At 68.6% G+C, this 113,555-nt stretch carries 95 protein-coding genes (2 of these 95 cut by a window edge); 34 read left to right on the plus strand and 61 right to left on the minus strand.

Annotation, left to right across the window (positions count from 1 at the left end):
• The 8 genes from PFX98_RS23955 to PFX98_RS23990 all read right to left on the minus strand — a co-directional run.
• Nucleotides 1-1,224 carry the 5' portion of a Tex family protein gene (locus PFX98_RS23955; protein ID WP_285232975.1) on the minus strand. The gene continues 1,125 nt to the left of window position 1, outside the view, so only the first 1,224 of its 2,349 coding nucleotides appear in the window; it begins with the start codon at nt 1,222-1,224; its stop codon lies beyond the left edge, outside the window.
• 62 nt (nt 1,225-1,286) lie between these two features.
• The gene (eutC, locus tag PFX98_RS23960; protein WP_285232976.1) at nt 1,287-2,036 is read right to left on the minus strand and encodes an ethanolamine ammonia-lyase subunit EutC; all 750 of its coding nucleotides are present in this window, start codon (nt 2,034-2,036) and stop codon (nt 1,287-1,289) included.
• Nucleotides 2,033-3,415 (minus strand): ethanolamine ammonia-lyase subunit EutB, encoded by a 1,383-nt coding sequence (locus PFX98_RS23965; protein WP_285232977.1) that lies wholly within the window; start codon nt 3,413-3,415, stop codon nt 2,033-2,035. Before PFX98_RS23965 ends, eutC begins: the two co-directional genes overlap by 4 nt.
• Before the next feature lie 44 nt (nt 3,416-3,459).
• Complete coding sequence (locus tag PFX98_RS23970) at nt 3,460-4,746, minus strand: BaiN/RdsA family NAD(P)/FAD-dependent oxidoreductase (RefSeq protein ID WP_285232979.1); 1,287 nt, start codon at nt 4,744-4,746, stop codon at nt 3,460-3,462.
• 56 nt (nt 4,747-4,802) lie between these two features.
• Nucleotides 4,803-5,702 (minus strand): SDR family oxidoreductase, encoded by a 900-nt coding sequence (locus PFX98_RS23975; RefSeq protein ID WP_285235689.1) that lies wholly within the window; start codon nt 5,700-5,702, stop codon nt 4,803-4,805.
• A complete protein-coding gene (locus tag PFX98_RS23980) occupies nt 5,696-6,637 on the minus strand; it encodes a glutathione S-transferase family protein (protein WP_285232981.1) in 942 nt (313 codons plus the stop codon). The genes PFX98_RS23975 and PFX98_RS23980 overlap by 7 nt, the downstream gene beginning before the upstream one ends.
• Nucleotides 6,634-7,068, minus strand: a complete 435-nt coding sequence (locus PFX98_RS23985) for a GNAT family N-acetyltransferase (RefSeq protein ID WP_285232983.1) — start codon at nt 7,066-7,068, stop codon at nt 6,634-6,636. Before PFX98_RS23985 ends, PFX98_RS23980 begins: the two co-directional genes overlap by 4 nt.
• Nucleotides 7,068-8,087: an NADP-dependent oxidoreductase gene (locus tag PFX98_RS23990; RefSeq protein ID WP_285232985.1), complete on the minus strand. Its 1,020-nt coding sequence runs from the start codon at nt 8,085-8,087 to the stop codon at nt 7,068-7,070. The genes PFX98_RS23985 and PFX98_RS23990 overlap by 1 nt, the downstream gene beginning before the upstream one ends.
• 248 nt (nt 8,088-8,335) lie before the next feature.
• Between PFX98_RS23990 and PFX98_RS23995 the strand changes: the two genes are divergently transcribed.
• Nucleotides 8,336-9,904: a methyl-accepting chemotaxis protein gene (locus tag PFX98_RS23995; RefSeq protein ID WP_285232986.1), complete on the plus strand. Its 1,569-nt coding sequence runs from the start codon at nt 8,336-8,338 to the stop codon at nt 9,902-9,904.
• On the opposite strand, the gene PFX98_RS24000 is transcribed toward PFX98_RS23995, so the two are convergent.
• Genes PFX98_RS24000 through PFX98_RS24040 form a run of 9 tightly spaced genes read right to left on the minus strand, consistent with a single transcriptional unit; the run spans nt 9,876 to nt 19,544 of the window.
• Entirely contained in the window at nt 9,876-10,361 is a 486-nt protein-coding gene (locus tag PFX98_RS24000) for a PaaI family thioesterase (RefSeq protein ID WP_285232987.1), read from the minus strand. The two genes, PFX98_RS23995 and PFX98_RS24000, sit on opposite strands and share 29 nt — an antisense overlap.
• 5 nt (nt 10,362-10,366) lie before the next feature.
• The gene (locus tag PFX98_RS24005) at nt 10,367-11,161 is read right to left on the minus strand and encodes an SDR family oxidoreductase (protein ID WP_285232989.1); all 795 of its coding nucleotides are present in this window, start codon (nt 11,159-11,161) and stop codon (nt 10,367-10,369) included.
• 18 nt (nt 11,162-11,179) lie between these two features.
• Nucleotides 11,180-12,994: an acyl-CoA dehydrogenase gene (locus tag PFX98_RS24010; RefSeq protein ID WP_285232990.1), complete on the minus strand. Its 1,815-nt coding sequence runs from the start codon at nt 12,992-12,994 to the stop codon at nt 11,180-11,182.
• Between the two features lie 28 nt (nt 12,995-13,022).
• A complete protein-coding gene (locus tag PFX98_RS24015; RefSeq protein ID WP_285232991.1) occupies nt 13,023-13,442 on the minus strand; it encodes a PaaI family thioesterase in 420 nt (139 codons plus the stop codon).
• A gap of 4 nt (nt 13,443-13,446) precedes the next feature.
• The gene (locus tag PFX98_RS24020) at nt 13,447-13,863 is read right to left on the minus strand and encodes a PaaI family thioesterase (protein WP_285232992.1); all 417 of its coding nucleotides are present in this window, start codon (nt 13,861-13,863) and stop codon (nt 13,447-13,449) included.
• 16 nt (nt 13,864-13,879) lie between these two features.
• Nucleotides 13,880-14,743 carry an SEL1-like repeat protein gene (locus PFX98_RS24025; RefSeq protein ID WP_285232993.1) on the minus strand — a complete coding sequence of 288 codons (864 nt, stop codon included), beginning with the start codon at nt 14,741-14,743 and terminating at the stop codon, nt 13,880-13,882.
• 7 nt (nt 14,744-14,750) lie between these two features.
• Nucleotides 14,751-15,926, minus strand: coding sequence for an acetyl-CoA C-acyltransferase (locus PFX98_RS24030; protein WP_285232994.1), 1,176 nt, complete (start codon nt 15,924-15,926; stop codon nt 14,751-14,753).
• 31 nt (nt 15,927-15,957) lie between these two features.
• On the minus strand, nt 15,958-17,442 hold the full coding sequence (locus tag PFX98_RS24035) for a M20 family peptidase (protein ID WP_285232995.1): 1,485 nt from the start codon (nt 17,440-17,442) through the stop codon (nt 15,958-15,960).
• 5 nt (nt 17,443-17,447) lie between these two features.
• Complete coding sequence (locus tag PFX98_RS24040; RefSeq protein WP_285232996.1) at nt 17,448-19,544, minus strand: 3-hydroxyacyl-CoA dehydrogenase NAD-binding domain-containing protein; 2,097 nt, start codon at nt 19,542-19,544, stop codon at nt 17,448-17,450.
• Between the two features lie 188 nt (nt 19,545-19,732).
• On the opposite strand from PFX98_RS24040, the gene PFX98_RS24045 reads away from it, so the two are divergent.
• The 5 genes from PFX98_RS24045 (at nt 19,733) to PFX98_RS24065 (ending at nt 24,614) form a co-directional block, all read left to right on the plus strand.
• A complete protein-coding gene (locus PFX98_RS24045) occupies nt 19,733-21,496 on the plus strand; it encodes a GGDEF domain-containing protein (RefSeq protein ID WP_285232997.1) in 1,764 nt (587 codons plus the stop codon).
• 169 nt (nt 21,497-21,665) lie between these two features.
• The gene (locus PFX98_RS24050; RefSeq protein WP_285232998.1) at nt 21,666-22,082 is read left to right on the plus strand and encodes a hypothetical protein; all 417 of its coding nucleotides are present in this window, start codon (nt 21,666-21,668) and stop codon (nt 22,080-22,082) included.
• A gap of 24 nt (nt 22,083-22,106) precedes the next feature.
• Nucleotides 22,107-22,562 carry a GNAT family N-acetyltransferase gene (locus PFX98_RS24055; RefSeq protein WP_285232999.1) on the plus strand — a complete coding sequence of 152 codons (456 nt, stop codon included), beginning with the start codon at nt 22,107-22,109 and terminating at the stop codon, nt 22,560-22,562.
• Nucleotides 22,559-23,803, plus strand: a complete 1,245-nt coding sequence (locus PFX98_RS24060; protein WP_285233000.1) for an esterase/lipase family protein — start codon at nt 22,559-22,561, stop codon at nt 23,801-23,803. The genes PFX98_RS24055 and PFX98_RS24060 overlap by 4 nt, the downstream gene beginning before the upstream one ends.
• A gap of 52 nt (nt 23,804-23,855) precedes the next feature.
• Nucleotides 23,856-24,614: a substrate-binding periplasmic protein gene (locus PFX98_RS24065; protein WP_285233001.1), complete on the plus strand. Its 759-nt coding sequence runs from the start codon at nt 23,856-23,858 to the stop codon at nt 24,612-24,614.
• 9 nt (nt 24,615-24,623) lie between these two features.
• Here PFX98_RS24065 and PFX98_RS24070 read toward each other — a convergent pair whose 3' ends face one another.
• From PFX98_RS24070 to PFX98_RS24080, 3 genes are read right to left on the minus strand one after another with little or no spacing between them, the layout of a single operon-like run.
• Nucleotides 24,624-27,074: a Lon protease family protein gene (locus tag PFX98_RS24070; protein ID WP_285233002.1), complete on the minus strand. Its 2,451-nt coding sequence runs from the start codon at nt 27,072-27,074 to the stop codon at nt 24,624-24,626.
• A gap of 18 nt (nt 27,075-27,092) precedes the next feature.
• A complete protein-coding gene (locus tag PFX98_RS24075; RefSeq protein ID WP_285233003.1) occupies nt 27,093-29,375 on the minus strand; it encodes an ATP-dependent DNA helicase in 2,283 nt (760 codons plus the stop codon).
• Nucleotides 29,372-30,181 carry a hypothetical protein gene (locus PFX98_RS24080; RefSeq protein WP_285233004.1) on the minus strand — a complete coding sequence of 270 codons (810 nt, stop codon included), beginning with the start codon at nt 30,179-30,181 and terminating at the stop codon, nt 29,372-29,374. Before PFX98_RS24080 ends, PFX98_RS24075 begins: the two co-directional genes overlap by 4 nt.
• 63 nt (nt 30,182-30,244) lie before the next feature.
• On the opposite strand from PFX98_RS24080, the gene PFX98_RS24085 reads away from it, so the two are divergent.
• The gene (locus PFX98_RS24085) at nt 30,245-32,839 is read left to right on the plus strand and encodes a cation-translocating P-type ATPase (protein ID WP_285233005.1); all 2,595 of its coding nucleotides are present in this window, start codon (nt 30,245-30,247) and stop codon (nt 32,837-32,839) included.
• Nucleotides 32,840-32,841: 2 nt separating this feature from the next.
• Here PFX98_RS24085 and PFX98_RS24090 read toward each other — a convergent pair whose 3' ends face one another.
• From PFX98_RS24090 to PFX98_RS24115, 6 genes are all read right to left on the minus strand, one after another.
• Nucleotides 32,842-33,537: an ABC transporter ATP-binding protein gene (locus tag PFX98_RS24090; protein ID WP_285235690.1), complete on the minus strand. Its 696-nt coding sequence runs from the start codon at nt 33,535-33,537 to the stop codon at nt 32,842-32,844.
• Nucleotides 33,538-33,548: 11 nt separating this feature from the next.
• Entirely contained in the window at nt 33,549-34,313 is a 765-nt protein-coding gene (locus PFX98_RS24095; protein WP_285233006.1) for an ABC transporter ATP-binding protein, read from the minus strand.
• Nucleotides 34,310-35,617: a branched-chain amino acid ABC transporter permease gene (locus PFX98_RS24100; protein WP_285233007.1), complete on the minus strand. Its 1,308-nt coding sequence runs from the start codon at nt 35,615-35,617 to the stop codon at nt 34,310-34,312. Before PFX98_RS24100 ends, PFX98_RS24095 begins: the two co-directional genes overlap by 4 nt.
• Nucleotides 35,618-35,701: 84 nt before the next feature.
• The gene (locus PFX98_RS24105; protein ID WP_425334709.1) at nt 35,702-36,667 is read right to left on the minus strand and encodes a branched-chain amino acid ABC transporter permease; all 966 of its coding nucleotides are present in this window, start codon (nt 36,665-36,667) and stop codon (nt 35,702-35,704) included.
• A gap of 140 nt (nt 36,668-36,807) precedes the next feature.
• A complete protein-coding gene (locus tag PFX98_RS24110; RefSeq protein ID WP_285233009.1) occupies nt 36,808-38,052 on the minus strand; it encodes a branched-chain amino acid ABC transporter substrate-binding protein in 1,245 nt (414 codons plus the stop codon).
• 108 nt (nt 38,053-38,160) lie between these two features.
• The gene (locus PFX98_RS24115; protein WP_285233010.1) at nt 38,161-39,822 is read right to left on the minus strand and encodes a 3-(methylthio)propionyl-CoA ligase; all 1,662 of its coding nucleotides are present in this window, start codon (nt 39,820-39,822) and stop codon (nt 38,161-38,163) included.
• Between the two features lie 196 nt (nt 39,823-40,018).
• Here PFX98_RS24115 and PFX98_RS24120 point away from each other — a divergent pair, with 196 nt between their 5' ends.
• From PFX98_RS24120 to PFX98_RS24150, 7 genes are all read left to right on the plus strand, one after another.
• Nucleotides 40,019-41,563, plus strand: coding sequence for a methyl-accepting chemotaxis protein (locus PFX98_RS24120; RefSeq protein ID WP_285233011.1), 1,545 nt, complete (start codon nt 40,019-40,021; stop codon nt 41,561-41,563).
• A 60-nt stretch (nt 41,564-41,623) separates the two neighbouring features.
• A complete protein-coding gene (locus tag PFX98_RS24125) occupies nt 41,624-43,108 on the plus strand; it encodes a protein adenylyltransferase SelO (RefSeq protein ID WP_285233012.1) in 1,485 nt (494 codons plus the stop codon).
• Nucleotides 43,105-43,509 (plus strand): peptide-methionine (R)-S-oxide reductase MsrB, encoded by a 405-nt coding sequence (msrB, locus tag PFX98_RS24130; protein ID WP_285233013.1) that lies wholly within the window; start codon nt 43,105-43,107, stop codon nt 43,507-43,509. Before PFX98_RS24125 ends, msrB begins: the two co-directional genes overlap by 4 nt.
• 34 nt (nt 43,510-43,543) lie before the next feature.
• Nucleotides 43,544-44,191: a septation protein A gene (locus tag PFX98_RS24135; protein ID WP_285233014.1), complete on the plus strand. Its 648-nt coding sequence runs from the start codon at nt 43,544-43,546 to the stop codon at nt 44,189-44,191.
• The gene (locus tag PFX98_RS24140) at nt 44,188-44,460 is read left to right on the plus strand and encodes a BolA family protein (RefSeq protein WP_285233015.1); all 273 of its coding nucleotides are present in this window, start codon (nt 44,188-44,190) and stop codon (nt 44,458-44,460) included. The genes PFX98_RS24135 and PFX98_RS24140 overlap by 4 nt, the downstream gene beginning before the upstream one ends.
• A gap of 101 nt (nt 44,461-44,561) precedes the next feature.
• Nucleotides 44,562-45,362, plus strand: coding sequence for a peptidylprolyl isomerase (locus PFX98_RS24145; RefSeq protein ID WP_285233016.1), 801 nt, complete (start codon nt 44,562-44,564; stop codon nt 45,360-45,362).
• A gap of 99 nt (nt 45,363-45,461) precedes the next feature.
• The gene (locus PFX98_RS24150) at nt 45,462-46,025 is read left to right on the plus strand and encodes a DUF2062 domain-containing protein (RefSeq protein ID WP_285233017.1); all 564 of its coding nucleotides are present in this window, start codon (nt 45,462-45,464) and stop codon (nt 46,023-46,025) included.
• A 7-nt stretch (nt 46,026-46,032) separates the two neighbouring features.
• Here PFX98_RS24150 and PFX98_RS24155 read toward each other — a convergent pair whose 3' ends face one another.
• The gene (locus tag PFX98_RS24155; RefSeq protein WP_285233018.1) at nt 46,033-46,728 is read right to left on the minus strand and encodes an ABC transporter ATP-binding protein; all 696 of its coding nucleotides are present in this window, start codon (nt 46,726-46,728) and stop codon (nt 46,033-46,035) included.
• Between the two features lie 13 nt (nt 46,729-46,741).
• Here PFX98_RS24155 and PFX98_RS24160 point away from each other — a divergent pair, with 13 nt between their 5' ends.
• Nucleotides 46,742-47,398 carry an arylesterase gene (locus PFX98_RS24160; protein WP_285233019.1) on the plus strand — a complete coding sequence of 219 codons (657 nt, stop codon included), beginning with the start codon at nt 46,742-46,744 and terminating at the stop codon, nt 47,396-47,398.
• Between the two features lie 12 nt (nt 47,399-47,410).
• On the opposite strand, the gene PFX98_RS24165 is transcribed toward PFX98_RS24160, so the two are convergent.
• The gene (locus PFX98_RS24165; protein ID WP_285233020.1) at nt 47,411-49,318 is read right to left on the minus strand and encodes a DUF6600 domain-containing protein; all 1,908 of its coding nucleotides are present in this window, start codon (nt 49,316-49,318) and stop codon (nt 47,411-47,413) included.
• 83 nt (nt 49,319-49,401) lie between these two features.
• Nucleotides 49,402-49,938: a peptide deformylase gene (def, locus tag PFX98_RS24170; protein ID WP_285233021.1), complete on the minus strand. Its 537-nt coding sequence runs from the start codon at nt 49,936-49,938 to the stop codon at nt 49,402-49,404.
• A gap of 40 nt (nt 49,939-49,978) precedes the next feature.
• On the opposite strand from def, the gene PFX98_RS24175 reads away from it, so the two are divergent.
• Together PFX98_RS24175 and PFX98_RS24180 are read left to right on the plus strand one after the other, a co-directional pair.
• On the plus strand, nt 49,979-50,926 hold the full coding sequence (locus PFX98_RS24175) for an MBL fold metallo-hydrolase (protein ID WP_285233022.1): 948 nt from the start codon (nt 49,979-49,981) through the stop codon (nt 50,924-50,926).
• A 145-nt stretch (nt 50,927-51,071) separates the two neighbouring features.
• Nucleotides 51,072-52,019 carry a glycosyltransferase family 4 protein gene (locus PFX98_RS24180; RefSeq protein WP_285233023.1) on the plus strand — a complete coding sequence of 316 codons (948 nt, stop codon included), beginning with the start codon at nt 51,072-51,074 and terminating at the stop codon, nt 52,017-52,019.
• Nucleotides 52,020-52,661: 642 nt separating this feature from the next.
• Here the strand turns inward: PFX98_RS24180 and ntrC are convergent.
• The 10 genes from ntrC to PFX98_RS24230 form a co-directional block, all read right to left on the minus strand.
• Nucleotides 52,662-54,143, minus strand: a complete 1,482-nt coding sequence (gene ntrC / locus PFX98_RS24185; protein WP_285233024.1) for a nitrogen regulation protein NR(I) — start codon at nt 54,141-54,143, stop codon at nt 52,662-52,664.
• A 35-nt stretch (nt 54,144-54,178) separates the two neighbouring features.
• Nucleotides 54,179-55,270 (minus strand): nitrogen regulation protein NR(II), encoded by a 1,092-nt coding sequence (gene glnL / locus PFX98_RS24190; protein WP_285233025.1) that lies wholly within the window; start codon nt 55,268-55,270, stop codon nt 54,179-54,181.
• A 33-nt stretch (nt 55,271-55,303) separates the two neighbouring features.
• Nucleotides 55,304-55,825, minus strand: coding sequence for a hypothetical protein (locus PFX98_RS24195; protein ID WP_285233026.1), 522 nt, complete (start codon nt 55,823-55,825; stop codon nt 55,304-55,306).
• A gap of 150 nt (nt 55,826-55,975) precedes the next feature.
• Nucleotides 55,976-57,391 carry a type I glutamate--ammonia ligase gene (gene glnA / locus PFX98_RS24200; protein ID WP_285233027.1) on the minus strand — a complete coding sequence of 472 codons (1,416 nt, stop codon included), beginning with the start codon at nt 57,389-57,391 and terminating at the stop codon, nt 55,976-55,978.
• Between the two features lie 262 nt (nt 57,392-57,653).
• A complete protein-coding gene (locus PFX98_RS24205; RefSeq protein ID WP_285233028.1) occupies nt 57,654-58,448 on the minus strand; it encodes a competence/damage-inducible protein A in 795 nt (264 codons plus the stop codon).
• Nucleotides 58,445-59,329, minus strand: coding sequence for an EI24 domain-containing protein (locus tag PFX98_RS24210; RefSeq protein ID WP_285233029.1), 885 nt, complete (start codon nt 59,327-59,329; stop codon nt 58,445-58,447). Before PFX98_RS24210 ends, PFX98_RS24205 begins: the two co-directional genes overlap by 4 nt.
• A 38-nt stretch (nt 59,330-59,367) precedes the next feature.
• Nucleotides 59,368-60,324, minus strand: coding sequence for a sterol desaturase family protein (locus PFX98_RS24215; protein WP_285235691.1), 957 nt, complete (start codon nt 60,322-60,324; stop codon nt 59,368-59,370).
• Nucleotides 60,324-61,118, minus strand: coding sequence for a polysaccharide deacetylase family protein (locus PFX98_RS24220; protein ID WP_285235692.1), 795 nt, complete (start codon nt 61,116-61,118; stop codon nt 60,324-60,326). The genes PFX98_RS24215 and PFX98_RS24220 overlap by 1 nt, the downstream gene beginning before the upstream one ends.
• A gap of 47 nt (nt 61,119-61,165) precedes the next feature.
• On the minus strand, nt 61,166-62,146 hold the full coding sequence (locus tag PFX98_RS24225; RefSeq protein WP_285233030.1) for a YncE family protein: 981 nt from the start codon (nt 62,144-62,146) through the stop codon (nt 61,166-61,168).
• Between the two features lie 92 nt (nt 62,147-62,238).
• Complete coding sequence (locus PFX98_RS24230; protein WP_285233031.1) at nt 62,239-63,051, minus strand: TIGR00266 family protein; 813 nt, start codon at nt 63,049-63,051, stop codon at nt 62,239-62,241.
• Nucleotides 63,052-63,124: 73 nt separating this feature from the next.
• On the opposite strand from PFX98_RS24230, the gene PFX98_RS24235 reads away from it, so the two are divergent.
• Nucleotides 63,125-63,916 carry an IclR family transcriptional regulator gene (locus PFX98_RS24235; protein WP_285233032.1) on the plus strand — a complete coding sequence of 264 codons (792 nt, stop codon included), beginning with the start codon at nt 63,125-63,127 and terminating at the stop codon, nt 63,914-63,916.
• Between the two features lie 56 nt (nt 63,917-63,972).
• On the opposite strand, the gene phbB is transcribed toward PFX98_RS24235, so the two are convergent.
• From phbB to phaC, 3 genes are all read right to left on the minus strand, one after another.
• Nucleotides 63,973-64,710 carry an acetoacetyl-CoA reductase gene (phbB, locus tag PFX98_RS24240; RefSeq protein WP_285233033.1) on the minus strand — a complete coding sequence of 246 codons (738 nt, stop codon included), beginning with the start codon at nt 64,708-64,710 and terminating at the stop codon, nt 63,973-63,975.
• Between the two features lie 169 nt (nt 64,711-64,879).
• A complete protein-coding gene (locus PFX98_RS24245; protein ID WP_285233034.1) occupies nt 64,880-66,061 on the minus strand; it encodes an acetyl-CoA C-acetyltransferase in 1,182 nt (393 codons plus the stop codon).
• 39 nt (nt 66,062-66,100) lie between these two features.
• Nucleotides 66,101-67,813, minus strand: coding sequence for a class I poly(R)-hydroxyalkanoic acid synthase (gene phaC / locus PFX98_RS24250; protein ID WP_425334643.1), 1,713 nt, complete (start codon nt 67,811-67,813; stop codon nt 66,101-66,103).
• 124 nt (nt 67,814-67,937) lie between these two features.
• Here phaC and PFX98_RS24255 point away from each other — a divergent pair, with 124 nt between their 5' ends.
• Complete coding sequence (locus PFX98_RS24255; protein WP_285233035.1) at nt 67,938-68,213, plus strand: hypothetical protein; 276 nt, start codon at nt 67,938-67,940, stop codon at nt 68,211-68,213.
• Here the strand turns inward: PFX98_RS24255 and pgeF are convergent.
• Together pgeF and maiA are read right to left on the minus strand one after the other, a co-directional pair.
• On the minus strand, nt 68,145-68,846 hold the full coding sequence (gene pgeF, locus PFX98_RS24260; protein ID WP_285233036.1) for a peptidoglycan editing factor PgeF: 702 nt from the start codon (nt 68,844-68,846) through the stop codon (nt 68,145-68,147). The genes PFX98_RS24255 and pgeF overlap by 69 nt on opposite strands.
• 154 nt (nt 68,847-69,000) lie before the next feature.
• Entirely contained in the window at nt 69,001-69,639 is a 639-nt protein-coding gene (gene maiA, locus PFX98_RS24265; RefSeq protein ID WP_285233037.1) for a maleylacetoacetate isomerase, read from the minus strand.
• Between the two features lie 60 nt (nt 69,640-69,699).
• Between maiA and PFX98_RS24270 the strand changes: the two genes are divergently transcribed.
• The gene (locus PFX98_RS24270; RefSeq protein WP_285233038.1) at nt 69,700-70,248 is read left to right on the plus strand and encodes an NUDIX hydrolase; all 549 of its coding nucleotides are present in this window, start codon (nt 69,700-69,702) and stop codon (nt 70,246-70,248) included.
• 45 nt (nt 70,249-70,293) lie between these two features.
• Here the strand turns inward: PFX98_RS24270 and PFX98_RS24275 are convergent, their stop codons facing one another.
• The 6 genes from PFX98_RS24275 to PFX98_RS24300 all read right to left on the minus strand — a co-directional run bounded on the left by PFX98_RS24275 (nt 70,294) and on the right by PFX98_RS24300 (nt 76,839).
• Entirely contained in the window at nt 70,294-70,590 is a 297-nt protein-coding gene (locus PFX98_RS24275; protein WP_425334644.1) for a tyrosine-type recombinase/integrase, read from the minus strand.
• Nucleotides 70,591-70,668: 78 nt separating this feature from the next.
• A complete protein-coding gene (locus PFX98_RS24280; protein WP_285233039.1) occupies nt 70,669-71,490 on the minus strand; it encodes a hypothetical protein in 822 nt (273 codons plus the stop codon).
• The gene (locus tag PFX98_RS24285) at nt 71,447-72,223 is read right to left on the minus strand and encodes a hypothetical protein (RefSeq protein WP_285233040.1); all 777 of its coding nucleotides are present in this window, start codon (nt 72,221-72,223) and stop codon (nt 71,447-71,449) included. The genes PFX98_RS24280 and PFX98_RS24285 overlap by 44 nt, the downstream gene beginning before the upstream one ends.
• Before the next feature lie 14 nt (nt 72,224-72,237).
• Nucleotides 72,238-73,677, minus strand: coding sequence for an AAA family ATPase (locus PFX98_RS24290; protein WP_285233041.1), 1,440 nt, complete (start codon nt 73,675-73,677; stop codon nt 72,238-72,240).
• A gap of 545 nt (nt 73,678-74,222) precedes the next feature.
• Complete coding sequence (locus PFX98_RS24295; RefSeq protein WP_285233042.1) at nt 74,223-76,145, minus strand: bifunctional diguanylate cyclase/phosphodiesterase; 1,923 nt, start codon at nt 76,143-76,145, stop codon at nt 74,223-74,225.
• Between the two features lie 31 nt (nt 76,146-76,176).
• Nucleotides 76,177-76,839 (minus strand): transglutaminase-like cysteine peptidase, encoded by a 663-nt coding sequence (locus PFX98_RS24300; protein ID WP_285233043.1) that lies wholly within the window; start codon nt 76,837-76,839, stop codon nt 76,177-76,179.
• Between the two features lie 166 nt (nt 76,840-77,005).
• Between PFX98_RS24300 and PFX98_RS24305 the strand changes: the two genes are divergently transcribed.
• From PFX98_RS24305 to PFX98_RS24315, 3 genes are all read left to right on the plus strand, one after another.
• Nucleotides 77,006-77,869, plus strand: a complete 864-nt coding sequence (locus PFX98_RS24305) for an HDOD domain-containing protein (RefSeq protein ID WP_285233044.1) — start codon at nt 77,006-77,008, stop codon at nt 77,867-77,869.
• A 63-nt stretch (nt 77,870-77,932) separates the two neighbouring features.
• Nucleotides 77,933-80,116, plus strand: a complete 2,184-nt coding sequence (locus tag PFX98_RS24310) for an acetate--CoA ligase family protein (protein WP_285233045.1) — start codon at nt 77,933-77,935, stop codon at nt 80,114-80,116.
• A 35-nt stretch (nt 80,117-80,151) separates the two neighbouring features.
• Nucleotides 80,152-80,739, plus strand: coding sequence for a hypothetical protein (locus PFX98_RS24315; protein ID WP_285233046.1), 588 nt, complete (start codon nt 80,152-80,154; stop codon nt 80,737-80,739).
• On the opposite strand, the gene PFX98_RS24320 is transcribed toward PFX98_RS24315, so the two are convergent.
• The 4 genes from PFX98_RS24320 to PFX98_RS24335 are packed head-to-tail and all read right to left on the minus strand — an operon-like array spanning nt 80,732 to nt 83,624.
• Entirely contained in the window at nt 80,732-81,472 is a 741-nt protein-coding gene (locus tag PFX98_RS24320; RefSeq protein ID WP_285233047.1) for a LytR/AlgR family response regulator transcription factor, read from the minus strand. The genes PFX98_RS24315 and PFX98_RS24320 overlap by 8 nt on opposite strands.
• Nucleotides 81,469-82,521, minus strand: a complete 1,053-nt coding sequence (locus PFX98_RS24325; RefSeq protein WP_285233048.1) for a sensor histidine kinase — start codon at nt 82,519-82,521, stop codon at nt 81,469-81,471. Before PFX98_RS24325 ends, PFX98_RS24320 begins: the two co-directional genes overlap by 4 nt.
• A 6-nt stretch (nt 82,522-82,527) precedes the next feature.
• Nucleotides 82,528-83,229 (minus strand): LiaI-LiaF-like domain-containing protein, encoded by a 702-nt coding sequence (locus tag PFX98_RS24330; protein ID WP_285233049.1) that lies wholly within the window; start codon nt 83,227-83,229, stop codon nt 82,528-82,530.
• The gene (locus tag PFX98_RS24335; RefSeq protein ID WP_285233050.1) at nt 83,226-83,624 is read right to left on the minus strand and encodes a LiaI-LiaF-like domain-containing protein; all 399 of its coding nucleotides are present in this window, start codon (nt 83,622-83,624) and stop codon (nt 83,226-83,228) included. Before PFX98_RS24335 ends, PFX98_RS24330 begins: the two co-directional genes overlap by 4 nt.
• Before the next feature lie 176 nt (nt 83,625-83,800).
• Here PFX98_RS24335 and PFX98_RS24340 point away from each other — a divergent pair, with 176 nt between their 5' ends.
• From PFX98_RS24340 to PFX98_RS24350, 3 genes are read left to right on the plus strand one after another with little or no spacing between them, the layout of a single operon-like run.
• Nucleotides 83,801-85,291: a peptide MFS transporter gene (locus PFX98_RS24340; protein WP_285233051.1), complete on the plus strand. Its 1,491-nt coding sequence runs from the start codon at nt 83,801-83,803 to the stop codon at nt 85,289-85,291.
• A 44-nt stretch (nt 85,292-85,335) separates the two neighbouring features.
• The gene (gpmI, locus tag PFX98_RS24345; protein WP_285233052.1) at nt 85,336-86,991 is read left to right on the plus strand and encodes a 2,3-bisphosphoglycerate-independent phosphoglycerate mutase; all 1,656 of its coding nucleotides are present in this window, start codon (nt 85,336-85,338) and stop codon (nt 86,989-86,991) included.
• A 21-nt stretch (nt 86,992-87,012) separates the two neighbouring features.
• Nucleotides 87,013-88,398, plus strand: a complete 1,386-nt coding sequence (locus tag PFX98_RS24350; RefSeq protein ID WP_285233053.1) for a lytic murein transglycosylase — start codon at nt 87,013-87,015, stop codon at nt 88,396-88,398.
• A gap of 77 nt (nt 88,399-88,475) precedes the next feature.
• On the opposite strand, the gene lpdA is transcribed toward PFX98_RS24350, so the two are convergent.
• The 3 genes from lpdA to aceE are packed head-to-tail and all read right to left on the minus strand — an operon-like array spanning nt 88,476 to nt 94,695.
• On the minus strand, nt 88,476-90,278 hold the full coding sequence (gene lpdA / locus PFX98_RS24355; protein WP_425334645.1) for a dihydrolipoyl dehydrogenase: 1,803 nt from the start codon (nt 90,276-90,278) through the stop codon (nt 88,476-88,478).
• A 13-nt stretch (nt 90,279-90,291) separates the two neighbouring features.
• On the minus strand, nt 90,292-91,965 hold the full coding sequence (gene aceF, locus PFX98_RS24370) for a dihydrolipoyllysine-residue acetyltransferase (protein ID WP_285233054.1): 1,674 nt from the start codon (nt 91,963-91,965) through the stop codon (nt 90,292-90,294).
• Between the two features lie 24 nt (nt 91,966-91,989).
• Nucleotides 91,990-94,695, minus strand: coding sequence for a pyruvate dehydrogenase (acetyl-transferring), homodimeric type (aceE, locus tag PFX98_RS24375; protein ID WP_285233055.1), 2,706 nt, complete (start codon nt 94,693-94,695; stop codon nt 91,990-91,992).
• A 148-nt stretch (nt 94,696-94,843) separates the two neighbouring features.
• On the opposite strand from aceE, the gene PFX98_RS24380 reads away from it, so the two are divergent.
• The 4 genes from PFX98_RS24380 to PFX98_RS24395 all read left to right on the plus strand — a co-directional run bounded on the left by PFX98_RS24380 (nt 94,844) and on the right by PFX98_RS24395 (nt 100,976).
• Nucleotides 94,844-97,396: a PAS domain-containing sensor histidine kinase gene (locus tag PFX98_RS24380; protein ID WP_285233056.1), complete on the plus strand. Its 2,553-nt coding sequence runs from the start codon at nt 94,844-94,846 to the stop codon at nt 97,394-97,396.
• The gene (locus tag PFX98_RS24385) at nt 97,393-98,016 is read left to right on the plus strand and encodes a response regulator transcription factor (RefSeq protein WP_285233057.1); all 624 of its coding nucleotides are present in this window, start codon (nt 97,393-97,395) and stop codon (nt 98,014-98,016) included. The genes PFX98_RS24380 and PFX98_RS24385 overlap by 4 nt, the downstream gene beginning before the upstream one ends.
• Nucleotides 98,017-98,083: 67 nt before the next feature.
• On the plus strand, nt 98,084-98,947 hold the full coding sequence (folD, locus tag PFX98_RS24390) for a bifunctional methylenetetrahydrofolate dehydrogenase/methenyltetrahydrofolate cyclohydrolase FolD (RefSeq protein ID WP_285233058.1): 864 nt from the start codon (nt 98,084-98,086) through the stop codon (nt 98,945-98,947).
• A 4-nt stretch (nt 98,948-98,951) separates the two neighbouring features.
• On the plus strand, nt 98,952-100,976 hold the full coding sequence (locus tag PFX98_RS24395) for a M3 family metallopeptidase (protein ID WP_285233059.1): 2,025 nt from the start codon (nt 98,952-98,954) through the stop codon (nt 100,974-100,976).
• On the opposite strand, the gene PFX98_RS24400 is transcribed toward PFX98_RS24395, so the two are convergent.
• Nucleotides 100,973-103,798, minus strand: coding sequence for a M16 family metallopeptidase (locus PFX98_RS24400; protein ID WP_285233060.1), 2,826 nt, complete (start codon nt 103,796-103,798; stop codon nt 100,973-100,975). The genes PFX98_RS24395 and PFX98_RS24400 overlap by 4 nt on opposite strands.
• Before the next feature lie 19 nt (nt 103,799-103,817).
• Nucleotides 103,818-104,495, minus strand: coding sequence for a FecR family protein (locus tag PFX98_RS24405; protein ID WP_285233061.1), 678 nt, complete (start codon nt 104,493-104,495; stop codon nt 103,818-103,820).
• A gap of 94 nt (nt 104,496-104,589) precedes the next feature.
• Between PFX98_RS24405 and PFX98_RS24410 the strand changes: the two genes are divergently transcribed.
• Both PFX98_RS24410 and PFX98_RS24415 read left to right on the plus strand, forming a co-directional pair.
• Nucleotides 104,590-105,321: a hypothetical protein gene (locus PFX98_RS24410; protein ID WP_285233062.1), complete on the plus strand. Its 732-nt coding sequence runs from the start codon at nt 104,590-104,592 to the stop codon at nt 105,319-105,321.
• A 270-nt stretch (nt 105,322-105,591) separates the two neighbouring features.
• Complete coding sequence (locus PFX98_RS24415; RefSeq protein WP_285233063.1) at nt 105,592-106,848, plus strand: caspase family protein; 1,257 nt, start codon at nt 105,592-105,594, stop codon at nt 106,846-106,848.
• On the opposite strand, the gene PFX98_RS24420 is transcribed toward PFX98_RS24415, so the two are convergent.
• Nucleotides 106,839-109,823: an EAL domain-containing protein gene (locus PFX98_RS24420; protein ID WP_285233064.1), complete on the minus strand. Its 2,985-nt coding sequence runs from the start codon at nt 109,821-109,823 to the stop codon at nt 106,839-106,841. The two genes, PFX98_RS24415 and PFX98_RS24420, sit on opposite strands and share 10 nt — an antisense overlap.
• 157 nt (nt 109,824-109,980) lie before the next feature.
• Here PFX98_RS24420 and PFX98_RS24425 point away from each other — a divergent pair, with 157 nt between their 5' ends.
• Nucleotides 109,981-111,396, plus strand: a complete 1,416-nt coding sequence (locus PFX98_RS24425; protein WP_285233065.1) for a sensor histidine kinase — start codon at nt 109,981-109,983, stop codon at nt 111,394-111,396.
• A gap of 22 nt (nt 111,397-111,418) precedes the next feature.
• On the opposite strand, the gene mobB is transcribed toward PFX98_RS24425, so the two are convergent.
• Nucleotides 111,419-111,916, minus strand: coding sequence for a molybdopterin-guanine dinucleotide biosynthesis protein B (gene mobB, locus PFX98_RS24430; RefSeq protein ID WP_285233066.1), 498 nt, complete (start codon nt 111,914-111,916; stop codon nt 111,419-111,421).
• 275 nt (nt 111,917-112,191) lie between these two features.
• Between mobB and PFX98_RS24435 the strand changes: the two genes are divergently transcribed.
• Nucleotides 112,192-113,555, plus strand: the 5' portion of a protein-coding gene (locus tag PFX98_RS24435) for a molybdopterin-dependent oxidoreductase (RefSeq protein ID WP_285233067.1). 1,177 nt of this gene lie beyond the right edge of the window; only the first 1,364 of its 2,541 coding nucleotides appear in the window; the start codon lies at nt 112,192-112,194; the stop codon falls past the right edge of the window.

The following is a 113,555-nucleotide window of genomic DNA, read 5'->3' on the forward strand; positions in this document are numbered from 1 at the left end:
CTGGATGCGCTTGATGAGGTCGGCCGCCAGCTTGTCGGTCTCGCGGCTGGCCGTGCCGTTGCCGATCGCGATCAGGTTCACACCATGCGTGGCCACCAGACTCGCCAGCGTGTGCAGCGAGCCTTCCCAGTCCTTGCGCGGCTCATGCGGGTAGACGGTGTGGGTGTCCAGCACGCGGCCGGTGTCGCTCACCACCGCCACCTTCACGCCGGTGCGGATGCCAGGGTCCAGACCCATCACCACGCGCTTGCCGGCCGGCGCGGCCAGCAGCAGATCGCGCAGGTTCTCGGCGAACACCTTGATCGCGACCTTCTCGGCCTCGTCACGCAGGCGCGCGAACAGGTCGCGCTCCAGGCTCATGCTGAGCTTGACCTTCCAGGTCCAGGCCACGGTCTTGCGCAGCAACTCGTCGCTGGCACGCTTGCCATGGCTCCAACCGAGATGGCGCGCGATGCGGCCTTCGGCCAGCCCAGGCTGGCCGGCCACCAGTTCCTCGTCCAGCACCAGCTTGGCATCCAGGAACTCCTGGGTGCGGCCGCGGAACACCGCCAACGCGCGGTGCGAGGGCACGGTGCGTATGGGTTCGGCGTAGTCGAAGTAATCGCGGAACTTGGCGATGTCGGGGTTGTTCTCGTCCTTGCCTTCCATCAGCTTGGACTGGAACAGGCCCTCAGCCCACAGCCATTCGCGCAGCTTGCCGATCAGCAGGGCATCCTCGGCCCAGCGCTCGGAGAGCAGGTCGCGCACGCCGTCCAGCACCGCGAAGGCGTCGGCAAAACCCAGCTCGGCATTCACGAAGGCTGAGGCCTCGGCCTGCGGGTCCAGCGTGGGGTCGGCAAACAGCTTGTCGGCCAGCGGCTCCAGGCCGGCCTCGCGGGCGATCATGCCCTTGGTGCGGCGCTTCTGCTTGTAGGGCAGGTAGAGGTCTTCCAGCTCCTGCTTGGTGGGCGCGGCCTCGATGGCAGCGCGCAGCTCGGGCGTGAGCTTGCCCTGCTCTTCGATGCTCTTGAGCACCGCGGCGCGGCGCTCTTCGAGCTCGCGCAGATAGCCCAGGCGCGACTCCAGCTCGCGCAGCTGGATGTCGTCGAGGCCGTCGGTGGCCTCCTTGCGGTAACGGGCGATGAAGGGCACGGTGGCCCCGCCATCGAGCAGCTCCACGGCGGCGTGGATCTGGGCCGGGCGAACTTTCAGTTCGGCGGCAATCTGAAGCAGGATCTTGTCCAAAACGTCGGGGATCGGCTGAATGCGAAGCGCGCGAGTTTGCCACAGCGGGCCATGCAGCGGCGTCAGCGCGCCAGCAGCAGGGTCTCGCTCTCGTCCTTCAGGCCCACGCCGCTCAGGCGGCGGCGCAGGGCCTCGCGCAGCAGCCAGTTCAGGCGCAGCGCCGCCAGCGCGGGCGCCAGGCCTTGCGGGCGGATATTGCTGATGCAGTTGCGCTGGGCATCGTGGCAGCCCAGGCGTGGCGCGTGGGTGAGGTAGGCACCCAGGCTGTCGGGCGAAGACAGCCCCGGTCGCTCACCGATCAGCATCAGGGCCAGGCGCGCACCCATCAGCCCGGCCGCCTCGTCGGCCAGGGCCACGCGCGCCTGGCTGGCCAGCAGCAGCGGCGCCAGACTGAACTCGCCGCGCAATGCGTCGCGCAACGCCCGCAAGAGCGGCACGGCGTGCGCCTGCACCGCCTTGGCCGAGAGCCCGTCGCCCAGCACGATCAGCAGATCCACCGCCGCCCCGCCCTGCGCTTCCAGGCGCTGCGCGCTCGCCGCGTCCAGCCGGCGGCCCAGATCGGGCCGGCGCAGGTACTCGGCGCGGTCGGCGGCACGGCTGGCCACGCGCAAGCTGGCCCAGCCCTCGGCCTGCAGCGCCGCCTCCAGGGCGGGCAGATCCAGGGCCTGGTGCACGGCATCGCGCGCCTGCGCATGCGCCGCCCCGAAGGCCAGCAGCTCGCGCGTGGGCAGGCTGGCGCCAGCGCGGCCCAGGGCGATGCGCGCCGGCGTGTGGCGGCGCAGCTCGGCCCAGGGGTCAGTAGGTGTGCTCATGACTTCGGCAAGAGCCGCTGCAAGGCCGCTGCCAAGGCGGGCTGGGCAGGCGCCGGCAAGAGCGCGCCCGCCGCATCGGTGATGGACATGGCTTGCAGCCAGGCCTCGAACTCGGGCGCACGGCGCAGGCCCAGCAGCTGGCGCACAAACAGCGCGTCGTGGAAGGAGGTGCTCTGGTAGTTCAGCATCACGTCGTCGGCCCCCGGCACGCCCATCATGAAGTTGAGGCCGGCGCTGGCCAGCAGCACCAGCAGGTTGTCCATATCGTCCTGGTCGGCCTCGGCATGGTTGGTGTAGCAGATGTCGCAGCCCATCGGCAGGCCCAGCAGCTTGCCGCAGAAGTGATCTTCCAGCCCGGCACGGATGATCTGTTTGCCGTCGTACAGATACTCCGGGCCGATGAAGCCCACCACCGTATTCACAAGCAGCGGCCGGTAGCGCCGCGCCACCGCATAGGCGCGCGCCTCCAGGGTCTGCTGGTCCACGCCATGGTGGGCATTGGCCGAGAGCGCCGAGCCCTGCCCGGTCTCGAAGTACATCAGGTGCTCGCCGCCACGCCCGAGCCCGCGCACCGCCGCATGTGCCTCGTCCAGCAGCGCGAGGTCGATGCCGAAGCTGCGCTGCGCGGCCTCGGTACCGGCAATCGACTGGAACACCAGGTCCACCGGCGCGCCCTGCTGCATCGCCTGCAAGGTGTTGGTGACATGGGTGAGCACGCAGCTCTGGGTGGGGATGGCATGGTGCGCGATCAGCTCATCCAGCATGTGCAGCAACCGCAGCTGCGCGGCCACGCTGTCGGACACCGGGTTGATGCCAATCACCGCGTCGCCCGCGCCATACATCAGCCCATCAATGATGCTGGCCAGGATGCCGGCGGGCTCGTCCGCCGGATGGTTGGGCTGCAAGCGCACGGCCAAGGTGCCGGGCAGGCCCAGGGTGGCGCGAAAGCGTGTCACCACCCGGCAGCGGCTCGCCACCAGCAGCAGGTCCTGGTTGCGCATCAGCTTGCTCACCGCCGCCACCATCTCGGGCATGAGGCCGGGCGCCAGGGCGGCGAGGCTGGCACCATCGGCGGCGAGCAGCCAGTCGCGCAACTCGCCCACGGTGAGATGCGCCACCGGCGCAAAGGCGGTGGCAGGGAGGCCGTCGATGATGAGGCGCGTGATCTCGTCGGCCTCATAAGGCACCAGGGCCTGGTGCAGAAAGGTATTCAGCGGCAGCTCGGCCAGCGCAATGCGCGCGGCCACGCGCTCGGCGGCACTGCGCGCCGCCAGGCCGGCCAGTTCGTCGCCCGAACGCGCCGGGCTGGCTTTGGCCATCAGCTCGCGCAGATCGGCAAAGTGGTAGCTCTGTGCTCCCAGGCTGGCGCGGTATCCCATGGCGGCGTCCTGCTGTAAGCCCCCAGCGTAGCAGCTGGCGCTGGCTAAGCGTTCAGATACGCCGCCGCGCCCTCGCCCGCCACCCAGCCGCTGGCCATGGCGGCGGTGAGCAGATAGCCGCCGGTGGGTGCTTCCCAGTCGAGCATCTCGCCGGCGCAGAACAGGCCGGGCACCTGCCTGAGCATCAGGCGGGCATCGAGCTCGCCCAGGCAGATGCCGCCCGCCGTGCTGATCGCCTCGGCCACCGGGCGCGGGCGCGCCAGGCGCAGCGGCAGCTGCTTGAGCGTGCGCGCCAGCAGCGCCGTGTCCAGGTACTCGGCCTTGCTGAGCACCTCGTGCAGCAGCCCGGCCTTCAGCCCCTCGATGCCCAGCCGGCTCTTCAGGTGCGTGGACATCGAACGCGTGCCGCGCCCGCGCGCCACCTCGGCCGCCACCTGGGCCTCGCTGCGGTCGGGCAGCAGGTCCAGCCGGATCAGGGCCTCGCCGAACTCGTCGATTTCCTCGCGCAGGAGGCTGGAGGCGGCATAGATCAGCGAGCCCTCCAGCCCGCTGGCGGTGATGACGAACTCGCCCTGGCGCGCAAAGTGGCGCCCGCTGCGGCCCTCGAAATGCAGGGCCACGGGCTTCACCGGCAGACCGGCAAAGCGCTCGGCAAACAGCGCGCTCCAGCCGGGCGACGGCGCATCGGCGCGCCGCGGGCCCAGGTCGAAGCCGCAGTTCGAGGGGCGCAGGCCCGCCACCGCCACGCCGCGCGCCGTCAGCAGCGGCACCCAGCCGGCGTTCGAGCCGAGCTGGGGCCAGGAGGCCCCGCCCAGCGCCAGCACCACCGCGTCCGCCGCCACGCTGAACTCCTGCCCGGCCTGCGAGAACAGCAGCTCGCGCCGCTCGTTCCAGCCCAGCCAATGGTGGCGCATATGAAAGCGCACGCCCGATTCGCGCAGCCGGCTCAGCCAGGCACGCAGCAGCGGTGCGGCCTTCATGTCGACCGGGAACACCCGCCCCGAGCTGCCCACAAAGGTCTGCACGCCCAGGCCCTGCGCCCATTCGCGCAGGCCCGGCCCGTCCAGATGCTGCAGCCAGGCGGCCACCTCGGCACAGGGCTCGCCACGGCCGGTGCTGTAGCGGCCGGCAAAGGCCTCGCCGGGCTCCGAGTGGGTGAGGTTGAGCCCGCCCTTGCCGGCCAGCAGGAACTTGCGGCCCACCGAGGCCATGGCGTCGTAGACATCCACCTCGGCGCCGGCGGCGCGCAGGCGCTCGGCGGCCATCAGGCCGGCCGGGCCGCCACCGATCACGAGGGCACGAGGGGGGGACGATGGCAGGGAATCAGGCATGGACACTCGCGACAACAACTGGTCGCGAGTGTGCCAGATCGCCCCGTTCGGGACGCTCAAACGGTCTTGAGCGCCTCGCGCAGCTTCTGCCCCAGCTCGGGCTTGTCCTTGAAGGGATCGCTGGGGTTGCGCAGCTGCATCACGTCTTCCAGGCGGGTCTGCACGCCGGCCAGCGAATGCGGATGGCTGAAGACATAGAACTGCTCGTGATCCATGGCATCGAACACCATGGCCGCGACCTGGGCGGCGGTGAACTTGCCGGCGTTGACCGCCTTGTCGCTCATGGCCTGGCCGATCAGCTGGCTCCGGGTGGGGCGGCTGCCGGCCATCTCGGCGGGGCGGTTGCGATGGCTTTGCGCAATGCCGGTGGGCACGAAGAAGGGGCACAGCACCGAGCAGTGGATCTGCTCGGTCACCAGGGCCAGGTCTTGATAGAGCGTCTCGCTCAAGGCGACCACCGCGTGCTTGGAGACGTTGTAGACGCCCATGTTCGGCGCGTTGAGCATGCCGGCCATCGAGGCGGTGTTGACGATATGCCCTTCATAGCCCGGGTCGGCCTCGGCGGCCGCCAGCATCATGGGCGTGAACAGGCGCACGCCATGCACCACGCCCATCAGGTTCACGCCAAGCACCCATTCCCAATCGGCCAGGCTGTTCTCCCAGACCAGGCCGCCGGAGCCGACGCCGGCGTTGTTGAAGACGAAATGCGGCGCACCGAAGCGCTGCTGCACCGCCGCCGCCAGCGCCTCCATCTCCGCGGCCTTGCTCACATCCACCCGCATGGCCAGCAGGGCGTGGCCGTCGAACTCGGCCGCGGCCCGCTCCAGCGCATCGGCCTGCACATCGCACAGCACCAGATTCATGCCGCGCTGGGCGGCCAGGCGCGCCACTTCCAGGCCGAAGCCCGAGCCCGCACCGGTGATCACCGCCGTCTTGCCCTGATAGTTCTTCATGATGCTTGGTCCTCGTCCTTGCGCAGGGCGTAGCCGATGCGCGGGAAATGCACATGCAGCAGGCCGGCACGGGCGTCGCTGCGTTCGATGGTGATGCGTTCGTGGTTGAGCCCCACCAGGCGGCCTTGCACCGGGTCGCTGGCATAGTCGGTGGCCGACACCTGGACCGGCGCGCCGGCGGAAAAGCCCTGCTCGGGCTGCACCGTCACGGCCTCGTGCCGGCCGGCCTCGCGGGCGATGGCGAGCGCCGCCTCGCTGTCAAGCCGCTGCGCCTGGCCATGGCCAAAGGCGGCAACGCGCTTGAACCAGTCGGCCAGCGCCGCATAAGGCGCCAGGATGGCGTCCACCGGCGGCGCACGCCGGATGTACCAGACGCTCTGCGCCACCGAGAAGTCCGCCACCGAGGGCTCGGCGCCGAGCAGGAAGGCACGGCCGTCCTTGAGCAACAAGCTCTCCAGCCAGCCCAAGTAGCTCTGCAGCGCGGCGGCCGCATCACGCGCGCTCGGGCGCTTCATGCCGGCCGTCATGGCGGCGCGGTCGGCCGCGAAGGCCTGCAGGAACTCGGGCGGCGCGCCGGCAAAGATGGCGGCGGCGCCGGCCGGTTGCATGGTGTAGGGGATGGCGGCCCAGAACAGGTCGGAGTCGGCCCATTGCGCCAGCAGCGGGGCCATGCCGGCGGCCGCCACCGGATACAGCGTGGGCGCGGGATGGCGCGCCTCGATCACCTGGCACATCAGCGCGCTGTCGCAGTAGATGTCGGCCCCGATCTGCAGAAAGGGCGTGCGCCGGTAGCCGCCGGTGAGCGCCACCACGTCGGGTTTGGGCAGCATCACCGGCACCGTGACGCTCTGCCAGGCCAGGCCCTTGTAGCCCAGCACCAGCCGCATCTTCTCGGAGAAGGGCGAGCCGGCGTAATGGTGCAGTATCAATTCGCTCATGAGACCTCCTGCCGCATGTCGATATGGGGGATGCCGTCCTCGTCGTAGACCGCCGAGACCGGCGCAAAACCCAGGCTGGCATAAAAGCCCTGCAGATAGGCCTGGGCCTGCAGGCTCACCGCCTGGCCCGGCCAGCGCCGCGCGCATTCGGCCAGGGCCTGCTGCATCAGCGCGCGCCCCTGGCCCTGGCCGCGCGCCTGCGGCGCGGTCAGCACACGGCCGATCTTGGGCCCGTCCAGCAGGCGCGCATAGGCAAGCAGCCGGCCGTCCTCGGCCAGGCCCAGCAGATGCCAGGCCTGCAGATCCTGGCCATCGGGGTCCAGATAGACGCAGGCCTGCTCGACCACGAATACCTCGGACCGCAGGCGCAGCACCGCGTAGAGGGTGCGTGCGTCCAGTTCGTCCAGGCGTGCACAGCGCCAGCTCAGCATCAGATCAGCTTGACGATCTGCTTGCCGAAGTTCTTGCCCTTGAGCAGGCCCAGGAAGGCCTCGGGCGCGCTGGCGATGCCTTCGGCCACGCTCTCGCGGTACTTGAGCTTGCCGGTGGCCACCAGGGTGCCCAGCTCCTTCAGTGCCTCGGGCCAGACCTCCATGTGCTCGGAGACGATGAAGCCCTCGATCTTCATGCGGTTCACCAGGATCAGCTGGGGCGCGCTCATCGGGATGGGCTCGCCGTTGTAGCCGGAAATCATGCCGCACATGGCGACGCGGCTGAAGGCATTGGCGCGCAGCAGCACGGCGTCGAGGATCATGCCGCCGACATTCTCGAAATAGCCGTCGATGCCGTTCGGGCAGGCGGCCTTGAGCGCGGCCGAGAGCGACTTCACGTCCTGGTGGGCCTTGTAGTCGATGCAGGCATCGAAGCCCAGTTCCTCGACCACGTAGCGGCATTTGTCGGCGCCACCGGCGATGCCGACGGCACGCGCGCCGCGCACCTTGGCAAGCTGGCCCACCGCACCGCCGACGGCGCCGCTGGCGGCGCTCACCACCACCGTCTCGCCCGGCTTGGGATTGATGATCTTGACCAGGCCGTACCAGGCCGTCACGCCCGGCATGCCCACCGCGCCCAGATAGGCCGAGAGCGGGATATGGCTGGTGTCGACCTTCTGCAGCACGCCGCGCTGGCTGGCATCGACGAGCTGGTACTCCTGCCAGCCGCCCATGCCCACCACCTTGTCGCCCGGCTTGAAGTTGGCATTGAGCGACTCCACCACCTCGCCCACGGTGCCGCCCAGCATCACCTCGCCCAGCGGCTGGGGTTGGGCATAGCTCTTGCCGTCGTTCATGCGGCCGCGCATATAGGGGTCCAGGCTCAGGTAATGGTTGCGCACCAGTACCTGGCCCTCGGTCAGCGCCGGCACGGCGGCCTCGACCAGCTTGAAGTTCTCGGCCGTGGGCTCACCCTGCGGGCGCGAGGCCAAATGAATCTGATGGTTGATGCGGCTCATGGGCTAGAACTCCTGGTGAACAAAACACGATGCCGCGATTGAATCACGCGCGCCGGGGCGGCAAAGTCCCATGGGCGACAAAAAAGCACGACCGTTCTAAAACAGCCGGGAGCGGCAATCGGCCACGGCGAGCGCGCAATCAAACCCGCCAAAAAGGCCTTGATCCACTCGCATTGCCGCCCTCGCTGAGGTGGAATACAAGACTGACCGGGCCCGCGCCCGGCCACAGCAACAAGGAGCACCGGGAAATGCAGTTATCCGATTACAAGATCTCCATCAAGCTGGTCGCGAGCTTTCTCGCCGTGGCCCTGATCGGCGCCGCGACGGGCAGCTTTGCCGTCTACAACATGAACCGCATCAACGATGCCGACAGCGATCTCTACGACCACGAGACCATCGGTCTGTCGCTGGTGAAGGAAGCCAATGTCGAGCGCCTCAAGGGCGTGGTGGCGCTGCGCGACGCCATCCTGGCCACCGATGGCCAGGAGCGCGAGAGCTACCTCAAGTCGGCCCAGGGCAGCCGCGATCTGGCCCTGAGCCTGATCGAGCAGGCCGGCGAGCATGTGCGCAACGACAAGGCCAAGCAAAGCCTGGCGCAGCTGCAAAGCGATTGGGGCAAGGACAAGGCCAGCACCGAGGGCCTGATCCAGCGCATCGCCAAGGCCGACCTCAACACCTCCAACGACACCCTCAAATTCCTCAAGAGCGAGTACGCGCCCAACAGCGTCGCCGTCGGCAAGGCGATGAGCCAGCTCTCGCAGCTCAAGGAGGGCGACGCCAAGGACATCTCCGACGCCAACGACGCGCTCTACACCAGCAGCCGCAACATCACCTTCGTGCTGATCGTGCTGGGCGTGGTGGCCGGCGTGGCGCTGGGCCTGGCCATCAGCCGCCATGTGACCCGGCCGCTGGAAGAGGCGGTGCGCGCGGCGCAGCGCATGAGCGAGGGCGACATGACCCAGAGCCTGCGCAGCAGCGGCAAGGATGAGACCTCGCAGCTGCTGCAGGCGCTCGAGACCATGCGCCAGCGCCTGCGCGACATCGTCGCCACGGTGCGCGGCAATTCCGAGAGCGTGGCCACCGCCAGCGCCGAGATCGCCCAGGGCAATTCGGACCTGAGCCAGCGCACCGAGGAGCAGGCCAGCGCGCTGGAGGAAACCGCCGCCACCATGGACCAGCTGGGCGCCACCGTGCGCAACAACGCCGACAGTGCCCAGCAGGCCAATCAGCTGGCCCTGGGCGCCTCCGATGTGGCGGCGCGCGGCGGCGAGGTGGTGGCCCAGGTGGTGCAAACCATGGGCGGCATCAACGAGAGCTCACGCAAGATTGCCGACATCATCACGGTGATCGACGGCATCGCCTTCCAGACCAATATCCTGGCGCTGAACGCGGCCGTGGAAGCCGCGCGCGCCGGCGAGCAGGGGCGCGGCTTCGCGGTGGTGGCCTCCGAGGTGCGCAGCCTGGCCCAGCGCAGCGCCGAAGCGGCGAAGGAGATCAAGTCGCTGATCGGCGCCAGCGTCGAACGCGTGGAGCAGGGCAATGCCCAGGTGGCGCGCGCGGGCGAGACCATGGAAGAAGTGGTCAACGCGATCAAGCGCGTCACCGACATCGTCGGCGAGATCAGCTCGGCCAGCCGCGAGCAGAGCTCGGGGGTCTCTCAGGTGGGCGAGGCCATCACCCAGATGGACAAGGTCACGCAGCAGAACGCCGCCCTGGTGGAGCAGAGCGCCGCCGCGGCCGAAAGCCTGAAGCAGCAGGCCGAGGAGCTGGTGAGCGTGGTGTCGGTGTTCAAGCTGGATGCTCACCACCATCACTGAGCGACTCTGAGCGCTGCAGCGGCTTCAGCGCCCTGCCCCGCCCCGGCAGCGCCTTCAGGTATTTGAAGGTGGCGGTGGCATGGGCGCAGAGCTTGCCGTCCTCGCCCAGCACCGAGCCTTCGCAGAAGGCCATGGTGGTGGAGCGGTGCAGGAGCTTGCCGATGGCGCGCAGCTCGCCCTCGCCGGGGCGCATGAAGCTGGTCTTCATCTCGATCGTCACCACGCCCGGGCCGAAGCCCGGCTGATCGCGGTGGATGCTGCGCGCGGCATGCGCCATGGCCACGTCCAGCAGCGTCATCAGCACGCCGCCATGCGCCACCTCCCAGGAGTTGAGGTGGCCCTCCTTCAGGTCCACGCGCAACTCCGCCACCCCCTCGCCCATGCTGTGCAGCTCGAAGCCGAGCTGCTCGACAAAGGGGATATGGACGGGGAAGGACAGCTTGGTCTTGCTCGACATCGATCTCAGGCTCCGTGAATGGCGGAGACGCCGCCATCCACGGCCAGGATCTGGCCGGTGATGTGTTTGCCCGCCCTGGAGGCGAACAGCAGGGCGGCGCCCTTCAGGTCCTCATCATCGCCGATGCGATTGAGCGGCGCCTTGGCCGCCATGTTCTCCTCGCCCAGGGCAGCCAGCAGGCCCTTTGTCATCTTGCTGGGGAAGAAGCCCGGCGCCAGGGCGTTCACCGTGATGCCGTAGGGGCCCCATTCACCCGCCAGCGCGCGCGTGAAGTTCACCGCCGCGCCCTTGCTGGTGTTGTAGGCCAGGGTCTTCATCGCCGGGGTATTGCCCGCCAGCCCGGCGATCGAGGCGACGTTGATGATGCGGCCGTAGCGGCGCGGGATCATGCTGCGCTTGCCGACCTCCTGGCTCATCACGAACAGGCTGCGGATATTCAGGTTCATGACCTTGTCCCAGGCCTCGACGGGATGATCCTCGGCCGGTGCACCCCAGGTGGCGCCGGCATTGTTCACCAGGATATCGATCTGGCCCAGGCGCTCCAGCGTCTGCGTGACCACGCCGCGCGCCTGCGCCTCGTCGGCCGCGTCGGCGGCGATCCAGCGCGCATCGATGCCGCGCGCCTGCAGGTGCGCCACGGCCTCCTCCAGATCACTGGCCTTGCGCGAGCTCAGCATGATCTTGGCGCCGGCCTCGCCCAGGGCCTCCGCAATCTGCAGGCCCAGGCCGCGCGAGCCGCCGGTCACCAGGGCCACCTGGCCGCTGAGGTCAAACAGTTCCTGTACTTTGGTATTGCTCATCATCGTCTCCGTTGTGTCTTAGAACCACGCGTCCTGCATGTCACGCGCGACGGGCTCGCGGCTCGCCGCCACCGCCAGCCAGGCGCCAATCTTGGGCAGCTCGTAGGTAAAGAAGTAGCGTTGCGCGGCCTGCTTGCCGCGCGCGAAGTCGCTCTCGCCCTGGGCCGCCAGCACCACGTCCAGCCACAGCCAGGCCAGTACCACATGGCCGAAGGCCTGCATATAGGGCGTGGCATTGGCGAGTGCCTCTTCGGGATTGCTGGTGGACCAGGCCGCCTTGGTGGCCTTGCCCACCTGGGCCAGCGCCGCGGCGAGCTCGTTGGCATGTTGGGCAAGAGCTGGCACCTGGACTGCCGCCTGCACCGTCTCGTTGATGCGCCCGGCCAGCGCCAGCAGGGCGCTGCCGCCGTTCATCACCACCTTGCGGCCCAACAGGTCCAGGCCCTGGATGCCATGCGTGCCCTCGTGGATCATGTTGAGGCGGTTGTCGCGCCAGTACTGCTCCACCGGGAAGTCGCGCGTGTAGCCGTAGCCGCCTAGCACCTGGATGGCGAGGCTGTTGGCCTCCAGGCACCATTCGCTGGGCCAGCTCTTGGCGATCGGGATCAGCACCTCCAGCAGCAGGCCGGCGGCCGCCGCCTGCGCGGGCGTGCCGCTGTGCTGCTCGTCCACCAGGCGGGCGCAGAACAGCTCCAGCGCCAGCGCCCCCTCCACATAGCTCTTCTGCGCCAGCAGCATGCGCTTGACGTCGGCATGCTCGATGATGGGCCGCTGCGGCGCAGCGGCATCCTTGCCGGCGGCCGTCATGGGGCGGCCCTGCGGCCGCTGGCGCGCGTACTCGAGGCTGGCCTCGTAGCCGGCATAACCCAGCATGGTGGCGCCCAGGCCCACGCCGATGCGCGCCTCGTTCATCATGTGGAACATGCACTTCAGGCCTTCGCCGGGCCGGCCCACCAGATAGCCGATCGCACCGCCCTGCCCGCGCGGCTGGAAGCGGCCCTCGCCGAAGTTCAAGAGGCAGTTGGTGGTGCCGCGGTAGCCCAGCTTGTGGTTGAGGCCGGCCAGCGCCACGTCGTTGCGCTCGCCGGTCAGCTCGGCGCGCTCGTTCACCAGATGCTTGGGGCAGATGAACAGCGAGATGCCGCGCGTGCCGGGGATGGTCTTGCCATCCGGCCCGGGGATCTTGGCCAGCACCAGGTGCACGATGTTCTCGCTGATCTCGTGCTCGCCGGCCGAGATCCACATCTTGTTGCCCTTGAGGCGGTAGCGCGGGCCCAGCGGGTCGGCCTCGAAGCCTTCGCCATCGGGTTCGGCGCGCGTGGCCACGTCCGACAACGAGGAGCCCGCCTGCGGCTCCGACAGGCACATGGTGCCGAACCAGCGCCCGGCGAACTCGTTCTTCGCGAACACCTCCTGCTGCAGCGGCGTGCCATGCGCCATCAGCAGATTGGCATTGCCGTTGGTGAGCATCACATAGCCACCCATGGCGATATTGGCCTTGCTGAAGAAGGCATTGGCCGCCATCTCGATCACGCAGGGCAGTTGCATGCCGCCAAGCTCGTAGTCCTGCGCCGCCGCCAGCATGCCGGATTCCACATAGGCGGCCAGCGCCGCGTGGGTGGACTCGGGCAGGTGCACGCGCTCGCCATCGAAGTGCGGCTCCTGCGTATCGGCCAGGCGGTTGAAGGGCGCGAACTTTTCGCGCGCGATCTTCTCGCAGGTGTCCAGCACCGCGGCAAAGGTCTCGGCGCTGTGCTCGGCGAAGCGTTCGCGCTGGGTCAGCTCGCTGACCTTGAGCCAGTCGTGCAAGAGGAATTCCAGGGTCTGGCGCAAGGCGCTCTCCTCGATGAATGGGGGATGACTAGATCTTCACGACGGCCATGGTGGCCGAGAGCCGCGCCACCAGCTGCGACGCACCGTCGGCGTCGCAAAACACGTCGGCCTCGGTAAACATGAGCTGGCGGCCGGGCTTGATGACGCGCGCCTCGCAGCGCAAGACCTGACCCTTGGCGCCGCGCAGCAGGCTCAGCTTGAGCTCGGCCGTCACCGTCATATGGCCCTCGGGCACCAGGGTCTGGGCGGCACCGCCGGCGCTGTGATCGGCCAGGGTGGTGATCACGCCCGCATGCACCACGCCGCTGTGCTGCAGATGGCGCGGCTCGATGCGCAGGCGGCTGTGGCACAGGCCGGCGCCCACCTCGGTGAGCTCGGCGCCCAGGTCCGCCACAAAGGGCGCGGCGCGGAAGATGCGCTGATACTGGGCCAGGCGTTCGTCGCTCATGGCTTCAGCCCAGCTTGACGATGGTGCCCTGCGCCAGCGCGCAGAGCTTCTCCGCCCCGTCCGCGACGGCATAGACCTCGCAGCGGCAGACCGCCTGGGTCTTGCTGACATGCACCGCCTCGGCGCGCGCGATCAGGCGCTCGCCCAGGCCGGGCCGCAGATAGTTGATCTTGAACTCGGAAGTCACCACCGGCACCTGCATGGCGGTGCCGCCTGCATAGGTCAGGGCGTTGTCGGCCAGGTAGCTGATCACGCCGCCATGGGCAAAGCCGTTCTGCTGCTTGAGCTGCTCGCGCAGCGCGAGCTGCAACTCGGCACGCCCGGGCGCCAGGGCGCTGAGCTCGGCGCCCAGCAGCTGGCTGAAGGCCTGCTGGGCCAGCACCTCGCGGCCCATGTTCAGAAAGACTTGCGGGTCCACCATCGCCACTCACCTTGCTTCAATGACTGCGCATGCCGTCCACGCGCAGACGGATGCGCCAGCCGGCATCCACCTGGGCCGGCCGCGGGAAGCGCACCAGTGCATCGCGCGCCACGCGTTCCACCTGGGTCGCCAGCTCGCCTCGGGCCACCTCGGCCTGCTTGGCGCGCAGCTGATCGGCCGAGGGGTCGTTGGCATAACCCTGCATCTGCATGGAGCCACCGGCCTGGGTGATGCGCGCGCGCAGCTCCTTGCCCTCCTGCTGCAGCTGCGCATAGGCGACGTTGAGCTTGCCCTGCGCCGGCTGGTAGTCCAGCGCGACGCCGTCGCCGGCGTCCTCGGCGGCCTGGATGGTGAAGTCGGCGTCCAGCACGGCCAGCAGGCCGCTGACATGCACGCAGGCATCCAGCTGGCCCGCGGGCCAGGCCGTCAGCACCTTGGCAAAGGCCTCGGCGTCAGCGCGCGAGCCGGGCGCGACGACACAGGCCGCCGGCAGCGGCAAGCCGGCCTGCAGAGCCCACCAGAGCGCCGCGCCCTTGTCCGGGCCGGCCGCCGGCGAGGCGTAGAGCGCCGTCAGGCGCGCGCGCGCGCCCACGCCCCCGAGGTCCGCGGCGCGCATATACAGGCGCACCGCACGCTCGAGATTGGGCTTCAGGCACAGGCCCTGCTCGAACATCGCGCCGCCCAGCATCAAGGCCTCGGCCGTGCCGCCCGCCAGGGCCTGGTTCAGCTCGCGCACCGCGGCCACGCAGTCCTTGGCCTCGATGGCCTTGACCACGGCGCGCGTGGCGTCGGGCGACGCGGCGGCCTGCGCCGGGATCAGGGCGGCGGTCAGCGACAGGGCACAGGCAAGGCGAGCAAGTTGGCGGGCAGCAGATTTCATTTTGAGTTCAGAGGACTTCGAAGACACCGGCGGCACCCATGCCGCCACCGATGCACATCGTCACACAAACTCGCTTGGCGCCGCGGCGCTTGCCCTCGATGAGGGCATGGCCGGTGAGGCGCTGGCCCGACACGCCATAGGGGTGGCCCACCGCGATGGCGCCGCCGTTGACATTCAGGCGGTCCATCGGGATGCCCAGCGTGTCGGCGCAATACAGCACCTGCACGGCAAAGGCCTCGTTGAGTTCCCAGAGGTCGATGTCGGCCACCGTCAGGCCCAGCTTCTTCAGCACCTTGGGCACCGCGAACACCGGGCCGATGCCCATTTCGTCGGGCTCGCAGCCGGCCACCGCAAAGCCCAGGAAGCGGCCCAGGGGCTTGAGATTGTGGCGCTGGGCGTAGTCCTCGCTCACCACCACGCAGGCGCCGGCGCCGTCGGAGAACTGGCTGGCATTGCCGGCCGTGACCACGCCGCCGGGCATGGCCGGACGGATGTTCTTGACGGCGTCATAGGTGGTGCCCTCGCGCAGGCCCTCGTCGGCGCTCACCGTCACCTGCCTGGTGGTCAGGCCCATGACCTTGTCGGCCACGCCGGCCGTCACCGTGATGGGCACGATCTCGTCGGCGAACTTGCCGGCGGCCTGGGCCGCGCAGGCCTTCTGCTGGCTCTCGGCACCGTAATGGTCCATGCGCTCCTTGGCGATCTGGTAGCGCTGCGCCACGGTCTCGGCCGTCTGCAGCATGCTGAAGTAGATCTCGGGCTTGTTCTTGGCATGCCAGCTGTCTTCCAGCATGTGGCGGTTCATTTCCTGCTGCACGCAGGAAATGCTCTCCACGCCGCCGGCCACATAGACGTCGCCCTCGCCGGCGATGATGCGCTGCGAGGCCATCGCGATGGTCTGCAGGCCGCTGGAGCAGAAGCGGTTGATGGTGACGCCGCTGACCGTGATGGGCAGGCCGGCGCGCAGCGCGATCTGGCGCGCGATATTGGCGCCGGTCGCACCTTCCGGGTTGGCGCAGCCCATCAGCACATCCTCGATGTGCGCGGCCTCGATGCCGGCGCGCTCGACGGCGGCCTTGACCGCATGGCCGCCCAGGGTGGCGCCGTGGGTCATGTTGAAGGCGCCCTTCCAGCTCTTGGCCAGGGGGGTGCGGGCGGTGGAAACAATGACGGCCTTGCTCATGGTGCTACCTCGTTGAATGGCTGGATGTTCATTACTTGGCGGCTTCGCTCACCAGGCGGTGATAGAAGCGGATCATTTCCGCCACGTTGGCGGTGGCGATGCGTTCGTTGGTGCCGTGGAAACGGCTCAGGTCCTCGGGCTTGGCGCGCACCGGCGAGAACCTGAAGATGTGCTCGGAGATGGCGGCGAAGTGGCGCGAATCGGTGGCGCCGGTCATCAGCCCCGGTGCCACCAGGGTGCCCGGGAAGACCTCGCGCAGCGTGGTGGCCACGCGCCGGTAGGCCGCGCTGTCGGTGGGCGAGACGGGCGAAGGCTCGGACGAGCCCGGCAGGGTGTAGAGCTCGAACTTGTCGGCGCCCTGCGGCGGCAGGCTGGCCTTCACGTGCTCCAACAGCTGGGCCTGGCTGTCGCCCGGCAGCAGGCGGAAGTTCACCGTCGCCTGGGCCTCGCCGGGCAGCACGTTGTCCTTGTTGCCGGCATTGACGATGGTCAGCGCGGTGGTGGTGCGCATCAAGGCATTGGTCGAGCCTGCATGCTCCAGCTGCCGCGCGACGATGGGCCCGAACAGCCAGAGATTGGACAGGGCGACGCGGCTGAAGCCCTGCATCTCCGGCGCGATCACGTCGAACATCTCGCGTGCGATGCCGCGCACGCCGCCGGGCAGCTGGTCGTCGTCCAGGCGCTTGAGCGCGGCGCTCATCATTGCGATCGCACTGGTGCCCTTGGGCGGCGGCATGCTGGAATGGCCCGGCGTGGCCGGCACCTTCAGCACCACCGACATATAGCCCTTCTCGGCAATGCCGATCAGCGCCGCCGGCTTGTCCAGGCCCTTCAGGATGCCCTCGGTGATGAGCAGGCCCTCGTCGATGACGAAGTCCAGCTTCACGCCACGCTGCTGCAACAGCTTGGCGATCTCGGCCGCGCCATGCAGGCCGCCCACTTCCTCGTCGGCACCAAAAGCCAGGTAGATGGTGCGGCGCGGCTTGAAGCCGCTGGCGGCCAGCATCTCCACGGCCTCCATCTGCGCGATCAGATTGCTCTTGTTGTCCCAGGCGCCGCGGCCCCAGACAAAGCCATCCTTCAGCGTGCCGGCAAAGGGCTGCTCGCTCCAGCGGCCTTCGGTGCCGGGGGCGATCGGCACCACGTCCTGGTGCGCCAGCATCAGCATCGGCGCGGCCTGGGCGTCGCTGCCCTGCCAGCGGTAGAGCAGGCTGTGGCCGCCCACCAGCTCGCGCTGCAGCAGCGCATGGGCCTTGGGATAGTCGCGCTGCAGCTGCTCATGCAGGGCCAGGAACTGATCGCGGTTGAGCTCGGGCTGATCGTGCGAGGAGACGGTGCGCAGCCGTATCGCCGCGGCCAGGCGCTGGGCCGCGCCGGCCTCGTCCACCGCCAGCACCGGCAGCGGCGCCACCTCGATCTGGCGCGAGCCCTTGCGCCAGGTGTTGATGGCCACGGCGGCCACCAGCACCAGCAATGCCGCGAGCAGCGCCAGCAGGATTCGCTTGACGATGAGCATGCGGCTCACTCGTTAAAGCCCTTGCCCTGCTCCACCAGGCGCGCCAGCAGCGGCGCCGGCTGCCAGAACTTGCCATCGTCCAGCGGGTTCTTGGCAAAGCGCTTCATCGCCTGCACGACGTTGAAGAGGCCCACCGTGTCGGCATAGCACATCGGGCCGCCGCGCCACAGCGGGAAGCCATAGCCGGTGAGGTAGACCATGTCCACGTCCGAGGCGCGCTGCGCAATGCCTTCTTCCAGCAGGTGCGCGGCCTCGTTGACGAGGGCGAACACCAGGCGCTGCACGATCTCCTCGTCGCTGATCTGGCGCGGCGTGATGCCCAGGGCGGCACGGTGCTTCTCCAGCATCTCCACCACCACCGGCGAGGGGATGGCGTCGCGCTTGCCCGGCACATAGTCGTACCAGCCGGCGCCAGTCTTCTGGCCATAGCGGCCCAGCTCGCAAAGGCGGTCGGCGCTGGCCGAGTAGCGCAGGTTCGGCTTCTCCTGGTAGCGGCGCTTGCGGATCGCCCAGCCGATATCGTTGCCGGCCAGGTCGCCCATGCGGAAGGGGCCCATCGCGAAACCGAACTTCTCGGCCGCCTTGTCCACCTGGGCCGGCGTGCAGCCCTCGTCCAGCAGGAAGCCGGCCTGGCGGCTGTACTGCTCGATCATGCGGTTGCCGATGAAGCCATCGCACACGCCCGAGACCACCGCGGTCTTCTTGATCTTCTTGGCCAGCTGCATCACCGTGGCCAGCACGTCCTTGGCGGTGGCCGCACCGCGCACCACTTCCAGCAGGCGCATCACATTGGCCGGGCTGAAGAAGTGCATGCCCACCACGTCCTGCGGGCGTTGCGTGAAATTGGCGATCTTGTTGACGTCCAGCGTCGAGGTGTTGGAGGCCAGGATGGCGCCGGGCTTCATCACCGCGTCGAGCTGCTTGAAGACCGCCTCCTTCACGCCCAGCTCCTCGAACACCGCCTCGATCACCAGATCGGCATCGCCGATGTCGGCGTAGTTGAGCGTTGTCGTCAGCAGCGCCATGCGGGCCGCGTACTTGTCTTCCTTGAGCTTGCCCTTCTTGACCTGGGCCTCGTAGTTCTTGCGGATGGTGGCGACGCCGCGGTCCAGCGCCTCCTGCTTGGTCTCCAGCATGGTCACCGGGATGCCGGCGTTCAGGAAGTTCATGCTGATGCCGCCGCCCATGGTGCCGGCGCCGATCACCGCCACCTTGGCGATGCTGCGCGTGGGCGTGCCCTCGGGCACGTCGCCGATCTTGCTGGCGGCGCGCTCGGCAAAGAAGGCGTGGCGCAGGGCCTTGGACTCGGGCGTCATCATCAGCGCCAGAAAGCCCTCGCGCTCGGCCTTCATGCCGTCCTCGAACTTCATGTTCACGGCCGCGGCCACCGCCTCCAGGCAGCGCAGCGGCGCCGGGAAGTTCTTGCTCATCGCGCCCACGGTGTTGCGGGCGAACTGGAAGAAGGCCTGGTTTTCGGGATGGCGCGCCTTCAGATCGCGCACCTTGGGCAGCGGGCGTTTGTCGGCCACCTCGGCCGCCAGGGCCAGCGCACCCGCCATCAAATCGCCCTCGACGACGCGGTCGAACAGCTTCTGGCCCGGGATCTGCGCCAGCAACTCGCTGTTGACCGGCTCGCCGCTGACGATCATGTTCAGCGCCGGCTCCACGCCCAGGGCGCGCGGCAGGCGTTGCGTACCGCCGGCGCCGGGCAAGAGGCCCAGCTTGACCTCGGGCAGCGCAATCTTGGCGCCCGGCGACACCACGCGGTAATGGCAACCCAGGGCCAGTTCCAGGCCACCGCCCATGCACACCGTGTGGATGGCGGCCACCACCGGCTTGCTGCAGTTCTCCACCACCGCAATCAGGCTGTGCAGGCTGGGCTCGGCGAGCGCCTTGGGGCTGCCGAATTCCTTGATGTCGGCGCCGCCCGAGAAGGCCTTGCCGGCGCCGGTGATGACGATGGCCTTGACGGCCGCATCGTTCTCGGCCCGCTCGACGCCTTCTGCGGCGGCCTTGCGGGTGGCATGACCCAGGCCGTTGACGGGCGGGTTGTCCAGGGTGATCACGGCGACCGAGCCGCGGACTTCGTAAGTGGCAGTCATTGCAAAACCCTTTGTGAATCAAGCAGCAAAAATAGAACGATCGTTCGATTCTAGGCAGAGGCTCTGGAAATTGTTTGTCTCTGTTGTGACAAGGCGCGCAGCAACACGGCGGCGCCGCCACGGCACCCGCAAAATGCCGCATGCCCTCTCACTCGACACTTCGCGTTTACCCTTGCATAACACCAAAAATGCGCACCCTGACGTACACCAGCCTGGCCTTGCTGGCCCTGCTGATGCTGGGTGCCAAGCAGCCCGATGCCGCACCGCCGAGCCAGCGCCTGCAGGCCCTAGCCGAGCATTGCTGGGCCGATGCCGTGGCCCAGCCCGAGGCCGCGCTGCGGGCGCTGGACCCCGCCATCGCCGAGAGCGCCCTGCTGGGCCTGGCGCGCACCCATGCCGAGCTGCGCCTGTGCCGTGGCTATGCGCAGGAGCAGCTGCAGCGGCCCGTGCCGGCGCTGCAGGACTATGAGTTCGGCGTCGCCGAGGGCCAGCGCCTGAACGCCGCCACCCTGCTGGCCGACGCGCTCTCGCTGCGCGGCGAGGCGCGCTATCTGCAGGGCCTCTACAGCCAGGCCCTCACCGACCTGAAGCGCGCCTACGAGATCAACGTGACGCTCAAGCGTGCTGCGCAGCAGAACTACGCGCTCAACGCGATCGCCAATCTCTACGCCGATGCCAATGTGGGCGATTACGACCGCGCCATCGACTATTACCGCCAGCTGCTCAAGCGCCATGAGGCCGACGGCGCGCAGCAGGAGATCGCCACCGCCCACTACAACCTGGGCAGCACGTTGGAGCGCAAGCAGGACTATGCGGCGGCGCTGGAGGAGTTCCGCCAGGCCGAGGCGCTGGAGCGCCGCCGCCAGCAGCCGCTGGAGGCCGCCTATGTGCAGCGCTCCATCGGCACCGTGCTGGGCAAGCTGGGCCGGACCGCCGAGGCCCTGCCCATCCTCGAGCAGGCGCTCAAGGTCTTCGAGGCCGCCGGCCATGCCGACCGCGCCGCCCAGACCCGGCTCTCGCATGCGGTGGTGCTGCGCCAGCTGGGCCGGCTGCGCGAGGCGCTGGCCGAGCTGGAACAGGTGCGCGAGTACTTCGAACGCGAGCGCAGCGATCGCTTCCTCGAGAAGATCCACGACGAGCGCGCGCTCACGCTCAGCGGCCTGGGTGAATGGCCGCGCGCGCTGCGGGCGCGCGAGCAGCAGCTGGCCCTGGTGCGCCGCCTGGCCGAGCAGGCCAAGAGCCAGCAGACCTCGCGCCTGCGCGTCGAGTTCGACAGCGCCCGCAAGGAGCAGGAGAACCGCGAGCTCAACGCCGAGAACCTGCTGCGCAGCCAGGCCCTGGCGAGCGCGCAGGCGATCCAGCATCTGCAGCTGACGGCGCTGGCGCTGGGCACCGTGGCCCTGCTGGCCCTGGTGGCGCTGGGGCTGCGCCAACGCAGCCATGCCCAGCGCATGCGCACCCTGGCCATGACCGACGAGCTGACGCGGCTGCCGAATCGCCGCCATCTGCAGATGCTGGCCGAGGCGCAGCTGGCCGCGGCCCAGGACGGCGGCACGCCGCTGGCCGTGCTGGCGCTAGACATCGACCACTTCAAGCGCATCAACGACCAGCATGGCCACGACGCCGGCGACCAGGTGCTGCGCCGTGTCGCCGCGGCCGCCCAGGCGGTGCTGCGCCGCAACGATGTGCTGGGGCGCACCGGCGGCGAGGAATTCGTAGCCCTGCTGCCCGGCGCGAGCGCCGAGGTGGCCATGGAGGTGGCCGAGCGCATGCGCGCCGCCGTCGCGGCCCTGCAGATGGACGAGATTGCACCCGGCCTGCGCGCCAGCATCAGCCTGGGGGTGAGCCCCTGCCAGGCGGGCGAGCGCGCCCTGCACCCGGTGCTCAAGCGCGCCGATGCCGCGCTCTACCGCGCCAAGGCGGCGGGGCGCAATATGGTGGTGCTGGCGTGATGCGCCGGAACGCGTTTAGAATCGCGCCCTGACGGGCCTTGCGCCCCTCGCCGCCGATTTACCAACTACTTGCGGGCGGACTACAAATACGGCTAAAGCGTTGCGGCTCCGAACAGCCCCGGGCCGGCAAACGCCGGTGACACCTGGGCCTTTCGGAGCTTTTTCATTCATGCACGGACTTGCCAGCTTTGACCGCCTGCTGACGCGCGGCCGAACCGACAACCTCGCGCCCGGCGCCCCAAGCCCATCGCGCCAGCTCATCAGCCCCGCGGGTGACGCCGTCGCCCGCCTGCCCTTCCCCTGCGCACCCGACGCCATCCTGCGCGCCGCGCACCGCATCGCCGCCGACGACTGGCTGGGCGTGATCGCCGACGACGGCCGCCAGACCGGGCTGGCCAGCCCCTGGCGCCTGGCGCTGCTGCGCGCCGACCGCCATGGCCAGCCGCGCCTGAGCCGCGACGCCGGCCCGCTGTGGCTGAGCGCCGCGCTGCCGGCCCGGCCGGGCCTGCGCCCGCAGGCGCTACGCCAGCACCTGCAAGTGCTGGCCCTGCAATCGCTGTGGCAGGCCGGCTGGCGGCTGGCGTAACAAGGCTTCGGGCATGATGGCCGCATGCCCACCATGAAGACCCTGCTGCGCCCGGCCTCGGCGGCCGACCTGCCCGCCATCTGGGCGGTGCGCTACGCCGTCACCGAGAACACCATTCCGCGCGGCATCATCCCCGACGAGGAAGTGCGCCAGGCCATCGAGGAGCGCGGGCGCGGCTGGGTGATCGAGGAGGTCGACGCCTTCGGCCGGCGCCTGGTGGCCTTCGGCATCGTGCATGCGGACGACGGCTGCGTCTGGGCCCTGTTCGTGCATCCGCAGGCGCATGGGCGCGGCTACGGCCGGCGCCTGATGGCCGAGATGACCGGCTGGCTGTGGGAGCAGGGCCTGCAGACCCTGTGGCTTACCACCGGCGCCGGCACGCGTGCCGAGGCCTTCTACCGGCGCCTGGGCTGGCGCTGCAGCGGCAGCACGCCCAAGGGCGAGCTGCGTTTCGAACTGCAACGCGAGGCCCAGCCATGAAGAAGCCGCCCACCGACCATGCGCTGCGCCACCTGCGCGCCAGCGATCTGCGCGCGGCGGCCCAGCTCGCCACCCAGGCCACCGCCAGCGTGGCGCGCATGGCCGAGGGCGTGCATCAATCGGTCTGGCAGACCCTGGGCGCGCCGGGCGGCAAGCGCGCCGAGCAGGCGCGCGGCATCACCGGCCTGGTCTACCAATGCGTGCAGGGCGTCAACGCCCTGGTGGGCAAGGGGCTGGACGGCGCCCTGCGCGCGCTGCAGCCGCTGTTCGAGCGCATCGACCAGTCCCGCCCCGACAGCCCTGAGCGCGCCGCGGTGCTGGCCGCGCTCAACGGCGTGATGGGCGATCACCTGCGCGCCAGCGGTAATCCGCTCGCCCTCGACATGACGCTGCGCTGCCAGGGTCAGGTCTTGACGATGGAAAACCTGCCCACCGTGCTGGCGGCGGCCGGGCCGGTGACGGCCAAGCCCCTGCTCTTCATCCACGGCCTGTGCATGAACGAGCTGCAATGGGGCGGGCAACATGCGCAGGCCCTGGCCGCGCTGGGCTACACGCCCATCTACCTGCGCTACAACACCGGCCTGCACACCTCGCAGAACGGCCGCGAACTCGCCGCCCTGCTGGACCAGCTGCTGCGCGCCTGGCCGCAGCCGCTGCAGGCGCTGGACTGCGTGGTGCACAGCATGGGCGGCCTGGTGCTGCGCAGCGCGCTGCAGATCGCGCAGGCAAGCAGCCTGCCCTGGGCCGCGCTGGTGCGGCGCATCGCCTTTCTCGGCACCCCCCACCATGGCGCGCCGCTGGAGCGCGCCGGCAACTGGGTGGACGTGCTGCTGGGCAGCACCCCCTGGTCGCGCCCGCTCGCCAGGCTGGGGCAGCTGCGCAGCGCCGGCATCACCGACCTGCGCTACGGGCTGGTGCAGGACGCCGACTGGCAGGGCCGCGACCGCTTCCGCCGCCAGCCCGACCAGCGCCAGCACCTGCCCCTGCCCGCGGGCATCGCCTGCTACACCCTCGCCGCCACGCTGGCGCCGCAGCGCGGCCTGCTGGCCGACCGCCTGCTGGGCGACGGCCTGGTGCCGCTGCGCAGCGCCCTGGGCCAGCACGACGAGCCGGCGCGCTGCCTGGACTTCGCGCCGGCGCGCCAGGCCATCCTCTACCGCACCGGCCACATGGCCCTGCTCGACGCCCCCGCGGTGACGCAACAGCTGCTGGCCTGGTTCGAGCCTCAAGAGCCGCCATGAAGGGATGAGGCGGGTGCAATAATCCCAGCCCTGGACTTTGACTGAAGCCTCTATGCCACGCAGCTGGGCCCTTGCTGCCATCCTGGTGCTCGCTGCAGGCGCGGCGGGCGCCCATGCCCTCAAGGTCTGCATCCCCTCCAACCCCTTCCCGCCGATCAGCTTCCCGGACCATGAGGGTCAGGGCCAATGGCTGGTGCGCAAGGCGGTGGAACGCCAGGGCGGCACGGTCAGCTACGAGGCCGTGCCCTGGCCGCGCTGCGTCAAGGGCGTGCAGACCGGCGACTACGACGCCGCCATCCCGCCCACCGTGACCCTGGCCGCCAGCATCGCGCTGCCGATGCGCGACGAGAAGACCGTGGACGACGCCAAGGCCCTGGGCAACACGAATATGGTGGTGCTGCGCCGGCTGGGCAGCAAGCCCGGCTGGGACGGCAGGGCCTTCAGCGGCCTGAGCACGCCGGTGATCTTCAACCGCGGCATCGTCTCGATCCGCGACAAGCTGGCCGCCCTGGGCGTGGCCGGCGACGAGGGCGCGCAGCCGAACGAGTCGATGCTGCAGAAGCTGCTGCGCGGCCGCGGCGAGCTGCTCATCATGAACGGCAACGCCGCCCTGGTGGAGCTGGCCGAGGCCGAATACGCGGGCAAGCTGGAGATCCTGCCCGAGCCCTTCATCGTCATGACCGGACACCTGGGCTTCAACAAGAGCTACTACCTCGCCAACCGCGCCTTCGTCGAGGCGGTCTGGAGCGGCATCGCGCGGCTGCGCAACTCGGCCGAGTGGCAGAGCGTGGCGCCGGGGCTGGCGAAGTAGCGGCCGGCCTCAGCCGCGCTGGCGCGGCTCGCCATGGCGCCGGCCAAAGGGGCGCAGGGCGCGGCCCGCCGCGCGCGCCGGCGGCTCGCAGGCATGGCGGTAATCCTGCAGCGTCTTCTGCGCCCGGCCCAGCACGCTGTCGGGCGCATAACCATGCGGGCCCAGCGCGCCGAAAGCCTGGCCGCTGAGCAGTTCCATGCCCTCGCTGGCCAGCTCGGCCGTATAGATGTGGAAGCGCCCCGCGGCCACCGCGTCGACCAGACGCGGCGCCAGCATCAGGTGGCGGCGGTTGCGGTGCGGAATCAGCACGCCCTGCTGGCCATCCAGGCCCAGCAGCTCGCAGCTGCGGAAATAGCCCTCGATCTTCTCGTTAATGCCGCCCACCGGCAGCATCTCGCCATGCTGGTTGAGCGCGCCCGTCACCGCGATGCCCTGGCGCAGCGGCAGGCCCGCGAGGGCCGAGAGCAAGGCATAGAACTCGGCACAGGAGGCCGAGTCGCCCTCCACGCCGTTGTACTCCTGCTCGAACACCACCGCGGCGTTCAGCGCCAGCGGTGCGATATGCGCGAACAGCCCGGCCAGGTGGCTGTGCAGGATCAGCACGCCCTTGTCGTGGATGGGGCCCGACATCTCGACCTCGCGCTCGATATTCAGCAAGCCCTCCTCGCCCGCATGCGTGGAGGCAGTGACGCGTACCGGGAAGCCGAACTGGTAGTCGCCCAGGTCCACCACCGTGAGGCCGTTGACCTGGCCGACGCGCGTGCCGGCCACCGCCAGCAGGCGCTCGCCATCGGTGATCGATTCCTGCAGGCGCTGCTCGGGGTAGTCGTGCCGATGCTGGCGCGCCGCCAGCGCCGCCTGCACATCCTCGCTCGCAACCAGGGCCGCGCCGCGCGCGCGCGCCACCGCCGCGGCCTCCACCAGCAGGCCGGCGCTGTGCGCAAAGATGGCGCTCTGACGCGCCTGGTCCTCGGCCTCGCGGTGGGTCTGCTCGATCAGGGCCGCCACCGCCGGCGCGCTGAAATGCGGCAGGCCCAGCTTGCGGCAGCTGTGCGCCACGAAGATCGCGGTGGCGCGCCGCGCCTCGGGCGTGGCGGCAAAGCTCTCGGCGAAATCGACCTTGCAGCGGAAGCGCCGCGCAAAGTCCGGGTCGCCCTCCTGCACCAAGTAGAAGTCTTCCACCGAGGCGATCAGCACCAGCTTGACATCCACGTCCACCGGCTCGGGCTGCAGCGAGACCGCGCCGATCGGCGCCAGCGCCATGCCGGCCTCCTCGATCTGCAGCCGGCCGCTGCGCAGGAAACGGCGCAGCTTCTCCCACACCGCCTCGTCGGTAAGCAGGTCGCGCAAATGCAGCATCAGAAAGCCGCCATGCGCCTTCAGCAGGCTGCCGGCGCGGATGCGCGAAAAATCGGTCACCAGCAGGTCGCGCTCGGCCTCGTACTCGATGCTGCCGAACAGCGAGCGGAACACCGGGTTGTCGTCGCTGATGACCGGGGCGCCGCTGCTGCCATGGTGGTCCACCACCAGGTTGACGCGCAGGCGCGCGAGCAGCTCGGCCAGCGCCGCGGCGCGGCCCTCGTCGGGCTCCTCGCCCTGCTGGAACAGCTCCAGGCTGGCCAGCACCTCCTGCAGGGCGCGATCCAGATAAAGCCCTAGCTTGACGGCATCCTTGATCTGCTTGCGCAGCCGGTTGCGGATCTGCTGCAGCGCATGGTCCAGCATGGGCTTGAGCAGCTGGCGCCGCAGCGCCGCCAGCTGCTCCAGCATCAATAACTCCTTGGCGCGGGTGAGCTCCAGAAAGCGGCCGATCTGCTTGCGCAACTCCTCCTCGGCGGCGTCGCAGGCGCTGCGCTGCGCCGGCGTCAGCGTCATCGCCTTGGCGGCGGTGAGCGGCTCGCCGGCCTCGTCGCGCTGGGTGAAGACCATGCGGCCCTGTTCCCGCATCAGGCCGAAGTTGCGCGCCTCGGCAAAGGCGCTGAGCTCGGCATAGGCGGCCGACTCCTCGGCCTTGTAAGCACCCTCCAGGCGCTCGCAGCCGGCGCGCACATCGGCGTCCATCAGACGCTTGGGAATCTCGCTCTGCAGAGTCTTGGCAAACTCGGCCATCAGCTGGCGCAGCAGCCGCCCCTCGCCGGCCGGCAGGCGCAGGGCGAGCGGATGCTCGGGCACCTCGAAGTTGTGCAGATAGCAGAGGTCGGGCGGCACCGGCCGCAGCAAGGCCTCCTGCTTCATCATCTCCAGCAGCAGCGAGCTGCGGCCGCTGCCCACCTCGCCCAGCACGAACAGGTGGTAGTCGGGCTGCTGCATGCGCAGGCCGAAGCGCGCCGCCTGCTCGGCGCGCTCCTGGCCTATCCAGGGCAGGGCCTGGTCGAGCAGCTCGGAGGTATCGGCAAAGTCCAGCGTGGCGGGGTCGACCGTGAGGCGCAGCTCGGCGGCGGAGAGTTTGGCAATGCTCATGCGGCGATTGTGCGCCGCCTAGCTGGCCCGCAATGACCACCAACGCGGCAGCAAGGCCTGCACCTCGGCGCGCGCATAGCGATCGTCGATCAGGTGCAGCACGCCCTCGTCCTCGGTCGTGCGTATCACCCGCCCGGCCGCCTGCACCACCTTCTGCAGGCCCGGGTAGAGGTAGGTGTAGTCGTAGCCGGCGCCGAACAGCTGCTGCATGCGCGCACGGATCTGCTCGTTGACCGGGTTGATCTGGGGCAGGCCCAGGGTGGCGACAAAGGCGCCGATCAGGCGCGCGCCGGGCAGGTCGATGCCCTCGGAGAAGGCACCGCCCAGCACCGCCAGCGCCAGGCCGGCGCTGTGCTCGGTGAAGCGGGCCAGGAACTGCTTCTGCTCGGCCTCGCCCATGCGCCGCGACTGCGCCCACACCGGCAGCTGCGGCTGCTGCGCCGCCAGCACCTCGGCCAGCTGCTCCAGATAGGCATAGCTGCTGAAGAAGGCGATGTAGTTGCCGGGGCGCGCCGCGTACTGGCGCGCCATCAGCTCGGCCATCGGGCGCAGCGAGGCCTGGCGGTGCGCATAACGCGTGGAGATGCCGCGCGCCACGCTGACCCGCAGCTGCTCGGCCGCAAAGGGCGAGCCCACCTCGATCTGCAGATGCTGCTCGGGCAGGCCGAGGAGCTTGGCGTAGTAGTCGGCCGGCTGCAGGGTGGCGGAGAACAGGGTGCTGCTCAGTGCCGCCTCCAGGCGCGGGCGCAGAAAGGGTGCCGGCAGCACATTGCGCAGGCACCAGCAGAGGCCGGCGCCGCCCTCCTCCCGGCTGCTGTCGACGATCGAATGGCTGCCCAGCTGCTCGGCCATGCGCAGGAAATGCAGGGCCTCGAAATAAAAGGCCTGCAGCGCCGCATCGGGCTCGGCGGGGTGCTCGGCGAAATGCTCGCCGATGGCGGCACTGCACAGCTGAAGTGGCGCAAGCAGCGCCTCGGGCAGCGCCTCGTGCACCTGGTAGGCCTCGGCCTGCGCCTTGGCCAGGGCCGTGCCGGCGCGCTGCAGCTTGCCCAGCGCCTTCTTCAGCGGCGCGTGCTTGCGCGCCGCGGGCGAACGCCGCGCCTGCGCCAGCGTGTCGGGCAGGAGCTCGGCGCTGTACATCTTGCGGCCGCGCTCCACCAGGTTGTGGGCCTCGTCCACCAGCAGGGCCACGCGCCACTGGTTGGCCTGCGTCAGGCCGTGCAGCAAGGCGCTGACGTCGAAGAAGTAGTTGTAGTCGCCCACCACCACGTCGACCCAGCGCACCAGCTCCTGGCTCAGGTAATAGGGGCAGACCTGGTGCGCCAGCGCCAGCTCGCGCAACTTCGCCCGGCCGAGCTGGTGCTCCTGCGCGGCGGCGGTGCGTGCTGCCGGCAGGCGGTCGTAAAAGCCCTGGGCCAGCGGGCAGGACTCGCCATGGCAGGCCTTTTCGGGATGCTCGCAGGCCTTCTCGCGCGCCACCAGCTCCAGCACGCGCAGCGGCAGCGGCGCCAGCCGTTGCAGGCCATCCAGCGCGAGCTGGCGGCCCGAACTCTTGGCGGCCAGGAAGAAGATCTTGTCCAGCGCTTTCGCCGGCGCCGCCTTCAGCAGCGGGAACAGCGTGCCCAGGGTCTTGCCGATGCCGGTGGGCGCCTGGGCCAGCAGGCAGCGCTGGTTCACAGCCGCCTTGTAGACCGCCTCGGCCAGCGGCCTCTGGCCCTGGCGGAACTCGCCGAAGGGAAAGCTCAGGCGCTGCAGCGCCGCATCGCGCTCGCTGCGCTGCGCCAGCTGCTGCTGCGCCCAGGCCAGGAAGCGCTCGCCATGCAGCTCGAAATGCGCCTGCAGCTCGGCGGCGCTGCGGGTCTCGGTGAACAGCGTCTCCTGCTGGTTGCCGACATTGAAATACACCAGGGCCAGCTCCAGCGCCGCCAGCCCTTCCTGCTGGCACAGCAGATGGCCGTAGATGCGCGCCTGCGCCCAGTGCAGCGCGCGGTGCGAGGTCGGCTGGGTCTCGAGCCGGCCCTTGTAGGTCTTGACCTCCTCCAGGCGCTGACGCACCGGGTCGTAGCCGTCCGCGCGGCCGCGCACCTGCAGCGTTTGCTTGTAGCTGCCGCTCAAGCCCACCTCGGCTCTGTATTCGGTCTGGCCGCCGGCACCGCGCCGCGCGGCCACGGTGACATGGCCGGCCATGCCCTCCAGCGCGCTGGGCGCGGGCGTGAAGCGCAGGTCCAGGTCGCCCTGCTTGGCGGTGAACTCGCAGAGCTCGCGCACCGCGACGCTGTAGACGGCGGGCGCGGTGCTCAAGCGGCGGCCTGCGCGTCGTCGCCCAGCGCGGCCAGCGCGGCCTGCGGCGCATCCGTCTCGCTGCGCAGCGGCACGGCCTTGGCCAGCGCCAGCCAGACCGCGAAGGGCAACTTGCAGGGCTGGTGCTGGGCCGGGCGCAGCAGTTCGAAGCTGCCCTCCTCCAGCGTGCCATGCAGCACCCAGACGCCAAACTGCGCGGGGATCTCCACCGGCTTGGCCACACCGGCCGGGAACACGTAATAGACCTCGCTGCACAGCCATTGATAGGCCTGGCGCTTGGCGGCATGGCGCAGGTCGGCAAGCAGATCGGCGCGGCTGAACTTGACCTCGTGCACCAGCGGCTGCAGATAGGCCTCCACCGAGGTATTGCGCACCGAGAACAGATCGGGCCGCGCCATGCGCCAGACATGCCGGGCCGCGCGCGCGGGGGCCGGCTCGTCCCACAACGGCACCGCCTCGCGCAAGGCCGGTGGCAGCTCGGCCGGCGCCTCGGTCTCGATCTGGGCGCGCAGCGAGAGCTCGCGCCAGACGATGCGGCCGCCCGCCATCAGCTGCTCGGCGAACTTCTGCGCCAGCCGGTCATGGCCGCTCAGCGCCCTGACGTTCTGCTGGCGCGCCTCGGCCAGCCACTGGATGCCGGCCGGGCTCAGGCGCAGGGTCTCGCGCCCGTCCGCGGCGAGGTGCAGATCCAGCATGCCGGCCGCCAGCAGATCGATCTCGAGCGCGTCCTTGCAGGGCCAGCCGGCCGAGCGCCAGACCTGCATCAGGCGGCTGCGGTGGCTGCGACTCAGGGCGGGCGGGCTCATCCCACTGATTATAAATACAGTAGCCAGCCGCCAATGCCTACGGCGCGCAGGGATACTGGCGGCATGACGCCCCTGCACCCCGCCCCCCACAGCATCGACAGCCAGGCCCTGGCGCGCCAGCTGGGCGTGCGCCTGGACGAAGGCCTGGCCGCCGACGAGGTGCTGGCGCGCCAGCAGGCCCATGGCCCGAACCGCCTGCCCGAGGCGCCGCCGCGCCCGGCCTGGGCGCGCCTCGCAGACCAGTTCCGCGACTTCATGATCCTGGTGCTGCTGGCCGCGGCCCTGCTGTCGGGCCTGATCGGCGATCTGGCCGACACCCTGGTGATCCTGCTGATCGTGCTGCTCAACGCCGCCATCGGCTTCTGGCAGGAATGGCGCGCCGACCAGGCGCTCAGCGCGCTGCAGCGCATGGCGGCGCCGCGCGCCACCGTGATGCGCGCCGGCGGCCAGCGCCATGTGGTGGCCACCGAGCACCTGGTGCCCGGCGACGTGGTGCTGCTGGAGGCCGGCAATCTGGTGCCCGCCGACCTGCGCCTGCACGAGGTGGCGCAGATGCGGGTGGACGAATCGGCGCTGACGGGCGAATCGGTCACGGTGGAGAAGACGCACCAGCACCTGCCGCTGGAAGTGAGCGCCCTGGGCGATCGCATCAACATGGCCTACAAGGGCACGCTGGTCACGCATGGTCGCGGCGCCGGCCTGGTGGTGGCCACCGGCGCGCACACCGAGCTGGGCCAGGTGGCCGGCCTGCTGAACGGCGCGGCCAGCCGCGCCACCCCGCTGCAGCTGCGCCTGGCGGCCTTCGGCAAGCGGCTCTCGGTGGTGGTGCTGGCGATCTGCGCGCTGGTGTTCGCGATCGGCGTGCTGCGCGGCGAGCCCCTGCTGCTGATGGCGCTGACCGCCATCAGCCTGGCGGTGGCGGCCATCCCCGAGGCCCTGCCGGCGGTGGTGACGGTGCTGCTGGCGCTGGGTGCGCGCCGCCTCGTCACGGTGAACGCGCTGGTGCGGCGCCTGCCCAGCGTCGAGACGCTGGGCTCGGTGTCGGTGATCTGCTCCGACAAGACCGGCACCCTCACCCTCAACCGCATGCAGCTGCGCGAGCAGCGCAGCTGGCACACCGAGGTCGACGCCAACACCAACGTGTTTTGGCAGGCCCTGGTGCTGTGCAACGACGCGGTACCGGCAGGAGACGGCTGGCTGGGCGACCCCACCGAGACCGCCCTGCTGCAGGCCGCCGCCGAGGCCGGCCTGGACGTGGCCGCGCTGCAGCTGGCCAGCCCGCGCCGGCACGAATGGCCCTTCGACGCCGAGCGCAAGCGCATGAGCACCCTGCACAGCGCCGGCGCGGGCTGGGTCGCCTATGTGAAGGGCGCGCCCGAGTCGCTGCTGCCGCGCTGCGCCGCCGGGCCCGAGCGGGCCGAGGCGCTGGCCACTGCGCAGGCCTGGGCGGCCCAGGGCCTGCGCGTGCTGGCGGTGGCGCGCAAGCAGGGCAAGGCCGAGGTGGTGGCGGTGGCGGCCGATGCCTTCGAGCAAGACCTGACCCTGCTGGGCCTGGTGGGCCTGATCGACCCGCCGCGCCCCGAGGCGCGCGCCGCCGTGGCCGAATGCTTGGGCGCCGGCATCCGGCCGGTGATGATCACCGGCGACCATTCGGCCACGGCCCTGGCGATCGCCCGCGACCTGGGGCTGGACGCCAGCGGCGGCGTGCTCAGCGGGGCCGAGCTGGCGCGGCTGGACGAGGCCGGCCTGGCCGCCGCGGTGCAGCGCGTCTCGGTCTATGCGCGCATGGACCCGGCGCAGAAGATCCGCATCGTGCAGGCCCTGCAGGCCGCCGGCCAGTATGTGGCCATGACCGGCGACGGCGTGAACGACGCGCCGGCGCTGCGCAGCGCCGACATCGGCGTGGCGATGGGCCGCGGCGGCACCGACGTGGCGCGCGAGGCCTCCGCCCTGGTGCTGCTGGACGACAACTTCGCCACCATCGTCGGCGCGGTGCGCGAGGGTCGGCGCATCTTCGACAACATCCGCAAGTTCATCCGCTATGCGCTGACCGGCAATTCGGGCGAGATCTGGCTGCTGTTCCTGGCGCCCCTGCTGGGCCTGCCGATCCCGCTGCTGCCCATCCACATCCTCTGGGTCAACCTGGTCACCGATGGCCTGCCGGGCCTGGCGCTGGCCACCGAACCGGCCGAACGCGGCGTGATGCGGCGCCCGCCACGGCCGCCGCAGGAGAGCGTGTTCGCCCATGGCCTGTGGCAGCACGCGCTCTGGGTGGGCCTGCTGATCGGCGGCCTGTGCCTGGGCGTGCAGGCCTGGTCGCTGGGCCTGCACGCCCAGGCACCAGACTCAGCGGGCAACGCGCATGGCCAGACCATGGTGTTCACGCTGCTGACGCTGGCGCAGATGGCGCATCTGCTGGCGATCCGCTCGGAGCGCGAATCGCTCTTCACGCAGGGTCTGATGAGCAACCTGCCGCTGCTGGGCGCGGTGCTGCTGACGCTGGTGCTGCAGCTGGCCACCGTCTATGTGCCCTGGCTGCAGCCGATCTTCCGCACCCAGGCGCTCAGCGCCGGCGAGCTCTTCGCCTGCTTCGGCCTGGCCGGCCTGGTGTTCCTGGCGGTGGAGATCGAGAAGCTCTGGCGTCGGCGACGCAGCTAGAACTACACCTCCAGCCACTCCTTGCGGATATAGCTGTTGGCGCGCAGCTCGGCGGGCGTGCCCTCGAAGACGATGCGGCCGTGGCCCATCACATAGCAGCGCTCGGAGATTTCCAGCGCGATCGCCAGCTTCTGCTCCACCAGCAGCACGGCGATGCCGCGGCGCTTCAGCTCCTTCAGGTACTCGGCCACCAGCTCGACGATCTTGGGCGCCAGGCCCTCGGTGGGCTCGTCGATCATGATCAGGTCCGGGTCGCCCATCAGGGTGCGGCACAGCGTCAGCATCTGCTGCTCGCCGCCCGAGAGCACGCCGGCCTCGGTGTGCTGGCGCTCCTTCAGGCGCGGGAACATCTGGTACATGTCGTCGAAGCCCCAGCGCGCCTTCTTGGCGCCGCTCTTCTGGCCCAGCAAGAGGTTCTGGTGCACGGTGAGCTTGGGAAAGATGTCGCGGTTCTCGGGCACATAGCCGATGCCTTCGTGCGCGATCTCGTAGGCCTTGCGGCCCAGCAGCTCGCGTTCGCCGAACTTCACCGAGCCGGTGCCGTCCACCTGGCCCATGATGGTCTTGGCGGTGGTGGAGCGGCCCGAGCCGTTGCGCCCCAGCAGGCTGACGATCTCGCCCGGCCGCACCTCCATGCTGACGCCATGCAGCACATGGCTCTTGCCGTAGAAGGCATGCAGGTTGTCGAGTTTGAGCAGGCGACCTTGGCTCATGCGTGCACCTCCGCCAGCACCGAGCCCAGATAGGCCTCCTGCACGCGCGCATTGGCGCGCACCGCGTCGGGCGTGTCGAAGGCGATCACCTCGCCATAGACCAGCACCGCAATCTTGTCGGCCAGGCCGAACACCACGCCCATGTCGTGCTCCACGGTCAGCAGGGTCTTGCCCTCGGTGACCTCGCGTATCAGCTGGATGAAGCGCTTGGTCTCGCTCTTGCTCATGCCCGCGGTGGGCTCGTCCAGCAGGATCACGCTGGAGCCGCCCGCGATGGTGATGCCGATCTCCAGCGCGCGCGCCTCGGCATAGGTGAGGTTCATCGCCAGCACGTCGCGGCGCTTGTCGAGCTTGATCATCTCCAGCACCTCTTCGGCGCGGTCGTTGGCATCGTCGAGCTCGGCCAGAAATTTCCAGAACGCGTACTTGTAGCCCATGCTCCACAGCACCGCGCAGCGGATGTTCTCGAACACCGAGAGGCGCGTGAACAGATTGGAGACCTGGAAGCTGCGCGAGAGCCCGCGGCGGTTGATCTCGTAGGGCTTGAGGTGGTTGATGCGTTCGCCGTGCAGCAGGATGTCGCCGCTGCTCGGGTGGAAGCGCCCGCTGATGAGGTTGAAGAGCGTGGACTTGCCGGCGCCGTTGGGGCCGATCACCGCCACGCGCTCGCCGGGCTTCACCGCCAGCTCGGCGCCGCGGATGATCTCGCTCTTGCCGAAGCTCTTGCGCACATTGCGCAGTTCGAGGGCGTATTCGCTCACAGCGTCTCCCTGCGTTTGATCTCTTTCTCGATTTCCTCTTGCACCAGGTCCCACTCCTGCTTGAACTGGCGGCGCGCCAGCTCGAACAGGGCCAGCCCGGTCAGCAGCACGAAGCCGGCGCCGAACCAGGCGTCCACGCCGCCGGCGTTCAGGGCCATGCCGGCGAAGCGCATCTGCGGGCCCAGCGCGGCGTTCAGCTGGAGGTGGTAGAGCATCTCCACCATCACCGCGGCGCCGGCCAGCAGGGTCAGGCCGGTGCCGGCCAGGGCCAGGTAGCTGGTCCAGAGCTTGCGCAGCTTGCCGAAGGCGGCGACGCGCAGATTCATCATGATCAGGCCGGCAAAGCCGCCCGGCGCATACATCACCATGAAGAGGAAGATCAGGCCCAGGTAGAGCAGCCAGGCCGAGGTCAGCTCGGACAGCAGCACCAGGGCCACCACCATCAACACCGCACCGATGATGGGGCCGAAGAAGAAGGTGGCGCCGCCCAGGAAGGTGAACAGCAGGTAGGCGCCCGAGCGCGCGGCGCCCACCACCTCGGCGGTGACGATCTCGAAGTTCAGCGCCGCCAGGCCGCCGGCAATGCCGGCAAAGAAGCCCGAGATCATGAAGGCCATGAAGCGCACCCACTGGGTGTCGTAGCCGATGAACTCGACGCGCTCGGGGTTGTCGCGCACCGCGTTGAGCATGCGGCCCAGCGGCGTGCGGGTGAGCGCGAACAGCAGCGCGGTGCAGACGAAGGCGTAGACCGCGATCAGGTAATAGACCTGGATCTGCGGGCCGAAGCTGATGCCCAGCACCGCCTTGCCGATCACGCGGTTGCCCGAGACCCCGCCCTCGCCGCCGAAGAACTCCGGCAGCATCAGCGACATCGACCAGATCAGCTCGCCCAGGCCCAGCGTGATCATCGCGAAGGGCGTGCCCGACTTCTTGGTCGAGACATAGCCGAACAGGGCCGCGAAGCCCAGCCCCGCCAGCCCGCCCACCAGCGGCACCAGGCTCACCGGCAGGCCCAGTTGGCCGGCCGACACGGCATTCAGCGTGTGCATGGCGAGGAAGGAGCCCAGCCCGCTGTAGACCGCATGGCCGAAGCTGAGCATGCCGCCCTGCCCCAGCAGCAGGTTGTAGGCCAGGCAGGCAATGATGGCGATGCCGATCTGCGACAGCATGGTCTGCGCCAGGCTGCTGGTCCACAGCAGCGGCGCGACCAGCAGCACCAGGGCATAGATGCCCCAGATGAACCAGCGGCCGACGTTGTAGGGTTTGAAGTGGTAATGGGAGGAACTGGCGCGAACGTGGTTCATGACAGGGCTCCCGCCGGGCCGCCCCAAGGGAGGCCTGCGCCCCCTTGGGTGGCAGTGAACGAAGTGAACGTGGGGGCCAACATGTCAGTCCTCGCGCGTGCCGAGCAGGCCCTTGGGGCGGAAGATCAGGATCAGCACCATCAGCAGATAGGGAAGAATCGGCGCCACCTGCGCCAGGCTGAGCCGAAGAATGGGGTAGCCGAAGGTCTGCGGGCCAGCAGCGATGCCCAGGCTGTTGAGCAGGGTGATGAGCGAGCCGTCCACCGTCAGCGGCAGGGTCTGCAGCAGGCCGATCAGGATCGAGCCGACGAAGGCGCCGGCCAGCGAACCCACGCCGCCCACCACCACCACCACGAAGATGATGGAGCCGACGATCACCGCCATCGAGGGCTCGGTGACGAAGGTGAAGCCGCCGATCACGCCGGCCAGCGCGGCCAGCGCGCAGCCGCTGCCGAACACCAGCATCAGCACGCGCGGCACGTTGTGGCCCAGCGCCTCGACCATCTCGGGATGCGTCAGCGCCGCCTGTATCACCAGGCCGATGCGGGTGCGCGTGAGCAGCAGCCACAGCGCCAGCAGCATGCCCAGCGCCACCAGCATCATGAAGGCGCGCGTGAGCGGGAACTTGGAACAGGCCGCCCCCGCCGCCGAGCACAGCGCCAGCGGCGCCTCGCCCAGCGCCAGGCTGAGACCCTGCAGCGGATGCTGCACGATGGTGAAGGCCGGCCCCTGCAGCGAGGGCGGCGGGGTGAACGGCACCGCCGTGCGGCCCCACACCAGCTGCACCAGCTCCAGCACCACATAGGACAGGCCGAAGGTGATGAGCAGCTCGGGCACATGGCCGAACTTGTGCACGCGCCGCAGCGCCATGCGCTCGAAGCCCGCGCCCACCAGGCCCACCAGCAGCGGCGCCGCCAACAGCGCCGGCCAGAAGCCGATCACGCCCACCAGGGTGTAGGCGAAGTAGGCCCCCAGCATGTAGAAGCTGGCATGGGCAAAGTTCAGCACCCCCATCATGCTGAAGATCAGCGTGAGGCCGGAGCTGAGCATGAACAGCAGCAGCCCGGAGGACAGGCCGTTCAGCAGATTGATGAGGATTTGGTCCACGGGTTCTCGCGAAGTCGGTGCGTCTCAAGAAGCGGGGCCATCGTCACGATGGCCCCGCGCAGCCGGCTCGAATCAGACGGTGCTCAAGGGCGCTTCATCTGGCAAGAGGTGGGCGTGCTGGACACATAGGGCTCGTAGGTCTTCACCTCGGCAAAGGTATAGCCGGTGTTCTCCGGGCTGTACGTGTGCTTGGCATCGACCTTCTGCCACACCGAGATGTAGAGCGGCTGCTGCAGCTGGTGGTCGGTCTTGCGCATCTCCACATCGCCGTTGAAGCTCTTGAACTTCAGCCCTTCCAGCGCCGCCGCCACCTTGAGCGGGTCGGTGGACTTGGCCTTGGCCATCGCATCGCCCAGCGCGCTGTAGATATGGATCACGCTGCCGGTGTAGAAGTCGTCGTTGAACTTGGCCTTGAACTCGTCGGACCATTTGCCCATCTGGCCGCCCATGCTGTTGTGGTTGTAGGCCACCTGGTAGACGCGGCCCGCACCGCTGGCGCCGATCGCCGTGGGCGTGCCGGTGACGCCGGCGTAATAGGTGTAGAACTTGCCGTTGAAGCCCGACTCGTTGGCGGCCTTGATGAGCAGCGCCAGGTCCGAGCCCCAGTTGCCGGTGATCACGGTGTCGGCGCCGCTGGCCTTGATCTTGGCCACATAGGGCGCGAAGTCGCGCACCTGGGCGATCGGGTGCAGGTCTTCGCCGACGATCTGGATGTCCGGACGCTTGCGCGCCAGCAGCTCCTTGGCGTACTTGGCGACCTGGTGGCCGTGCGCGTAGTTCTGGTTCAGCAGGAACACCTTCTTGACGTCGCTCTGGTCCTTCAGGAAGGTGGTGATGGCCTCCATCTTCATGGAGGTGTCGGCGTCCATGCGGAAGTGCCAGTAGCTGCACTTGCTGTTGGTCAGGTCGGGATCGACCGCCGAATGGTTCAGGAACAGGATTTCCTTGCCGGGGTTGCGCTCGTTGTGCTTGTTGATCGCGTCCACCAGGGCCAGCGCCACGCCCGAGCCATTGCCCTGGGTGACATAGCGCACGCCCTGGTCGATGGCCGACTTCAGCGCGTTCAGCGATTCCGCCGGGCTCAGCTTGTTGTCGATCGGCACGATCTCGAACTTCACGCCGGCGGGGTTGGTCTTGTTGAACTTCTCGGCGAAGAACTGGAAGCTCTTGACCTGGTTCTGACCCACCGGGCCCATCAGGCCGGAGAGCGGATCGATCCAGGCAATCTTCACCGTCTCGCCCTTCTGGGCATGGGCCAGGCCGGCGCAGCTGAGCAGCGCTGCGGCGGCAAGGGTTGCCAGGGTGGCGGTTCGTTGGGCTCTGTGCATCGTTGTCTCCTTGGGTTGTATAAGGCGTGCGTTACAGAAAAAACCGGCGTCGTGCCAAGACCCGACCCGCCGGCTCGAGCGGCCGCGGTGTCAGGTCTTGCCTCGTGATCAGGCCGTGGGCAGCTTGTAGCCCTTGAACTGCTCGCGCAGCTTGAGCTTTTGCAACTTGCCGGTGGCGGTGTGCGGCAGCTCGGTGACGAAGGCCACGTCGTCGGGGATCTGCCACTTGGCGATGCGGCCCTCGTAGAAGGCCAGCAGCTCCTCGCGCGTGAGCTCGGCGCCGGGCTTCTTCACCGCCACCAGCAGCGGGCGCTCGTCCCACTTGGGATGGCGGCAGGCGATCACCGCGGCCTCGTGCACGGCCGGGTGGGCCATGGCGATGTTCTCCAGGTCGATCGAGCTGATCCACTCGCCGCCGGACTTGATCACGTCCTTGCTGCGGTCGGTGATCTGCATGAAGCCATCGGCGTCGATGGTGGCCACGTCGCCGGTGGGGAACCACTCGCCCATCGAGCTGCCGTCAGCGGCCTGCACGGGCACCAGCGGCGAGCCGTCCTGCTGGAAATAGGTGTTGATGACCCAGGGGCCGCGCACCACCAGGTTGCCGGCGCTGGCGCCATCCCAGGGCAAGGCCTGACCCTCGTCGTCGATCACGGCCATGTCGATGCCGTAGATCACCTTGCCCTGCTTTTCCAGGATGCGGCGCTGCTGCTCGGGCGGCAGGGCCAGCTGCTTGGCGGTGAGCTTGGAGAGCGTGCCCAGCGGCGACAGCTCGGTCATGCCCCAGGCATGGATCACCTCCACGCCATAGTCGTCCATCAGGGTCTTGAGCATCGCCGGCGGGCAGGCCGAGCCGCCGATCACGGTGCGCTTGAAGGTGCTGAAGCTGAGCTTGTTGCTGGCCACATAGGTCAAGAGTCCCAGCCAGACGGTGGGCACGCCGGCGCTGAAGCTGACCTTCTCGGTCTCGAACAGCTCGTACAGCGACTTGCCGTCCAGGTGCGGGCCGGGGAACACCAGCTTGCAGCCGACGATGGCGCTGCTGTAGGGCAGGCCCCAGGCGTTGACGTGGAACATCGGCACCACCGGCAGGATCACGTCCTTGGCCGAGCAGTCCATCGCATCCGGCAGGGCCGAGCCATAGGCATGCAGCACGCTGGAGCGGTGGCTGTAGACGGCGCCCTTGGGGTTGCCGGTCGTGCCCGAGGTGTAGCAGATGCTGGAGGCGGTGTTCTCGTCGAAGCTGGGCCAGGCATAGCGGCCGTCCTCGGCCTCCAGCAGCTCCTCGTAGCAGAGCAGATTGGGCAGCGTGCTGGCGGCCGGCATGTGGGCACGGTCGGTCATCAGCACATAGTGCTTGATCTGCGGCAGGTGCTCGGCCAGCTTCTCGACCAGGGGCAGGAAGTTGAGGTCGAAGCACAGGGCGCGGTCCTGCGCGTCCTTGGCGATCCAGGCGATCTGCTCGGGGAACAGGCGCGGGTTGATGGTGTGGCAGACCAGCTGCGAGCCCGAGCTGCCGTAGTAGATCTCCAGATGGCGGTAGCCGTTCCAGGCCAGGGTGCCGACGCGCTCGCCGGCCTGCAGGCCCAGACGGGCAAAGGCCTGGGCCAGCTTGCGCGAGCGCAGCTCGGCCTCGCGCCAGTTGTAGCGGTGCAGATCGCCCTCGACCCGCTTGCTGACGATCTCGGTATCGCCCGAATGCCGCGCCGCATGCTGGATCAGTGAAGAAATCAGCAAGGGCATGGACATCATCTGTCCCATCAAGGCCATCTACGGTCTCCTGTACTTCTTGGTTCAAACCAGTTTAGGGCGCGTCCCCTAGCTCGATAGTCACCCTCGTTACACAGGATGCGCAAGAGGACCTAGCGTAAACACTGCCCCGGCTTGCGACAGCCCCCGCACCAGCGGTTGGCAGATTCGCGCCCCGTGCTCAGAATCGGTGCATCGCCCGCCAAGAGGAATCGCCATGAACCTGAACAATCTGGGCCTGGCCCGCAAGCTCACCGGCGCCATCGCGCTGCTGCTGGCCGCGATGCTGGCCATCGGTGGCTTCACCCTGTTGCGCGCCCAGGCCATCGAGCGCCAGGCCAGCGAGGCGATCGAACAGGCGCAGACGCTGATACGCAAGTCGGTCAAGTGGCAGGGCATGACCGAGACCGCGGTGGCGCGCAGCATGGCCGCCGCGGTGAGCAAGGACCCCGCGGTGGGCGAGCTCTTCAAGGAGGCCATGGCCACCGACACGCCGCGCGTGGTGAAGCTGCGCGAGGAGATCACCAAGGAGGCGCAGACGCCCGAGGACCAGACCCAGCTGAAGCAGATCGTCGGCTTTGGCGGCAGCCTGCTGGCCGCCAGCAAGAAGGCGCGCGAACTCGGCGCGGCCGGCGACAGCGCCGGTGCCGCCAAGGTAGTGCAGGAGGAGTACGGGCCAGCGGTGCGCAGCTATCTGGGCGCGATCGAGCGCTTCGTGCAGATGCAGGCCGACAAGGCCAGCAAGGCCGAGCAGGCCGCGGTGGCGGCGCGCACCGGCCTGCTGTGGATGGGCGCGATCGGCGCGCTGCTGATCGTGGCCGCCGGCATGCTGATCGCCTGGGCCCTGGTGCGCTCCATCGTCACCCCGCTGGCCCAGGCCGTGAAGCTGGCCGAGGCGGTGGCGGCCGGCGATCTGCGCACCCATATCAGCGCCGCGGGCACGAACGAAACCGGCCAGCTGCTGGCGGCGCTCAAGCGCATGAACGACGGGCTGGTGGACATCGTGGCCCAGGTGCGCGAGGGCAGCGACTCGATCGCCACCGGCAGCGCCGAGATCGCGCGCGGCAACGCCGATCTGAGCCAGCGCACCGAGGAGCAGGCCAGCAATCTGCAGCACACCGCGGCCTCGATGGAGCAGCTCACCGCCACCGTGAAGCAGAACGCCGACACCGCGCGCGCCGCCACCCAGTTGGCCGCCAGTGCCTCGGCCGTGGCGGCCCAGGGCGGCACGGCGGTGAACGAGGTGGTGGCGACGATGGAGCAGATCAGCGCCGCCTCGCGCAAGATCTCCGACATCATCGGCACCATCGACGGCATCGCCTTCCAGACCAATATCCTGGCACTGAACGCCGCGGTGGAGGCGGCGCGCGCCGGCGAGCAGGGCCGCGGCTTCGCGGTGGTGGCCGGCGAGGTGCGCACGCTGGCGCAACGCAGCGCGCAGGCGGCGCGCGAGATCAAGACCCTGATCGGCGACAGCGTCGACAAGGTCGAGATCGGCAGCACCCTGGCCGGCAATGCCGGCCGCACCATGGGCGAGATCGTGAGCCAGGTGAAGCGCGTCTCCGACCTGATCGCCGAGATCAGCGCCGCCAGCGCCGAGCAGAGCCAGGGCATTGCCCAGGTGGGCGATGCGGTGACCCAGCTCGACCAGGTGACGCAACAGAACGCCGCGCTGGTGGAGCAGGCCGCGGCGGCGGCCGACAGCCTGCAGCAGCAGGCCGGGCGCATGACCGAGGTGGTGGCGGTGTTCCGGCTGCACTGACAGGGGCATTGCGCGCCCGCCCGGCGGCTTGGCGGGCGCCTGTCTACACTGCCGGCCATCATGCATGCTGAATGGCCCAACCGCTTTGCCCGCCTGGGCCCCGAGTTCTACACCGAGCTGCCCGCCCAGGGCCTGCCGGACCCGCATTGGGTGGCGCAGAGCCCGGCCTGCGCCGAGTTGCTGGGCATGCCCGCCGACTGGGCCTCGCAGCCGAGTCTTCAGGCCCTGCAGGTCTTCAGCGGCAACGCGCGATGGCCCGGCATGCAGCCCCTGGCCAGCGTCTACAGCGGCCACCAGTTCGGCCAATGGGCCGGCCAGCTCGGCGACGGGCGCGCGCTCTGGCTGGGCGAGCTGGCCACGCCGCAAGGCGGCATGGAGCTGCAGCTCAAGGGCGCGGGCCTGACGCCCTACTCCCGCATGGGCGATGGCCGCGCGGTGCTGCGCTCGTCGATCCGCGAATTCCTCTGCTCCGAGGCGATGGCGGCGCTGGGCATCCCGAGCACGCGCGCGCTGTGCATCACCGGCTCGGCCCTGCCGGTACGGCGCGAAAGCATGGAGACCGCGGCGGTGGTGACGCGCGTCGCGCCCAGCTTTCTGCGCTTCGGCCACTTCGAGCATTTCGCCCACCATGGCCAGCATGCCGCGCTGCGCCGACTGGCCGATCATTTCATCGCCGAGCATGCGCCCGAATGCCTGGACGCGCCCCAGCCGGTGGTGGCGCTGCTGGCGCGCGTGGCCGGGCAGACCGCCAAGCTGCTGGCGCAATGGCAGGCGGTGGGCTTCTGCCATGGGGTGATGAATACCGACAATATGTCCCTGCTGGGCCTGACAATCGACTACGGCCCCTTCGGCTTCCTGGACGGCTTCGACCCGGGCCATGTCTGCAACCATTCCGACCACCAGGGCCGCTATGCCTATGCGCGCCAGCCCAATGTGGCGTTCTGGAACCTGCATGCGCTGGCCCAGGCGCTGCTGCCGCTGCTGCCCGCCAACCCCGAGGCTACGCGCGAGGCCGAGCGCGAGGCCGCCGGCGAGCAATTGCTGGAGGCGCTGGAGCCCTACCGCGAGCGCTTCCCGCGCGCCCTGCTCGGGGCCATGCGCGCCAAGCTGGGCCTGGCCACCGCACAGGAGGGCGACCGCGAGCTGGTGGACGACTGGCTGCGGCTGCTGGCCGCCACCCGGGTGGACTACACGATCGCGCACCGCCGCCTGAGCCGCTACGGCGCCCAGCCCGAGGCGCTGCGCGACCTGTTCCTGGACCGCCCCGCCTTCGACGCCTGGGCGCTGCGCTACCAGGCCAGGCTGGCCCAGGAGGGCAGCGTGGCGGCCGAGCGCGAGGCCGGCATGCTGGCCCGCAACCCCGCGGTGGTGCTGCGCAACCATCTCGCCGAGGGCGCGATCCGCCAGGCCCAGGCGGGCGATTTCAGCGAAGTGCAGCGCCTGCTGAAAGTTTTGAGCCGCCCCTTCGACGAACCCGAGCAAGCCAGCGATGCCGGCTTCCCGCCCGACTGGGCGCAACATCTGGAAGTGTCTTGTTCATCATGAGTGACTACCCCATCAAGAAGACCGATGCCGAGTGGCGCGAGCAGCTCGACCCCATGCAGTACCAGGTGGCCCGCCACGCCGCCACCGAGCGCGCCTTCACCGGCAAGTACTGGGACCATTGGGACAGCCAGGGCCACTACAACTGCGTAGGCTGCGGCACAGCGCTGTTCGAGCCGGCGACCAAGTTCGACGCCGGCTGCGGCTGGCCCAGCTACTGGGCGCCCATCAACAGCGAGGTGGTGGAGCGCGTGGTGGACAAAAGCCATGGCATGGTGCGGGTGGAGGTGCGCTGCCAGCGCTGCGGTTCGCACCTGGGCCATGTCTTCCCCGACGGGCCGGAACCCAGCGGCGAGCGCTTCTGCATCAATTCGGCCGCGCTAGACTTCGCCCCCAAGACCTGAGCCACCCGGCCCGAGGCGCCCTGATTGCGATTGAATGAAGCTACTGCTCGACTTCCTGCCCCTGCTGCTGTTCTTCGGCAGCTTCAAGTACGCCGAATCCCACAAGGACTGGGCCGCCCTCTTCGCCAGCGAGCATTTCGGCTTCATGGTCTCGGGCGGCAAGGTCGGGCCCGAGGAGGCGCCGGTGCTGCTGGCCACCGTGGTGGTGATGGCCGCGACCCTGCTGCAGGCCCTGGTCCTGAAGCTGCGCGGCAAGAAGATCGACCTGATGCTGTGGATCAGCCTGGGCCTGGTGGTGACCCTGGGCGGTGCCACCATCTGGTTCCACAACGAGACCTTCATCAAGTGGAAGCCCACTGGCCTGTACTGGGGCATGGCCCTGGTGTTCCTGCTGAGCGACAAGCTGATGGGCAAGAACCTGCTCAAGTCCATGCTGGGCGAGGAGATCCAGATGCCCGCCGCCATCTGGTCGCGCCTGAACCTGGCCTGGGTGGGTTTCTTCGTCGCCATGGGCGTGCTCAACCTCTACGTGGCCTACAACTTCTCGACCTCCAGCTGGGCCAATTTCAAGGTCTTCGGCAGCACCGGCCTGATGCTGGTGTTCACGCTGGCGCAGGGCCTCTACATGGGCCGCCACATCATCGAAGACAGCAGCAAGAACGACGGCAAGGAGACACCATGAGCCCGCGTGCCTCGGTCACCGACATCGAGTCGAGGCTGCGCGAGCGCCTCGCGCCCAGCAGCCTGGAGGTAGAGGACGACAGCGCCCGCCATGCCGGCCATGCCGGCGCCCGCGAGGGCGGCCATTACACGGTGCGCATCGTGGCGGCCGGCTTTACCGGGCTTAACCGGGTCGCCCGCCATCGCCTCGTATATGATTCCCTCGCTGAACTGATGCAGCAGGGCATCCATGCGCTGGCGATCGACGCCCGCAGCCCGGATGATCGCTGAACAGATTTCGCCTTGAATCCGCGCCGGCCACGGCGCTTTGTTTTGTGTATTGAACCCGGTAGATGCCCCGCCGGTGGAGTCTGTTGAAAGGCCCAATGTCCATGAAGAAGATTGTGCTCGCCGCCTCGATCGCGGCCCTGTCTGCAGCGTTCGCACCCATCACGGCCAGCGCCCAGAACATCGCGACGGTGAATGGCAAGGCCGTGCCCAAGGCACGCGCCGACCTGCTGATCGGCCAGATCACCAAGAACGGCCAGCCCCGCACGCCGGAGATGGAAGCGCAAGTGAAGGACGAGATCGTCCTGCGCGAAATCTTCATGCAGGAAGCCGAGAAGCGCGGCATCCCCGCCAGCGCCGACTTCAAGGCGCAGATGGAACTGGCTCGCCAGAGCATCCTGATCCGCGAACTGTTCGCCGACTTCAGCAAGAAGAACCCGGTCACCGACGCCGATGCCAAGGCCGAGTACGACAAGTTCAAGGCCCAGAGCGCCGGCACCGAATACCGTGCCCGCCACATCCTGGTGGAAAAGGAAGAGGACGCCAAGGCCCTGATCGCCCAGATCAAGGGCGGCGCCAAGTTCGAGGAACTGGCGACCAAGAACTCCAAGGACCCCGGCTCGGCCGCCAACGGTGGCGACCTCGACTTCGCCAACCCCAACTCCTATGTGCCCGAGTTCAGCAAGGCCCTGACCGCCCTGCAAAAGGGCGAGATGACCCAGGAGCCGGTGAAGAGCCAGTTCGGCTACCACATCATCAAGCTGGAAGACACGCGTGAAGCGACCTTCCCGGGCTTCGACGATGTGAAGGCGCAGATCCTGCAACGTCTGAACCAGCAAAAGCTGGGCGACTTCCAGAAGGATCTGAAGGCCAAGGCCAAGACCGACTACAAGTTCGCCAACTGATGGACAGGGGCTGAGTCCCCTCGCATCAAAACCCGCGTAGCGCCAGGCCTGAGTCTGGCAACGCGGGTTTTTTCATGTTTTGTCCCCATCTAGCGCCTCATGCCCGCCACCCGCCTCGCCCGCCGCCTGCTGCCCACGCCCGAGACCCTGGAGAACATCAAGGGGCTGCGCTGGCTGGGTCATTACCTGCGGCCGCGGCCCTGGCTGTGGGTGGCGCATCGGCGCCGGGTGGCCTGGGGTGTGGGCCTGGGCCTGGCGGTGGGCGTGATCCCGCTGCCCACCCAGATGCTGCTGGCCGCCGCGGTGGCCATCCTGTTCCGCGCCAATGTGGCGGCGGCGATTGCCGCCACCTGGCTCACCAACCCCTTCACCCTGGTGCCGATCTGGAGCCTGGCGATCTGGCTGGGCGGGCTGCTGGTGCAAGAGGCCAGCCCGGTGCATGCGCCGCCGATGCTGAGCCTGGACTGGCAGCATCCGGCCGGCTGGATCAGCGATCTGGGCCTGTGGCTGGCCAGCTTGGGCAAGCCCCTGCTGGTGGGCCTGCCCTTGGCCGGCCTGCTGCTGGGCGCCCTGGCCTACCTGGCCGTCTACATGGGCTGGTGGGCGGTGATCATGTTCGAGCGCGGGCGGCGCTTGCGCCAGCGCGCGCGACGCGGCCTCTGAGCCTGGCTCAGACGGCCATGTCGGTGAGCCGGGACTCGACCAGATGCCCCGCCTCGATGCGCAGCTGGCGGTCGCAGCGCTCGGCGATGGCCTGGTCGTGGGTCACCAGCACCAGGGTGGTCCCGGCCTCGCGGTTGAGTTCGAACATCAAGGCCATCACCTGGGCGCCGGTGGCGAAGTCCAGGCTGCCGGTGGGCTCGTCGGCCAGCAGCAGCGCCGGCCGCACCACGAAGGCACGCGCCAGCGCCACGCGCTGCTGCTCGCCGCCCGAGAGCACGCGCGGGTAATGGCCGAGGCGCTGGCCCAGGCCCACGCGCTGCAGCATCTGCGTCGCCAAGGCCTTGGCATCGCGCTCGCCGCGCAACTCCAGCGGCAGCATCACGTTCTCCAGCGCGGTCAGGTTGGCCAGCAGCTGGAAGCTCTGGAACACAAAGCCCAGCTCCGCACCGCGCAAGGCCGCGCGCGCGTCTTCATCGAGCGCAAACATGTCCTGGCCGCGCAGCCTCACCGTGCCGCTGCTGGGCTTGTCCAGGCCCGCCAGGATGGACAGCAGGGTGCTCTTGCCCGAGCCCGAGGCGCCGACGATGGCGACCGATTCACGCGCCAGCAGATGAAAGCTGATGTCGTGCAGAATCGTCAGCTCGCCGGTGGCGTCCTGCACGGACTTGCTGACGCGATCGACTTCGATGATGAATTCAGACATAGGGCGGGCTGGAATGCGGCGTAGAGACTGGATAGCGCAATGTAGCCTGCTTGGCCTGGCATGCCTCGGGTCACCCCTGGCCGGCGCCGCCGATGCCAGGGGCAAGCACAGCGGGCCGCGCCGCATCGTCGTGCTGGGCGACAGCCTCTCGGCCGAGTACGGCCTGGCGCGCGGTAGCGGCTGGGTGGCGCTGCTGGAGGCCCGGCTGAAGGAACAGCGCCTCGCCATCGAGGTGGTGAACGCCAGCATCAGCGGCGACACCAGCTCGGGCGGCCGCTCGCGCCTGCCCGGCCTGCTGAAGGCACAAACGCCCAGCCACCTGATCATCGAGCTGGGCGGCAACGACGCGCTGCGCGGCCTGCCGCTCGCGATGACGCGCGACAACCTGCGCGCCATGGTGCAGGCCGGCAAGGCCGCCGGCGCCAGGGTGCTGCTGGTGGGCATGCAGATGCCGCCCAACTACGGGGCGGCCTATGGCAAGGAGTTCGTGCAGCTGTTCGAGCAGGTGGCGCGGGACGAGAAGACCGCCCTCACCCCCTTTCTGCTCGCCGGCGTGGCGGAGCGGCCGGATGCGGAGAGCTGGTTCCAGCCCGACCGCATCCACCCGCTCGCCAAGGCGCATCCCTTGATGCTGGACAACGTCTGGCGCGCCCTCAAGCCCCTGCTGTAGCGCAGCCGGTCGTCAATCGTTGTTGCGCTGCGGGCGTCCGTCCTGGCGGCGCGGCACCTCGTCGCCGGCCTTGCGCTGCGGGCGCTCCTCGGCGCGCGCGGCGGGCGGGGCCGCCGGTGGCACGGGTTGGGCGCTGCGCATCGGCACGCCACGGTCGGGCTGGCGCTCCGGTGGCCGCTCTTGCGGCCGTTCCTGCGGCCGCTCGATCGCACGCTCGGGCATGCGCACCGGTTCACGCATGATGGGCTCGCGCTGCTGTTCGCGTTGCTGCTCACGCTCGATGGCCGAGCGCGGCGCACCAGACTCGCGCTGGGGCAGGGTTTGCGGCGCGGGCTGGGGCACCGGCTGCGGCATCACCTGCACCGGGCTGGGGCGCTCGATGCTGCGCTCGGGGGCGCGTTCCAGGCCACGCTCGGGTGCGCGCTCGGGAACGCGGGCACGCTCGGGCTCGCGCCGCGGCAGTTCGCGCGGCACAGGCTCACGTTGCTGCTCGCGCTGCTGCTCACGCTCGATGATGGAGCGCGGCGCTTCGCCGGCATTGCGGTCCGGGCGGTTGTCGCGCGAGGGGCGCGGCGCGTCGAACACCGGGCCGCGGCGCTCCGGCAGCGTCGCCGCCGGCAGTGGCGGCAGCTCCTGCCGGCCGGGCGCCTGCGGCACCGGGCGCAGCGGCACCTGCGCGTCACGCCAGGGTGCCGGGCGCAGCACGCCGCCGGGCTGCGGCGTCAGCGTGCTGACGGCTCCCACCACATCGCGGTTGCGATAGACGGGCTTGTTCACCGAACCATTGGGGTTCAGCACCGTCACCGGGTCGGCCTCGGGGTTGAGGCGGCGCACATAGCCGGGGCTGTGGTGGTAGCTGGGGCGGTAGACCTCGCGCGGCGCCAGCGGGAACCAGCCATAGCGCGGATAGTCGTGGCGCGAGCCGATGCTGATGCCGACGCTGACCGAGCCGCCGCCCACCCAGGCCACCAGGGCCGGCGCGTACACGGGGCGTGCCACATAGCGGCCCGGCACCCAGCACCAGCGCGCGCGGTAATGCACCCAGCGGCCATAGTGGAAGGGTGCAAAGCCCCAGGGGGCATCATCCACCCAGGTCCAGCCCCAGGGGCGCGACCAGACCCAGCGGCCATCGCGGTAGGGGGCCCAGTCGGGCGCCACCTGCACCGGGATCCAGACCGGGCCATAGTCGGGCGCGTTCTCCCAGCGGCCATAACGGTCGAGGTCCTCGGCGCCGGTCATCTCGGGCGAGACATAGCGGTAGCTGACGGCTTCGCCGTCAGAGCGGCTCTGCGCCAGCGCCCAATCGGTGAAGGCGTCGACGTCGAAGCGTTGGCGCTCGGCGCGCGGGCCGTTGGCCCACCAGAACTCGACCTGCTCATTGGCCCCCAGCCAGACCGGCTGGGCATCGCCCTCGCGCGCCTCGAAGCGCATGCGGCCCTGCCAGTTCAGGGCGCGGCTGCCGCGGTCGAGCTGGTCGACGCGGTAAAAGCCCTCGCGCTCGAAGATGAAGCGCCCCTCGCGGGTGCGCAGCCGGGTCTCGTTGGCGCTCTCGGCATTGCGCAGGCGCAGTGCCAGGCTGCCCTGGTCCACGCGCAACTCGACGCGCTCGTCATCAAGCTGGCTGAACTCGATGTCGCTGCGCTCGTCCACCCACAGGCTGGTGGAGCCGATGCGCAGGGCCATGCGTGCGCCCGGGTCGGTGCGCAGGCGGTCGCCCTCGCTGATGGTGTGGTTGCGCCCGAGCTGCAGCCATTCCTTGCTCTCGGTGTCGAACAGCCAGGCCTCGCCGCTCAGCTCCGACACGCGGGCGACGCGGCCGGGCGGGTCGGCCCAGGCGCAGCCCAGGCTCAGGCTCAGCAACAAGGCCAGGGCCAGCTGCCACCAGCGCTTGGCCGGGGATGTTTGTATTGCGCTTTCCATGAGCGATCTCCTCTGCCCCGGCTTAACGCCCGAAGCCTGCCCCAGGACGACGCACTTTACAAAAAAGAACTCAGCCGTCCGCCTCAATCATCGGCATGGGGATCGACGCCCGGGAACAGCACCTCGGTATAGCCGAAGCGGCTGAAGTCCGTCATGCGCATCGGATAGAGCTTGCCGATCAGGTGGTCGCATTCATGCTGCACCACGCGGGCATGGAAGCCTTCGGCCTCGCGCGCTATCGGCGCGCCCATTGCGTCGAAGCCCTGGTAGCGCAGGCGCGCATGCCGCGACACCACGCCACGCAGGCCCGGCACCGAGAGGCAGCCCTCCCAGCCCTCCACCATCTCGTCCGAAAGCGGCGTGATGAGCGGATTGATCAGCACCGTCATCGGCACCGGCGGCGCCTCCGGGTAGCGCTCGTTGTGCTGGAAGCCGAACACCACCACCTGCAGGTCCACGCCGATCTGCGGCGCGGCCAGGCCGGCGCCGTTGGCGGCCTTCATGGTCTCGAACATGTCCTGCAGCAACTGCGCCAGCTCGGGCGTGCCGAATTGCTGCACCGGTTTCGCCACGCGCAGCAGGCGCGCATCGCCCATCTTGAGAATCTCACGAACGGCCATCGGTACTTCCTTGCGATATCGTGGCGGGATTCTAAGGAGCATGCTGATGCAGGACCTGGGCCATGGGATTTACGCCATCGACACCGCTTTCCAGCGCGCGCATTTCGATGCCGCCTACCTGATCGTCGAACAGGGCCGCGCCGCCTTCGTGGACAGCGGCACCAACCACAGCGTGCCGCTGCTGCTGGCGGCGTTGGAGCGGCTGGGCCTGCCGCGCACGGCGGTGGACTATGTCATCCCCACCCATGTGCACCTCGACCATGCCGGCGGCGTGGGCCTGTTGATGCAGGCCCTGCCACAGGCGGTCTGCCTGGTGCACCCGCGCGGCCTGCGCCATATGCTGGACCCGAGCGCCTTGTGGGCCGGCGCGCTGGCCGTCTATGGCGAGGAGGAAATGCGGCGCTCCTATGGCGAGCTGGTGGCCGTGCCGGCGGCGCGCGCCCGTGCCAGCAGCGACGGCATGGAGATTGCGCTGGCGGGCCGGCCGCTGCTGCTGCTGGACACGCCCGGCCATGCGCGCCACCACCATTGCATCTGGGATGCGAAGAGCCGCGGCTGGTTCACCGGCGACACCTTCGGCCTCTCCTACCGCGAGTTCGATGCCGAGCAAGGCCCCTGGATGCTGCCCACCAGCACGCCGGTGCAGTTCGAGCCCGAGGCGCTCGAGGCCTCGGTGCGGCGGCTGCTGAGCTACCAGCCCGAGTGCATGTACCTGACCCACTTCGGCCGCGTCGCCGACGTGCCCAAGCTGGCCGAGGCGCTGCTGGTGGCGGTGCGGGCGATGGCCGACACCGCGCTTTCGCTGCGCCGGGTGCCGGATCGGCACGCCGCCCTCAAGGCCGCACTGCTGCAGCAATACCTGGCCAGCCTGCGGCGCCATGGCTGCCAGCTGCCCGAGGCGCGCTGCGCCGAGCTGCTGAGCATGGACGTGGAACTGAACGCCCAGGGCCTGGCGGTCTGGCTGGACAAGCAGATCGAAGGTCGTTGAGCCTCGGCGTCATGACTGCTCGCCCACCACCGGACAAGACCTTGCCCCACCGGTCGGCCTTGCGGAGCATATTTTCCTTGCCGATCAGGTAGCCCGACACGCGCGGTTTCGTTACGCTTCGATCTTTGCCATTCCAGCCCAATGCATGTCACAGCGTCGCATTCTCTTCGTCGCAGAACCTTTCCCCTTCCCGTCCGGCGGCATTGCGGTGATCTATCAGCATGCGGCGGCGCTAGCCCGACACGGATTTCGTTCCTCGGTGGTCTTGAGCCACCGTCCCGAGGTAGATTACTACGGCACCGATGCCCCTCTCACATTGCATGGTGGCGAACTGCAACCCGAGCCTGGTGACATCTGGGTGATTCCGGAGGGCTTCTCTGACTATGTCGAAGCCCTCCGACTAGCGCCGGTGCGCAAGCTGATGTTCTGCCAGAACCAGTACTACGTGCCTTTTCCCGCGAAACCCGGAGCCGGGGCATCCGAGTTAGGGGTGGACGGCTTCATTGCCTCCAGCGTGGCGGTTCAGCACTTCTTTGCCGATGTATACGGTCTGACAGATGTCCCGCTCATCCCTTGTGCCGTCGATACCAATCGCTATGCGCCGGCGGCACAGAAGAAGCTGCAGGTGGCCTGCATGCCCCGCAAGCTGGCCGACGACGCCGCATTCGTGCAGGCCACGTTTTGGCGCATGCACCCGCGCCACGCTGATGTGCCTTGGGTCTCCATCCAGGGATGCACTCAGCAGCAAGCTGCGACTGCACTGGGAGATAGCGCGGTGTTCCTCTCCCTTTCCCACAAGGAGTCCTTCGGCCTACCACCGCTCGAGGCCATGGCAGCCGGCTGTCTGGTAGCCGGCTTCCATGGCGATGGCGGGCGCGAGTATATGAACAGTGCCAATGGCTGGTGGGCCGAGACTGGGGACTGGCGGGCTTGCGTGCAGGGCCTCGCGACAGCGCTGGATCTCAGCAAGGCTGAACCGGCAGCGAGCGCGCCGGTCCGTCATGCCATGGCCGAGACGGTGGCTCGCTACAGCCCGGCGCGGATGGAGGAAGCCTTGCTACGTTTCTGGAACGAGGAACTTGGCCGGAGCTGAGTTCGGCGAGCAACCCGATGCGGGGGGATATAGGCGACGGTATGCCTGGCAGCCCCAGCACGAACTCCCCCATCATGACCGAGCATCGTTGATGCTTTTTGACTGCACTACATTTATCTAGCACGGACAGGCTTCGAAGTCGACAGCCCAGACTAGGGTGCCGCTGCCACTCCCACAGGTCTGTGCATTGACAATCACCCACCTCAAGCCTGAACCAGGGAGGGCATGTCGATGGTGTCGGTGCACAGACGCGGCGATGGAAGTAGCGCACGAACCCCGGCCTGCAACGCTTTCTTCACGAATTTCTCTTCCAGCGGACGGGAAGCCACACTGTCTAGCGGCGCAATCAACTCGACACTACCAATCGTGGTTCGATGAAATCGGGCATTGGCAAGGGTGGAGGCACCACGAAATCGGCGCGTTCTACGCACCGAGCGGCGCCAAGCTGCTGGCCGCATTGGCCGTTGTGATCGGGCCGGCACTGCGGAAGGCGCACCAAATGGGCGCGCCGGCTCCGTGGTTCGAGAAGTGACCCAACCAGACTGCATCCTCTCAACGACCGGCGCTGCTTGCCGGCCGTTCGCCGTAGGGCTGCACAACTGAGGGTCACTGCAGCCCAGCGGCGGCAAAAAACGCAGCAAGTCAGGCGTCCAGGTCCAGCTCCTGGATCTTGCGCGTGATGGTGTTGCGGCCGATGCCCAGCTTCTGCGCCGCCTCGATGCGGCGGCCGCGCGTGATGTCCAGCGCGGTAAGGATCAGACTGGCCTCGAAACGGCGCGTCAGCACGTCCCACACATCCGGCTCGCCGGCGATCAGCAGGCGGCGCGCCTCGCGCGCCATCTCCGCCACCCAGGCATCGGTGCCCGCGGGTTGCGGGCCGGCCGGCATCACCGGCAGGGCAGCACCGGCGATGCCAGCCGCGGGCTCCGCGGCATGCGCCGTGGCCACTAGGCTCGCAGCCGGCACGGGCGTGGTGGCCAGCAACTCCTGCGGCAGGTCCTTGGCCTCCACCACCTGGCTGGGCGCCATCACGCTGAGCCAGTGGCAGATGTTCTCGAGCTGACGCACATTGCCGGGGAAGTCGAAGGCCACCAGGCGCGCCAGCGCCGGCTCGGTGAGGCGCTTGGCCTCCACGCCCAGCTCGGTGGCGCTGCGCTGCAGGAAGTAGCGCGCCAGCACCGGGATGTCTTCGCGGCGCTCGCGCAGCGGCGGCAGGCGCAGGCGGATCACGTTGAGGCGGTGGAACAGATCCTCGCGGAAGCGTCCGTCGCGCACCAGGGCCTCGAGGTTCTGGTGCGTGGCCGCCACCACGCGCACATTGCTGCGCTGCGGGCTGTGGCCGCCGACGCGGTAGAACTGGCCGTCCGAGAGCACGCGCAGCAAACGCGTCTGCAGGTCCAGCGGCATGTCGCCGATCTCGTCGAGGAAGAGCGTGCCGCCCTCGGCCTGCTCGAAGCGGCCGCGCCGCGTCGCCTGCGCGCCGGTGAAGGCGCCGCGCTCATGGCCGAACAGTTCGGACTCCAGCAGGTCCTTGGGGATCGCCGCGGTATTGATGGCGACGAAAGGGCCCTCGGCGCGCGGGCTGTGCTTGTGCAGGGCACGCGCCACCAGCTCCTTGCCGCTGCCCGACTCGCCGGTGATCAGCACCGTCACATTGCTCTGGCTGAGGCGGCCGATGGCACGGAACACGTCCTGCATCGCCGGGGCCTGGCCCAGCATCTCGGGCAGCGGCGCGGCCGCCTCCTCGGCCACCGCCTCGCGCACGCTCTCCTCCTGGGCGCGGCGGATCAGCTCCACCGCGCGCGCCAGGTCGAAGGGCTTGGGCAGGTATTCGAAGGCGCCGCCCTGGAAGGCCGAGACGGCGCTGTCCAGGTCGGAGTAGGCCGTCATGATGATGACGGGCAGGCCGGGCAGCTTCTCCTTCACCTTGGTGAGCAGGTCCAGCCCCGAGCCGCCGGGCATGCGGATGTCGGACACCAGTACCTGCGGGCTGTCCTCCTCGAGCGCGGCCAGCAAATCGCGCGCGTTGCTGAAGCTGCGCGTCGGCAGACCCTCGCGGCCAAGTGCCTTCTCCAGCACAAAGCGGATCGAGTGGTCGTCGTCAACAATCCAGATGGATTTCATTCAGGGGCTCCGCGCTAGGCCTGACGGGGTACCCATCAGGGCAAAGGCAAGGTAATTCGAAAGTCGGTCCGACCTGGTTCGCTGTCGCAGTCGATCATGCCTTGATGTTGTTGGACGATCGTCTGCGACAAGGTGAGCCCGAGACCCGATCCGCCGTCCCGGCCGGAGACCAGGGGGAAGAAGATCCGGTCACGGATCTCGGCCGGCACACCAGGGCCGTTATCTTCGATATGCAATTCCAGTGCCAAGCGCCAGCGCTGCTTACCAATCGTGACCTGTCGGGCCACGCGCGTGCGCAGGGTGATCTGCGCATCGCCGGCCGCGATGCGCGCCTGCAGCGCCTGGGCGGCGTTCTGCACGATGTTGAGCACCGCCTGGATCAGCTGCTCGCGGTCGCCGCGGAAATCGGGCAGCGAGGTGTCGTAGTCCCGCACCAGCCTGAGCCCCTTGGGGTACTCGGCCAGGATCACCGAACGCACGCGCTCGCAGACTTCGTGGATGTTCACATCGCCCACCACCTGGGCAAAGCGGTGCGGCGCCAGCAGGCGATCCACCAGCGATTGCAGCCGGTCGGCCTCGTGGATGATGACCGAGGTGTACTCCTGCAGCTCGGGGCCCATGTCGGTGGGCTCCAGCTCCAGCGCCAGCAGCTGGGCCGCGCCGCGTATGCCGCCCAGCGGGTTCTTGATCTCGTGCGCCAGATTGCGTATCAGCTCCTTGGTGGCCTGCACCTGGTCGAGCTTGCGTTCGTCGCGGTCCTGGCGCGTCTGCTGCGCGTTCTCGATCAGCTCGACCAGCAGCTGCTGCGGATCGTCGGTCTGGCTGACGATCACATGCACGGGTAGCAGGTCCTCATGCACGCGCGGGCCGCGGCGCAGGAGCGCATCGAAACGGCTGCTGGAGTAGGCATTGCGCGCCACGCCGTCCATGGCCTCGCGCAGGCGCGCGGTGTCGGCAAACCAGTCGAACAGCTGGCTGCGCTGCACCGCACGGCGCGACAGCCGCATTGCGGTCTCGAAGGCGGCGTTGGCGAACTCGCATTCGCCGTTGGGCCGCACCACGGCCACCATCGTGGCCAGTGAGTCGAAGGCCGCAAAGGCGGCATACGCAGAGCTGTCGTCGTTCATCGCGTCGGGTGGCCTGCCCCAACACGGGCAGACTCAGGGGAGTTTGCTGAGCTCTCGCTTGAGAGCCTGGATATCGGCTTCCTGGCGCGCGATGCCGGCCTTGAGCTCGGCCACGCGGTCCAGATACTTCTGGTAGTTGCGCTCGTCGCCGCGGCGCTCGGGGTTGCCGCCCGCGTACTCGCGCTGCAGATTGGCCAGGCGCTCCTCGCTGTCGCGCAGCTCGGTCTCCAGCACGCGCCGGCGCTCGTTGTCGCGGCCACGCTGCTGGCTGGGGTCGATGCGCGCATCAGGCCCTCCGCGCGAGGCGGCCCCCTCGGCGGGTAGGGCCGACGGTGCCGGCTTGGCCCGCGCCGGCGCCTGCAGCACCGTGATGGGCGTGCCCTCGATGGTGCGACAGCCCTTTTCCTGGGCCTCCTTGGCCGAGAGCGCGTCGGTGTAGAGCACCGGCGGCCCGGGGCAGCGGTACACCACGCCCTGGGCCTGCGCCCCGCCTGCCACCAACATGGCGCTGAGCAGCAGGAACTGGGCTTGCTTCTTGGGTCGCTGGATGTGCATCGGCCGAATCGTCGAGAGGAAGGAACCAGGCTCGCATTGTGGCCCATGACGGCGCAGCAACAAAAAAGGACGGCTCGCGCCGTCCCTCTCCTGCCCTGGCAGCCCGCGGCGCGCCGTGTTGCTTCTCAACACGCACGCCGCGCGCTCCCATCACAGCGAGTAGTACATGTCGTACTCGACCGGGTGGGTGGCCATGCGGAAGCGCGTCACTTCCTGCATCTTCAGCTCGATGTAGGCATCGAGGAAGCTGTCGGTGAACACGCCGCCCTTGGTCAGGAAGGCACGGTCCTTGTCCAGATAGTCCAGCGCCTGGTCCAGGCTGTGGCAGACGGTCGGGATCTTCGCGTCTTCTTCCGGCGGCAGGTGGTACAGATCCTTGGTGGCGGCTTCGCCCGGATGGATCTTGTTCTCCACGCCGTCCAGACCGGCCATCATCAGTGCCGCGAAGCACAGATAGGGGTTGGCCGAAGGATCGGGGAAGCGCGCCTCGATGCGGCGGCCCTTGGGGTTGGCCACATAGGGGATGCGGATCGAGGCCGAGCGGTTCTTGGCCGAGTAGGCCAGCTTCACCGGGGCTTCGAAGCCGGGCACCAGACGCTTGTACGAGTTCGTACCGGGGTTGGTGATGGCGTTCAGCGCGCGTGCATGCTTGATGATGCCGCCGATGTAGTACAGCGCGAAGTCGGAGAGGCCCGCATAGCCGTCACCGGCGAACAGGTTCTTGCCGTCCTTCCAGATCGACTGGTGCACGTGCATGCCGGAGCCGTTGTCGCCAACGATGGGCTTGGGCATGAAGGTCGCGGTCTTGCCATAGGCATGGGCGACGTTCTGGATCACGTACTTCTGCAGTTGCAGCCAGTCGGCGCGCTTGGTCAGGGTGCTGAACTTGGTGCCGATTTCCATCTGGCCGGCGTTCGCCACTTCGTGGTGATGCACTTCGACCGGGATGCCCAGCTGTTCCAGGATCAGGCACATTTCCGAGCGCATGTCCTGGCCGGCGTCGACCGGGGGCACGGGGAAATAGCCGCCCTTGACGGTGGGACGGTAGCCGCTGTTGCCGTGCTCGTATTCCTTGCCGGTGTTCCACGCGGCTTCTTCGGATTCGATCTTGAAGAAGCAGCCGGACATGTCATTGCCCCAGCGGATCGAGTCGAAGATGAAGAACTCGGGCTCGGGGCCGAAGTAGGCGGTGTCGCCCAGGCCGGAGGCCTTCAGATAGGCTTCGGCGCGCTTGGCCAGCGAACGCGGATCGCGCTCATAGGCCTTGCCGTCGGCCGGGTCGACCACGTCGCAGGACAGGATCAGGGTCGGCTCTTCGAAGAAGGGGTCGATATTGGCGGTATCGGGATCCGGCATCAGCAGCATGTCGGAGGCTTCGATGCCCTTCCAGCCAGCGATCGACGAACCGTCAAAGGCATGACCGGAGGAGAACTTGTCCTCGTCGAAATGCGACACGGGCACGGAAACGTGCTGCTCTTTGCCACGGGTATCGGTGAAGCGGAAGTCGACGAACTTGACTTCGTTTTCCTTCACCATCTTCATCACGTCGGCGACGGTCTTGGCCATCAATCACTCCTAGCGGAACGGGGGTAGATCGGATCTGAGAATTCGGCGGGGGTCTGGGTCCATGCGGATGCACGGGGCCCGACTCATGCACCGTTTAAGTAAGCAGGTTGCGTGCCAACTTGAGACCAGCCGGCGCAGCCCGAGCGCCAGCGCGGTGCATGCCCGCTGGCCCGCGGATTATGCGCTTGTGGGGCTTGCGTCACCATGACGCCGCCGGGGCGGTCACCGAACCGCGCACCAATCAAGTGCCGCGGTCGGGCTCTTATCGCACCAACTCGGTGCCAATGCGCGCACCATATTGGGACAGCCCCTGCTTGAGCGCCGCATAGGCCGGCTCCAGGCGATCTGCGTCGCCCTTCACGCCCAGCTCGATATGGCGGCCCCATTGCGGATGGTCGACGCTGGGCAGGCTGAAGACCTTGATGCCGGGGAAGTCGGCCTCGATGCGTTCCATCAGCGGCGCCAGCGTGGCCTCCAGTGCCCCCAGCACGATCAGCGACTTCTCGCGCGTACCCAGCGCCCGGTGCAGATCGGCATGGCGCTGGTCCAGCACCCACTCGATCATCGGATGGGCCATCACCGGGAAGCCCGGCACGAAGTAGACCGTGCCGACGAAGAAGCCCGGAATCTGGTTGTAGGGATTGGGGATGATGCCCGCGCCCGCCGGGAACTCGCCCATCTGGAAGCGGCGTTGCGCATCCGGCGAATCGATCGCGATCTCGCTGCCCTGCTCCGCCGCGATCTGCTGCACGCGCTGCCAGATCAGGGCCTTGGCCTGCGGGTGCAGGGTCAGGTCTTGCCCCAGCGCCGCGGCGGCGGCCTGGCGGGTGTGATCGTCGGGCGTGGCGCCGATGCCGCCGCAGCTGAACACCAGGTCGCCGCTGGCAAAGGCGCGCGCGAGCTCGGCCGTGAGGCGCGCGCGCTCGTCGCCCAGGTACTGGGCCCAGCTGAGCGTGAGGCCGCGGGCGGCCAGCAACTCGATCACCTTGGCCAGGTGCTTGTCCTGGCGTTTGCCCGAGAGGATCTCGTCACCAATGATGATGAGGCCGATGTTCATGGCAGCAACGGCGGCGCGGCCGTGGTCCGGGCCTGCTCGGGCAAGGGATCGAGCACCTCCACCACCGGCCCGGCGGCGGCCTGGCGCAGCTCATGCAAGGCGGCCAGCGCGTAATGCGCGAACCACAGCGAGGTGAAGGCGAACACCAGGGTGTAGAGCCACACCGAGATCAGCACCAGAAAGGGCGCGAGCGCAATCGTCAGCACGCCAAAGGCCCAGATGGCGGCGGGTGCGGCGCCCAGATAGCCGGTCACCAGGCCGAGCGCCAGCAGCGGGCCCTTGTGCTCGCTGAGGATCCGGCGCCGCTCGGGCGCCGAGGCATGATCGGCCAGCACATCGAAGGCAAACACGCGGTAGCCCAGCCAGCCCCAGATCAGCGGCGGGATGAAGAGCACCAGCGGCGGGATGAACCAGAAGGGCATGCTGACGACGATGGCCAGCAGGGCCAGCAAGGTGTGGCCCAGCGACCAGGCCGCGCTCAGCCAGACCGAGCCGCCGCGCTTGAGTTCCAGGCCCGGAAAGCGGCGCGCGGCCACCAGCTGCACCATCGCCGGCGTCATCAGCAGCGCCACCATCAGCAGGCTCAGCACCACCACCACCGGGATGCCCAGGGCCAGCACCACCAGCGGCGCCATCACACTGCGAAAGCCGCTGGCGCCCACATAGTCCAGCCAGCCCAGCAGGCTGTCGATCAGCTTCCAGGATTCCAGCGTGGCGCGCACGCCGGCCACCGCGGGCTCCCAGAAGAAGTACATGAAGACGCCGGCCAGCACGGCCGAGATCAGCAGCGGCAGCAGCGAGAGCGCGATCACGCGCGGATGCAGGCAATAGGCGGCGGCGCGCCAGAAGGCATCGGCGATACGGCCGGTGGCATGGATCATTTTTCGCTCATTCCTCCGCTTTGGAGAGGTCGAGCATATCAACGCCCGACCAATCTCCGCAGACCCAGCCATTGCTGGGCCCAGAAGCCGCGGCCATAGTCGCGCCCGCCCTCGGCGGGGAGCTGGTCGCGCACCCCGGTGGCATCGAAACGCAGCTCGAAATTGGCGGTGCCGAACAGCATGTCCCAGACCGGGAACAGCACCGCGAAGTTGTGGCCGCCCAGCGTGCCACGCCCGCCCGACTCATGGCCGATGCCGATCGCGTGGTGCAGCCGGTGAAAGCGCGGGCTCACCAGCACGCGCTCCAGCAGCGGGCCGAACCACAGCCGCACATTGGCGTGCTGCAGGCTTTCCATCAGCTGCGAGAGCGCCACTAGGGCCACGAACTGGCCGGGCTCCACGCCGATGAAGCGCGCCAGCAGCGCGAACACCGCAGCGCGCAGCACATCGTCGAGCAGATGGTTGCGGTTGTCGCTCCACATCGTCATCTGGCGCTGGCTGTGATGCAGCGCATGCAGCGCCCACCACCAGCCGAACTGGTGCTGGGCACGGTGCAGCCAGTAGTTCACCAGGTCGAACACCAGCAGGTAGAGCAGGAAGCTGGCCCAGGGCAGCTCGGCCAGGCCCAGCAGCGCGTCGAGCTGCCAGGTCGGCAGGCCCAGCAAGCGCATCTGACCCGAGGCGCCGTCCAGCACCAGATCGAGGCTGAAGAACATCGCCAGGCGGAACAGCCCCAGCCGGTGGATCAGGGTGTAGAGCATGTCCACCCGCACCGCGGCGCGGTCGCTGAGCGGCTCCACCGGGCGCCAGCGTTCCAGCGTGCGTATCAGCAGCAGCATCACCGCGATCTGCAGCAGGCCTACCAGCAGCCAGCCGGTTGCGTCATAGGCGTCCTCAAGCAGATTGCCCAGGCCGATGCCGAACACCAGGGGCTGGACCAGGGTCTCGAACAGCCATTGCCGGGCGAGCTCGAAGCTCTCGCTGAACCAGTCCATCATGGCTTGCGCACCGCGTTCTTGTCCGAGGGCCCGGCACCGACGCCCCGCATCAGCTGCGCATAGCGCGGATGCTCACGCAGCGGTGCAAAACACATGCCCTTCTCCTTCAAGCCCTTCAGCAGGGGTTCCAGCACGGCGGGTGCCCAGGCGTCCTGGCGCTGCCAGATGCCCAGGTGGGCCATCAGGATATCGCCCGGCCGGATATCGCGCAGCGCGCGCGCCAGCAGCTGCTCGTTGGGGTATTTGTCGCTGGGCAGCTCGTCGCCCAGAAAGCCCGCCGCGCTCCAGCCCACATGGCTGAAGCCGCAGGCCTTGGCCACCGCCAGCAGGGCCGGCGAACTGCGCCCCGCCGGGGCACGGAAGATCGGGCTCATGGCCTGACCGGTCATCTCGGCAAAGCGCTGCGCGGGCTTCTTCAGGCCCTCGCAATACTGCTCGGCGCTCAGCTCGCGGATGCGCATCGGCTCGATGCCGGCCTGGGTGCGCACCTTGAAGCGGGCCTCGCCGTTGACGGGCGGCAGGTCCTCCAGCCAGGTGTCGTGCTCCCAGGTGTGCGAGCCGAAGTCGTGCCCCTCGGCGGCACGCGCGCGCCACCAGGGCGCCCATTGCTCGTCCAGGGTGTGGCCATAGTTCAGCGTGGGCTCCCAGGCCAGGAAGAAGGTGGCCTTGGCCTCGTACTTCTTCAGCAGCTCGGCCACCAGCGGCGCCACGCCCATATGGCCGGTGTCGAAGGTCAGGAAGACCGGCTTCTGCCCGGCTTGGCAGGCCTGCGCCCACAGGGCGCCGGGCATCGCACCGAACAGCGCGCCGGTGAGCGCCAGCGCCGCGCGAGCCTGCTTCACTGGCGCGACGCGTGGTCCAGCGTCCACACGCCATGGGGCGACTTGCCCACCACCACCTGTTTGAGGACCTTCTTGCTCTGCAGATCCAGCATCGTCAGCTTGCGCGCCCATCGCGAGGTGAAGATCAGGGTCTTGCCATCGGGCAGCACTTCCATGTCGTCGGGCCCGCCCGGTGCCGCGAAGGTCTCGGCCACGGTGAAGCTCTGCAGATCGATCTTGCTGATGCTGTTGCCGGCGCGGTTGCTCACCAGCACATGGCGCTTGTCGCCCAGCGAGCGGAAGCTGTGCGCGCCGTCGCCGGTGGGCAGGCGCTTGACCAGCTTGGGCGCGGCGCCCGAGACGTCGTAGACCTCCACCAGCTTGTCGCCGGTCAGCGCCACCAGGATGTGCTTGTCGTCGGCGGTGAGGAAGATGTCGGCCGGCATCTTGCCCACCGGGATCTTCCAGCGTGGCGCCTGGGCGGCCAGGTCCACGCACAGCAGCTCGTCGCTGTCCTGCAGGCTCACGTAGAGCAGCGTGCTCTTGCTGTCGATGTAGAGGTGGCTGGGCGTCTTGGGCGCCGGGATGCGCTTGAGCAGCTCCAGCGGCTTGTCCGCCTGCTGCGGCTGCCAGCGGTACAGGGCCACATGGTCGAGGCGGTTGCCGGCCGTCACGAACCACTTCATGTCGGGCGAGAAGCGCAGGTGGTAGGGGTCGGTGATGCCGTTCAGCACGCGCTGCACATTGGCCGTGACCGGGTCGATGAAGGTGAGCGAGTCGCCCAGCGCGTTCGCCACCACCATGGACTTCTCGTCCGGCGTCAGGTAGAGATGGTGCGGCTCCTTGCCGGTGGGAATGCGCTTCACCTGCTTGAAGCTCACCGGATCGACCACGCTGATGTCGGCGTCCAGCGAATTGAGCACGAAGATGGGGTGGCCGGCATGAGCCGCGCAAGCGCTGACGGCCAGGGCGACAGCGGCGCTGAAACGGGACAACATCGAGTAGGAATCCTTGGAGCGGGACGGAGAACGACAGGCTCCAGTGTAGAGGGCGCGGCTCGCGCCGGCCCTTGATGCGACGCACTATTCGACTACTCGTCGTCGCCGCCCAGGATGCCGCCCAGCAGGCCGCCGGCGCCGAAGCCGCCCAGCACCGAGCCCTCTTCCTTGGAGCCGCCACGCTGCGGCGCAGCCGCGAAGATGCGCGAGGCCAGGCGCGAGAACGGCAGGCTTTGCAGCCAGACCTCGCCCGGGCCGGTCAGCTTGGCCAGGAACAGGCCCTCGCCGCCGAACAGCGCGGTCTTGATCTTGCCCACGTACTGGATCTCGAAGTCCACGCTGGGGGTGTAGGCCACCACGCAGCCGGTATCCACCAGCAGGGTCTGGCCGGGCTGCAGGGTGCGGCGCACCACCGTGCCGCCGGCGTGCACGAAGGCCAGGCCGTCGCCATCGAGCTTCTGCATGATGAAGCCCTCGCCGCCGAAGAAGCCGGTGCTGAGCTTCTGCTGCACGGCAATGCCCAGCGAGACGCCGCGCGCCGCGCACAGGAAGGCATCCTTCTGGCAGATCAGCGTGCCGCCCAGCTGGCGCAGATCCATGGGCAGGATCTTGCCGGGGTAAGGCGCGGCAAAGGCCACGCGCAGCTTGCCCGCGCCCTGGTTGGTGTAGATGGTGGTGAACAGCGACTCGCCGGTGATGAGGCGCTTGCCGGCGCCCAGCAGCTTGCCCAGGAAACCGCTCTGCTGCGCCGAGCCATCGCCAAAAATCGTGTCCATGCTGATGCCGGCATCCATGAACATCATGCTGCCGGCCTCGCCGATGGCGGCCTCGCCCGGGTCGAGCTCGACCTCGACGAACTGCATTTCGGCGCCCTTGATCTCGTAGTCGACGACGTCCATGGCCATGATCTGTATCCCTCCAGCAAATTGAAACCGGCCGCGATATTAGCCACATTTGCGCCTGCCTATACTGCGACGCATGTCCGAGCCCCTTGAATCCACGCTGAAGCCCGGCGACAGCTATGTGCAGTCCTTCGCGCGCGGGCTCTCGGTGATACGCGCCTTCAGCGCCGAGGCGCCGCGCCAGACCCTCACCGAGGTGGCCAAGCGCTGCGGCCTCACGCGCGCCGGCGCGCGCCGCATCCTGCTGACGCTCGAAACCCTGGGCTATGTGAAGGCCGATGGCCGGCTGTTTGCCCTCACGCCCAAGATCCTGGACCTGGGCTTTGCCTACCTCAGCTCGCAGCCGCTGTGGCAGTTTGCCGAGCCGGTGATGCAGCAGCTCGCCGGCGAGCTCAAGGAGAGCTGCTCGGCCGCGGTGCTGGAGGGTGGCGACATCGTCTACGTGCTGCGCGTGCCGGCGCGCAAGATCATGAGCATCAACCTGGGCGTCGGCAGCCGCCTGCCGGCCTGGTGCACCTCGATGGGTCGGGTGCTGCTGGCCGGCCTGCCGCCGGCCGAGCTGGAGGAGCAGTTGGCGCGCGTGCAGTTCCACTCGCATACCGCGCGCACCGCGCGCAATCTGGACGAGCTGCGCACCCGCATCGCCCAGGTGCGCAGCCAGGGCTGGTGCCTGATCAACCAGGAGCTGGAAGAAGGCCTGGTCTCGCTGGCCGCACCGATCGTGGACCGCAACGGCCAGACCATCGCGGCGCTCAACGTCGGCGCGCAGGTGAATCGCACGCCGCCCGAGGCGCTGCTGGAGCAATGCCTGCCGCGCCTGCTGGAGGCGGCGCAGAGCATCTCCAGGCTGCTGCAGATCAAGTCCTGAGCGGCAAGAAAAAAGGCACCCGAAGGTGCCTCTGTTGCCGCGCGCCAGGCGCTGGCTCACCCCATGTGCAATCCGCCATTGCAGGAGAAATCGGCACCGGTGGTGAAGCCCGAATCCTCGCCCGCCAGCCAGGCCACGATGGCCGCGATTTCCTCGGGGGTGCCGAGGCGCTTGATGGGGATGGTGGCGACGATCTTGTCCAGCACGTCCTGGCGGATTGCCTTGACCATGTCGGTGCCGATATAGCCCGGGCTCACGGTGTTGACCGTCACGCCCTTGCTGGCCACCTCCTGCGCCAGCGCCATCGTGAAGCCGTGCATGCCGGCCTTGGCGGCGGAGTAGTTGGTCTGGCCGAACTGACCCTTCTCGCCGTTCACCGAGGAGATGTTGATGATGCGGCCCCAGCCCCGGTCCAGCATGTCCTCGATCACCTGCTTGGTGACGTTGAACATGGAGTTTAGGTTGGTGTCGATCACCGCGTCCCAGTCGGCGCGGCTCATCTTGCGGAACATGCCGTCGCGCGTGATGCCGGCGTTGTTCACCAGCACGTCGATGGGGCCATGCTCGGCCTTGACCTTGGCAAAGGCGGCCACGGTGGAATCCCAGTCGGCCACATTGCCCACCGAGACGTGGAAGGTGTAGCCCAGCGCGGCCTGCTCGCTGATCCATTTGTCGAAGTCACGGCTGGGGCCACAGCCGGCGATGACCTTGAAGCCTTCCTTGTGCAGGCGCTGGCACATCGCGGTGCCGATGCCACCCATACCGCCGGTCACGTATGCAATCTTCTGGCTCATAGTGTCTCCTTGCCTCCATGGCATTGATCGGGGCCGCACCGGCGCCGCGTCCTACGCGCTGGCCGGTCCCATGCTTTGTTCGGTAGCCAAAGACGCGTTCAAAGCGTCCCGCAAGGCCCGGGTGGGGTCAAGCGGGGTTGGCCCTAGTGGGGTTTGTTGGGTGCGCCGTTCAGCGTTCGACGGTCAGCGCCACGCCCATGCCACCGCCGATGCACAGCGAGGCAATGCCCTTCTTGGCGCCGCGGCGCTGCATCTCGTGCAGCAGCGTCACCAGGATGCGTGCGCCCGAGGCACCGATCGGGTGGCCCAGCGCGATGGCGCCGCCGTTGACGTTGACCTTGCTGAGGTCCCAGCCCATTTCCTGGTGCACCGCGCAGGCCTGGGCCGCAAAGGCCTCGTTGATTTCCAGCAGGTCCAGATCCTGCGGCTTCCAGCCGGCGCGCTCAAGCGCCTTGCGCGCCGCGGGCACCGGGCCCATGCCCATGGTGGCCGGGTCCAGGCCGGCGCTGGCATAGGAGGCAATGCGCGCCAGCGGCGTGAGGCCCAGGGCCGCGGCCTTGGCGGCGCTCATCAGCACCAGGCCGGCGGCGCCGTCGTTGAGGCCCGAGGCATTGCCGGCGGTGACGCTGCCGGCCTTGTCGAAGGCGGGGCGCAGGCCGGCCAGGGCCTCGGCATTGCTCTTGCGGTTGATGAACTCGTCGGCGTCGAAGACGATCGCGTCGCCCTTCTTCTGCGCAATGCTCACCGCGGCGATCTCGTCCTTGAAGCGGCCCGCGTCCTGCGCGGCGGCGGCCTTCTGCTGCGAGCCCAGGGCCAGCGCGTCCTGCGCCTCGCGGCTGATGCTGTATTGCTTGGCCACGTTTTCGGCCGTGATGCCCATGTGGTACTGGTTGTAGACGTCCCAGAGGCCGTCCACGATCATGGTGTCGACGAGCTTCCAGTCGCCCATGCGCTGGCCATCGCGCGAGCCGGGCAGCACATGGGGCGCCAGGCTCATGTTCTCCTGGCCGCCGGCGATAACGATCTCGGAGTCGCCGTCGCGGATGGCTTGGGCGGCCAGCATCACCGCCTTCAGGCCCGAGCCGCAGACCTTGTTGATGGTCATGGCCGGCACGGTATTGGGCAGGCCCGCCTTGATGACGGTCTGGCGCGCCGGGTTCTGGCCCGAGCCGGCGGTCAGCACCTGGCCGAGGATCAGCTCGCCGATCTGGCCGGCCTCCAGGCCGCTGCGGCGCAGCAGCTCCTTCACCACCACGGCGCCCAGCTCGGGGGCCGGGGTCTTGGCGAGCGTGCCGCCGAACTTGCCGATGGCGGTGCGCGCTGCGGCGACGATGACGATGTCGGTGCTCATGTTGTCTACTCCAGTGTGAGATGCGTAAGCAGGCCCTGCTCAGGCCTTTTGTTTGACGTAGCGGCCCGGTGCCGGCTCGATCGCCTTGTAGCTGCGATGGCCCGGCGCCTTGGGTGCGGGCTTCATGGCGCCGGCATGCGAGGCCAGCCAGGCGGACCAATCGGTCCACCAACTGCCGGGATGCTCGACCGCGCCTTCCAGCCACTCATTGGCGCTGGCAGGCAGGGCCGCCGTCTTGCCGATCCAGTGGCTGCGCTTGCCCTTGGCGGGCGGGTTGATGACGCCGGCGATATGGCCCGAGGCGCCCAGCACGAAGCGCTTCTTGCCGCTGAACACCTGGGTGCTGCGGTAGGCGCTGTCCCAGGGCACGATGTGGTCCTCGCGCGAGCCGTAGATATAGACCGGCGCCTTGATCTCGCCGAGGTCGATGGCCTCGCCGCAGACCGTCAGCTGGCCCGGGATCCGCAGTTCGTTCTGCAGATAGGTGTGGCGCAGGTACCAGCAGTACATCGGGCCGGGCAGATTGGTGGAGTCGCCGTTCCAGTACAGCAGGTCGAAGGCCGGCGGCGCCTCGCCCTTGAGGTAGTTGCCCACCACATAGTTCCACACCAGATCGTTGGGGCGCAGGAAGCTGAAGGTGGTGGCCAGCTCCTGACCCTTCAGCAGACCCGGGCCCTTGGGCGCATCGGGGCCCAGCGTCATCTCGCGCAGCTTCACCGAGGCCTCGTCGACGAACAGGTCGAGGATGCCGTTGCTGGAGAAATCGATCAGGGTGGTCAGCAGGGTCAGGCTCTCCACCGGCTGCTGGCCGCGCGCCGCCAGCACCGCCAGCGCGGTGGCCAGGATGGTGCCGCCGACGCAGAAGCCCAGCGCATTGATGGTCTTGGCACCGCTGATGGCCTGCACCACCTCGATCGCCTTGATGGGCGCATGCTCGATGTAGTCGTCCCAGGTCCAGGCCTTGCAGCTCTCGTCCGGGTTGCGCCAGCTCACCACGAAGGTGCGGTGGCCCTGCTCCACGGCATAACGGATCAAGGAGTTATCCGGCTGCAGATCCAGGATGTAGAACTTGTTGATGCAGGGCGGCACCAGCAGGAAGGGCCGCTCATGCACTTCCTTGGTGAGCGGCTTGTATTCGATGAGCTGGAAGAACTCGTTCTCGAACACGATGTCACCGGCGGTGGTGGCCACATTGCGGCCCACCTCGAAGGCGTTCTCGTCGGTCTGCGAGACATGGCCGCGCTGCACATCGGCCCACAGCAGCTGCATGCCCTTGGCAATGCTCTCGCCCTGCGTCTGCAGCGCCAGGCTCTGCGCCTCGGGATTCAGCGCCAGGAAGTTGCTGGGCGCCGAGGCATCGACGAACTGCTGCACCGCGAAGCGGATGCGCGCCCGGGTCTTCGCATCGCCCTCCACCTGCTCGGCCATGCGCTGCAGGGTCTGTGCGTTGAGCAGATAGAGCTGGGCCATGAAGCTGGAGGCCGGGTTGGCGCTCCAGGCCTCGGCGGCGAAGCGTCGATCGCCCAGCTTGGGCTTGGCTGCCGCCTTTTCAGGGGACACGGAGTTGTTCCAAAGCGCCGTTGCCTGCTTCAGATAGTCGGCCTGCAGCTGCGCCAGGCTCTGCATCGGGATCTGCAGGCCGGCCAGGGTCTTCATGGTCTCGCCCAGGCCAGCGGCCATCTCGGCGGCGGCGCCCAGCGACAAGGGATCAGCCTTGCCACCGGCATCTTTGTTGCTCTTCTTCGACGTCATGTGTCTCCTCGGGCTGGTGCTTGCTTGCTGCGATCGCTGGCTCACATCAAGAGCCAGGCAAGAAGCTTGCCACAGATGCTGTTGTACCCTTGGAAACTTACCTTCTTATGACGATTGGTTTTCGATGTACCTGGTTGCAATTGCCTGGATCTACGTGGCGCTGATGATGGTGCTGGCCGAGGCCACCAGCAGCCAGGGCTCGGTGCTGGGGGCGATCGTCACCTTCGCGCTCTACGGCGTGCTGCCGGTGAGCATCGTGCTCTATCTGCTGGGCACGCCGGCGCGGCGCGCCGCGCGGCGGCGTGCCGAGGCCGCCGCGGCCCCGGCCCCGTCAAATCAGGCTGATGGCAGCGGCCATGCGCCCGGCGAGCCGCTCGTGGCGGAAGGAAAAGAACCTTGAGGGCTCGCTGAGCGTGCACCAGTGGCCGCCGCCGATGTGGCGCAGGCCGGCCGCGCGAAGCCGCGCACGCGCCAGCGCCGGCAGATCGGCCAGCCAGCGCGGCTCGCCCGCGGCATTGGCGCGGTAGACGAAGAAGCGCGCATCCGGCGCCGCCGGATCGCTGCCGAAGGCCTGCAGCACCTCGGCCCCGACCTCGAAACGCTGCGGCCCGATGCAGGGGCCCAGCCAGGCATGCAGCTCGTCCGGGCCGCTGCCGCTGGCCTCGCAGAGCGCCGCCACCGTGTGCTCCAGCACCCCGGCCGCCAGCCCGCGCCAGCCCGCATGGGCGCCGCCCACGCCGCCGCGCGCGGCAAACAGCACCGGCAGACAGTCCGCCACCTGGATGGCGCAACCCAGCCCCAGGCTGGTGCTGATGGCGGCATCGAAGCGCGGGCGCTCACCATCCAGGTGCGTGCCGTCCAGTGTCAGCACATCGGCGCCATGCACCTGGTGCAGAAACACCGCCGGCGCCCCCAGCGCGCGCGCCAGCAGCGCGCGGTTGGCGGCCACCGCGGCGGGCTCGTCCTCGACCGCGCGGCCCAGATTCATGCTGGCATGCAGGCCCTGGCTGACGCCACCGGCCCTGGTGGTCATGAAGGCCTGGATGGCCGGCCAGTCGGCGGGCAGTTGCCAGTCGGGGCGCAACCAGTCCGGGTGGATCAGCGACTCACAAGGGAACGTCGGGCCGTCCCAAGTTTCCTTGGCCCCCTCGGGGGGCGGGCTGGGCGCAGCCCGGCCCTGGGGGCACTCACTCGGCATCGGGGCAGGCAGAGGGCTGGGTCTTGATGAAGGCATCGAGCTGCATGCAGGCCTCGAACACCTGCATCAGGCGCGGCACATGGTCGAGCCGGCAGTTGAAGCGCTGGGCGTTGAAGATCTGCGGCACCAGCACGCATTCGGCCAGGCCGGGCGCGTCGCCGAAGCAGAAGCGGCCCGCATGGCCCTCCTTGCCGAGGCGCTGCTCCACCACCTCCAGCCCGGTCTCGACCCAATGGCGGTACCAGCGGTCCTTGGCCTCTTCGGCGAGGCCCAGATCGCGCGTCAGGTAGCGCAGCACGCGCAGGTTGTTGAGCGGGTGGATCTCGCAGGCGATGTCCTGCGCCAGGCCGCGCACATAGGCGCGCTCCAGCGCCGTCTTGGGCAGCAGCGGCGGCTCGGGATGGGTTTCGTCCAGGTACTCGATGATGGCCATCGACTGCGTGATCACCGCCTCGCCGTCGCGCAGCAGCGGCACCAGGCGCGAGGCCGACACCGCGGCATAGGACTCGTTGAACTGCTCGTTCTTGGCCAGGTGCACCGGCTTGTAGTCGTACTCCAGGCCCTTCAGGGCCAGCGCGATGCGCACGCGGAAGGACGCGGAGGAGCGGTAGTAATTGAAGAGTTCCATGATGGTCTGAGCCTCGGGTCTTGGAGCAAGATCATGCCATGCAGCCGATACACTGGCCCCATGTTCCTGACTCGCCGATTCAAGCATTGCCCTAGCTGCGGCAGCCCCGTGGAATACCGCGTGCCGGCCGACGACAACCGCGAGCGCGCCACTTGCACCGCCTGTGCCAGCGTGCACTACGAGAACCCCATCAATGTGGTGGGCACCCTGCCGGTGTGGGGCGATCAGGTGCTGCTGTGCAAGCGCGCCATCGAGCCGCGCTACGGCCTCTGGACCCTGCCGGCGGGCTTTCTGGAACTGGGCGAAACGAGCGCCGAGGGCGCGCGGCGCGAGACCGACGAAGAGGCCGGCGCGCAGATCGAACTGCAGAACCTCTACTGCGTGCTGAACGTCGTCAAGGTCGGGCAGATCCACATGTACTACCGCGCCCGGCTGCTCTCCGACCGCTTCGACCCCGGCCCCGAATCACTCGAGGCCCGGCTGTTCCGCGAGCATGAGATCCCCTGGGACGAACTCGCCTTCCGCACCGTGCGCGAGACCCTGCAACGCTTCTTCGAGGACCGGCGCCTGGGCCGCGAGTACCTGCTGCATTGCGCGGATATCGGCTGAGGCGCCTGCTTGCGGCCACTAGCAGTCATAGGCGAAGGGCTGCTATCAAGCCGCTTGATTCGGTAGGGCATCGAGCGGGCTGCGCACAGCTCCGCCGCCAAGCTTGAGCACATGGGTGTAGACCATCGTTGTGGCCACATCGGCATGCCCGAGCAGTTCCTGAACCGTGCGTATGTCGCTGCCGCTTAGGAGCAAGTGAGTGGCGAAACAGTGCCGAAGCATGTGAGGCGTTGCCGGTTTGGCAATGCCGGCCTGAGCCAGGGCCCGCTTGCAAGCCCGCTGGAAGGTCTGGTCGAACAGATGGTGGCGGCGAATTACGCCACTGCGCGGATCGGTGGACAAGGACGACTGCTTGCAGCGCGACCAACTGGCGGCATGGTTTGCGGCCGTTCGGCAGATTCAGAACCCTGTGATCGGCGCCTACGGGCGCTCTGCTGCCTGAAGCCAGTCATTGACGCCGTTTACACCCAAAGCTAGCAGAGCATCCTGAATAGCAACCACGCGCCGGAGCATTTCTCCGGCGTCTGTCGCTTCTTGCTCTTCGGCTTGCGCGAAAAGTCGAGTCAGCAACTGCGTAAAGTTGTTTTCGTGGTCATACAACTGAACCTTTGTCCGCTGAGCAAACCCAACGTAGAGCTCGGTTGCATCCAGTGCGAAGCTTGGATCCCGGTTCGAAAATGCGTTCAGCCAACTATCGAAGCCATACACGTCATGGCGCTTGGGCTGCGCATCGCTTTCAAGCAAAGCAAACCAGCGTTGGACGAGAGCTATCGGCACTGAAATTAGCGGCGTCGTGTCTCTGAAAACTCGAGAGACTCTTTGGGTCAATGAGGAGGCGTGCGGGTTCTTTGCACTCATTGCCTCGGCAAGGCCGCTAAGGCATTCTTCACGGTGCTGCTGCATGTTGCCGGTGTTTGCCCAAACGCTCGTCGCGCCTTCCCACGCTTCAGCGCTGTTCTTCGATTTCAGTTCGGCGAGAAGTGTTGGGAACTCTATACGTCGTGATAGTGAAGCGAGGGCAGAGATCCGCCCCCACGCCTCCAAGTCCTTGCCGGTTCCGTCGCGACCCAGGCGTAGTAGCCATGGCGCGACGGTTTCAAAATGGCGGTGATAGGCGTAGTAGAGGCAGGGCTCTGCCATGAGCCAGAGCCCCTCTGACTCTGGTTGGATTGCAAGATCAAACAATGCCCAACCAAACTCAAAATGACGGCTTTGCAAATAGGGAAGGCGTCGTAGCAACAACGCGCGAATGGCAGGATGCTCGTCTGCAGCAAATCGGCGCAACGCTGACGCGAGCAGCGGGTTGCCCCGGCAAAAACTTCAAGAAACGCGTTGGATGCCGTGAAGCGGCCTCTTTCAGCTGCCAACCAACCTCTCGCTCGCCCCCGATCAGAAAATCATCAAAAGAATTCCGCGTGTGCCCGTTGTAATGAGCTAGGAGGCGTAGTACGGCGCTGTCGCTTGCGGCAAGAAATACTTCGAAGGAAAACGGTGCTCCAACGGTGCCGCCGCGCATATGGATGGTAGGTCGACGTTCCAGCGGCCAAGTTGACTGGCTGCATTTATCCAGCACCCCAAGTGAGGCAGGCGAACGCAGGTGGCAAGGGATAGCGAGAATCAGCTTTGACTGCGCTACGAGCACCCAGTGCCGGTGCGTTGCCTCAACTTCGATTTCCTGGTGCAGGTTCAGTATTGAAGTTTGAATCGCGTCTTGCGTGGCGGGGCCAAGCCCTGCGAATGCCACTTGCATCAAGGTGCCCAATTCATGCGACAGGTTGGATGCCAGCAGCGCGCTGTCGATCAGCATGCGGCCGATGAGATCTAGATTGGCTTCCGGTACCGCTGTGCAAGCCAATACGGCGATATAGCGCAGCGCGCCTTCGCCGCTGAAGCAAATGTGCTCGCTGTTCTCTTTCCACCAGGCTGAATCAGACCTCGCGTGCTGCACTATTGCTGCCTCGACGGCATCGAACAAGATCCGTTCGCTACTTATGTGCCGATGATCGCTCTGACTGTGCGCGTCACTACGTTGAAGCTACCACGGCGCTGTGCCAGCTCGGCGAAGAGTGCCAATTCGCGGGGGTTGCGAATCAATGCGCGAGTAGTTGAATCAATGGTGGTCGTATCTATACCAAGTCTTGCTAGAAGTGGAACGATGTCAGCCTCCCAATTCAATGGCTGGCAAGCAAATTCCTTGGCCCAAGTTCGCTGCGCAATGCGTCGGTCGTAATGCCGATCAAAGTCACGGCAGGCAGTGACAACGGTTACGTTCGAGATCAGTAGCAGCCGATCAATCTGCGCAAGAAAGTACGTGAGTACGACATGTTCACGCGCGATGGAAAGCACATCCAGCGAGTCAATGATCACTACGACGTGCGAATCCTCAGCCATGCGCGCAACGCTTTCCACCCACAGCTCGGATAGTCCTTGCGTCTGACGGTCTTGCGCTGTGGCCATATCAGCGAACTCACGCGCCTGAATGAACAGCGGCAGAAGGTCAGAGCTGGCTTGAGCCCGTCGCTCCAGCTCCTCCTGCACGGCGAGCATTACGCAGGTCTTTCCCGATCCTGGCAGGCCTGAGAGCAATATGGATGACGCTTTGGCCTCGATAGCGGCTAGCAGGTCCTCGACCACGGGGCTCGAAATACGCTCGTTTCCGACGTCCCTGCGCCATGCTCGCCCGATGGCTGACGTACCCTTGAACGAAGCACGGACCTCCACGGCATTCATGGGCGGCGTCAGCATTGCGCCCGCTTGAGTTAGAAGGCCCTTGAGATCCGCGCTATCAAGCCGATGCCGCACGGCGGTGCTTAGACCCTGGTTGCTGGTGCGCATCCCGAGTTGGTCTAGTCGCCTCCATAGGGCGTCGAATGCCGCCGTTGGTTTGCTTGCCAAGATGCGCAAACGCTCATGAAGCAATGCACTCATTTGGTCCAGCTCTGGACTGACTTCAAACGTCGTGCGGCACAGAAATTCGTATGTTGAAAGGCTTACACGCGTCTGTTCAATCAGGCGCTTTAGCGCGGCGTCGCTGCGCCTGTGCTTAGTCCCGAGATTCAGTTGATAGGTAGCCTCGTCGGCGTAGTTGACGCTGAGTTCTTTTAGTGCGGACAGATCGCCAAATGCGCTGCGCGAATAGAAGCGAACTTCAACGGTGCAGTCATTTGCAAGCAAAGCGATTGCCTTTGCCAGTTCGTCTGCAAGGTCGGCTATCGACCAGGCTTTGTGATCGGCCTGGTTCTTCTTGCATTGGCAGCAAATCTTGCGGCCATCCGCCCGTCCGATCACTACGTCGTCCACTGACCATTTCACTGAATCAACTTCGATCCATTGATAGTCGGGGTCAGATAGAACGTATAGGGCCCAACCAAAGGCCACCAAAGTCTGGTAGCCATCGCCTCGGTTTGACTGTATGCCTGCCTTGCTCACTACCCCTCCATGCAAGTTTTGATCTTGGTTATGCCCGGCTATGAGCTTGAACCAGATTGGCCATTGCGCAGTTTGATTGGGCTGGACAGTCTATGCTGATCAAATCGCTAGGATCAGTACTTGCCGGCGCGGATCGGCAATGTCACTGGGTGCAAGCGGTTAGCGTCGATGCATTTGTCGGCATGATCTTGCCAAACTTCGGAACGGAAGCGATCCAGCTGGTCTAGCTGCTGGGCGTATGGCAGCGCAGCACATTCCGTGATGAGTGCGGTACGTTGATCCTTGGAGTCAGCTCAGATCTGTACGGCACGCTCGCTGTCTTGGGGAAAGGTGATGTTCAACCTTTCGCTCCAGCGGACGGCTTCGCCGCTCGCTGAGCTTGTACGTTGAAGGACAGCTTTCCGACGCTCCAGTTCCAGTAGGCGACAGACTGCTATGGGTCGATTGCGTACATACAGCGAACCAGGGCGAGCACCAGTCTAGAGCACAGGCCGCTCGCCCCTCCCGCTCACTCAAGCCATCAGCCCCCCGCGCTCACCCGCCCCTCAAGGCTTGATCAGCTGCCCCGTCGCCCAGGGCCCGGTCACGCCGTCGATCTCGCAGTCCCACAGCGCCTGCACGTCCAGCGCGTCGCGCACGCCCTCGGCATAGACCTTGAGCGTGAGGCTGCGCAGCATGATGACCATGCCGCGCACAAAGGCGGCGCGCGCCGCGTCGCCCGAGACGCCGCTGACCACCGAGCTGTCCAGCTTCACATAGTCGAGCCCGGCCTGGTAGAGCCGCTCCACCTGGGCCAGGCCGGCGCCGGCATGCTCCAGGCCCAGCCGCACGCCCAGCGGGCGCAGCTGCCGGCCCAGCTCGTGCAGCAGGTCGAAATGCTGCGTCGCGGCCGATTCGGCCAGCTCCAGGCCGAGGCGGCGCGCGGCCTGCGGCGCGTGGAACACCAGCTCGCGCACGCGCGCCACAAAGCCGCCGTCCAGCAGCGAGGCCGGCGCCACGTTGACACAGCGCCATTGCTCGTCATGGCCGTTCGCCTCCAGCGCCAGCGCAATCGCGCACAGGTCGACCTCGGCGGTGAGGCGGTTGCGCACCGCCAGCGGCAGCCAGCGCGCCGCGTTCTCGAACTCGGCCTGCTCGTCCAGGCGCAGCTGCAGCGGGCATTCCAGGTGCACCAGGCGGCGCTCGCGGTCGATCACCGGGAACTCCAGCAAGCGCGCGCGGCGCGCCTGCAGCGCCTCGCTGATCTGCAAACGCCAGGCGCGCTCGCCCTGCAGATAGCGCTCGTGCTCGGGCGTGACAAGGGCCTGCACCACCACGCCGGTGCCGGCCTCGGCGCGCGCCAGCGCCACGTCGGCCTGGGCAAACCAATGGCTGGCGGCGCGCTCGCGCGGCAGCTCGATGGCACCCAGCGCGACCTGGATGCCGGGCCCGAAGGCGGGCAGGCTGGCGCGCAAGGCCTCGGCCAGGGCCTCGGCGGTCTCGGCGGCGACGCGCGGGGCCGGCAGCCAGAGCGCGAAGTCCGCGCCGTTCAGGCGGCCGGCCAGGCAGCCATGCACGCGCTCGGGGTAGACCTGGATCGCGCGCGCCATCGCCAGCAGCACCTGGTCGGTGGCGACATGGCCCAGGCTCTGGTTCAGGCCCGCCAGATCGCGCAGCCGCAGCAGCACCAGGCCGGCATGGCTGGGGCCCTCGTCGCGTGCCAGCGCCGATTCCAGCTCGGCGAGGAAATGCTTGCGGTGGCTCATGCCGGTGAGCGCGTCGCAATGCGCCTGCTGGCGCAGCACCTGGAGCTGCTCGGCCTGGGCCTCGAACATGCTCTTCACGCGCATCACCATGCTGTTCATCGCGCCGGTCAGGCGCTGCAGCTCGGGTACCTTGGATTCGTCGACCGTGCTGAACTCGCCGCGCACCACCGCATTGGCCTGCGCCACCGCGTTATCCAGCGGCTTGCGGATGCGGCGCAGCACCGCCAGCGCGGCCAGCCCCGCCAGGCTGCCCAGCGCCAGCAGCAGCAGGGCGCTGCGCAGGGTGCTGCTCCACAGCGCGTCATGCGCATAGGCGGACTGGCTCCGCACCTCCACCGAGCCCGCCGCGTTCCAGCCGTTCGACACCTTGGCCACGCCGGCCTGGGTCTGGATCGGCGTCAGGCCGCGGAACCAGCCGGGCGCCTTGGACACCAGCGGCGGCGCATGGCGCTCGAAGGCGACGCTGCCGTCATTGCGCTTCCACACCACGCTCTCGTAGGCGCCGGTGTCGAACTGGGCCGAGATCAGCAGCGACATCAGCTCGGCATCGCCGCCCTGCTGCGACATCGCCAGCGCCAGCGCGGTGGCGTTGTCGCTGTTCTTGAGCTGCAGCTGGGTCTGCATCAGCTGGCGCAGCGAACCGGTGGACACCGCCACGCTGCCCAGCAGCGACAACAGCACCACGCTCAGCACCAGGAGCCAGATTTGACGTATCAGCGACATGGGCTGCATTCTCCTCGTTGCATCGTTCGCATCAGAATCCCTCCGCCTTCACCTTGGCCAGCAAGTCGCGCCATTGCGACAGCCGCGCCAGCGGGTTGCCGGCGCTGGCGCTGCCCACGCCCTGCCACAGGCCCTCGCTGTTGAAGCTGAACACCGGCTGCAGATCGCCGCGCGCCGAGGCCGGGCGCAGCTCGGGCACCAGGTTGTCCAGGATCAGGGGCTCGGCCTGCGGCTGCGCATAGTAGGCCAACACCATATGCGCCTGGCTGCGCCCGCGGAACTGGGCGCGCACATAGACCATGCGCAGCTTGGCCTCGGGCACGCCGGCGGCCACCAGACTGAAGTACTTGGCGATCGAGTAGTCCTCGCAATCGCCCTGGCCTTTTTCCAGCGTCTCGAGCGGGCTGGCCCAGTAGTCCGCCTGGCCCCAGACCTCGATATCGTCGCGGAAGGCGATGCGCTGGTTGAAGAACTGGTTCAGCGCCTGCAGGCGCTGCTCCTCGTCCTGCGTGCTGACGCGCTCCACCAGCTGCTGCAAGGCCTTGGCCGCCACCAGGGTGCGCGGGCTGCGGTGCGCGGCGGCGTCCAGAAAGCTCGGCACGTCCCAGGCCCGGCCGCCGCCCGCCCAGCCCAGCAGCAGGGCCAGGCCGATGCCGGCGCGCAGCTGCTGGAAAAAAAGGCGTGGACCGGACATCGGGGCATCGGGGCATTGGCAGGGGCTTGCGGCACTGTACAGGCTGGGTCGGAGCGCGCCGCCGACGCGCCGCGCGCGGCCCCCGGTTTCGGGCAATTTGCCGCAGTCGCCGGCCGGGCCGCGGCGCAGGGGCACGCCATAATCCGCCCGACCCTCCAAGACCGCCATGAAATCCCAAGCAGTACGCCAAGAGCTGGATCAGGCCCGCGCCACCGGCCCGCTCAAGCAGATCAAGATCCCGCCCTGCCCCGAGCTGCTGACGCGTCTGCGCGAAGCCATGGCCCAGGCCCAGCCCGATCTCACCGAGGTCGCACGCATCGCCGCCAGCGATGTGGCCATGTCGGCCACCCTGCTGCGCCAGGCCAACAGCCCGCTGCACCTGGCCGACGGCATGCCCTGCGGCACCGTGGGCCAGGCGATGACGCGGCTGGGGCTGGACGAGACCGCGGCGGTGATGACGGGCTTTCTGCTCAAGCACAGCATCCCGGTCAACAGCCCGCAGCTGGCGCGCTTCTGGGAGCGCTCCACCAAGCGGGCGCTGGCGATGGCCTTCATCGCGCGCCAGCTGCCGGGGCTCTCGCCCGACCTGGCCCATACCTACGGCCTGTTCTGCCATGTCGGCATGCCGGTGCTGCTGCAGAGTGTGCGCGGCTATGGCGCCACCATGGTGGAGGCGGCGGCGCGCATCGACCGCCCCTATATCGCCACCGAGAACGCCAACCACCGCACCGACCACGCGGTGGTGGGCGCGCTGGTGGCGCGGGTCTGGAACCTGCCGGCCGCGCTGATGACCGCGATCCGCCTGCACCACGACCTGCGCTCGCTGGGCGACGCCGGCATCGAGCCCGAGATCCATACCCTGGTGGCCGCCGGCCTGATCGCCGAGCACCTGATGCGCCTGCACGAGGTGCTGCCCGAGGATGCCGACTGGGCCGACCACCATGGCGCGGCGATGGCCTGGCTGCACATCGGGCCGGACGACGTCGATCAATGGGACGAGGCGCTCCGGCCCATCCTCGACGAGGCCTGAAGCCCTCGTTCTTGCCCCAGGTCATGTGCGGCGGCGGCGCGGCTCGCTAGCATCGCCGCCAGCATGACGAACACCGCACCGACGATCCTGGCCCGCGCGCGCGCCGAGCAGCGCCACACCCTGACCGAGGCCGAGGGCCTGCAGATCCTGGCCGAGGCCGGCGTGCGCGTGCCGCAGCAGGTGCTGCTGGACGGGCCCGCGGCGCTGCGCGCCGAACACCTGCCGCCCGGCACCAAGGTGGTGGTCAAGGTGGTGGCGCACGACATCCTGCACAAGACCGAGCTGGGCGGCGTGAAGATCGTCGACAACCGCCTGGAGGCCGTGGCCGAGGTGCTGGCCGACATGCATGCGCGGCTGGCCCCGCATTACGCGGTGAGCGGCTACAGCCTCAACGAATGCATCGAGTACGAGCGCGCCTTCGGCCATGAGTTTCTGGTCGGGCTGCGCTGGACCGAGGATTTCGGCGCCACCCTGAGCCTGGCCTGCGGCGGCGTGGCGGCCGAGTACCTGGCCGGCCAGCTCAGGCCGGGCCGCGAGCTCTCGGTGTTCTCGCCCGAACTGACGGCCGAGTTCGACCTTGCCAGCAATGCGGTGGCGCAATTCGCCACTCAACCCTGGCGCCAGCAGCCCGCCCTGCTACCCGAGGCCAGCCTGCGTGCGCTGCTGGACAAGCTGCTGACGCTGGCGCGGCAGCGCATGCCGGCCGAGCTGATCGAGATCGAGATCAACCCGCTGGTGATCTCGAGAGCCGGCGAACTGATCGCGCTGGACAGCGTGGTGCGCCTGCCCGAGCGCCCCTACCTGACCGAGCCGCCGCAGCGCCCGCTGCACAAGCTGGCAAAGCTGCTGGCGCCCGCCAGCATGGCCGTCATGGGCGTGTCCGAGAAAGGCGGCCCGGGCCGCACCATCCTGCAAAACATCCTCGCCCAGGGCTTCGACCCCGCGGCGCTCACCGTCATCAAGCCGGGCCTGGCGACGCTGGACGGTGTGGCCTGCGTGGCCGATGTGAGCGCCCTGCCCGCACCGGTGGACCTGCTGGTGCTGATCGTGCCGGCGGCCCAGGTGCCCGCGGTGCTGGGCGAGGTGATCACGCAGGGCAAGGCGCAGGCGGTGATCGTGATCCCCGGCGGGCTGGAGGAAAAGGCCGGCACCGAGCAGCTGGTGGCGCGCATGCAGCAGGCGCTGCTGGCGGCGCGCGCCTCCCCCGACCAGGGCCCGCTGATCAACGGCGGCAACTGCCTGGGCGTGCGCTCGCTGCCGGGCCGCTACAACACCCTCTTCATCCCCGGCGAGAAGCTGCCCTTCTCGGCCGGGCCGGAGTCGCCGCTGGCCCTCATCAGCCAGAGCGGCGCCTTCGCCATCACCCGGCTCAACCAGTTCCACCATGTCAACCCGCGCTACTGCATCACGCTGGGCAACCAGAGCGATCTGACGGTGGGCGACTACCTCAGCCAGCTGCAGCACGACCCGGCGATCGAGGTCTTTGCCGTCTATGTGGAGGGCTTCAAGGAGCTCGACGGGTTGAAGTTCCTGCGCGCCGCCCGCGCCATCACCGCCAGCGGCCGCAAGGTCATCCTCTACCGCGCCGGCCGCACCCAGGAGGGTGCGCAGGCCAGCAGCAGCCATACCGCCTCGATCGCCGGCAATGCGGCGGTGACGCGCGAGCTGGCGCGCGGCTGCGGCGTCATGCTGGCCGAGACCATCACCGATTTCGAGGCGCTGATCGGCCTGCATCTGGCGCTGGGCCGGCGCGCGCTGCGCGGCCGGCGCCTGGCGGCGGTCAGCAATGCCGGCTTTGAATGCGTGTCGATGGCCGACAACCTCGGCCCCTTCCAGCTGGCGCACTTCAGCGCGGCCACCGAGGCGCGCCTGAAGCAGGTGTTCGCCAGCGAGCGCCTCACCGAGCTGGTGGACGTGGGCAACCCGCTGGACCTCACCCCGATGTGCGGCGACGCCGGCTACGAGGCGGTGATCGCCGCCGTGCTGGCCGACCCCGGCGTGGACCTGGCCCTGGTGGGCGTGGTGCCGCTCACGCCTGCGCTCAAGACCCTGGGCGCAGCGGCGCTGGAGCCCGACGCCATCGCGGCGCGCTGGATCCGCCTGTTGCAGGGTCAGCCCAAGCCCTGCATCGCGGTGATCGACGGCGGCTCCATCTACGACGAGCTGGCGCGCTTGCTGGAGACCGGCGGCGTGCCCACCTTCCGGCGCGCCGACCGCGCGCTGCGCGCGCTCCGGCTCAGCGTCTGAGCCCGGACCATGCCGCTGCGCTGACAATGCGCGGCATGCAGCAGATCAACCCCGGCTATCTCGGCCGCCGCCCGCGCTCGCCGCTATGGGCGGCGCTGTGGATGACGCCGCCCCTGCTGCTCGCGCTCTGGTGGCTGTTCGGCCCCAGCGGCGTGCCGGTGCGGATCGAGCAGCAGCGCTGGCGCCTGGTGATCGAGATCGAAACCCTGGTGGCCGAAAGCGCCTCCGGCTGGTGCGACGAGATGCCCGCCGGCGCGCGCGAAATCGGCCGGCGCCTGCTGCCCGACCCGAGCGGCCAGCGCAGCGCGCCGGCCGAGCATTGCCGCTACAGCGTGCCGGCATGGCGCGCGCTGCACAGCGCGCAGGCCGAGGGCGATGCGCCCGGCCCGCCGCATTGGCCCGTGCCGGCGCTGAACCGCCTGGCGCCCGAACAGCTGGGCGCGGAACGCGCGGGCAAGCGGCACGAGTTCTTCGAGCTGCTGCTGCGCGCCGCCGATGGCCGCGCCTGGACCTGCCGGCTGGCGCAGCCGCAGTGGCAGGCCTACCGCCAGGGCCAGCGCCTGCGCCTGCAGGTGGACCGCTTCGGCACCGCCGATTGCGGCCGCCTGCCGTCGCTCACTTGAGCAGCGGCCTGATGCGCTCGTAGCCGGCGCGGCTCACCGGCACCTTGCGGCCGCCGCGCAGCACCGCCAGCAGCTGGTCCTTGCCCTGGCGCTCCAGCTGCAGCAGCTGGTCCAGATTGATCAGCCAGGAGCGGTGCACGCGCACGAAGCGAAGGGGGTCCAGGCCGGCCTCGAACTCGGCCAGGGTCTGCGTCTTCAGCAGGCTGCGCTCGGGCGTGTGGATGCACACATAGTCGTCCTGCGCCTCCACGCACAGCACCTGCTCGGGGCTCAGCACATGCAGCTGCTGGCGGTCGCGCACCAGGATGCGCTGCGGGTTGCCGGCGGCCACCAGCTGCTGCAGGCCCGGCGTGGCGAGCGGCAGCAGCTTGCGCGCCTGCGCCAGCGCGCGGTCGAAGCGCGCCTGCGAAAAGGGCTTGAGCAGATAGTCCACCGCATGCAGCTCGAAGGCGCGCAGCGCATGCGCCTCATGCGCGGTGGTGAAGATCACGCCATGCTCGCGGCCGCTTAAGCCCAGCACCTCCAGGCCGCTGAGGCCCGGCATCTGGATGTCCAGGAACAGCAGATCGGGCGCCAGCGCCTCGATGGCGGCCAGCGCCGCCTCGCCATCGGCACATTCGCCGACGATCTCGATCTCGGGGTGGGCCTTCAGGAACTCGCGCAGCAAGCGCCGCGCCAGCGCCTCGTCGTCCACCAGCAGGGCCGTCAGCCTCTTTGCATCCGGGGCACTCATGGCTCGCTTCTCCAGGGCAGGGTGATCTCGGCCACGAACTGCCCGGCCTCGCTGCGCAGACGCAAATTGGCCCGGCCGGCAAACAGGCTCAGCAGCCGCTGGCGCACATTGTGCAGCCCGGTGCCGGTGCCGAGCTCGTGGGGGCTGGCGGCGGCGGCCAGGGCAAGCGGGTTGGCGAGCGGGTTGCTCAGCTGCACGTGCAGCCAATCGCCCTGCCGCAGCGCGCGCAGGCTCAGCGTGCCGCCCTCGCTGCGCGCGGCGATGCCATGCTTGACGGCGTTCTCCACCAGCGGCTGCAGCAGCATGGGCGGCAGCAGCGCGGCGCCGGCCCCGTCGGCCAGCTCGCAGTCGAAGCGCAGGCGCTCGCCAAAGCGCACCTGCTCGATCTCCACATAGCCGCGGCAATGAATCAGCTCCTCGTCCAGCGTGATCCAGTCGCGCTGCGTCAGCGCCAGGGTCTGGCGGAAATACTGGGCCAGCGCCAGCGTCATCCGGCGCGCCGCCGCGGCGTCGAAGCTGGTGAGCGCGCTGATCGAGTTCAGGCAATTGAAGAGGAAATGCGGATTCACCTGGTTGCGCAGCATCAGCAGCTCGGCCTCCACCGCGCGCGCCTGCGCCTGCTCGGCGCGATGCTCCGCATCGCGCAGGCCCGCCCAGGCCTGCAGGGCATCGGCGGCCAGCAGTGCCAGCAGATAGCCGCCGCTGGCGAGCGCGAACAGGCTTGCCGCCAGCGGCGCGGCCGGCTCCAGCCAGGCCCAGGCCAGCAGCGTGCACAGCCCGCCCACCAGCAGCGCGGCCACCGCATAGCGCGCCAGCCCCTGCCAGGCGCGGCCGCGCGCCAGCGGCAGCGCGCGGCTGAGCTCCCAGGCCGAGGGCAGCAGCAGCGCATAGAACAGCACCAGCGGCAATGTCGCACCCAGCGCCGCGGCCCAGCCCCAGCCGGCCAGCCAGACCAGAGCGCCCGCCAGCAGGCCGCCCAGCAGCGCGCAGGCGGCCAGCAGCCCCAGCAGCGCGGCCGGCCGGAGCAGCAGCAGATAGACCGAGCGCATCGCCGCTCAGTTGCGCAGTTCGATGCCGCCCAGAATCACCTCGCCGTGGATCACCAGGCGCTTGCTGCTCAGGAGCGGCGGCACGGTCTTGTCCTCGATCGCGCCCAGCACCGGATGGCCGTTCACGGTCACGGCCCAATCGTTCGGCACCTTCAGCTCCAGGCCGCCCATCAGCACGAACACATCCAGCCGGGCCGTGCCCTCCACCGAGGCCTGGCGCAGATCCAGCTGCGCACCGCCCAGCACCACGGTGACCTTGCCGCCGCTGAACTGCGGGCTGCTGACACGCGACTGGTTGCCGCCCAGCACCGCCGTCAGGTCGATGCGGTCGGTGTTCAGCTGCTCGACCGGCTGCCCCTCGGCGGTGCGCCAGCCCGTACCGATGCGGCCCTTGAACATCACCAGCAGTCCCAGCGCGATCAGCAGCAGCGGCCACCAGTCGCGCCAGCGAAAGTCGAACAGGCCCAGATGGCGCAGCGTCAGCACGCTGCCCACCACGATCAGCGCCGCGCCGAAGCCGCGGCCCGGGCCCTGCGGCGACTGCGTGAACTTGAGCACGCCCAGCGCGATCAGCACCAGCGGCCAGAAGGGCAGGATGCGCCGCACGTCGAAGACGTGGAAGTTGTCCAGCAGGAACAGCAGGCCCAGCAGCGCCAGCACCAGGCCCAGCAGCAGTTGCTGGCGCGGGTCGCGATGGTTGTTGCTCATGGCTGGCCCTCCCCGTCGCGTCGCGCCGCGTCGCCGCGCCCGCGCAGCAGGCCAAAGCTCCCCATCAGGATCTTGCCCAGCCCCAGGGCCAGCAGCAGCAGCGGCCAGCTGTTGTGATAGCTCAGGCCCAGGTAGCTGGTCTCGCAGGCATAGAGCCAAGCCGACAGCAGCAGCAGGAAACAGGCACTGCCGAGTTGGCGCGCATTGCGCGCCGTCACCAGGCGCAGCAGGCCCAGCACGGTGATCGCCAGCGGCCAATGCGTCCAGAGAAAGTCCAGCACGCCATAGCCCTGCTTTTCAAGCAGTGCGGCGCTGCCGATCACGATCAGCACCAGGCCGGTGAACAGATGGTCGTGCGGCCGGCGCCGCTCGCAGTCGCGAGATCGATGGGACATGGTGGAAAAGCTCCCTGAGTGAATGGCCGCGACGATAGCGAAGCCGGCGGCGCTTGTCGCGCGGATTTCGGCGAATGAACAGCCGCGCCCGGTGAATGACGCGCCGGGCCGACGCATGGCGAGGGCGGGCCAACTCGCTCTAAGATTCGCCGCCCCCTCACCAGAAAGCCCAAGCCTTGTCCACGACCTCACAGCGCCTCGCTCGCATCCCGCCCGGCTCGGGCGTGCTGTTCTTCGTCCAGATGTTCTCCACGCTGGGCTATGCCGTGCTGTACTCCAGCCTGGTGCTGTATGCCACCGAGCATCTGCGCTTCAGCGCCGAGCATGCCTCGCTGGTGATGGGGGTGTTCGGCGCCTTCAATTACGGCCTGCATCTGTTCGGCGGCTATCTGGGCGGCCGGTTTCTCAGCAACCGCAATCTCTTCGTCGGCGGCATGCTGCTGCAGGTGTTCGGCTGCGCCGCCATCGCCGGCGGCACCGAGGCCTTGCTGTACTGGGGGCTGGCGCTGTTCCTGACCGGCAGCGGCCTCAACGTCACCTGCCTCAACATGATGCTGACGCAGCGCTTCGCGCCCGAGGACAACCGCCGCGAGGGCGCCTTCCTGTGGAACTACGCGGGCATGAACGTGGGCTTCTTCATCGGCTTCACGGTGGCCGGCCATTTCCAGCTGAGCCAGAGCTACAGCAGCCTGTTCTGGTTCGCCACCGTCGGCAACATCCTCGCCATCGTGCTCGCGCTGGCCTTCTGGAAGGTGCTGGCCGACCTGGACACGCCGCTGATGAAGGTCGGCGCGGCGCAGTTCCGCGCCCGCTTTGCCGCCGGCACGGCCATCCTGATCGGCCTGGTGCCCCTGCTGTGGTGGCTGCTGCAGCATCCCGAAGGCACCGAATCGCTGGTCAAGCTGATCAGCGCCGCGGTAGCCCTGGCCCTGATCGTGCTGACGCTGCGGCACCGCGATGTGCCGGAGCGCAAGCGCATGTGGGCCTATCTGGTGCTGACGCTGGGCTCGCTGATGTTCTGGTCGCTCTACCAGATGGCGCCCAGCGGCCTGCAGCTGTTCGCGGTGGGCAACGTGAAGCTGGAGCTGTGGGGCGTGACGATCGCGCCGCAATGGGTGCAGAACATCAACACCGTGGTGATCGTGCTGGGCGGGCCGCTGCTGTCGGCCTGGTTCGTGCGCCTGCGCGCGCGCGGCTGGCCGCTGGACGTGCCGCAGCAGTTCGCCGCCTCGCTGCTGCTGATGGGCCTGGGCTTTCTGGCCCTGCCGCTGGGCATCCACTTCGCCAACGCGCAGGGCCAGGTGGCCTTCGTCTGGCTGTTCGCCAGCTATGTGCTGCAGTCGCTGGGCGAGCTGCTGATCTCGCCGGTGGGCTACGCCATGATTGGCCGGCTGGCACCGCGCCAGTACCAGGGCGTGATGATGGGCAGCTGGATGCTGGTGACCGGCCTGGCCTCGCTGTTCGCGGCCGACTTCTCCGGCATGGTGGCGCAACCGGCCGGCAGCACCGCGCTCACGAGCAACCCGGCCTATGCCGCGCTGTTCACCCAGCTGGGGCTGGGCAGCGTGGTGGTGGGCATCGCCCTGATGGCGCTGATCCCCTGGCTGCGCCGCCTCATCACGGACGAGACGCACAATAGCGGCCAACGCGGCAGCGCGCCCACCTGAGCGCGCCGTCCGGGCACTCACCCGTCTACAGCTCACTTCTCCTCATGCTGCAAAGAAACGAATCCCTCTCCCAAGTCGCCGCCGCCGTCGGCCCCGTGGTGCTGATCGTGATGGACGGCTACGGCCTCTCGAAGACGGACGCCGGCAGCGCCATCGCGGCCGCCAACAAGCCGACCCTGGACAAGCTGTTCGCACAGCACCCCAACATCCGCCTGCGCGCCCATGGCACCGCGGTGGGCATGCCCTCCGATGAGGACATGGGCAACTCCGAGGTTGGCCACAACGCGCTCGGCGCCGGCCAGGTCTATGCCCAGGGCGCCGCCCTGGTGGCCGACTCGATCGCCTCGGGCGAGATCTGGCAGGGCCAGGCCTGGCAGGAGATCGTTGCTGCCGCCAAGGCCGGCAAGGCCAGCCGCCTGCACTGCATCGGCCTGCTGTCCGACGGCAATGTGCACAGCCATATCGACCACCTCAAGGCCCTGGTGCGGCAGGCCAAGGCCGAGGGCCTGCGCTCGGTGCGCGTGCACGCGCTGATCGACGGCCGCGACGTGCCCGAGACCAGCGCGCTGGACTATGTGCTGCCCTTCGAGGCCTTCCTGGCCGAGCTGAGCGACGCCGATTTCGACGCCCGTATCGCCTCGGGTGGCGGCCGCCAGTGCATCACCATGGATCGTTATGACGCCAACTGGCCCATGGTCGAGCGCGGCTGGAAAACCCATGTGCTGGGCCAGGGCCCACAGTTCCCCAATGCCGGCGCCGCCATCGAGGGCCTGCGCCAGCAACACCCCGGCGTGATCGACCAGGACCTGCCCGAGTTCGTCATCGCCGAGCAGGGCCGGCCCATCGGCACCATCGAAGACGGTGACGCGGTGGTGCTGTTCAACTTCCGCGGCGATCGCGCCATCGAGATCACGCGCGCCTTCGAGGAAGGTGCCTCGTTCGACAAGTTCGACCGCGTGCGCGCCCCCAAGGTCAGCTACGCCGGCATGCTGCAGTACGACGGCGACCTGAAGCTGCCGGCGCGCTTCCTGGTGGCACCGCCGGCGATCCGCAACACCTCGGGCGAGTGGTTCAGCAAGCTCGGCATCACCCAGTTCGCCTGCTCGGAGACGCAGAAGTTCGGCCATGTGACCTACTTCTGGAACGGCAACCGCTCCAGCAAGTTCGAGGGCGAGACCTATCTCGAGGTGCCCAGCGATGTCGTACCCTTCGAGCAGCGCCCCTGGATGAAGTCTGCCGAGATTGCCGACGCGATGATCGCCGCGCTGCAAAGCGGCCAGCACAAGATCCTGCGCTGCAATTTCGCCAACGGCGACATGGTTGGCCACACCGGCAACTTCCGCGCCGCCACCATGTCCATCGAAGCGGTGGATCTGGCGCTGGGCCGCTTGCTCAAGGCCGTGGACGCGGCCGGCGGTGTGGCCCTGATCACCGCCGACCATGGCAATGCCGACGAGATGTTCGAGCTCGACAAGAAGAGCGGCCAGCCGGCGCTGAACAAGGACGGCAGCCCCAAGGCCAAGACCGCGCACACGCTCAATCCGGTGCCGCTGATCCTCTACCACCGCATTCCGGGCCTGACGCTGGGCCTGAAGCAGACCGCCGCCGCCGGCCTGTCCAATCTGGCCGCCACCACGGCCGCGCTCTTGGGCTACGACAAGCACGCGGACTGGGATGAGAGCCTGCTGACCCTGGCTTGATCATCGGCGGATGAACAGCTTGTGAACACTCGAATCGCCGCGCTGTGGCGCTGCACCAGGATCGACGCAGGGCTGACGCTCACGGCCTTGCTGGCCGCCCTGGCCGGCTGCGCCAGCGCGCCACCGCGCCAACCGGCTTCGCCGGTTTCGCCCGACGCGGCAGCGGCAGCACCGGCAGCCTCGGCAGCCGCCGTCGCTCAGGCACCCTCCGCCAGCCCCGCCCAAGTGATGAGCGCCGAGGAACTGCAGGCGCGCTGCCTGGCCTGGGCGCAGGCCTTCCGCCCCGAGGCGCGCGCCGCGGGCATCAGCGAGGCGGTGCTCGACGCCGCCTTCGGCCCGCTGCAATGCCTGCCAAAGGTGCTGACGCTGGATCGCAGCCAGCCCGAGTTCACGCGGCCGATCTGGGCCTATCTGGACAGCGCCGTGTCCGCCTCGCGGGTCAAGCAGGGGCTCACGCGGCTGGCCGAGCCGGCGGTACATGCCGCGCTGGAACAGGCCAGCGCCAGCCATGGCATACCCGTGCACCTGCTCGCCGCGTTCTGGGGCCTGGAGAGCGATTTCGGCCGCGATCAAGGCAGCGTGCCGGTGGTCGATGCACTGGTGACGCTGGCGGTGGATGGCCGCCGCGAAGCGATGGCGCGGCGCGAGTTGCTGGCGGCGCTGCGCATCCTGCAGGCCGGCGACGCCGACCGGGCCCGCCTGCTCGGCTCCTGGGCCGGGGCCATGGGCCAGACCCAGTTCATGCCCAGCAGTTTCCTGAGCGACGCGCAGGACGCCGATGGCGACGGCCGGCGCGACATCTGGGCCAGCCTGCCCGATGTGATGGCCTCGACGGCGAACTACCTGCGCCGGCGCGGCTGGCGGGCCGAGGAGCCCTGGGGTCAGGAGGTGCTGCTGCCACCGGGCTTTGACCCGCTGCGCGCCGACGCCACGCTGAAGCAGACCAGCGCCGCCTGGGCCGCCGAGGGCCTGCGGCCTGCTGATCCTCAGGCCGAGAGGCTGGCCCCGATGGGCGATGCCTGGGTGCTGCTGCCGGCGGGCAGCCGTGGGCCGGCCTTCCTGGTCGCACACAACTGGCAGGTGATCCGACGCTACAACGCATCGGACAGCTATGCGCTGGCCATCGGCCTGCTGAGCGACCGGCTGGCCGGCCGCAACGAGGGCGTGCGTGCCAGCTGGCCGCGCGAGCTGCAGCCACTCAGCCGCACGCAGCTGCAGGCCATGCAACGTGCACTGGCCGAGCAGGGTTTCGCCCCGGGCACCGCGGACGGCGTGTTCGGCCCGGCCACCCGCGCCGCACTGCGGGCCTGGCAGCGGCGCGAGGGGCTGCCGGCCGACGGCTTCCCTAGCCAGGCGCTGCTGGCGCTGCTGCTACCCATGGCAAGCGCACCCGAAACAAGCTATTGAACCTTCACAGCTAGACGAAAGAAAAATACCCGGTCCGTTGCCGGCCCGGGTACTTTTCGTGGCGTTCAGATGCGATGTTACTTCCGTGCCGGCGGCACATCCGTGCAGCTGCCATGCGCGATCTCGGCGGCCATGCCGATGCTTTCGCCCAAGGTCGGGTGCGGATGGATGGTCTTGCCGATGTCCACCGCGTCGGCGCCCATCTCGATGGCCAGGGCAATCTCGCCGATCATGTCGCCGGCATGGGTGCCGACGATGCCGCCGCCGAGGATCTTGCCGTGGCCATGGGCTTCGGGCGAGTCATCGAACAAGAGCTTGGTGTAACCCTCATCGCGGCCGTTGGCGATGGCGCGGCCCGAGGCCGTCCAGGGGAACAGGCCCTTCTTGACCTTGATGCCCTGCGCCTTGGCCTGGTCCTCGGTGAGGCCCACCCAGGCCACCTCGGGGTCGGTATAGGCCACGCTGGGGATCACGCGGGCGTCGAACTGGCTCCTGGCCAGCTTGGCATCGCCCAGCAACTCGCCAGCAATGACCTCGGCCGCCACATGGGCCTCGTGCACCGCCTTGTGCGCCAGCATGGGCTGGCCCACCACATCGCCGATGGCGAAGATGTTGGCGACGTTGGTGCGCATCTGCACATCGACGTTGATGAAGCCGCGGTCCGTCACCGCCACGCCGGCCTTGTCGGCGGCGATCTTCTTGCCATTGGGCGTGCGGCCCACAGCCTGCAGCACGAGGTCGTAAGTGCCTTCGCTCTTGGCCCCGTCCAGCGACTCGAACTGCACCTTGATGCCCTCGGGCGTGGCCTCGGCGCCGACGGTCTTGGTCTTCAACATGATGTTGTCGAAGCGCTTGGCATTCAGCTTCTGCCAGACCTTCACCAGGTCGCGGTCAGCGCCCTGCATCAGGCCGTCCAGCATTTCCACCACGTCCAGGCGCGCACCCAGCGTGCTGTAGACCGTGCCCATCTCCAGGCCGATGATGCCGCCACCGATGATCAGCATCTTCTTGGGCGTGCCCTTGAGGGCCAGCGCGCCGGTCGAGTCCACGATGCGCTCGTCGTCCGGCAGGAAGGGCAGACGCACCGCCTGTGAACCGGCGGCGATGATGGCCTTCTTGAAGTGGATGGTCTTGGTGGCGCCGGTCTTCTCCTGCGCCGTGCCGGTGGTCTCTTCCACCTGCACATGGTGGGCATCGACGAAGGCACCGTAGCCGCGCACGATCGTGACCTTGCGCATCTTGGCCATCGCCGCCAAGCCGCCGGTCAGCTTGCCGATGACCTTTTCCTTGTGGCCGCGCAGCTTGTCGACGTTGACCGAGGGCGCACCGAAGTCCACCCCCAGATCGGCCATGTGCGAGACCTCGTCCATCACCGCGGCCACATGCAGCAGCGCCTTGGACGGAATGCAGCCCACGTTCAGGCAGACGCCGCCCAGCGTGGCATAACGCTCCACCAGCACGACCTTGAGGCCGAGGTCGGCGGCGCGGAAGGCGGCCGAGTAGCCGCCGGGGCCGGCGCCCAGCACCAGCACATCGCAGTCCAGGTCGGCGTTGCCGGTGTAGCTGGCGGCAGTGGGGGCCACGACCGGCGCGGCAGCGGCAGCGGGCGACGCAGCCACTGCAGGCGCCGGCGCAGCAGCCGCGTCCGATTCCAGCAGCAACAAGACTGTGCCCTGGTTGACCTTGTCGCCCAGCGAGACCTTGAGCTCCTTCACCACGCCCGCATGCGAGCTGGGGATCTCCATCGAGGCCTTGTCGCTCTCCACCGTGATCAGGCTCTGCTCGGCCTTGATCGCGTCGCCGGGTTTGACCAGCAACTCGATGATGGCCACGTCCTTGAAGTCGCCGATGTCGGGAACTTGAACTTCGATCAATGCCATTTGACGCTCCCGATTACAGAACGATGCGGCGGAAGTCCGCCAGCAGCGATGCGAAGTAGACGTTGAAGCGGGCGGCCGCGGCGCCGTCGATGACGCGGTGGTCCCAGCTCAGCGAGAGCGGCAGCATCAGGCGTGGCTGGAAGGCTTTGCCATCCCACACCGGCTCGATCTGGCTCTTGCACACGCCCATGATGGCCACCTCGGGCGCATTGATGATGGGCGTGAAATAGCGCCCGCCGATGCCGCCCAGCGAGGAGATGGTGAAGCAGCCGCCGGCCATGTCGGCTGGGCCGAGCTTGCCGTCGCGCGCCTTCTTGGCGAGCTCGCCCATTTCCTGGCTGATCTCGAAGATGCCCTTCTTGTCGGCGTCCTTGATCACCGGCACCACCAGGCCATTGGGCGTGTCCGCCGCAAAGCCGATGTGGAAGTATTTCTTCAGCACCAGCTTCTGCGTGTCGCCCTCGCCTTCCAGCGAGGCATTGAACTCGGGGAACTTCTTCAGCGCCGCCACGGCCGCCTTGATCATGAAGGCCAGCATGGTGACCTTGATGCCCGACTTCTCGTTCTCCTTGTTCGTCTGCACGCGGAACGCTTCGAGCTCGGTGATGTCGGCATCGTCGTGGTTGGTGACATGCGGGATCACCACCCAGTTGCGATGCAGATTGGCACCCGAGATCTTCTTGATGCGCGAGAGCTCCTTGCGCTCGATGGCACCGAACTTCTCGAAGTCCACCTTGGGCCAAGGCAGCAGGCCCGGCAGCGCAGCACCACCGGAGGCCGCAGCCGCCGCGGGTGCCGCGGCCTTCTGGGCCAGGGTCTGCACCGCACCGGCCATCACCGATTTGACGAAGCCCTGCAGATCGGACTCCTGGATGCGGCCCTTGGGGCCCGTGCCCTTGACCTCGTCCAGCGGCACGCCGAGTTCGCGCGCCTGGCGGCGGATGCTGGGGGATGCATGCGGCAGGCGGCCGGTGGGCGTGCTGGGCTCATGGGCCGGCAGCGCCGCGGTGGGTGCGATGCGCTCCACCGGCGCGGCGGGGGCGGCCGCCACCACGGTGTTGGCGCTCGAAGCGGCCGCGGCCGCCACGGGCGCGGCCACTGCAGCCACCGCAGCAGCACCCTGCACTTCCACGATCGCCAGCAGGCTGCCCTTGGCGACCTTGTCGCCCAGCTTGACCTTGAGTTCCTTGACCACGCCGGCATGCGAGGACGGGATCTCCATCGAGGCCTTGTCGCTCTCCACCGTGATCAGGCTCTGCTCCAGCTTGATGGTGTCGCCGGGCTTTACGAAGACCTCGATCACCGCGACCGACTCGAAGTCGCCGATGTCCGGCACGAACACCTCCACCAGCGCGCTGGTGGCGGGTGCTGCTGCGGCGACAACGGGGGCTGCCACCGGCGCGGGCGCCGCTGCCAACGTCGGTACCGGCGCGTCCGCGCCGGCCGTGCCTTCGGCCTCCAGCAGCAGCACCAGGCTGCCCTCGTTGACCTTGTCGCCCACGGCGACCTTGATCTCCTTCACCACGCCCGCATGCGAGCTGGGGATTTCCATCGAGGCCTTGTCGCTCTCCACGGTGATCAGGCTCTGCTCCAGCTTGATGCTGTCGCCCACCTTCACCAGCAGCTCGATCACGGCCACGTCCTTGACATCACCGATGTCCGGAACCTTGACTTCTACCAATGCCATTTCGTGTCTCCGATCGCCGCCGAATCAGGCGTACAGCGGGTTGATCTTGTTGACGTTGATGCCGTACTTGGCGATCGCCTCGGCCACCTTGGCGGCCGGCAGCTTGCCCTCGTCGGCCAGGCTCTTGAGCGCGGCCACGACGATGTAGTGACGGTTCACCTCGAAGTGCTCACGCAGCTTGGAGCGGAAGTCCGAGCGGCCGAAGCCGTCGGTGCCCAGCACCTTGTAGGAGCGGCCCGCCGGAATGAAGGCGCGGATCTGCTCGGCGTAGTTCTTCATGTAGTCGGTGGAGGCGATCACCGGGCCGCTGGTGCGGCTGAGCTGCTGGGTCACGAAGGGCACGCAGGCCAGCTCGGTGGGGTGCAGCAGGTTCCAGCGCTCGGCGTTCTGGCCGTCGCGCGCCAGCTCGTTGAAGCTCGGGCAGCTCCAGACATTGGCGCTCACGCCCCAGTCCTGCTCCAGCAGGCCCTTGGCGGCCTGGCTCTCGCGCAGGATGGTGCCCGAGCCCAGCAGGTTCACGCTCAGCGGGCCTGGGGCGGCCTCTTCCAGCAGATACATGCCCTTGATGATCTGCTCCTCGGTGCCGGCCTTCAGGCCCGGCATCGGGTAGTTCTCGTTCAAGAGCGTGATGTAGAAGTAGACGTTCTCCTGGTCCTGCACCATGCGCTTCAGGCCATGCTGCATGATCACCGCCACCTCGTGCGCAAAGGTGGGGTCGTAGCTGACGCAGTTGGGGATGGTGCCGGCCAGGATGTGGCTGTGGCCGTCTTCATGCTGCAGGCCTTCGCCGTTCAGCGTGGTGCGGCCCGAGGTGCCGCCCAGCAGGAAGCCGCGCGCCTGCATGTCGCCGGCGGCCCAGGCCAGGTCGCCGATGCGCTGGAAGCCAAACATCGAGTAGTAGACGAAGAAGGGGATCATGACCCGGTTGTTCGTCGAGTACGAGGTCGCCGCGGCGATCCAGCTGGCCATGCCGCCGGCCTCGTTGATGCCTTCCTGCAGGATCTGGCCGGCCTTGTCCTCGCGGTAGTACATCACCTGGTCCTTGTCGACCGGGGTGTAGAGCTGGCCCGCAGGGTTGTAGATGCCGATCTGGCGGAACAGGCCTTCCATGCCGAAGGTGCGTGCCTCGTCCACCAGGATGGGCACGGTGCGCGGGCCCAGATCCTTGTCGCGCAGCAGCTGGGTCAGGAAGCGCACATAGGCTTGCGTGGTGGAGATCTCGCGGCCCTCGGCGGTGGGCTCGAGGATGGCCTGGAAGGTGTCAAGACCTGGCACCGCGAGCTGCTCGTCCGAACGCGGGCGGCGCTTGGGCAGGTAGCCGCCCAGTTGCTGGCGGCGCTCGTGCAGATAGCGCGCCTCGGGCGTGTGCTCGGCCGGCCGGAAGAAGGGGATCTTGGGCAGGTCGGCGTCGGCGATCGGGATGCCGAAGCGGTCGCGCATCGACTTGATGTCGTCGTCGGTGAGCTTCTTGGTCTGGTGCGCGGTGTTCTTGCCCTCGCCGCTCTTGCCCATGCCATAGCCCTTGACGGTCTTCACCAGCAGCACCGAGGGCTGACCCACGGTGTTGACCGCCTTGTGGTACGCGGCATAGACCTTTTGCGGGTCGTGGCCGCCACGGTTCAGGCGCCAGATGTCGTCGTCGCTCATCTTGGCCACCATCTCCAGCAGCTTGGGGTGCTTGCCGAAGAAGTTCTTGCGCACGAAGGCGCCGTCATTGGCCTTCATGGCCTGGTAGTCGCCGTCCACCGTGTCCATCATGACCTTGCGCAGCAGGCCTTCCTTGTCGCGCGCCAAGAGCGGATCCCAGTAGCCGCCCCAGATCAGCTTGATGACGTTCCAGCCGGCGCCGCGGAACTCGCCCTCCAGCTCCTGGATGATCTTGCCGTTGCCGCGCACCGGGCCGTCCAGGCGCTGCAGATTGCAGTTCACCACGAAGATCAGGTTGTCGAGCTTTTCGCGCGCGGCCAGGCCGATCGCGCCCAGCGATTCCGGCTCGTCCATCTCGCCGTCGCCCAGGAACACCCAGACCTTGCGCTTGGAGGTGTCGGCAATGCCGCGCGCGTGCAGGTACTTGAGGAAGCGCGCCTGGTAGATCGCCATCAAGGGGCCCAGGCCCATCGAGACGGTGGGGAACTGCCAGAACTCGGGCATCAGCTTGGGGTGCGGGTAGCTGGAGAGGCCCTTGCCGTCGACCTCCTGGCGGAAGGACAGCAGCTGCTCCTCGCTGATGCGGCCTTCCAGGAAGGCGCGCGCATAGATGCCGGGCGCGCTGTGGCCCTGGATATAGAGCAGGTCGCCGCCATGCGCGCCATCGTCGGCATGCCAGAAATGGTTGAAGCCGCAGCCCAGCATGGTGGCCAGCGAGGCGAAGCTGGAGATGTGGCCGCCCAGGTCGCCGCCGTCGTCGGGGTTCAGGCGGTTGGCGCGCACCACCATCGCCATCGCGTTCCAGCGCATATAGGCGCGCAGGCGCTCCTCGATGTCGATGTCGCCGGGGAAGCGCTCTTCCTGGTCGGTGGGGATGGTGTTGACGTAGGCCGTATGGGCCGAGAAGGGCACGTCGATGCCGGCCTGGCGGGCATGGTCGATGAGGGTCTCGAGCAGGAAGTGAGCGCGCTCGCCCCCTTCCTCACCAATCACGGCGGACAGGGCGTCCAGCCATTCCTTGGTTTCGAGAGCGTCGGTGTCATTGGCGGCGGCGCCGAGAAAAGACTGAGGCTGCGCGGACATGTTGTCTCCTAAATCCTGCGTCGAAATTTTCCGGCGCGAGTTTCTCACAAGCTTTCTGAAATTCCAAATCGTGCGAGTAGGTTTCACATAATGAAATCAAAGGGATTGCTCGCTGGGCCGGCGGCGCGCGCGCCGGGATAATCGGGCCATGCTTTCCCGTTTCGATTTCAAGGGCGCCTTGCGCCGCACGCTCACGCCGCTGCAACGCCTGGCCGCCACCTGGTGGCGGCGCCAGTCGCCCTCGCGCCAGGACCGCTTTGCCACCCTGGGCCCGCTGGTCTCGGTGATGCTGTTCCTGGCGGCCATCATCTTGGCCTTCTGGTACCTGCGCAACGAGGAAATCGAACGAGAGGCCGAGGCCGTCAAGCGCGATACCGAGATCGCCCAGCAGCAGATCCGCGTGCGCCTGAACGAGAACCAGGAAAAGCTGGTGGTGATCGCGCGCGACATCGTCACGCGCGCCATCGACCCGCAGGAATTTGGCGTGCAGGCGCGCGCCTTCGCGCGCGAACGCCCCGAGGTCACCCATGTGACCTGGCTGACGAACCGGCGCGACCGCCGCGCCAGCGTCAGCGGCGCCGGCTTCCAGGCCGAGAACCTGATGGTGCTGGACGGCGGCGACCCCTCCATGCCCAGCGGCAACCCCGGCACCGCCCCCGAGATCGCCTTCCAGGCCGCCAAGGAACGGCGCCAGGTGGTCTATTCACAGCCCTTCACCGACAACAACAGCACTTCGGTGTTCCAGGTGCAGGTGCCGCTGATCGACCGCACCGGCTTTGCCGGTGTGCTGATCGCCGAATACTCGATCGAGGCCCTGCTGCGCTACTACGTGCCCACCGAGGTGGCGGGCCGCCATGCGGTCTCGGTGCTGGACGCACGCGAGCAGGTGATGGCCTCCACCGTCACCCCGATGCCGGGCCAGCGCATCAAGCGCGCCTCCATCGTCTCCGAGGTGCCGCTGGCGCCGGCGCTCAACGGCCTGGTGCTGCGCGGCCAGGGCTACCGCACCTCGATCGGCCTGATCAGCAACACCTTGTTCTGGATGGTGGTGGCCCTCTCGGTGCTGACGGTGTGGATGCTGCTGGGCACCTGGAAGCACATGCGCCGGCGCATGCAGTTCCAGACCGCGCTGGCCAACGAGACGAATTTCCGCCGCGCCATGGAGAACTCCATGCTCACCGGCATGCGCGCCATGGACATGGACTCGCGCATCTCCTATGTGAACCCGGCCTTCTGCGCCATGACCGGCTTCTCCGAGGCCGAGCTGATCGGCCGCAAGCCGCCCTTCCCCTATTGGCCGCCGGACCGCTTCGAAGAGAACGCGCGCCTCTTGCAGCAGGAGATCCACGGCCGCAGCCCGGCCGGCGGCGCCGAGGTCAAGGTGATGCGCAAGGACGGCACCATCTTCGACGCCCGCATGTATGTCTCGCCCCTGATCGACCCCAAGGGCAAGCAGAGCGGCTGGATGACCTCGATGACCAATATCACCGAGGCCAAGCGCGTGCGCGACCAGCTCAGCGCCTCGCACGAGCGCTTCACCACCGTGCTAGAGGGGCTGGACGCGGCGGTCTCGGTGCTGTCCGTCCAGCAGGGCGAGCTGCTGTTCGCGAACCGCAGCTACCGGCTCTGGTTCGGCGCCGACCCCAAGGGCCATGCCATGCTGGCCGGCAGCCAGCTGAGCCGCAGCAAGGACGATCCCGACGCCGACGACGAGGTGGACGACTATTCCGGCCTGCCGGCCCAGCATCTCACCGAGGTGGGCTCGGACCCGCGCGAGGTCTATATCGAGGGCCTGGAGATGTGGTTTGACGTGCGCGCCCGCTACCTGCAGTGGACCGACGGCCGCCTCGCGCAGATGCTGATCGCCACCGACATCACCGCGCGCCGCCGCGCCGAGGAGCAGGCCGCCCAGCAGGCCGAGAAGGCCCAGGTCACCAGCCGCCTGATGACCATGGGCGAGATGGCCTCCAGCGTGGCGCATGAGCTGAACCAGCCGCTCACCGCCATCACCAACTACTGCAACGGCATGGTCTCGCGCGTGCGCAACGACGCGATCCAGAAGGACGATCTGCTGGCCGCACTGGAGAAGACCGCCAAGCAGGCGCAGCGCGCCGGCCAGATCATCCACCGCATCCGCAACTTCGTGAAGCGCAGCGAACCGCAGCGCCAGGCCTCCAGCGCGCATGCCATCGTCGAGGACGCGGTGGAGCTGGCCGGCATCGAGCTGCGCCGCCGCAACGTGGCCATCCACACCTATGTGGCGCAGCGCCTGCCCACCCTGATGGTGGACCCGATCCTGATCGAGCAGGTGCTGATGAACCTGCTGAAGAACGCCGCCGAGGCGATCGACAACGCCGCGCTGCCGGTCTCGCGCCGCCATATCGAGCTGCGCGTGGTGCCCAAGCACACGGCCGAGTTGGGCGGCAATATCGAGTTCTCCGTCACCGACATGGGGCCGGGTTTGCCCGATGAGGTGATCGAGCGCATGTACGAGGCCTTTTTCTCCACCAAGTCCGATGGCATGGGCATTGGCTTAGGGTTATGCCGGTCTATCGTGGAGTCCCACCACGGCCGGATCCGTGCCGAGAACCTCTACAATGGCGCCTCCATCGTGGGGTGCAGGTTCGCCTTCACCATCCCCGTCGAACTATCCCGTCCCGAACCCTCGGGACCCGCCCTGAACACTGCTGCGACACCATGAGCCTGATTCCTAAGAAGGGCAACGTCTACGTTGTCGATGATGACGAAGCCGTGCGCGATTCCCTGCAATGGCTGCTGGAGGGCAAGGACTACCGCGTCAAGTGCTTTGACTCCGCCGAGTCGTTCCTGAGCCGTTACGACCCGCGCGAAGTGGCCTGCCTGATTGCCGACATCCGCATGGAAGGCATGAGCGGCCTGGAGCTGCAGGACCGCCTGCTGGAACGCCGCAGCCCGCTGCCCGTGGTCTTCATCACCGGCCATGGCGACGTGCCGATGGCGGTGCAGACCATGAAGAAGGGCGCGATGGACTTCATCGAGAAGCCCTTCAAGGAAGACGAGTTGCTGGCCCTGGTGGAGCGCATGCTCGACCAGGCGCGCGACGCCTTCTCCAGCCACCAGGAAGCCGCCAGCCGCGACGCCCTGCTCTCGCGCCTCACCACCCGCGAGGCCCAGGTGCTGGAGCGCATCGTCGCCGGCCGCCTCAACAAGCAGATCGCCGACGATCTGGGCATCAGCATCAAGACGGTGGAGGCGCACCGCGCCAACATCATGGAGAAGCTGAACGCCAACACCGTGGCCGACCTGCTCAAGATTGCCTTGGGCGCACCCGCCAAGGCCTGACAAGACCTGCCCCCATCCGAGGCCGCTGATTGTTCAGCGGCCTTTTGCATTCCAAGGAGTCCTCACCATGACCGCCCAACTGATCGACGGCAACGCCCTCTCCAAGCAACTCCGCGCCGAGGTGGCGCAGCGCGCCGCGGCGCTCACGGCCAAGGGGCTCAAGCCCGGCCTGGCGGTGGTGCTGGTGGGCGACAACCAGGCCAGCCAGGTCTATGTGCGCAACAAGGTCAAGGCCTGCGAGGACGCCGGCCTGCACTCGGTGCTGGAGAAGTACGAGGCCACGATGAGCGAGGCCGAGCTGCTGGCGCGCGTCGAGGCGCTCAATAACGACCCCAGCATCCACGGCATCCTGGTGCAGCTGCCGCTGCCCAAGCACATCGACGACCACAAGGTCATCGAGGCGATCTCGCCCGAGAAGGACGTGGACGGCTTCCACGTCGCCAGCGCCGGCGCGCTGATGGTGGGCGAGCAAGGCTTCAAGGCCTGCACCCCTTATGGCTGCATGAAGATGCTGGAGAGCATCGGCATGCAGGATCTGCGCGGCAAGCATGCGGTGGTGATCGGCCGCAGCAATATCGTCGGCAAGCCGATGGCGATGATGCTGCTGCAAGCGAACGCCACCGTGACCATCTGCCACAGCGGCACCGCCGACCTGGCCGCGATGACGCGCCAGGCCGACGTGGTCGTGGCCGCGGTGGGCAAGCGCAATGTGCTGACCAAGGACATGGTCAAGCCCGGCGCGGTGGTGATCGACGTGGGCATGAACCGCAACGACGAAGGCAAGCTCTGCGGCGACGTGGACTTCGAGGGCGTGAAGCAGGTGGCCGGCTGGATCACCCCGGTGCCGGGCGGGGTCGGCCCCATGACCATCACCATGCTGCTGGTCAACACGCTAGAGTCGGCCGAACGCTGCGCCGCTGCGAATCGCTGAGCCCATGAGCAACCCTCTTCTCGCCAACACCGCCCTGCCGCCATTCGCGCAGATCCGCCCCGAGCACATCCAGCCGGCCATCTCCGCCTTGCTGGAGCAGGCCCAGCAGGCCCTCGCCACGGCCACCGCCGATGCCACGCCGGCCGACTACGACGCGCTGGAAGCCGTGCTGAGCGTAGCCACCGAGCGGCTCTCGCATGCCTGGGGCGCGGTGGGCCATCTCAACGCCGTGGCCAACACGCCCGAGCTGCGCGAGGCCTACAACGCCATGCTGCCGGCGGTGACCGAGTTCTATACCAGCCTGGGCGCCGACGAAAAGCTCTTTGCCAAATACAAGGCCATCCACGCCAATGCGGCCGGCCTGAACCCGGCGCGCCAGCGCGCGCTGACGCTGTGGATACGCGACTTCGTGCTGTCCGGCGCCGAGCTGCAGGGCGAGGCCAAGGCGCGCTTTGCCGCCATCCAGGAGCGCAGCGCCGAGCTGGGCCAGCAGTTCTCCGAGCATGTGATGGACGCCACCGATGGCTTCGCCTATTTCGCCACGGCCGATGAGCTGGAGGGCGTGCCGGCCGATGTGGTGGCGAACGCGCGCGCCGCGGCCCAGGCCGAGGGCAAGGACGGCCACAAGATCACCCTGCACTTCCCCTGCTACCTGCCGGTGATGCAGTACTGCAGCAACCGGGCGCTGCGCGAGACCATCTACCGCGCCTATGTCACGCGTGCCAGCGAACTCGGCGCCAAGCCCGAGCTGGACAACAGCGCGCTGATGCGGGAGCTGCTGGCGCTGCGCCAGGAAGAGGCGCAGCTGCTGGGCTACGCGAGCTTTGCCGATGCCTCGCTGGTGGCCAAGATGGCCGACTCGCCCGCCCAGGTGCTGGAGTTTCTGCGCGAGCTGGCCGCCAAGGCCAGGCCGTTTGCGCAGCAGGACCTGGCCGAGCTGCGCCAGTTCGCCATCGACCAGGGATGCGCCGACATGCAGGCCTGGGACCATGCCTATTACGGCGAGAAGCTGAAGGAGGCTCGCTACGCCTTCAGCGACCAGGAGGTGCGCCAATACCTCACCGCGCCGCGCGTGCTGCAGGGCCTGTTCGACATCATCGAGCGCGTCTTCAATGTGCGCATCGTCGAGGACAGCGCCGAGGTCTGGCACGAGAGCGTCAAGTTCTACCGCCTGGAGCGCGCGCAGCAGACCATCGGCCAGTTCTACCTGGACCTGTACGCGCGCCCGGGCAAGCGCCCCGGCGCCTGGATGGACGAGGTGCGCAGCCGCTGGGCCCGGCCCGAGGGCCGGCAACAGCTGCCGGTGGCCCAACTGGTGTGCAACTTCGCATCACCGTCTGGCCAGAACGGCAATGAAAGACCTGCGCTGCTCACGCATGACGATGTGACGACGCTGTTCCACGAGTCCGGCCATGGCCTGCACCACCTGCTCACCCAGGTCAACGAGCTGGGCGTGTCGGGCATCTCGGGCGTGGAATGGGATGCGGTGGAGCTGCCCAGCCAGTTCATGGAGAACTTCTGCTGGGAGTGGGAGGTGCTGCAGCAGCTCTCCGCCCATGTGGACAGCGGCGCGCCGCTGCCGCGCGCCCTGTTCGACAAGATGACGGCGGCCAAGAACTTCCAGTCCGGCCTGCAGACGCTGCGCCAGATCGAGTTCTCGCTGTTCGACATGCGCCTGCATGCCGAGGCCGGCAGCGAGGCCAGGATCCAGCAGCTGCTGGACGAGGTGCGCGCCGAGGTGGCGGTGAACCCGCCGCCCGCCTTCAACCGCTTCCAGCACAGCTTCTCGCACATCTTCGCGGGCGGCTACTCGGCGGGTTATTACAGCTACAAATGGGCCGAGGTGCTGAGCGCCGACGCCTGGAGCGCCTTCGAGGTGGAGGGCGTGTTCAACGCCGCCACCGGCGAGCGCTACCTGAAGAACGTGCTGGAGATGGGCGGCGCGCGCAGCGCGATGGAGAACTTCAAGGCCTTCCGCGGCCGCGAGCCGCAGATCGACGCCCTGCTGCGCCACCAGGGCATGGCTTAAGGCTTCTTGTCAAAGTCGCCGGCGGTGCTGATCACGAAGCCCTCGGGCTTCACCAGCCGGCGCCAGGCGGCGTTCACCTGCGCCAGCGTCGCCGCCTGCAGGCGCGTCTCCTCCTCCTGCTCGGCCAGCCAGCTGCGGCCGTCCTCGCCCAGCGCGTTCAGCTGGCCGGCCAGCTGGCCCTCGTTGGCGCGCGCCTGCAGCGCGGCCTGCAGCAGCGCCGTCTTGGCGCGTGCCAGCTCGGCGGCGCTGACGCCATCGCGCGTCATGCGCGCCAGCTCCTCGTGCACCAGCGCCAGCACGCGCTCGCGGTTCTGCGGCGCGAAGCTGCCGCTGATCACCAGCCCGCCCTCCTGGCCCCAGTAGCTGCTTTCAAGCGAGGCGCCCACGCCATAGCTGAGCCCCTCCTTCTGGCGCACCCGCTCCGACAAGCGGCTCTCGATGCCGCCGCCACCGAAGATGTGTACGGCCAGCAGCATGGGCAGGTAGTCGGCATCCTTCTGGTTCAACGCGAAGCGCTGATCCATGCGCAGGCTGGCATTCGCCTTGTCGCGCACGCTCACGTCGAAACGCGCCGCAGGGATCGCCACATGGCTGGAGAAATGGCGCACGAAGCGCGGCGCCTGCGGCTTCTTCCAGCCGCCGAAGAGGCGCTCCAGTGCCTCGTCCAGGCCCGCGGGCAGCGCGCCCACCACCGCCACCTGCGCCTCGTTGGCCGACCAGAACTCGGCGTGGAAGGCGCGCACCTCGTCCAGCGTGATGGCCTGCAGGCGCGCGAGCCGGTCCTCCACGCTGGGCAGGTAGTCGGCGTCGCCGAAGCCCACGCCGCGTGCCTGGTTGTAGTGCAGCCTGGTGGCCTCCTGGCGCTTGGTTTCCAGCTCCTCGCGCGAGCCGCGCAGCGCGGCCAGGCCGGCCTGCCGGATGCGCTCGAAGGCATCCGCGGGCAGGGCCGGATGCTGCAGCACATCGGCGGCCAGCTGCAGCGCCTCCAGCAAGGTGTCGCGCTCGGCGCTCAGGTAGAGCGTGGCGCCCTGCGCGCCGCCGACCACGCGCAGGCCCGCCTTCAGGCGCACCAACTCGTCGCGCAGCTTCTGCTTGTCCAGCGTCGCGCTGCCCTCGGTGAGCAGGTCATCCACCAGATCGCCGCCGCGCAGCGGCTTCATGGCCTGGCGCTCGCCCCAGCGCAGCTGCAGCTGCAGCAGCACGGTATTGCCGCGCGTGCGCTTGTTGAGAACCTGCAGGCGCATGCCGCTGGGCAGCTGGCGGCGCTCGGTGCGTGCCTCCAGCAGCGCCGGCGTGGGGTCGAAGCGCTCGCCCTCCTCGAGCTTGGGCGGGCCCTGCAGATGCGCCAGGCGCTCGTCCAGCGCCGGTGCGGCGGGGATCTCGACGCGCTCGACCTGCTTGGCCGGCAGATAGCGCCCCAGCGTGCGGTTGGCCGGGCGCAGATAGGCGCGGCGCACCCGCTCCACATCGTCCAGCGTGACGCGCGGCAGGTCCTCCATCAGCTGGAACAGCAGGCGCCAGTCGCCCGCGCCCAGCAGGGACGAGATCTGCTGGATCAGGGCCTCGGGCCGCTTCATCTGCTCGCGGTAGGAGAGCAGCGCCAGCTCGCGCACGCGCTGCAGCTCCGCCTCGTCGAAGGGCTTGCCGGCACGCCCCTCCAGCAGCTCCAGCAGGCGCTGCTCCACCTTGGCCGCATCGGCATCCGGCCCCAGCGCCACGAAGGCCCGCACCGCGCCCGGCCCCTGCCCGCCCATGCCGCCCAGGCCGGCGGCCAGCGCCAGCTTGCTTTCCACCAGCTCCTTGTAGAGCAGGCCGCTGGGTTGCAGCGACATCAGCATGCCCAGCACCATCAGCGGCGCCGAATCCGCATGCGCCGCGGCCGGCACGTGGTACTGCACCATCAGCATCGGCTGCCCGCCCACGCGGCGCACCACCACGCTGCGCTCGCCATCCTGGGCCGGCTCCACCGTGTAGGGCTCACGCAGCGGCGCGGCCGGGCGCGGCAAGGGCCCGTAGATGCCGGCGATGCGCTGCAGCACCGCCTCCGGCTCGAAGCGCCCGGCCACCAGCAGGGTGGCGTTGTCGGGCCGGTAATAGCGCCGGTAGAAGGCCTGCAGGTTCTCGATCGGCACGTTCTCGATATCGCTCTTCGGGCCGATGGTCGAGTGGCCATAGGCATGCCAGTCATAGGCCACCGCCTGCACGCGCTGGAACAGCACCTGGTTGGGGTTGTTCTCGCCGCGCTCGAACTCGTTGCGCACCACGCTCATCTCCTTGTCGAGATCGGCCTTGGCGATGAAAGCATTGAGCATGCGGTCGGCCTCCAGCCGCAGCATGAAGTCCAGCGTCGGCTCGCTGGCATTGAAGGACGCGAAGTAGTTGGTGCGGTCGGTGGTGGTGCTGCCGTTGAAGCGCACGCCGCGCGCGGCCAGCTCGCCGGCGATGTCCTGGTGCGCGGGCGTGCCCTTGAACACCATGTGCTCGAGCAGATGCGCCATGCCGTACTCGCCCTGCGATTCATGCCGGCTGCCGACCCGGTAGGTGATGTTGACGGTGGTGGTGCTCTGCGCCTCGTCGGGGAAGAGCAGGATCTGCAGCCCGTTGGGCAGGCGGTATTCCGAGATGCCGCCGAGCTCGCGCACGAACTCGGCGCGTGGTGGCGGCAGCAGCGGCGTGGCACTGCGCTTGGCGGGCTGTTTGGCCGTGCTGACGGCTGGCGCCGCCGGCTTGGCAGCCGCCCAGGCAGGCGGAACGGGCACCAGCAAGGCCAGGGCCAGACCGGCGGCCACCCAGGCCGCCGGCCCTGCGAACTTCAATGTCATTGGAAACAATCCTTGTTAATCAGAAACCACCCAGGCGCTGCTGGATCTGCTGCACGCGCTCGGCCGACCAGGCCGCGGCCTCGCTGCACTGGCCCTGGGCATCGCAGCGCGTGCCGTTGCGCGCCGCCTGCAGCAGCACCGGCCTGGGCTTGCGCGGCTTGCCGAGCGCCGGCGCCTTGCTGCTGTAGGGGGCGCTGGCCGCATCATCAATGGCAGGTTCTGGCTCGGCCGCCAGCGGCTCCACCGCCACCGCGCCGCTGCTCACATGCACGGCGGTGGCCAGGTCGCCGGCCACCTCGACGCTGAATTCCGTGCCGCGCACCGCCGTCACCGCGGTGGGCGTGCGCACGCGCCAGCTGCCGCCGGCGGCCGGCTTGACCTGCTGGCCGATCAGGCCCAGCTGCAGCAGCAGGGCGGCCTCGCGCGGCTGGCCCGGCCCCTGCACGAAGCGCTCGATGCGCAGCTGGCTGCGATCCGCCAGCACCAGGGTGGAACCATCGATGAAACGCAGCCGCACGCGCGCCTGCGGCCCGCTGCGCAGCTCGGCGCCGGGCTCCAGGCGTTCGCCGGCGCGCAGGCTGCGCGTGCCGGCCGCATCCTGCACCTGGACCTCACCCACCAGGGCCGCCACCTCGCACACCGGCTCGGCCAGGGCGGCCCCGCCCAGCAGGCTCAGGATCAACAACAAGCTGCGCATTTTTGCTCCTTGGCTGGACCGATGGCTTCAGTCTAAGCCCGCACAAGCGCGCCGCAGGCCGCAGAATCAGCTAACTGCTCGCGGAGATCCACCGATGCCCAGCTTCCGGAACGCAGCGCTGTTGCTGGCCCTCCTGCCACCCGGCGGCTGGGCGCAGGAATCCGTCACCCAGGCCCTGGACGGCTGCATTGCCGAGCAGCAGCGCGCCGCCAGCGTCAAGGGGGCCGCGCTCGGCGCCCTGGGCAAGCTGGGCTCGGCCCTGCTGTCGCGCCGCCAGGAGCCACGTGAAGAACGCCGCAGCGAAGGCCGCCAGCTGACGCTCAGCGTCGGCGGCGGTGCCAGCATGGGCCTGGCCAGCGCCTGGTTCAAGGCCGCCGGCGCCTGCTACGAACAGCATCCCGACTGGATCCCCGCCTCGCAGCTGCAGCGCGGCGCCGACTATGCGCGCGCCATCGCCGAGACCGGCTACCGGCCCGAGACGGGCCCGCTGCTGCTGCTGCGCGCGCTGGACATGCCGAGCCGCGTGCGCGCCGGCGAGAGCCTGGAAATCCGCAGCGCCTTCGTGCTGCTGACCCCGCAGGGCGACGAGGCCGAAGTGCTGATCGAACGCCGGCTGTTCGCGATCGCCGACGGCAAGGAGCAGGCGCTGGCCTTCACCGGCCATGCGCGCGAGACCCGCGTGCTGGCGCCCGGCGAAAGCCTGGACCTGGCGCGCCTGCCCATCCCCAAGGAGGTGCCGGTGGGCGTGGCCTACCGCTACGAGTTCAGCGTCGCCGCCGCCGGCCTGCCGGCGCGCATGCTGAGCGCCACGGTGCAGGTCGAATAGGGCCTGTTAACACTACGTTTGCCCGATGCGTTGCCACCAGAAAAGCCGTGAACTAGGCGCAAACCGAAGCCGGGGTCACTCCCCCGGCGAGGCTTTGCAACGACGTGCACGGCTTTTCTGGTGGCAACCCGAAGGGAACGGGGCTGGCAGGGCCCATCTCGTCGTTGAACTCCTTGCCCAGGCAGAAAGCCTGGGCTGCGTCGTCCGCCTAGACCTGGGCCCTGCCGGCCCCGTTCGCACGGGCAAACGTAGTATTAACAGGCCCTAGCGATGCGGCGCCGCCAGTTCACCGGCACCACGCTAACCCTGCTGCTGGGCGGCTGCGCCAGCCCGCAGATGCCTGGCTACCAGAGCGGCTACCAGGGCTACCAGGTGCCGGAGCCGCTCATCGAGCGCATCCGGCTCAAGCTGCGCGAGCATGGCCTGGCCGAGGCCGGCGTGGCGCGCGACAACGTCGGCCGCGTGCAGTTGCTGGGGCGCTACCGCGATGAAGACGAGGTGGAGCGCGCCTTCCTGGTCGTGCAATCCATCGTCGGCCTGAAGTCCTGCTCGCCGCGCTATCCGGCCGAGGTGCAGCAGCGGCATTGGGAGCGCGCGGCCGGCGAGGCGATCGCCGAGCATGCGCGCCGGCTGGCGGCGGCGCGGCGCCAGGCCCAGCCGGCCGGCAGCCGCAAGCTGGCCCTGGTGGTGGGCATCAACGAGTTCATGGACAGCGCCCACCTGCGCCCCATCCAGGGCGAGGACGATGCGCGCCTGGTGGCCACCCAGCTGGGGCGCGCCGGCTACGAGGTCAGCGCCCTGCTGGGCGCGCAGGCCAACAAGGCCGCCATCGAGGCCGCGCTGCTGCGCATGGGCGAGCGACTCGGGCCGGCCGACAGCCTGTTCCTCTACATCTCCAGCCATGGCAACCCGCCCCTGCCCTCGCCCAAGGGGCCGGGCCAGCACCGCATGTCGATCGCCGCCTACGATTCCGGCGACGTCGGCGGCACCCCCAGCCGCGATGCCACCGAGTACCTGCTCAGGCTGCAGGCCAGCTCGGTGCACGACCGGCTGGTGCAGCAGCTGGCGCGCCAGCCCAGCCGCGTCACCCGCGTGCTGGTGGACACCTGCTACAGCGGCGACATGCTGACCGACATGGACGCCGACAGCCGCGGCCAGATGCTGCGCGCCAACGGCGGCCGCGTCGATGTGGAGAGCGTCTCGCTGGCGGCCTGGAGCGCCGATGCCCCCGCGGGCGGCTATGCATTCATCACCGCCACCAGCGAGGGCCAGGAAAGCCTGGGGCCACCGGTGCGGCCGGGGCAATTCAGCAGCCCGCTGGATCCGCAGCGGGCGCTGCGCGGCAGCTTCTTCACCCAGGCCTTCTTCGACTACCTGGCGCATTTCCAGGGCCAGGTCCAGCCCGCTTTCGAGGCCGCCCAGCGCTTCACCGCGGCCCAGGCCCTGGCCGTCAGCGCGGGCCGGCGGCAACAGCAGCCGCGCCTGTTCAGCACCCTGGCCGCGGACGCGAACAACCTCTACCGCTGAAGCGCCGCCACCACCGCTGCCGCCACCGCCGCCTCCACCCAGCGCTCGGCTTCGGCCGCCGGCAGCGCCTTGGCAAACAGCCAGCCCTGCCCCACCTGCACGCCCAGCTGCTGCAGCAGCGCCGCCTGCGCCTCGTCTTCCACACCCTCGGCCAGGGTCTGCTTGCCCAGCGCCAGCGCCAGGCCGACGATGGTGCGCACGATCTCCTGCGCCTCGCGCCCGGCCGCCAGCCGGATCACGAAGCTGCGGTCCACCTTGAGCGTGTCGAAGGGGAAGCGGTGCAGATAGGCCAGCGATGAATAGCCGGTACCGAAGTCGTCGATCGAGAGCTTGAAGCCCAGGCCGGCCAGCTCCTGCAGCAGCTCGGCGCTACGCTGCGGATGGGCCATCGCCATGCTCTCGGTGACCTCCAGCTTGAGCTGCCGCACCGGCACCTCGCCCAGCGCCGCCAGGGTGGCACGCGCGTCCGCCATCAGCTCCAGATCGCGCGCCAGCTGCACACCGGAGAGGTTCACCGCGATCTCGCCGCGAAAGCCCAGCGCATGCCAGCGGCGCAGCTGGGCGGCCGCCTCCAGCAGGGTCCAGCGGCCGATCGCGGCGATCTGGCCGCTCTCCTCGGCCACCGGGATGAAGTCGCCCGGCATCACCAGGCCCTTGCTCGGGTGGCGCCAGCGTATCAAGGCCTCGAAGCCCAGCAGGCTGCGATCGGCCAGGCGCACAAAGGGCTGGTAATGCAGCTGGAACTGGTCGCCCGCGGCCAGCGCCAGGTCGATCTGCTCGCGCATCCAGCGGCGCGACTGCTCGACCAGCTGCTCGGCCGGGTCGAAGCTGTGGGCATGCCCCGGCCCGGCCGCCTTGGCATGCGCCAGCGCGCCCTCGGCGGCGGCCAGCAGCTCGTCGGCCTGCTGCGGCCCCTGGCTGGCATGGGCCCAGCCGACACAGGCGCTCAGGCGCAAGACCTGACCCTCCGCGAGGCGCAGGCCCGACTCCAGGCAGGCCAGCGCCTGGGCCGGCAGGCGCTCGTTGGGGCCGCAGGCCAGCGCCAGGCCGAACTCGTCGCCGCCCAGGCGCGCCAGCAGGCCCTGCTCGCCGATCAGCGCGCGCAGCCGCGCCGCCGTTTCGCGCAGCGCCGCATCGCCGGCCAGCGTGCCATGTTCCTCGTTGAAGGCGCGGAACTCATCCAGGCCCAGCAGCAGCAGGCCGGTGCCAGGCTGCTGCGCCAGCAGCTGCTGCAGCTGCTCGCGGAACAGCGCGCGGTTGGCCAGGCCGGTGAGGCGGTCGTGCAGCGCGTCGAAGCTGATCTGCTGCTGCAGGCGGCGCGCCTCGCTGATGTCGGTGAGCGAGCCCGCCATGCGCGCCACCCGGCCCTGCGCCTGGCCGCCCTCCCGGGTGGCGACGCCGCGCGCCAGCAGCCAGCGCTCCAGCCCGCCCTGGCTGAAGTGCAGCACATGGTGGAACTGCAGGCTGCGCCCCTGCAGATGCGCCTGCAGCTCGGCCTCGAACGCGCGCCGCCCGGCCTCGTCCAGCGGCAGGGTCCAGGCGGCCATGGCGTGGCCGGCCTGGGCCTCGTCCAGCCCCATCAGCGCCAGCCAGCGCGCCGAGTAATAGACCCGCTGGCTGCGCAGATCCCAGTCCCACAGCCCGTCGTTGGCGCCCTGCGCCGCCAGCGCATAGCGCTGCTCGCTGGCCTGCAGGGCCTGCAGCGCCGCACGCTTGCGCGCCAGCTCGACGCCGGCGCGCAGGCTGATGGCGCCCAGGCAGGCCGCCCCCAGGGCCAGGGCCGGAAAGGCGAGCGAGAAGATGCGCTGCTGCTGCGCGAACTGCGCCTGCGCCAGCGCCAGCAGGGCCAGCGCCAGCAGCAGCAGGGCCGGCAGCGCGCGCCGCGGCGGCCACCAAGCCAGCAGACCCACCGCCAGGCCCGGCAGGCATAGCATCGCGGCCAGCTCGGCCGCGCCGGCCCAGCGCGGGCGCTGCAGGGCGCGGCCGCTGAGCATGTTGTCCACCACGGTGGCCAGGCGCTCCACGCCCGGCAGGCCGGCGTCGAAGGGGCTGGGGAAATGGTCGCCCGCGCCCAGCGCCGACACCCCCAGGATGGCGATGCGGCCGGCCAGGCGCGCCGGCGCCACCCGGCCGTCCATCAGCTCGATGAAGCTGACGCGCTCGAACTGGCCGGCCGGGCCGTAGTAGTTGACCCACAGGCGCGAAAGCTCGTCCAGCGGCACGCGCAGCGGCCCCGCCTCGACAGCCTCGCCAAAGCGCACCCCGGCCGCGCGCCAGTCCAGCCCGCGCGCCTGCACCGCCAGGCGCAGGGCCAGCGAGGGATAGACCTCGCCGCCCAGGCTGAGCGCCGGGAAATCCCAGCGCAGGCTGCCATCGCTGCTGCGGGGCGCGCTCACATGGCCCAGGGCCGCGGCCGCCTCGGCCAGCGCCGGCAGCGGCGCCAGCAGCTGCGCGGGCTGGTAGCCATGCCGGGCCAGGCGCTGCTCGGCCGCGGGTTCGCTGTAATGCATGAAGGCCTGGGCCAGCAGCTTGGGGCTGGGCGCCGCATCGGCGCCCTGGCCGGGCTGGTCCGGCAGGGCGAAGGGAATCAGCACCCGGCCGGCGGCGCGCATCGCCGCTGCCAGCCGCGCGTCGTCGGCCGCGTGCTCGCCCTTGGAGGCCTCCAGCAGGAGGATGTCGAGCGCGATCGCGCGCGCGCCGGCGGCATGCAGGCGCGTCACCGCCGCGGCCAGCGCGGCACGGTCGGGCAGCGCGCCGCCCAGGCGCTGCAGGCTGGCGTCATCGACGCTCACCAGCACGATGGGCTGCGCCGCGTCGGGCGCCAGCGGCCCGCGCCACAGGGTCTGCGCGTCCAGGCTCCACTGATCCAGGCGCTCCAGCATGGAGACCTCGGCGCGCTGGCTCCACAGCCAGATGGCGCCGGCACTGGCCAGCAGCCAGATCAGCGCAAAGCCCCCCAGCGTGCGACGCGTCATGGCTTTATCCCTCACGTTGCAAAGCGGCCCGGCCAGTAGAACGGATGCGCCGCCGCGGCGCCAGCGCGTTGACCCTCGAAGCAACACCTGGCCCCGCCGGCGCCCGTCAGCCTATAGCATGCTTGCTCAGGCAAGCTAGTACCCAGTTGACCTCAGCATGCACCAGCCCAAGCCCCCCGCCATCGACGACCCTGGCACGGCCGAGTTCTACTTCGGCCCGCACAGCGAGCGTTTCCTGCGCATCTTTCTGCGCCTGGTGCTGGCCGCGATGATCGCGCTGGGCCTGCACACGCTCTGGGTGCAGCCGGCCGGCAGCCAGTGGCGCGCCTGGGACAACCTGGCGATCGCCCTGCTGGTGGGCGTGACGCTGCGCCTGATCGCGCGGCAGCGCATGCGCGCCGCGGTGATGGCCCTGCTGTGGGGCATCTGGGCGGTGCTGATGACGGGCGCGCTGCTGCACCCGGGTCTCGGCTACAGCGGCCTCTACGCCTGCCCGCTGCTGCTGATGCTGGCCGGCTGGATGCTGGGCAAGCGCCAGGCCTGGGCCATGGCCGCGCTGAGCATCCTGGCCTTCACCATGCTGGCGGCGATGGAGCCGGCCGCCGCCAAGGCCGGGCGCGAAAGCGCCTGGGTCGGCGCGGTGAGCCTGAGCGCCGTGGTGGCGCTGGGCGCGGCGATCGCCGCCGGCCTGGCCGACAGCAAGAAGCGCCAGTACCTGCAGGTGCTGGACCTGAGCCGCAATCTCGAGCAGCGCGTGGCCAAGCGCACCCAGCACCTGGAGGAGGCGCTGGACCAGCTGCGCCGCACCCAGGACGAGCTGGTGGAGGCCAAGAAGCTCAGCTCGCTGGGCTCGCTGGTGGCGGGGGTTTCGCATGAGCTGAACACGCCGATCGGCAATGCCATGATCGCGGCCTCGGCGCTGCACGACCGCCTGCAGGCCCTGGCCAAGGCCGCCGCGGGCCGCAGCATGTCGCGCAGCGCGATGAACGAGTTCATCCAGGTGGGCCTGGAGCTGAGCGAGCTGGTGCTGCATTCGACCCGGCGCGCCAGCGAGCTGATCGCCAGCTTCAAGCAGGTGGCGATCGACGGCACCAGCGAGGCGCGCCGCAGTTTCGATCTGGGCGTGGCGCTCGGTGACCTGGTGCGCGCCTTCGGGCCGATGCTGAAGACGCAGGCCTGGCGCATCGAGCTGGACGTGCCCGCCGGCCTGCTATGCGACAGCTATCCCGGCCCGCTGGAGCAGGTCGTCACCAACCTGATCCAGAACGCCGAGCGCCATGCCTTCGCGGGCCGCGACGGCGGCCTGCTGCGCATCAGCGCCGAGGCCCAGGGCGAGCGCGTCTGCATCAGCGTCAGCGACGATGGCGCGGGCATGAGCGCCGAGACCGCCGCGCGCGTGTTCGAGCCCTTCTTCACGACCCAGTTCGGCAAGGGCGGCTCGGGCCTGGGCCTGTCGATCTGCCGCAACATCGTCACCGGCCTGCTGGGCGGCAGCCTGACGGTGAGCAGCCAGCTCGGCCAGGGTAGCCGCTTTCGCATCGAGATGCCGCGCAAGGCGCCGCTGCGGCCCTGAGGCCGAACCTCCTGTCCTTTCGTCAGCGCTGAGCGGCCTGCGCCATCACGAAATCGGCGATCGACTGGGTGTCCATCAGATCCAGCCGCCGGACGCCTGCCGCCGCCGATGGGGCATCGCAGGCGATGGCCACGATGCCAGGCCAGTCTGGCCAGAGGCTGCGTACTCCGAGGCCAGAGCGCCATACCTCCAGCTTCGGGAATGCGCCACTCTTGAAGCCTTCGATCAGCACCAGATCGCAGGCCTGCAAACGGTCCAGCAAGTAGTCCAGCTCGGGCTCGGCCTGAGCGCGCAATTCGTGCATCAGCGCCCACCGCTCCTTGCCCAGCAAAAGCACCTCCGTGCAGCCGGCTTCGCGCAGGCGAAAGGAGTCCTTGCCGGGGTGGTCGATCTCGATGTTCTTGTGGCTGTGCTTGATGAGCGAGACGCTCAGCCCGCGCGAGCGGATCTCTGGGATCAAACGTTCCAGCAAGGTGGTCTTGCCCATGCCGGAGTGACCGGCGATGCCGAAAATCCTCATGCCCCCGCCCTTTCTCGCGATGTGCCGTGCAGGCTGCCGGGCAGCCGCATGGACGCAGTGTCCACCGGACTGGTGCCTGCCGCGCCGGCCGGGCGCTGCCCGCTTGGTAGCTGCGCCACGCATGCCCGACCGGTGCACTCGGTCATTGCCGATCGCCCGAATTTCGTTTGATCCACGGCAATCGCCGATTTCCCGCGAGGAGGACAGTCAGCGGTAGACAACGTGCAGAGCCCCTACAGGAGTGCGTTATGAGGCTGACGAGAAGAACCTTCATCATGGCCACAGGCGTTTCCGCCGGCTGTCTGGCCACCGGCTGTGCATCCGTTTCCGCACCTGCCGCCGCCCCTCTCACCAGCGCATTCATTCCGCGCCAGGCCAGGCCATCCCGCCCCGCCCAAGGGCAATGGGTAGCCAGTACCTGCCAGGGCTGCACGCAGTGGTGCGCGATCCAGATCCTGGTGCAGGATGGACGCGCCACGCGGGTGCGCGGCAACCCGCTCTCCAAGACCAACCACGGCTACGTCTGCCCGCGCGGGCATCTGATCCCGCAACAGATGTACGACCCCGACCGCATCAAGGTGCCGATGAAGCGCACCAACCCGGTCAAGGGGCGTGGCATCGATCCGAAGTTCGTGCCCATCAGCTGGGACGAGGCGCTGGACACCTTGGCCGAGAAGATGATGGCGCTGCGCAAGTCCGGTGAAACGCACAAGCTGGTGTACATGCGCGGGCGCTATTCACCCACCTCCACCGAATTGCTCTACGGCACCTTGCCCAAGGTGTTTGGCACCGGCAACTACTTCTCGCACAGCGCCATCTGCGCCGAGGCCGAGAAGATGGGGCCGGGCCTGACGCAGGGCTTCTTCGGTTACCGCGACTATGACCTTGAGAAGACCAACTGCCTGGTGTGCTGGGGCACCGATCCGCTCGCGTCCAACCGCATGGTGCCAAACACCATGAATCGCTTCCCGGACATCGTGAAGCGAGGCACGGTGATTGCGGTGGATCCGCGCCTGTCCAACGTGGCCGCGAAAGCGCACGAATGGCTGCCCATCAGCCCCGGCACGGATGGTGCGCTGGCGGGTGCGATCGCCCATGTGCTGCTGACCGAAGGGTTGTGGAACCGCGAGTTCGTGGGCGACTTCAAGGATGGCAAGAACCTGTTCGTGGCTGGGCAGATCGTCGACGAGGCCGCGTTCGCCGAGAAGGAGAGCTACGGCCTGGTGAAGTGGTGGAATCTTGAACTGCGCAACCAGACGCCGGCCTGGGGCGAGCAGGTGTCGTTGATACCGGCGGCGCAGATCCAGCGCGTGGCGCGCGCCATGGGCAAGGCCGCCCCCAGAGTGGTCGTGTGGATGGGCCCCGGCGTGGCCATGTCGCCGCGCGGAACCTATGCAGCCATGGCGGTGTATGCACTCAACGGCCTGCTGGGTTCGATCGACGTGGAGGGGGGCGTGTGGCAAAGCCCCAGCGGCCCACCGCTGGCGCCCTTCCCCAAGGCCGATGCCTATGTCGACGAGATCGCCAAGGCCGGCAGCAAGGGCAAGAAGCTGGACGGCCGCGGTGCCAAGGACATGCCGGCGATGATGAACGCCAAGCCCGGCAGCGGTGTCGTCACCAACAACGTTGCCAACGGCAT

Source organism: Paucibacter sediminis (assembly GCF_030254645.1).
Lineage (GTDB): Bacteria > Pseudomonadota > Gammaproteobacteria > Burkholderiales > Burkholderiaceae_C > Paucibacter_B > Paucibacter_B sediminis.

Coding starts and splice junctions, on each gene's coding strand:
- PFX98_RS24415 (WP_285233063.1), top strand. CDS start 105,592: ATGCGGCGCCGCCAGTTCACCGGCACCACGCTAACCCTGCTGCTGGGC.
- PFX98_RS24215 (WP_285235691.1), bottom strand. CDS start 60,324: ATGGACTGGTTCAGCGAGAGCTTCGAGCTCGCCCGGCAATGGCTGTTC.
- ntrC (WP_285233024.1), bottom strand. CDS start 54,143: ATGAAATCCATCTGGATTGTTGACGACGACCACTCGATCCGCTTTGTG.
- phaC (WP_425334643.1), bottom strand. CDS start 67,813: ATGACGTCGAAGAAGAGCAACAAAGATGCCGGTGGCAAGGCTGATCCC.
- PFX98_RS24100 (WP_285233007.1), bottom strand. CDS start 35,617: ATGAACCACGTTCGCGCCAGTTCCTCCCATTACCACTTCAAACCCTAC.
- PFX98_RS24050 (WP_285232998.1), top strand. CDS start 21,666: ATGCACGGACTTGCCAGCTTTGACCGCCTGCTGACGCGCGGCCGAACC.
- glnL (WP_285233025.1), bottom strand. CDS start 55,270: ATGAACGACGACAGCTCTGCGTATGCCGCCTTTGCGGCCTTCGACTCA.
- PFX98_RS24235 (WP_285233032.1), top strand. CDS start 63,125: ATGTCCGAGCCCCTTGAATCCACGCTGAAGCCCGGCGACAGCTATGTG.
- PFX98_RS24335 (WP_285233050.1), bottom strand. CDS start 83,624: ATGTCCCATCGATCTCGCGACTGCGAGCGGCGCCGGCCGCACGACCAT.
- msrB (WP_285233013.1), top strand. CDS start 43,105: ATGAGTGACTACCCCATCAAGAAGACCGATGCCGAGTGGCGCGAGCAG.
- PFX98_RS24385 (WP_285233057.1), top strand. CDS start 97,393: ATGAGCCTGATTCCTAAGAAGGGCAACGTCTACGTTGTCGATGATGAC.
- PFX98_RS24400 (WP_285233060.1), bottom strand. CDS start 103,798: ATGACATTGAAGTTCGCAGGGCCGGCGGCCTGGGTGGCCGCCGGTCTG.
- PFX98_RS24035 (WP_285232995.1), bottom strand. CDS start 17,442: ATGCTCATCGTCAAGCGAATCCTGCTGGCGCTGCTCGCGGCATTGCTG.
- PFX98_RS24165 (WP_285233020.1), bottom strand. CDS start 49,318: ATGGAAAGCGCAATACAAACATCCCCGGCCAAGCGCTGGTGGCAGCTG.
- PFX98_RS24205 (WP_285233028.1), bottom strand. CDS start 58,448: ATGAACATCGGCCTCATCATCATTGGTGACGAGATCCTCTCGGGCAAA.
- PFX98_RS24055 (WP_285232999.1), top strand. CDS start 22,107: ATGCCCACCATGAAGACCCTGCTGCGCCCGGCCTCGGCGGCCGACCTG.
- PFX98_RS24040 (WP_285232996.1), bottom strand. CDS start 19,544: ATGACTGCCACTTACGAAGTCCGCGGCTCGGTCGCCGTGATCACCCTG.
- PFX98_RS23995 (WP_285232986.1), top strand. CDS start 8,336: ATGCAGTTATCCGATTACAAGATCTCCATCAAGCTGGTCGCGAGCTTT.
- maiA (WP_285233037.1), bottom strand. CDS start 69,639: ATGGAACTCTTCAATTACTACCGCTCCTCCGCGTCCTTCCGCGTGCGC.
- PFX98_RS24140 (WP_285233015.1), top strand. CDS start 44,188: ATGAGCCCGCGTGCCTCGGTCACCGACATCGAGTCGAGGCTGCGCGAG.
- PFX98_RS24105 (WP_425334709.1), bottom strand. CDS start 36,667: ATGCTCAGCTCCGGCCTCACGCTGATCTTCAGCATGATGGGGGTGCTG.
- PFX98_RS24380 (WP_285233056.1), top strand. CDS start 94,844: ATGCTTTCCCGTTTCGATTTCAAGGGCGCCTTGCGCCGCACGCTCACG.
- PFX98_RS24230 (WP_285233031.1), bottom strand. CDS start 63,051: ATGGCCATGGACGTCGTCGACTACGAGATCAAGGGCGCCGAAATGCAG.
- PFX98_RS24080 (WP_285233004.1), bottom strand. CDS start 30,181: ATGAGCCCGCCCGCCCTGAGTCGCAGCCACCGCAGCCGCCTGATGCAG.
- phbB (WP_285233033.1), bottom strand. CDS start 64,710: ATGAGCCAGAAGATTGCATACGTGACCGGCGGTATGGGTGGCATCGGC.
- PFX98_RS24115 (WP_285233010.1), bottom strand. CDS start 39,822: ATGGCCTTGATGGGACAGATGATGTCCATGCCCTTGCTGATTTCTTCA.
- PFX98_RS24045 (WP_285232997.1), top strand. CDS start 19,733: ATGCGCACCCTGACGTACACCAGCCTGGCCTTGCTGGCCCTGCTGATG.
- PFX98_RS24180 (WP_285233023.1), top strand. CDS start 51,072: ATGTCACAGCGTCGCATTCTCTTCGTCGCAGAACCTTTCCCCTTCCCG.
- PFX98_RS23965 (WP_285232977.1), bottom strand. CDS start 3,415: ATGGGATACCGCGCCAGCCTGGGAGCACAGAGCTACCACTTTGCCGAT.
- PFX98_RS24020 (WP_285232992.1), bottom strand. CDS start 13,863: ATGGTGGACCCGCAAGTCTTTCTGAACATGGGCCGCGAGGTGCTGGCC.
- PFX98_RS24210 (WP_285233029.1), bottom strand. CDS start 59,329: ATGATCCATGCCACCGGCCGTATCGCCGATGCCTTCTGGCGCGCCGCC.
- lpdA (WP_425334645.1), bottom strand. CDS start 90,278: ATGGCATTGATCGAAGTTCAAGTTCCCGACATCGGCGACTTCAAGGAC.
- PFX98_RS23985 (WP_285232983.1), bottom strand. CDS start 7,068: ATGCTGAGCTGGCGCTGTGCACGCCTGGACGAACTGGACGCACGCACC.
- PFX98_RS24125 (WP_285233012.1), top strand. CDS start 41,624: ATGCATGCTGAATGGCCCAACCGCTTTGCCCGCCTGGGCCCCGAGTTC.
- eutC (WP_285232976.1), bottom strand. CDS start 2,036: ATGAGCACACCTACTGACCCCTGGGCCGAGCTGCGCCGCCACACGCCG.
- def (WP_285233021.1), bottom strand. CDS start 49,938: ATGGCCGTTCGTGAGATTCTCAAGATGGGCGATGCGCGCCTGCTGCGC.
- PFX98_RS24255 (WP_285233035.1), top strand. CDS start 67,938: ATGTACCTGGTTGCAATTGCCTGGATCTACGTGGCGCTGATGATGGTG.
- PFX98_RS24175 (WP_285233022.1), top strand. CDS start 49,979: ATGCTGATGCAGGACCTGGGCCATGGGATTTACGCCATCGACACCGCT.
- gpmI (WP_285233052.1), top strand. CDS start 85,336: ATGCTGCAAAGAAACGAATCCCTCTCCCAAGTCGCCGCCGCCGTCGGC.
- mobB (WP_285233066.1), bottom strand. CDS start 111,916: ATGAGGATTTTCGGCATCGCCGGTCACTCCGGCATGGGCAAGACCACC.
- aceE (WP_285233055.1), bottom strand. CDS start 94,695: ATGTCCGCGCAGCCTCAGTCTTTTCTCGGCGCCGCCGCCAATGACACC.
- PFX98_RS24005 (WP_285232989.1), bottom strand. CDS start 11,161: ATGAGCAATACCAAAGTACAGGAACTGTTTGACCTCAGCGGCCAGGTG.
- PFX98_RS24150 (WP_285233017.1), top strand. CDS start 45,462: ATGCCCGCCACCCGCCTCGCCCGCCGCCTGCTGCCCACGCCCGAGACC.
- PFX98_RS24320 (WP_285233047.1), bottom strand. CDS start 81,472: ATGAGTGCCCCGGATGCAAAGAGGCTGACGGCCCTGCTGGTGGACGAC.
- PFX98_RS24310 (WP_285233045.1), top strand. CDS start 77,933: ATGACGAACACCGCACCGACGATCCTGGCCCGCGCGCGCGCCGAGCAG.
- PFX98_RS24145 (WP_285233016.1), top strand. CDS start 44,562: ATGAAGAAGATTGTGCTCGCCGCCTCGATCGCGGCCCTGTCTGCAGCG.
- folD (WP_285233058.1), top strand. CDS start 98,084: ATGACCGCCCAACTGATCGACGGCAACGCCCTCTCCAAGCAACTCCGC.
- PFX98_RS24405 (WP_285233061.1), bottom strand. CDS start 104,495: ATGCGCAGCTTGTTGTTGATCCTGAGCCTGCTGGGCGGGGCCGCCCTG.
- PFX98_RS24395 (WP_285233059.1), top strand. CDS start 98,952: ATGAGCAACCCTCTTCTCGCCAACACCGCCCTGCCGCCATTCGCGCAG.
- PFX98_RS24060 (WP_285233000.1), top strand. CDS start 22,559: ATGAAGAAGCCGCCCACCGACCATGCGCTGCGCCACCTGCGCGCCAGC.
- PFX98_RS24015 (WP_285232991.1), bottom strand. CDS start 13,442: ATGAGCGACGAACGCCTGGCCCAGTATCAGCGCATCTTCCGCGCCGCG.
- PFX98_RS24220 (WP_285235692.1), bottom strand. CDS start 61,118: ATGCCCGGCGCCCTGTGGGCGCAGGCCTGCCAAGCCGGGCAGAAGCCG.
- PFX98_RS24065 (WP_285233001.1), top strand. CDS start 23,856: ATGCCACGCAGCTGGGCCCTTGCTGCCATCCTGGTGCTCGCTGCAGGC.
- PFX98_RS24420 (WP_285233064.1), bottom strand. CDS start 109,823: ATGACGCGTCGCACGCTGGGGGGCTTTGCGCTGATCTGGCTGCTGGCC.
- PFX98_RS24070 (WP_285233002.1), bottom strand. CDS start 27,074: ATGAGCATTGCCAAACTCTCCGCCGCCGAGCTGCGCCTCACGGTCGAC.
- PFX98_RS24315 (WP_285233046.1), top strand. CDS start 80,152: ATGCAGCAGATCAACCCCGGCTATCTCGGCCGCCGCCCGCGCTCGCCG.
- PFX98_RS24270 (WP_285233038.1), top strand. CDS start 69,700: ATGTTCCTGACTCGCCGATTCAAGCATTGCCCTAGCTGCGGCAGCCCC.
- PFX98_RS24330 (WP_285233049.1), bottom strand. CDS start 83,229: ATGAGCAACAACCATCGCGACCCGCGCCAGCAACTGCTGCTGGGCCTG.
- PFX98_RS24025 (WP_285232993.1), bottom strand. CDS start 14,743: ATGAAATCTGCTGCCCGCCAACTTGCTCGCCTTGCCTGTGCCCTGTCG.
- PFX98_RS24300 (WP_285233043.1), bottom strand. CDS start 76,839: ATGTCCGGTCCACGCCTTTTTTTCCAGCAGCTGCGCGCCGGCATCGGC.
- PFX98_RS24425 (WP_285233065.1), top strand. CDS start 109,981: ATGCACCAGCCCAAGCCCCCCGCCATCGACGACCCTGGCACGGCCGAG.
- PFX98_RS23970 (WP_285232979.1), bottom strand. CDS start 4,746: ATGCCTGATTCCCTGCCATCGTCCCCCCCTCGTGCCCTCGTGATCGGT.
- PFX98_RS23990 (WP_285232985.1), bottom strand. CDS start 8,087: ATGAGCCGCATCAACCATCAGATTCATTTGGCCTCGCGCCCGCAGGGT.
- PFX98_RS24120 (WP_285233011.1), top strand. CDS start 40,019: ATGAACCTGAACAATCTGGGCCTGGCCCGCAAGCTCACCGGCGCCATC.
- PFX98_RS24135 (WP_285233014.1), top strand. CDS start 43,544: ATGAAGCTACTGCTCGACTTCCTGCCCCTGCTGCTGTTCTTCGGCAGC.
- PFX98_RS24325 (WP_285233048.1), bottom strand. CDS start 82,521: ATGCGCTCGGTCTATCTGCTGCTGCTCCGGCCGGCCGCGCTGCTGGGG.
- PFX98_RS24030 (WP_285232994.1), bottom strand. CDS start 15,926: ATGAGCAAGGCCGTCATTGTTTCCACCGCCCGCACCCCCCTGGCCAAG.
- PFX98_RS24195 (WP_285233026.1), bottom strand. CDS start 55,825: ATGCACATCCAGCGACCCAAGAAGCAAGCCCAGTTCCTGCTGCTCAGC.
- PFX98_RS24295 (WP_285233042.1), bottom strand. CDS start 76,145: ATGTCGCTGATACGTCAAATCTGGCTCCTGGTGCTGAGCGTGGTGCTG.
- PFX98_RS24155 (WP_285233018.1), bottom strand. CDS start 46,728: ATGTCTGAATTCATCATCGAAGTCGATCGCGTCAGCAAGTCCGTGCAG.
- PFX98_RS24245 (WP_285233034.1), bottom strand. CDS start 66,061: ATGAGCACCGACATCGTCATCGTCGCCGCAGCGCGCACCGCCATCGGC.
- PFX98_RS24000 (WP_285232987.1), bottom strand. CDS start 10,361: ATGTCGAGCAAGACCAAGCTGTCCTTCCCCGTCCATATCCCCTTTGTC.
- glnA (WP_285233027.1), bottom strand. CDS start 57,391: ATGGCCAAGACCGTCGCCGACGTGATGAAGATGGTGAAGGAAAACGAA.
- PFX98_RS24110 (WP_285233009.1), bottom strand. CDS start 38,052: ATGCACAGAGCCCAACGAACCGCCACCCTGGCAACCCTTGCCGCCGCA.
- aceF (WP_285233054.1), bottom strand. CDS start 91,965: ATGGCATTGGTAGAAGTCAAGGTTCCGGACATCGGTGATGTCAAGGAC.
- PFX98_RS24085 (WP_285233005.1), top strand. CDS start 30,245: ATGACGCCCCTGCACCCCGCCCCCCACAGCATCGACAGCCAGGCCCTG.
- PFX98_RS24225 (WP_285233030.1), bottom strand. CDS start 62,146: ATGTTGTCCCGTTTCAGCGCCGCTGTCGCCCTGGCCGTCAGCGCTTGC.
- PFX98_RS24305 (WP_285233044.1), top strand. CDS start 77,006: ATGAAATCCCAAGCAGTACGCCAAGAGCTGGATCAGGCCCGCGCCACC.
- PFX98_RS24410 (WP_285233062.1), top strand. CDS start 104,590: ATGCCCAGCTTCCGGAACGCAGCGCTGTTGCTGGCCCTCCTGCCACCC.
- PFX98_RS24160 (WP_285233019.1), top strand. CDS start 46,742: ATGCGGCGTAGAGACTGGATAGCGCAATGTAGCCTGCTTGGCCTGGCA.
- pgeF (WP_285233036.1), bottom strand. CDS start 68,846: ATGACCACCAGGGCCGGTGGCGTCAGCCAGGGCCTGCATGCCAGCATG.
- PFX98_RS23980 (WP_285232981.1), bottom strand. CDS start 6,637: ATGAGCGAATTGATACTGCACCATTACGCCGGCTCGCCCTTCTCCGAG.